This is a genomic window from Streptomyces sp. NPDC007901, assembly GCF_042959465.1.
Taxonomy (GTDB): domain Bacteria; phylum Actinomycetota; class Actinomycetes; order Streptomycetales; family Streptomycetaceae; genus Streptomyces.
The window spans coordinates 51308-166650 of record NZ_JBIBKW010000002.1 but is presented as its reverse complement, the minus strand read 5'-3'; the positions used below and the strand labels follow the sequence as shown (position 1 = coordinate 166650).

The following is a 115343-nucleotide window of genomic DNA, read 5'->3' as shown; positions in this document are numbered from 1 at the left end:
GGCGCCGACGACCAGCCCGAGCAGCCCGGTGTAGATGGGGTGGCGGACCAGCCGGTACGGCCCGTCCGTGCGCAGCTCGTGGTGCTCCTGGACCGTCGGGACGCTGGCCCACATCGCGCCCAGCACCCACCGGGCCCACAGCAGCAGCCCGGTGGAGGCGACGGCTGTCAGGGCGCCCAGCAGCGCCAGCTCCGGCTGCCAGTACCGCAGATGACGCCAGAACCCCTCGGACCGTCCGACCGCCCACGAGAACAGCCACGCGCCCGCCACCAGCAGCACCCGCCGCGGCAGGGTGCGGCGCAGCCCACGCACCCAGCCGCGCACACCGGCCGGGCTCTTCACGCCGAAGTAGACGGCACCCGCGATCCAGGCCACGACGAAGACCAGCACGCAGACAGAGGTGACGGCGACGAGCGCCGAGTGGAGTGAACCCATGCCCCCAAGGCTCCTCCGCGCCCCCAACCGATCACCAGCACCCACGGGTTGATGGAGAACCCTCCACCCACGGATGGAGACCCCCGACGACCGGCGCCCCCGAGTCTCGAACACATGAACCCCACGAACGAGCTCGCCACCCAAATTCGAACAGGCGTACCATTGCCGCGTGGCTGCGACCTATGACTTTCCGAGTGACCTCCTCGCCGGTCAGGAGGAGCTGCATCAGGTCCGGGCCGAGCTGTCGGCCCTGCTGAAGCGGCTCCCCTGGTCGGTCGAGCCGCTGGACGGATTCAGCGACAAGGGCGGCTGGCGCAAGGTGGAGCGCCCCGCCTCCCCGGGCTGGACCGACGACGAACAGGCCGAGGTGGAGAAGCTGCGCCGCCGCGAACACGAACTCGCCGTGTTCGTCAGCGGCCACCGCTTCTGGGCGGAGGTCACGGCACCGGACCGCATGGACGCCCGAAGCCGCCTCAAGCACGCGCACAAGGAGGACTGACAACACGAGAAGACCCCGGCCGCGACGGCCGGGGTCTTCTCGTCGTCTTCCTGACGTGGGCGCGGACGGTTTCGAACCGCCGACATGCTGCTTGTAAGGCAGCCGCTCTACCCCTGAGCTACGCACCCGGGACGAGTCGACAGCCTACATTGCCCGGGGCACTGTCCCGCAAACACGTATCCGGGCCGTTCTGTTCTCACAAACCGCGAACTGACCGGCCCGTGTGTTCGTCTTTCCCGGGTGGGACAATGTCATCACCGCCAGAACACTGGGCGCACCGCGGCACGGGAGAGGGAAGTGACGGCGACATCGGCGACACCCGGGCAGTCGTATTCGCCTCCCCCACGCTCCAGGCCGCTCCGGGACTCCCTCACCCTCGTCGCCCTGCCGCTGCTGGCGGTCCTCGTGGTCCCCGGCGCGTTCGCCGGTGGGGGGACGCGGCGGTGGTTCGGGGGGCGGGCCGAGGGGCAGCGGGTGGAGGCGCAGGCGGCGAAGGACGCGGCGGCGGCCGCGTTCTACGAGCTGGACAGCGCCCAGCGGGATCTGCGGATCTCCATAGAGACCATCTCCGCCGTCGACGACTCGCCGGCCGCCCGTCGCGCCGTGTCCGACTTCGGGGCGCTGGGGCAGCGGATCGACGAGGTCAGCAATCGGTACATCCAGGCGATCGACGCCTATGACCTGGACCGGGACGACCTGGAGGCGTCGACGGCGTCCCGGGCGCGGGGAGAGCTGAACCGGGCCAAGGACGAGCTGGTCGGGGTCAAGCGGGAGCTGGACCGGTTCGGGGAGTCGCTGGGGCCGCTGCTCGGCAAGGCCGAGACGCAGCTGGCGCGGCTGGCGCCGGCCGTGGAGCGGGCCCGGCAGGCGCTGCTGGCGGCCAGCAACGCGCTGGACGCCGTGCGGGAGACCCGGCTCAGGGCCGATGACCTGGCGGCCCGGCTGGCTGCGCTGTCGCCGGAGCTGACGAAGCTGAACCAGGGGGCCGGGCAGCACGGTGTGCAGGCGACGCTGGAGCGGGCCGGGCGGGTGCAGCGGGAGGCCGAGGCGATCCGGGTCGAGGCCGAGCGGCTGCCGGAGCGGGCCGCCGAGATCGATCACCGGCTGGTGAGTCTGCGGACCCGGGCGCAGGCGCTGACGACCCGCGCCGGGCAGGTCGATCCGGTGCTGAGCGAGCTGCGGCGGCGGTTCTCGGCGGCCTGCTGGCAGGATCTGCAGCAGGTGCCCCGGCAGGCCGTGGAGAACGTCCGGCAGGCCGAGCTGAAGCTGACGGAGGCGCAGGCGGCGCGGGACGCGCAGAAGTGGGCGGACGCCACGTCGCTGCTGTCCACCGTGCGGGCGCTGCTCAACGGTACGGACGAGGCGGTGTCCGCGGCCGGTGACCGGCTGGGGCGGCTGAACGCCGTACAGAAGGATCCGCAGGCGGAGATCGACCGGACCCGGTTCGCGATCCGGGACGCGCAGCGGCTGGCGATGGCCGGGCGGACCAGTCCCGATCCGCGGCACGCGCGGCCGCTGGACGACGCGGTGGCGCGGCTGGACCGGGCGGTCGGGACGCTGGAGGGGCGGCACCCCGACTACTGGCACTTCCTGACGGAGACGGAAGCGGTGCGGCAGAGCGTGGCGCGGGTGGTCGGGCAGATCCGGGAGGACCGGGGCACCGGTCATCCGTGAGCCGTTGCCGAGCGGTCGGCGCGGGCGGATATTGGGTAGGCGACCCGCACTCGACAGCAGGAGGCGGACATGGCCTCACACGTGACACACCCGGGGACGCGGCGGCGGAAGATCGATTTCGACGAGGCGTTGCCCGTCGATCACCGCCTGAACCTGGTCTACCGGATCGGGGCGGGCCTGATGGGCCTGTTCCTGCTGGCCTTCGGGATCCTCGGACTCACCGACAACATCGGCTTCTTCGACACGGGCGGGAACACCGCGATCGGCCTGAACACCAACGGTTCGCTGAGCGTGCTGTCGATCTGTGTCGGGCTGCTGCTGTTCGTCGGGATGGTGATCGGCGGGAACTTCGCGTCGACGCTGAACATGGTCCTGGGGGTGCTGTTCATCCTGAACGGCTTCCTGTTCCTGGGCCTGCTCGGCACGGACTCGAACTTCCTGGCGTTCAGGATCCAGAACGTGCTGTTCAGCTTTGTGGTGGGGCTGGTGCTGATGGTGTTCGGGATGTACGGCAGGGTCAGTACGAACCTGCCGCACGACAACCCGTACTGGCGGGCCCGCCACCCCGAGGCGGAGCAGCGGGCCGAGATCACCGGTGATCAGGTGCGGTAGGCGTAGTAGTACGCGTTCGGGTACGACGCGATGAGGCTCGCCAGCGACCTGCGGTAGGTGTTGTTGGAGTGGTACGTGACGTACGGGATGCCGTTGGTCTTGTACGTCACGATCATCGTGTGGTCCTTCGAGCCGTCCCGGTCGAAGTCCACCTGGATGACGTCGCCGACCTCGGCCTGGTAGACGTTGGCGAGCGGGGTGGTCCGCTTGGAGTTCTGGGCGAACCAGGACCACTCGTTGACGCCGACGAACGAGTCCGACTGGATGTCGGCGTTGCCGAACCACTTGGTGTAGTCGTAGACGTAGCCCGGGACGTGCTTCCAGCCGCCGGCCTTCAGGGACTGGCTGACGAAGTTGGTGCAGTCGCCGCCCGCTCCGTGACCGTTGAAGTCCGGGTAGTCCGTGTTGTAGTTGTTCCAGTACTTCTCGGCGTAGGTGGCCATCGCCTTGTAGTCGTACGTGCCGCCGGTCAGCGTCTTCGGTACGGCCACCGGGTTGCGGGTGGTGGCGGCGCGCGGGGCGTCCGGCGTGGTGTTGCCGTCGTCGCCGGTGGCGGGCGCCTTGACCGCGGGCTTGGACAGGGTGTTGACGGCGAGGCCGCCGTCGTCCGTGTCCTTGATGGTGGTCAGCTGCCAGGTGCCCCGCTGGTCGGCCTTGAAGGTCAGCTCGTGGTGGGCCTGGAAGCCGGTGGTCTTCGGCTCGCTGCCGGTGGCCTTCGCGTAGGTCAGCGTCGTGGTCTCGGTGACGTCGGCCTTGGCGGTGCGGCCGGTGACCCGGGTCGCGTCGAGCGTGACCTTGGTGCTGCCGGCGCGGTACGTCTCGCCGGCCTTGGCGATGCGGCTCTGGCGGCCGCGCAGCTGGGTCAGCGCGGAGTCCTCGTCGCGCGACTGGGTGCTGGAGAGCCGGACGTCGCCGGAGAAGCGGGACGTCTGCTGCTTCTTCGAAGCCCCCTGCACCAGGGCCTGGGTGCGGTCGGTGAAGACCGCGTCGGCCAGCTTCTGGAAGGTCGCCTTGGTCGCGGCGTCCACGGTCGGGTCGTCGACGACGGCCGCGCCCGCACTCCAGTTGGGCACGAGGGCGACGCCGGCGACGACCGAGGCAGCCGCCGCCGTGACTATGGCCGTACGGCTCCGCTTACGGCTCAGTTTTCTGGATTTCAATGGTGTTCCCCTCTACGCCGGTACGCCTACCGGGCGACGGCATCTTCGCACGGCGTGTGTGACTCCTGTGAAGGGGGTTGCAGAACTGGAATCAGCCCTCCGCGCGCCTCACTTGACGATCGAGGACCAGTCCGCCGGGGCCTGCGCCGGGTCCAGGGTGCGCAGCCGGGCCAGGGTCTCCGGGTCCTGGGCGTCGAGCCAGTCGGAGAGCTCCTTGAAGGACACGCACTTGACGCCCTTCTTGGTGCATATCTTCGGGACGACCTGGTCGATGGCCTTCATGTAGATGCCGCCGTTCCAGTCCTCGAAGTGGTTGCCGATGAACAGCGGGGCGCGGCTGCCGTAGTAGACCCGGTTGAAGCCGTTCATGTAGGCGTCGACGGTCTGCTGTTCCCAGGTGGCGTACTGGGAGGGGTCGCCGTCGGTCTCGCCGTTGGACTGGTTGTAGAGGAAGTTGAAGTCCATCGAGAGTGACTGGATCTTGTCGCCGTACGGCACCATCTGCAGCGGGAAGTTCCAGAGGCCGTCCTTCTTGGAGGGCCATATCTGGAGGTCGCCGGGGGAGCTGGCGTCGTACTTCCAGTTGTAGCCGTACTTCTGGAGGGCCTTGAGCAGGTTGGGCTGGCCCTCCAGGCAGGGGGCGCGGCCGCCGACGACCTCCTGCTTGAAGTCGAAGGGCAGGGCGGGGATGTCCTTGAAACCGGTGTTGGTCTTCCAGTTCTCGGTGAGCTCGAAGAACTGGTCGATCTCGCTCTTCCACTGGGCGACGCTCCAGTCGCCGCCGCCCTTGGCCTCGCAGAAGTGGCCGTTGAAGTGGCTGCCGATCTCGTTGCCCTGGTCGTACGCCTCGCGCAGCTGCTCCAGGGTGGTGCGGATGTGCTCGTCGGTGGCGTAGTCGATGGCGGCGTCGCCGGGCTGGTGCATGGGGCCGGTGTAGAGGGTCTTCTTGCTCTTGGGCAGCAGGTAGATGCCGGTGAGGAAGAAGGTCATGTGGGCGTTGTACTCCTTGGCCATCTCCCGGTAGTGCGAGAAGAGATGGTCGTCGCCCTGCAGGGCGCCGTCCCAGGAGAAGACGACGAACTGGGGCGGCTTCTCCCCCGGCTTGAGCTTCTCGGGCTTCAACTGGTCCTTCTGCGGCCCGGTGTAGGAGGTGGAGCCGTCGCCGAGGATCTTGGTCTTCCCGTCCCACTGGGGCGAGGCCGACGCCGAGGGGCTGGCCTTCCTGGTGCCGGAGGCGGTGGGGGCGGTGTCGTCCTGCTTGGTCAGCACCAGGTAGCCCGCGACGAGGGAGGCGACGACCAGGAAGGCGGCCAGGGTCAGGAACTCCGGGCGGGCTGGACGGCGGTCGCGGGCGGGCGCCTTGCGGCGGCGGCCGCCGGTTGTCGACTTCGTGCGGGGCTTCATGCGCGGCTCATTCTGCGGGTGGGTGGCGTGGGGAGCGTCGGGGCCTTGGTGGTCAGTCAAGGCCCATGGCCTGTGCCCAGACCGTGTACGGGACGTTGTCGGTGCCGGTTCCGGCCAGTCCCTTGAGCGGGAGCGGCTCCAGGGACTTGTTCAGGTCGATGCGGTAGACGACGACCGACGTCGTCACCTTCGAGACCGTGCCGGTGTACCAGGAGGCGGTGTCCTTGTCACTGGTGGCAAGGGTGTTGCCCGCCTTCCCGGCCGCCGTGCTGGTGAGCGCGGTGGTCGGATGGGCCAGGCGGAACGATTCGGTGAGGGCCTGCTCGACGTCCTCGGCCACGTCGTCGCGGACCGCGCGGGTCGGCTGCGGGGTGTCCAGGGCGACCCGGTGGCCATTGCGGGTGATCTTGGAGACGGAGTACGGCTCGGTGTGGGTGCCGCCGGCCGCGAACGTGGCGTAGCCGCCCGCCATGCGGATCGCGCTGGGCGTGGAGCTGCCCATGGAGAGGGCAGGCACCTGGGCTCCGATGCTGTCGGAGAGCAGCCCGGAGGCCACCGCGGTGGAGCGCACCTTGTCGAGCCCGGTGTCCACGCCGAGCTGCATGAAGGGGGTGTTCACGGACTGCGCGAGGGCCTTGCCCAGGCTGATCTGCCCGTAGGACGTGCCGTTGTCGTTGTTCGCGTAGACCTTCTTGCCGCTGCGGTCCCAGTACGGCCCGTCCGGGGTGGTGACCGGGACCTTGTCGTCGCCGTCGTAGAGCGTCTCGGGTGTGACCTCGGTGGCGGATCCGCCGCGCTCCTTGTGGACGCCGTTCTGGAGGCCGGCGGCGTAGACGAAGGGCAGGAAGGAGGTGCCCGCCGGGACGGAGGTGGAGTTGGACTCGTTGTAGCCCTGTTTACGGTGGTCGGGTCCGCCGTACACGGCGACGATCCGTCCGTCGTCCGAGACCGAGGCGGCTCCGTAGTGGGCGGCCTCGGCCAGCTTGGAGTCGCTCTCCTTGGCCGCCTTGCGCGCCTTGGTGACGGCCTTGGTGAGCGTGTCCTCCTTCTTGCGGTCGAAGGTCGTGTAGATCTGGTAGCCGCCGAGGTCGAACTGCTTGTCCGAGATGTGGGCGGACTTCTTGGCGTACTGCTGGGCCAGTTCCACCAGGTAGTCGCTCTGGCTTCCGGTGTCGTAGACCTTGTTGGTCTCGATCGGTTCGGGGAACTTCGTGTACTTGGCCCGCTCGGTCGGCGACAGTTTGCCGATCTTGACCATCCGGTCCAGGATCCAGGACCAGCGTTCCACCGCCCGCTGGTGGTTGGCCTTGCTGAGCGTCGGGTCGTAGAGCCCGGCCCCCTTGAGCAGCGAGGCGAGCACGGCGGCCTCGCTGGCGTTCAACTGGCCGACGTCCTTGCCGTAGTAGGCCTGGGCGGCGCGCTGGATGCCGTACGTCCCCCGGCCGAACCAGCTGGTGTTGAGATATCCCTCCAGGATCTGGTCCTTGCTCATCTTGTTGTCGAGCTTGAGGGAGATCATCGCTTCGGTGAATTTACGGCTTACGGTCTGGTTCTGCGTCAGATATACGTTCTTCACGTATTGCTGGGTAATGGTGGAACCGCCCTCGGTGTCCCCTTCGCCGACGGTGCGATACAAGGCCCGGGCTATGCCTTTGACCGAGATACCGGGGTCGGAGTAGAAGCTCTGGTTCTCCGCCGCGAGCACCGCCCAGCGCACATCCACGGGTATGTCCTTGAGCGGCATGTCCTGCCGCTGCACCCAGCCGGTCCGGGCCATCGGCGTCCCGTCGGACCAGAAGTAGACGTTGTCCTGCTGGGTGGCGTACGTGTTGAGGTTGGACGGTATGTCCGTGGTCGCGTAGGCGACGACGAGGAACAGCCCGGTCAGGCCGATGCTCCCGAAAAAGCCTCCCACCCACTGCCGCCAGGACGGCACCCAGCGCCGCCAGCCGGCCCGGCCGGGCCGCGGGTAGAGCGGGCGCAGCTTGCGCGCGTACGGCGCCAGGGGCGCGAGTCGGGGCCCCACGAGAGCCCGGATCGCCGCCACCGCCGCCAGCACCCGCTCCCGGGGCGAGAGGCGGGCGCTGCGACGCCGCTCGGCACGGCCGCCGGAGGCCGCCGACTCCTGCTCCGGCTGCCGCTGTTCGGGCACCCGGATCTGCATCGTGGCGTCCGCCCGCAGGGCGGCCACGTTCAGATGCAGGGTCTCGTCATGGGTCGGCGGATCCGACTTCTTGCGCGGCGCACCCTTGCTCGCCCCCGCCTTCGCGGCGTCGGCCTTCGCGGCATCGGCCTTCGCGGCCCGCTGGGCGTGCAGCTCGTTCCACAGAGCCTCCGCCTTCTGCCGTGCGACCTCCTGCGCACGCTGAGCGTCGTCGCCCTTCTGCCACAGAGCATGCTCCGCACGCAGGCCGTCGACCTTCAGGTGCAGCGTCGCGTCCGGCTCGAACGGCTTCTTCTTCCCGGGGCCGGCCTGGTCATGGCCGTCCTCCGGGTCGCCCGTCCGCTCCGTTGCGTCCGTCACGACTGCGTCTCCCCTCGCACTCGGTCTTGCGCGCGCGGTTAGACAGGTCGGGTGGACAGGGCCGCGGCAGGCGCGGCGCTATGAGCCCCCTCTTCCCCCGGTCTTTTGGCTCCTCGCGGCCAGCTCAAATTATCAGCGATCTTTTCAAAATCTCCGCACAAGTATCGGACAGAAAGGAACACTCATGAAATTCTGAGGTGAAGTGATGCCCGTCACTCCCGCATCACCGGCGTTAGCCTGTTCCCATGCCCCGCTACGAGTACCGCTGCCGCACCTGCGGCGACACCTTCGAACTCTCCCGCCCGATGGCCGAGTCGTCGGCCCCCGCAGCATGCCCTGACGGGCATGAAGACACGGTAAAGCTCTTGTCGGCGGTGGCCGTCGGGGGGACCGCGTCCGCGGCCCCCGCCGGCTCCGGCGGGGGCTGCTGCGGCGGCGGTTGCTGCGGCTAGCCCGCCGTACGAACCGCCTTCAGGAATTCCCGCAGGATTCGCTCTCCGGCGAGGACTCCCCGCTCCGGCAGCGCGGTAATGGCCGGCCCGGCCCATCCGGCGTCGGCCAACTCCCCGTGCCCCGGCCGCCATCCGCGGTCCGCGGCCAGCAGCAGGTCCGCGTCCAGCAGGGAGTCCCCCGCGGCCAGCGTCAGGCCGGCCCCGGTCCTGCGCGCCAGCTCCCGCATCGCCGCGCTCTTGGTCAGCGGCTTCGGTACGGCGTAGATCTTCCGGCCCTGGAGCGACACCGTCCAGCCACGGTTCTCGGCCCACACCGCGAGGCTCTTCACCCACTCCTCGGGCAGCAGCTCCCGCTCCACGACCAGGTAGGCGAAGAGGTCCTCGGCGACCCGGTGCTTGCGCAGCCACACCGGGTCGGCGTGCTCCGTCAGGTACGCCCGCACCTCGTCCAGCGGCGCGCACTCGTCGGCCAGCCGCGCCAGTACCTGCCCGTGCCAGTCCCCGTCGGACACCCCGTCCACCAGCAGATGCCCGCCGTTGGCACAGATGGCGTACTTCGGGGCGGGCCCCGGCAGGTTGATCCGCTGGTACTGCTTGCGGGTGCGGGTCGTGGTCGGCACGAAGACCGCCGCGTCCCCCAGCTCGGTCAGCAGCCGCGCGGCCGTCTCCGTCAGGTACGACAGCGGCCTGGCCTCGTGCACCTCCACGCAGAGCAGCCGGGGCGCCCGCGCGTCGGGCATGGTCAGCGCCAGCGCGCCCGAGGAGTAGATGAGGGTACGGTCCAGGTCGCTCGCGACGAGCACCGCCATCAGAGGTTCACCGCCTTGCCGTCGGCGCCGGTCGCCCCGCGCGTGTACTTGGGGTGGATCAGCCCGACACAGGTGTACGGCAGGTCGCCGACCTCCTCCACCGGTACCCCTCTCTGCTCCGCAAGCAGCCGCACGTGGTCCAGGTCGGCCCCGGCCCCGGCCCGCGCCAGGATCTTCCAGGGCACCCGGCGCAGCAGCACCCGGGTGGTCTCCCCCACGCCCGGCTTCACGAGGTTCACGTCGTGGATGCCGTACTCCTCGCTGATCCGCTCGACGGCCGCCCAGCCCTCCCAGCTCGGCGTGCGGTCCGCCACGGCCAGCTCCTTCACGGCGCCGTCCACCGCGTCCACGACCTCCCCGAACCGCGCCACGACCGCGTCCAGGAAGGCCACCGACACATCGGCGCCGGCCAGCTCGCGGTAGAACTTCGCGCCGTGGAAGTCGTTCGGCCCCACCAGGTCGGCCCGCAGCACGGTCCGCGAGATCAGCCCGGAGACGGTCGAGTTGAGGCAGGCGGAGGGGATCAGGAAGTCCTCGCGGGTGCCGTACGTCCGCACGCACGACCCCGGGTCGGCGAGCACCGCGATCTCCGGATCGAAGCCGCTCACCCCCTCCCGCTCCTCGAACTCCTCGATCGCGTCGGCGAGTTCCCGGGTGATGGCGCCCTTTCCGGTCCAGCCGTCCACGAAGACCACGTCCCGCGGGTCGTGGTGCGCGGCCAGCCAGCGCAGCGCGTTGGCGTCGATGCCCCGGCCGCGCACGATCGACACGGCGTAGTGCGGCAGGTCCAGGCCGTACCGGAACTGCGCCCAGCGGCGCATCAGCACGCCCACGGGCGTCCCGGCGCGGGCCAGCGACACCAGCACCGGCCGCGGCGACCGCTCGGCCAGCACGGTCTCGGTGACGACGCCGACGGCCTGCGCGATCCGGGCGGCCGAGGTCTCCAGGGCCGCGTGGAAGAGCGTCTGGTACTGCTCGCTCGGCTGGTACTCCACCGGCAGCGACTCCGCGTAGTGCGCGCCGCCGCTCTGGATCGCCTCCTCGCGCTCCTCGGTCGGCGCCTCCAGCGTCACGTCCGAGAGGTCCTGGAGCAGCCAGCCGACGTCCTCCGGCGGGTACGAGGAGAAGGCGGGGCCGCGAAGGGGCTCGGGCAGCATGGCGGGGCTCTCTTCGGTCAGCGCGGGGACGTACGACGGTACAACCGCGAGCAGGACGTGCGGGACATACGCGCCGAGCCGGGCCGGCAGGCCGTCCGGGGCGTGCAGTTCGGGGGTGTCGCCGGCCGAGTCGACGAACAGGACGACGGCGTCGAAGCCGCCGCCCGCCACGTTGTACGCGTAGCGGTCGCCGGGGCCGTCGGCGGGGTTGTCGTGGGCCGGGAAGACGAGGCGGCTGCGGATGGCGTAGCCGGGGTCGTCGACAGCCAGCACGGGCGAGCGGGTGGTGGTCGAGTACCGCACCTCGGCGGCCACCAGCGCCTCCAGCTCACGGGCGACCCTGAGGGGGGCGTACATCAGCTCCTCGAAGCCGAGGGTCAGTACGCGGTGGGCGTCCGGGGGCAGGGCTTCGGCGAGCCTCGCGGCCATGAGGGGGAGGGCCGACTCCAGGCGTGCCCGGTGAGCGGGCGTGAAGCCGTGCCGTCCGCCGTCGGGGAGGCCGGGGGGCCAGTGCAGGTCGACGCGGGTGAGGTGGGGGGTGGCGGTGCGGTTGTCGGCCGGGTGCGGGTGGGTGGGGGCTGAGCGCGCCCACGCGGCGGCAGCCGCAGATTCAGCACAGCCCCGCGCCCCTAGGGGGTTGCGCTGGAAGTCGGCTTGAGCGGCAACGTCGGCACTCTCTTCGTACCGAGCCACCAGTTCCTGGCCCTTTTCCAGGACCCCCTCGGGCAGCTTCACGGTCCCCGACGCCGCCGCCACCAGGTCCACCCGCGCGTTGATCTCCTCGGCGAACGACGTCAGTCGCCCCGCGTCCGCGGGCGAGCGCATATCGACCAGAGCGACCACGACGTAACGTTTCCGCGGATAACGGGCGTGGAGGTCCCGGATCGTGTTGAGGACCGTGTTGCCGGTGGAGAACTCGTCGTCGACCAGGACCAGGGGGCCGTCGGTGGCGAGCAGGGCGGGGTCCTTTGGCAGGAGCAGGTGCGAGGTGGCGTGGGAGTGGGACTCCTCGAAGCCGCCCGCCGGGATCACCCCCGGCACCGGGCGGCGCGTGGAGTGGAGGTAGGGGGCGAGGCCGATGCCGTCGGCGACGGAGTGGCCGAGGCCGGTCGCCGTCTCGGCGTAACCGACGACCACCGCCCGCGCCGCCTCACCCTCACCGAGCAGGTCCCGTACCCGGCGGCCGAGGGCGAAGCCGTGCCCGTACACCACCGACGGCGACTGCGGGACGTGCTTGCCAAGGACGTTGGAGACCAGCAGGTGGGCCCGCTTCGGGTTGCGGCGCAGGGCGAGGCCGAGGAGGGCCCTCAGGCCGTCGTCGCCCACGAGTTCGACGCCGAGCCGTTCGGCGACCCAGCTGCCGGACCAGTCCCCGTCGTTCGCTGCGATGTTCATGCGTTCCTTGTGTCGTCCCCTGGGGCCCGTCACCCGGGTATTCCGGCGGCGAGCAGCTCCACGAAGCCGACGTCCTCGTTGGCGACGCCGAACACCTCGGCACGGAGCATGGTCCGCTCGGCCCAGGCGCGGTGAGGCTTCACCTCGTTCATCTTGTTGGTGTAGGCCGAGCGAAGTACACCCCCGCCGCCCCGTTCCGGCCGCAGGATGTCCTGGGCGTCGGAGAACTCCTCGTGACTGACGACGGACAGCGCGTGCACGGGGATGACATGGGACGGGTGGATGCAGGTCTTGCCGAGCAGGCCGTTGGCCTGGTCGAGGGAGATCTCTCTCAGCAGGCCGTCCATGGCGTGCTCGATGAGCCGCTCGCGCAGTTCCACGGCCTGCTCCGCCAGGAAGGGGCTCTGCCGCAGCATCGGCTTGAACATGCGCTCGGGGACCCGGAAGTACTCCCAGACCGGTCCGGTCACCGTGAACCCGGTGCCGTCGGCCCGCCCCAGCATGTTCACCACGTCGGCGATGACGGAGGCGATGATCTGGACGTCGTAGGCGGTCATGTCGGGCGCCCGCCGCAACCCGTAGGAGGAGCAGAAGTCGGTGACGCCCAGGCGCAGCGCGAGCACCTTGTCGCGGTACTTGTCGACGGCGCGGGCGATGCCCTCCAGGGCGTCCACGCGCGTCTCCCGGTACATCAGCTCGGGCGTCTCCAGGACGGGCATCCCGAAGAGCCGGCGCCCGCTGCGCGTCGAGGCGCCGTCTAGGGCCTGCAGGAAGGGGATGCCGCGTTCCTCGGTGAACTTCGGGAACACGAATCCGGACAGCAGCGACACGCTGCCGCCGAGCCGTCGTACAAGATCGGGGATCTGCTCGGGCTCGCGCACCCGGATGAAGAGCAGCGGCAGCTCCACGCCCGCGCGCTCGCGCTCGGCCAGGTCGGCGAACTGCCGGACCAGGTTCTCCTCGCCCGCCGGCACGTCCTCGTCGCCGATGGAGTCCTCCAGGCACAGCACCATCGAGACCACGCCGAGCCCCGCCTGCTTGACGATGTCGTCGGCGAGCCGCGGCCGGGTGGCCGGGCTGTACAGGGTGGCGCCCAGGGCCGCGGAGAGCAGCCGGGCCGGGGAGTCGGCGGTGAACCCGCACGGCTCCTGGTGGAAGAGGCGCTGTCGCACCTCTGGTGCGATGTGCCCGAAATGACGCATAGAACTCCCCCGTGGCGTGGGCCTTGCCTGTGAAATGGGTAAAGGGTGGCCGGTAATAGTACGTACAAAGCCATGTCGGGGGTTCCCGCAGGGCATGAATTTCAGGTAACCCGCCTGTGTCGGTCGCGAGGCCCCCCGCGTTGTCGTGACCAGGACCGAGAGGGCAGGATGACCGCATGACGCACGCGATGTTGAAGGGGTCGAACGTCCCGGTGGAAACGGGCACGGTCCGGGCCGTGCTGCGCTGGACACCCGGGCAGGGAGTTCCGGACGTCGACGCCTCGGCGCTGCTCCTCGGCCCCGACGGTCGTGTGCGCTCCGACGAGGACTTCGTCTTCTACAACCAGCCCCGGCACCCCTCCGGGAAGGTCTGGCGGCTCGGCAAGAAGCGGGTGGCCGAGGGCCTCACCGACACCATCCAGACAGATCTGCCCGGTGTCGAGCCCAATGTCGGCCGAATCCTCCTGGTCGCATCGGCGGACGGCATCCCGTTCGAACACGTACCCGCCCTGCGCATCCTGCTGTACGACGCCACGGCCCCGGACGCCGAACCGCTGGCCCATTTCGACATCAAGCCGGAGACCGGCGCCGAGACGGCCCTGATCTGCGGGGAGCTGTACCGCAGGGGCGAGGGCTGGAAGTTCCGCGCGCTGGGCGAGGGCTACAGCAACGGCCTCAAGGGCCTGGCCACGGACTTCGGCATCTCGGTGGACGAGTCGGAGGCGATGGAGGAGCCGTCGGCCTCCATGCCGCTGCCCCCCGAGCAGCCGACCACGGTCCCGACCCAGCCCGCCTACGGCTACCCCCAGCCCACCTCACCGGCCCAGCCCCCGGCCTACGGCTACCCCCAGCCCGCCTACACCCAGCAACAGCCCCAGTCGGGCTACGGCTACCCCCCACCGGCCCCCATCCCGGTAGCCACGGTCCCCAACACGGACTTCCGTCTGCCGCCACAGGGCCCACAATTCATCGGCCGATGACTTTCCCTGGGTAGGGGCGCGGGGCCGCATCAATGTGCGGCTCCGCCGCGTGGGCTACCTCTCCGCCTTCGCCTTGTAACCCCGCCCCCACTGCAGTCCCCACCCGTACAACCGGTCCAGCTCCCCCTGGAACCCGTACACGAACTTCACCTCGCGCCGGACGACCAGCTCCCCCTTCACGTTCTCGATCATCACCACCGCACACGACCGCGCCTGCGGATGCCGCTCGTCGAGGCCTATCTCGATCCGCGGCCCGTTGCTCGGGTACAGCGTGACGACCGCGTGGGTCCGGTCGAACGCCGGCGTCTGGTCGTAGATGTACACGAACACCAGCAGCCGCTTGATGTCGTCCCGATGATCAAGGTTGACGTACATCGTCTCGCCGGACGCGGACCCGAACCGGTCGTCGCCGCTGAGCTTGACGTACGGCGGTGCGTTCACGTCCCCGAGCAGGCCGCCGAGCGGCTGGACGACCCCCTTGGACCCGTCGGCCAGCTCGTACAGCGCCCCGAGGTCGAGGTCGACGTTGACCATGCTCTGCCCGTGCCCGACCACCTCCGGCGGCCTGAGCGCCTTGAAGGGGTGCCTGAAAAGACTCGTCTTCTGCTCGCTGTCGAAGTCGGACGTCCGCATCCGCCAGCTCAGGTTGACCCGCAGGTTGCCGGTGGCCGCGCCCTGCTTCGTGAGGGACACCTGCTGATGCCGTTTGGTGAGCTCGATGGAGTTGGACGCGGCGCTGCCCGAGTCGAACTCGGCCGCCCTGCCGCCCAGCAGTCCGTCGAAGAAACCCATTCCCGCCCCCAGAGACTCCTGCCGACGCCCGGGGGCGGCCGACCCGGTCGGCCGCCCCCATCAGAGCGTTCCTCGTCCAGAAGGGTGTCACACCCTCCTTTTCGGCCTGTCAGACGCCGGACGAGACCTCAGTCTTCTCGTCCGCCCCCGCTTTTCCCTCGGCGGCCGCCAGCCGCTGGTTGCGGCGTACGGAGGACCAGAAGGACCAGCCGATCAGGACGACGCCGACGAGACCGGTGATGACCTCGTTGATCTGGTACTGGATGGTGACCATCAGGATGACGGCCAGGGCGCCGATGGCGTAGTGGGCGCCGTGCTCCAGGTAGACGTAGTCGTCCAGGGTGCCCTGACGGACCAGGTAGACGGTGAGCGAGCGGACGTACATGGCGCCGATGCCCAGGCCGAGGGCCATCAGGACGATGTCGTTGGTGATCGCGAACGCGCCGATGACGCCGTCGAAGGAGAACGACGCGTCCAGGACCTCCAGGTAGAGGAACATGAAGAACGCGGCCTGGCCGGCCAGCACCACCGCCGACTTCTTCTTCCCGGTGCGTTCGGCCTCCTCCTCTTCCTCGTGCTCGCGTTCCTCCTCGGCCTCCAGACGGTCCTCGAAGAACCCGGAGAGACCGCCGACGATCATGTAGGTGATCAGGCCGGCGATGCCGGCGATCAGGACGGTCTGTGCCTTGTCGGTGTGGCCGCCGCCGTGCTGGTGGGCGTGGGTGGCGAAGGTGAAGGCGGTGATGAGCAGGACGATCAGGGCGATGCAGACCGCCAGCATGTCGACCTTGCCGAGCTTGGCCAGCGGGCGCTCGATCCAGCGCAGCCACTGGATGTCGCGGTCCTCGAAGATGAAGTCGAGGAAGATCATCAGCAGGAACATGCCGCCGAAGGCGGCGATCGCCGGGTGGGCGTCGGTGACCAGTTCCTGGTAGCGGTCCTTGTTGTTGAGCGCGAGGTCGACGGCCTCGATGGGGCCCATCTTGGCGGTGACCGCGACGATCACGACGGGGAAGACCAGCCGCATGCCGAAGACCGCGATGAGCACGCCGACGGTGAGGAAGATCTTCTGCCAGAAGGCATTCATCTTCTTCAGGATTCCGGCGTTGACGACCGCGTTGTCGAACGACAGGGAGATCTCGAGGACAGCGAGGATCGCCACGATGCCGAAGGCCTCCCACCCCCCGTAGAAGACCGCGGCGACCAGGCCGAGAGCTGTGATCGCGAACGACCAGCCGAAGGTTTTCAGAAGCACTGGCTACCCAATCGTTGATGTACGGGTCTCCCCCGCGCCGTACTCGGCTTTACCTACTGTTGACCACGAAGTCTAGAGGGCACCGGTGTCCTACGGGTGGGGCGGGCCCCACATCCGGACTGTGAAAGTGCTACGAGACGTTCACGCCGAAGTCGAGGGCGATGCCGCGCAGGCCGGAGGCGTAGCCCTGGCCGACGGCCCGGAACTTCCACTCGCCCTGGTAGCGGTAGAGCTCGCCGAAGATCATGGCGGTCTCGGTGGAGGCGTCCTCGCTGAGGTCGTAGCGGGCGAGCTCCTGGTTGTCGGCCTGGTTGACCACGCGGATGAACGCGTTGGAGACCTGGCCGAAGGTCTGGCCGCGCTCGTCGGCCATGTGGATCGAGACCGGGAAGATGATCTTCTCGACGTTGGCCGGCACCTTCGGCAGGTCGACCAGAATCGATTCGTCGTCGCCCTCGCCCTCACCGGTGAGGTTGTCGCCGGTGTGCTCGACCGAGCCGTCGGGGCTCTTGAGCTGGTTGTAGAAGACGAACCACTCGTCGCCGAGGACCCGGTTCCCGGCGTCGCACAGCAGCGCGCTGGCGTCCAGGTCGAAGGGGGCGCCGGTGGTGGAGCGGGCGTCCCAGCCGAGTCCGATCATGACGTTGGTGAGGTTCGGTGCGGCCTTGGAGAGGGAGACATTGCCTCCCTTGGCGAGCGTGACGCCCATGGTGATGGTCCTCCCCTAGCGGTGTTTCTCCGGTTGTCCTGCGCGTCCGGCGCCGACCGTAAACGGTGCGGCGCCGGACAGAGCGGACTTTCGAACGCCTCCGGGCGTTCGGCTGGCTCAGACGTTGACGCCGAAGTCCTGGGCGATGCCGCGCAGGCCGGAGGCGTAGCCCTGGCCGATGGCGCGGAACTTCCACTCGGCGCCGTTGCGGTACAGCTCGCCGAAGACCATCGCGGTCTCGGTCGAGGCGTCCTCGGACAGGTCGTAACGGGCGATCTCGGCGCCGCCGGCCTGGTTGACGACGCGGATGAACGCGTTGCGGACCTGGCCGAAGGACTGCTGGCGGTTGTCGGCGTCGTAGATCGACACCGGGAACACGATCTTGTCGACGTCGGCCGGGACACCGGCCAGGTTGACCTTGATCACCTCGTCGTCGCCCTCGCCCTCACCGGTGAGGTTGTCGCCGGTGTGCTCGACCGAGCCGTCGGGGCTCTTGAGGTTGTTGAAGAAGACGAAGTTCTGGTCGCTGGCGACCTTGCCCGCCGTGTCCAGCAGCAGCGCGCTGGCGTCCAGGTCGAAGTCGGTGCCGGTGGTGGTCCGGACGTCCCACCCGAGACCGACGAGGACCGCGGTCAGGCCGGGGGCCTCCTTCGTCAGCGATACGTTGCCGCCCTTGCTGAGGCTGACTCCCACGAGTCCTCCCATGTCGTGTCAGGGGCGGGGAGCCCCCGTCGTGCGTCGGATACCGGATCAACGTCTCGATCCTAGTGACGGGTTCCCGCCCCTCGCAGGCCCTGGACCCCGAAGAATTACCGGGTGTCGGCCGTCCCGACCCCTAGGGGTTCGCTCGGGGCCTCATGGGCCGGGCGGTTCAGAGCGCGTCCAGCGCCGTCACGTACTCGTCGAGGTCGCGGGCGTCCGGCAGACCGTTGACCACGGTCCAGCGCACGACGCCCTCCTTGTCGATGACGAAGGTGCCGCGGACGGCGCAGCCCTTGCCCTCGTCGAAGACGCCGTAGGCGCGCGAGGTCTCGCCGTGCGGCCAGAAGTCGCTCAGCAGCGGGTACTCCAGGCCCTCCTGCTCGGCGAAGACGCGCAGGGTGTGGATGGAGTCGTTGGAGACGGCGAGCAGCTGGGTGTCGCGGTCCTCGAACCTCGGCAGGTTGTCGCGCAGCTCGCACAGCTCGCCGGTGCACACACCGGTGAAGGCGAACGGGTAGAACAGCAGCACCACGTTCTTCTCGCCGCGGAAGTCGGACAGCTTCACGGCCCGGCCGTGGTTGTCCTTGAGCTCGAAGTCGGGCGCCTTGTCGCCGACCTGGATCGCCATCGCTGCATCCCTTCGTAAGGGGCTGTTGGGGTGAGGACACCCTATGCGGCGACCTTCGCGCGGCGATCACGGCAGGCCGGTGGACGGGCCGGCGACCGGTCCGTCCACCGGCGGAGTTCAGCGCTTCTTGGCGGCACCCTTCGGCGTGTTCAGCCGGCTGCCGTTCCAGTCCTTGCCCACGCTGACGCTCTTGGTCTGCGAGAGGCCGGCGGTCGTGACCGCCTCGCCGATGTCGCTCGGCTCGACGTAGCCGTCGCGGCCGGTCTTCGGCGTCAGCAGCAGGATCGAGCCACCCTCTTCGAGGTAGCCGAGGGCGTCGACCAGTGCGTCCGTCAGGTCGCCGTCATCCTCACGGAACCAGAGCACCACGGCGTCTGCCACGTCGTCGTAGTCCTCGTCCATCAGCTCGCTGCCGATGGTCTCTTCGATGGACTCGCGGAGCTCCTGGTCGACGTCGTCGTCGAAGCCGATCTCCTGGACCACCTGGTCTGGCTGGAACCCCAGCCTGACGGCAGGGGTGGTCCGCTCCTCCGCGTGGTCCGCGGTCGCGCTCACGGGTTGCCTCCTGATCATGTCTTGGTGATGAACTCAGCCACGCGCGTGCGCGAAGCATTGGCCGTAGTCCACACGGGCGGGACCGATCGCGCAAGTACCCGGCCGTTCAGACCGCCGAAACGGTGACGATCCCGGCCGTGTCGCCGCAACTCCCGGCACCGTATCGCGGACGGCTGCGGCTCACACCACTCCCTTTTGCCCGCTATGCACCTTTCGGAATCATCCTCACATGCGGCGGTCGAACGAGTTTGCCAAGCACGTCACACCCCGGGCGTATCGTTGCGTTTTGGCCGTGCCCGAGTTACCTCGCGGTAGAGATGACGTGCGCTGCCCCGGGGTGGACGATGGACAGCGGTGCAGGCAGAACGCAGGGAAAACAGGAAAAAATCAGGGAATCAGTGCCCCTCTGACAGGTAAGGAACAGCGTGGCTTCCGGATCCGATCGCAACCCGATCATCATTGGCGGCCTTCCGAGTCAGGTTCCTGACTTCGATCCCGAGGAAACCCAGGAGTGGCTCGACTCGCTCGACGCCGCCGTGGACGAGCGCGGCCGGGAGCGGGCCCGCTACCTGATGCTCCGCCTGATCGAGCGGGCGCGCGAGCGGCGGGTGGCCGTACCCGAGATGCGCAGCACGGACTACGTCAACACGATCCCCACCCGGGCCGAGCCGTTCTTCCCGGGCAACGAGGAGATCGAGCGCAGGGTCCTGAACGCCACCCGCTGGAACGCGGCGGTGATGGTCTCCCGCGCGCAGCGCCCGGGCATCGGGGTCGGCGGCCACATCGCCACCTTCGCCTCCTCCGCGTCCCTCTACGACGTCGGCTTCAACCACTTCTTCCGGGGCAAGGACGACGGCCTCGGCGGCGACCAGGTCTTCTTCCAGGGCCACGCCTCCCCCGGCATCTACGCCCGCGCGTTCCTGCTCGACCGGCTCAGCGAGGCGCAGCTCGACGGCTTCCGCCAGGAGAAGTCGAAGTACCCGGACGGCCTCTCCAGCTACCCGCACCCGCGCTCCATGCCGGACTTCTGGGAGTTCCCGACCGTCTCGATGGGCCTCGGCCCGATCGGCGCGATCTACCAGGCGCGGATGAACCGCTACATGCACGCGCGCGGGATCGCCGACACCTCGAAGTCGCACGTCTGGGCGTTCCTCGGCGACGGCGAGATGGACGAGCCGGAGTCGCTCGGCCAGCTGTCCATCGCCGCCCGCGAGGGCCTGGACAACCTCACCTTCGTCGTCAACTGCAACCTGCAGCGGCTCGACGGCCCGGTGCGCGGCAACGGCAAGATCATCCAGGAGCTGGAGTCGGTCTTCCGGGGGGCCGGCTGGAACGTGATCAAGCTGGTCTGGGACCGCACCTGGGACCCGCTGCTCGCCCAGGACCGCGACGGCGTGCTCGTCAACAAGATGAACACGACCCCCGACGGTCAGTTCCAGACCTACGCCACCGAGTCCGGCGCGTACATCCGCGACCACTTCTTCGGTGACGACCAGCGGCTGCGCGCCATGGTCCAGCACATGACCGACGACCAGATCCTGCACCTGGGCCGCGGCGGCCACGACCACCGCAAGATCTACGCGGCGTTCAAGGCGGCCACCGAGCACCGGGGCCAGCCGACGGTCATCCTGGCCAAGACGATCAAGGGCTGGACGCTGGGCCCGAACTTCGAGGGCCGCAACGCCACGCACCAGATGAAGAAGCTGACGGTCGCCGACCTCAAGGGCTTCCGGGACCGCCTGCACCTGCCGATCTCCGACAAGGAGCTGGAGTCCGGCCTGCCGCCGTACTACCACCCCGGCCGGAACTCGGAGGAGATCCAGTACATGCACGACCGGCGCAAGGGCCTGGGCGGCTACGTCCCGACCCGCGTCGTACGCTCCAAGCCCCTCGCCCTCCCGGACGACAAGACGTACGCGACCGTGAAGAAGGGCACCGGCCAGCAGTCCATCGCGACCACCATGGCCTTCGTCCGTCTCCTCAAGGACCTCATGCGGGACAAGGAGCTCGGCCGTCGCTTCGTACTGATCGCGCCGGACGAGTACCGCACCTTCGGCATGGACTCCTTCTTCCCGAGCGCGAAGATCTACAACCCGCTCGGCCAGCAGTACGAGGCGGTCGACCGCGACCTGCTGCTCGCCTACAAGGAGTCGCCGACCGGCCAGATGCTGCACGACGGCATCTCGGAAGCGGGCTGTACGGCCTCCCTGATCGCGGCGGGCTCGGCCTACGCCACGCACGGCGAGCCGCTCATCCCGGTCTACGTCTTCTACTCGATGTTCGGTTTCCAGCGCACCGGCGACCAGTTCTGGCAGATGGCCGACCAGCTGGCGCGCGGTTTCGTCCTGGGCGCGACCGCCGGCCGTACGACCCTGACCGGTGAGGGCCTCCAGCACGCGGACGGCCACTCCCAGCTGCTGGCCTCGACGAACCCCGGGTGCGTGGCCTACGACCCGGCGTACTCGTACGAGATCGCGCACATCGTCCAGGACGGCCTGCGCCGCATGTACGGCGGGGACGCCGAGCACCCGCACGGCGAGGACGTCTTCTACTACCTGACCGTCTACAACGAGCCGATCCAGCACCCGGCCGAGCCGGCCGACGTGGACGTCGAGGGCATCCTCAAGGGCGTCCACCGGATCAGCGCGGGCACGGCGGGCACGGTCCCGGCGCAGATCATGGCCTCCGGTGTGGCGGTCCCCTGGGCGATCGAGGCCCAGCGGATCCTCGCCGCGGACTGGAACATCAAGGCCGACGTCTGGTCCGCCACCTCCTGGAACGAGCTGCGGCGCGAGGCCGTGGCCTGCGAGCAGCACAACCTGCTGCACCCGGAGGAGGAGCAGCGGGTGCCGTGGGTGACGCAGAAGCTGAGCGGCGCCGAGGGTCCGTTCGTGGCCGTGTCCGACTGGATGCGATCGGTTCCGGACCAGATCGCGCGCTGGGTGCCGGGCACGTACCAGTCGCTGGGCGCCGACGGCTTCGGCTTCGCCGACACGCGGGGCGCGGCGCGGCGCTTCTTCCACATCGACGCGCAGTCGATCGTGGTCGCGGTGCTGACCGAGCTGGCCCGTGAGGGCAGGCTCGACCGCTCGGTCCTCAAGCAGGCCATCGACCGCTACCAGCTGCTGGACGTCACGGCGGCGGACCCGGGCGCGGCGGGCGGCGACGCGTAGCGTCCGACCGGCGGAGCGTTCGAGGGCGGCGGGGCCATGGTCCCCGCCGCCCTTGCTCTTTCTTTACGATGCGCACATGAAGGAACAGTCCGCGCAGGCACGTTGGGAGCAGATCACCCAACGGCCGTTGCTGGCACTCGCGGTGGCCTTCGCCGTCGCCTACGCGCTGCCGATCGTGGACAGTTCCGCAGGGCACGTCCTCACCGCCGTGTGCACGGTGGCCGAGTGGGCGGTGTGGGGTTCCTTCGCCCTGGACTACCTGGTCCGGCTGGGCCTGTCGCCCCGCCGCAAGGAGTTCGTGCGGACGCACTGGATAGACCTGTGCGCGGTGGTGCTGCCGCTGCTCCAGCCGCTGCGGCTGCTACGGCTCGTCGCGACGCTGATGCTGGTGGGGCGGCGGGCCCGGATGGCCTCGCAGATCCGGCTGACGACGTACGTGGTGGGCGCGGTCGTCGGACTGCTGATGTTCGGGTCGCTGGCCGTGCTCTCGGTGGAGCGCGACTCGCCGAACGGGAACATCCGCACGCTGGGTGACGCGTTGTGGTGGTCGTTCACGACGATGACGACGGTGGGGTACGGGGACCACGCGCCCACGACCGGGCTGGGCCGGATGATCGCGGTCGGCCTGATGCTCTCGGGCATCGCCCTGCTGGGTGTGGTGACGGCGAACATCGCCACGTGGTTCATCGCCCGCTTCGAGAAGGACGACGTGGAGGAGCGGCGGCAGACGGAGGCGATCGCCGCGTTGACCGAGGAGGTACGGGCACTGCGGGCCGAAGTCACGGCGTTGCGCTCACCGGCGCCGGCGGGGTGCCGCTGCGCCCACCCGTGCCGCCCCAGCAGCACTGCCGCCCGCAGTTGAGACGGGCCCCGTAAGGGGCGCGGGGAGCTGTGCGACCAAACCCCACCGGCCCGCACGCTAGAGCGATACCCCACCCAGCCACAGCAGCGCCAGCAGCGTGTCGATCGCTCCCAGCACCACCGCCACCAGCGCCGGTACGGAACTCTTCGGGTTCCATGCCCGGCCCATGGAGAGCCAGCCGCACACAACGGCCACCGGCCCCAGCACGATCCCCAGCGCGAAGAGGCCGACAACGGCACAGATCGTGCCGATGATTCCCAGCGTGTCGCGGTCCAGCCCGCCCCGTGGACCTGTGCGGCCACGTGAACGGGGGTACCCGCGTGTTCGTTGCCCGAAGCTCGCCATCATCAACTCCTCGGTCCTCATGACCTGTTCGGGTTGATGAGCGGGTACCCCTGTTCCGCGTCCGCAGACCTGCGCGCGCTGCCCCCCTCCAGCAGCGCGCCGCAGCTCGGACAGGTCCCCCTATCCCCTGCGGAGGACCTGACCCACTGTGACCTGCGGCGCCTGCCGAGGGCGAGGGATCTTTAGCGGAGTCACCCTGATAGGTGAACTCCGCCCGAAGATGCGTCAGATGTGGCCGACACCCGCGTCGGCGCCCGCGTTCTCGCCGCGCTTGGTGAGCAGCGCGACCAGGATCGCGACCGCGGCCACGCCCGCCGCGACCAGCGAGGCGAGGCTCATGCCGGAGATGAACGTGTCGTGGGCGACGTCGGTGATCTTCGCGGCGATCGCCTCGGGCGTGCCCTTGGCGACCGGCGCGACCCCGACCTGGACCGCCTCGGAGGCCTGGGCCAGCTGCGCCGGGGTCAGCTTCGGCAGCCCCGCGTCGGCCCAGTTGCCCGCCAGGTCGCCGTCGACCTTGGAGGCCATCACGGCGCCGAGCACGGCCGTACCCAGGCTGCCGCCGATCTGCATCGCGGCCTGCTGGAGACCGCCGGCCACGCCGGAGAGCTCCATCGGCGCGTTGCCGACGATGACCTCGGTGGCGCCGACCATGACCGGCGCGAGGCCGAGGCCCAGCAGGGCGAACCAGACGGCCATGATCCCGCTGCCGGTGTCCGCCTTGAGGGTGGACATGCCGTACATGGCGATCGCGGTGGCCGCCATGCCGCCGGCCAGCGGGATGCGCGGGCCGAGCTTGGTGATCGCGGCGCCGGCCAGCGGCGAGCCGACGATCATCATGCCGGTGAGCGGGAGCAGGTGGAGGCCGGCGTCGACCGGATCCATGCCGTGCACGTTCTGGAGGTAGAACGTCACGAAGAACAGGCCGCCCATGAAGGCGATGGCCATGAGGACCATCAGCACCACGCCCGCGGCGAGCGGGACCGAGCGGAACAGGCCGAGCGGGATCAGCGGCTCCTTGACCCGGGTCTCCCAGAAGGAGAAGAGGGCAAAGCCGAGGACGGACGCGGCGATGAAGGCCCACGTCTTGCCGTCGCCCCAGCCCCAGGCCGGCGCCTTGATGAGCGCCCACACCAGGCAGAACATCGCGCCGGAGAGCAGCGCGATGCCGGGCAGGTCGAAGGAGCGCGGGGCGTTCTCCGCGCGGTGGTCGAGCAGCATCACGATGCCGAGGGCCAGGGCGATCGCACCGACCGGCACGTTGATGAAGAACACCGACTGCCAGCTGACGTGCTGCACCAGCACACCGCCGAGGATCGGGCCGCCCGCGGTGGAGGCGCCGATGACCATGCCCCAGATGCCGATCGCCATGTTGAGCTTCTCGGCCGGGAAGGTGGCCCGCAGCAGGCCGAGCGCGGCCGGCATCAGAAGCGCGCCGAACAGGCCCTGGAAGACCCGGAAGGTGACGACCGCGCCGATGCTGCTGGAGAGGCCGATGGCCCCGGACGCGGCGGCGAAGCCGACCACGCCGACGAGGAAGGTCTGCCGGTGGCCGAAGCGGTCGCCGAGCTTGCCCGCGGTGATCAGGGAGACCGCGAGGGCGAGGAAGTAGCCGTTGGTGATCCACTGCACCTGGGCGAAGGTGGCGCCGAGGTCCTTCTGGATCGCGGGGTTGGCGATGGCCACGATGGTGCCGTCGAGGGCCACCATCATGACCCCGACGGCGACGGTTATCAGGGTGAACCAGGGGTGGCCGCGCAGGCCGGCGGCCGGCGGCCGGTCCGCCGGGGCCGCGGGTGCCGCGTCCCCCGGTCCCGCCGCGTCGATCGTGGTCTGACTAGTCATGTGCGCGAGGCTAGTGACAGCCACTGACAGTTGACAAACAAATTCACTAGTCAGTAACTGTCAGGTATGGAAACGCTGCGCGAACGCAAGAAACAGCGCACCCGGGACACGCTGCTGCGGTCCGCGCTCGAGCTGTTCGTGACCCAGGGGTACGAGCGCACCACCGTCGACGAGATCGCCGAGTCCGTCGACGTCTCGCAGCGCACCTTCTTCCGCTACTTCGCGAGCAAGGAGGAGGTGGCCTTCTTCGTGCCGCGGATCACCGAGGCGCACTACGTCGAGGCGGTGCGCGGCCGCCCGGCCGAGGAGACCCCGCTGGAGGCGCTGCGCCGGTCGGTCATGGACAGCTGGGACACCATCGGGGAGGCCATCGAGCGGTACGTCCCGGTCGAACTGCTCATGCGCACCTACAAGATGATCGAGGCGACCCCGGCCCTGTTCGCCGCCCATCTGCGGCGCCAGTCGGAGACCGAGGAGGAGATCGCGCGGATCATCGCCGAACGGGAGGGCGTCGACTTCGCCACCGACCCGAGGCCCCGGCTGGTGGTGGCGCTCTTCGGCGCGGTCATCCGGGTCACCCAGCGGGAGTGGTCGGTCGGTGACGACTTCAGCGTCACGGCGATCCGCGAACTCACCGCGTCCTACCTCGATCAGGTGGGACCGGCGCTCACCGGGAACTGGCGGACGGGCTGAGTCCCGCCACACGGGCCTGAGATGGGGCTCACGTTTGCCGAAACGTGATAACTGTCACTCCGTTACCGCGAGACCCTCTCGTTCTCCTAGTGTGTCCTCCCAGTGACTTCCTTCGACACCTCCCCGCCACTCAACGTCTGGCGCGCGCTCCTCGCCCTGGCCGTGGTGTTCGTGATGCTCGCGACCACCGGCTGGACGGCCCTGCGCGCCCACCGCGAGACCACCGCCCTGCAGACCTCCCTCGACAAGTGGGAGCACGGCAGCGTCCATGGTCTCCACTTGCCGGACCCGGAGGCGTCGCCCGCGCGGCTCACCCGTTTCTTCGCGTCGCTCACCGCACAGGAGCGCGACCGGCTCGTCCACCGCTACCCGCTCGCGGTCGGCAACATGAACGGCGCCCCGGTCGGACTGCGTTACCGCGCCAACCACATCGCCCTCGGCCAGCAGCGCGCCGTCGAGAAGAAACGCATGCACGACCCCCGGCTCACCGCGGCCGGGCAACAGGACGCGGGCCGTCGTATGCACCGCTACGAGGCGCTGCTGGCGAACGGCCGGCAGATCCTCGCCTTCGACCCGGACGGCAGCGGCCGGGTCGCCGAGGTGTTCGGCGACCTCACCAGGGCCGAGCGGATCTCCGTCGTCGTCCCCGGCGTCGACACCGACCTGCTCACCTTCCAGAAGACGAACCGCCAGTACACCGCGCCGGTCGGCATGGCCAGGGCGCTCTACAAGGCGGAGCACACCGCGCGCCCCACGACCCGCACGGCGGTGATCGCCTGGGCCGACTACACCGCGCCCGACGGGCTCGGGGTGGACGCGGCGACCGGCATGGCCGCCGAGCAGGGCGCCGTACGCCTCAACGCACTGCTGCGGGCCCTGCCGGGCGAGGCGCCGGTGTCGATGTTCTGCCACAGCTACGGCTCGGTGGTCTGCGGGGTCGCCGCGCACGCCATGCCGGACCGGGTGGCCGACATAGCGGTGGCCGCGAGCCCCGGGATGCGGGTCGAGAAGGCCTCGCACCTGGACACCTCGGCCCGGGTGTGGGCGATGCGGGACGCCACCGACTGGATCCAGGACGTCCCCTATCTGGAGTTCGGCGGACTCGGCCACGGCGCCGACCCGGTCTCCTCCTCCTTCGGGGCGCGGGTGCTGTCGGCACACGACGCACAGGGCCACGCCGGCTACTTCGAGCCGGGCACCGACAGCCTGCGCAACCTCGCCGACATCGGGGTTGGCGCGTACGGCGCGGTCACCTGTGCCCACGACGATGACGGGTGCCGGGCGGGTTTGTCCGGCACCTCGACGGCCGGACGCGCGTAGAGACAGCAGGAAGTGCGGTATGCGCGGGGATGGGACGGGGAAGCACGTGCCGCATACGATGAGCCGCATGGGTGACGTACTGGCCGGATTTCATGCCGCCTGGGAGTTCGAGTCCGACTCCGTGCTCATCCGCTACGAACGGGGGATTCGAACACCCAAGCTGTTCCAGGCCCTGGGCGAACGCCGGGTGCCGCTGGCCGCGCTGGAGCGGGTGACGGTGTCGCCGGGCAAACGGGGCACGGTCGTACTGCGGGCCGAGCCGCGCCCCGGTGCGGATCCGCTGATCGAGGCGGCGGCCGGACAGCTGAAGGACGGCAGCGACCCGTACCGGTTGGTGCTCCCCGCCGAGCGGGAGACCCTCGCGGAGTACTACGCCGACGAACTGCGGCCGCTGCTCGCCGGGTCCGGACCGGCCGAAAGGTTTCTGGTCGCCGCGCCCGAGGCGCCCCGGCAGTTCAAGGCGTACGACGGGAAGGCCAGCTTCGACGGCAGAGCCGTGCACTTCCGGTGGTCCTGGACGGGCGCCTCCACCGCGAAGTGGAAGGCCGGCGACCAGAGCTTCGCGGTGACCGATCTGGCGGGTGTGGAGTGGCGGTCGCCCGAGGTCTTCGAGGGGCATCTGCGGCTGCTGCGCCGCAGCCACACGGGGGCGGCGGTACCGGCGGACCAGGATCCCGCGACCGTGGTGTTCGGGCTGGGGTACGGGCCCGTGCACGAGTCGCTGCCGTTCGCGGCGGCGGTGCTGGAGACGGTGCGGGCGAAGGGGGCCGCAGCGGTGCCGGTGCAGGCGGGGCGGCGGGACCCCGCCGACATCGCCGAGCGGATTCGTCATCTGGGGGAGCTGCATTCGGCGGGGTTGATCACCGACGAGGAGTTCTCCGTGAAGAAGGCGGAGTTGTTGGCGGAGCTGTGAGGGCTTGTCGCGCCCACGCGGCGGTAGCCGCACATCGATACGGCCCCGCGCCCCTGAAGGGGCGCTTCAGTCGCCGCCCTTTTCATAGAAGCTGATCTTGCGGTCCAGTACCGACAGGGTGTCGTGCAGTTCGGCGATCCTCGAGACGACGTCCCTGCGCGTCTGTTCCAGGAGCTCGCGGCGCTCGGGGTAGGTCGTCTCGCCCTCCCTCACCAGCTCCGCGTATCGCACCATGTCGGCCACCGGCATGCCGGTCAGGCGGAGCTTGGTCACGAAGTCCAGCCAGTCGAGGTCGCGGTTGGTGTAGCGGCGCTGGCCGGTGTGGGAGCGGTCGATGTGGGACATCAGGCCGATGCGCTCGTACCAGCGCAGGGTGTGGGCGGTCAGGCCGGTGACGGCGACGACCTCGCTGATCGTGTAGCGGTCCTGGCCCTCGGGGCGCGGGTGCCGCACGGGGGCGGCGGTACAGCTGTCGGCGAGAGTGCCGGATCCCTGGTCGGCGGGGGCCGCGGTCGTGGTCTGCATCACCGTCATACGCCCACGCTATGACCTTCGAGTGGGCTCGAAGCAAGTGGATTCGGTAAGAAATACGCACGACGCGCGGGCCGGGTGGTGGCTAGCGTGCCCGGCATGAGTCTCGTACGCCGTGCCGGGCCCGAGGACGCGCCGGAAGTGCTGCGCCTGCGCCAGGTCATGATCGATTCCATGTTCGAGGCGGACGGCCCCACGGAGTGGCACGCCGAGTCGCTGCCGACGCTCCGAGCCCGGCTCGGCGCGGCCGACGGGGACTTCGCCGCGTTCGTCGTCGATCATCCGGAGCGGCCGGGGGCGCTGGCCGCACTGGTCGTGGGGACACTGGAGTACCGGATCGGCCGGGCCGGCAATCCGCACGGGCGGGTGGGACACGTCTTCAGCGTGGCGACCGACCCGGACGCCCGGCGCCGGGGGTACGCCCGGGCGTGCATGGCGGAGCTGCTGGAGTGGTTTCGGGAGCGGGGCGCCGCACAGGTCGACCTGAACGCGTCGGCCCAGGCGGAGCCGCTGTACGCCTCGCTGGGCTTCGTCCGCAAGCCGGACCCCTCGATGCGGCTGACGCTCTGAGCCGCTTAGGCTCGGGGCCATGTCGTCCTTGAACAGCCTCGCGTCCATCGAGAACTGGCCCGTGCCCACCGCCGCGGCGGGTGCGGTACGGGCCGACGGGACGGTCCTGGGCACCCACGGGCCGGCCGGGCACCGCTTCCCGCTGGCCTCCGTCACCAAGCCGCTCGCGGCGTACGCGGTGCTCGTGGCGTACGAGGAGGGGGCCCTCGACCTCGACGAGCCGGCGGGGCCGGACGGAGCGACGGTACGGCATCTGCTCGCGCACACCTCGGGGCTGGCCTTCGACGAACACCGGGTGACGGCGCCGCCCGGGGAGCGGCGGCTGTACTCCAACGCCGGGTTCGAGGTGCTCGGCGACCATGTCGCCAAGGCCACGGAGATCCCGTTCGCGGAGTATCTGCGGCAGGCGGTGCTGGAGCCCCTGGGCATGACGTCGACCTCGCTGGAGGGCTCACCGGCCAAGGACGGCGTCTCGTCGGTGTCCGACCTGCTGCGCTTCGCGGCGGAGCTGCAGGCACCGCGGCTGCTGGACCCGCGGACGGTGGCGGAGGCGACGCTGACCGTCCAATACCCCGGCACGAAGGGCGTGTTGCCGGGCTACGGCCATCAGAACCCCAACGACTGGGGGCTGGGCTTCGAGATCCGCGACGGCAAGGCGCCGCACTGGACGGGGAGTTCGTCCTCGCCCCGGACGTTCGGCCACTTCGGCCAGTCGGGCACGTTCCTGTGGGTGGACCCGGCGGCCGGGGTGGCGTGCGTCGCCCTCACGGATCGGGCCTTCGGCCCCTGGGCAGTTGAAGCATGGCCGGTGTTCACGGACTCGGTGCTGGCGGAGTCGCGCGGCTGAGGTGGGTGGGGGAGGGACGCTTACCGGCGCCGGCAGGGTGCCGCCCGCGCCCACCCTCGCCGCCCTGCGGCACGCCTGCCCGCGGCTGAATGAATGAGAGACGCGGCTGTGCAGCGCCCCGTCAGGGGCGCGGGGCCCTGTCGATTTTCGGCTCCGCCGCGTGGGCGCGACCAGCCCCCACCGGCCCGCAGGCGCACGACGGCGGCGACTACCCCGCCATCTCCCACATCAGCAGTTCAGCCGGCGTCAGCCCCTCCGCCTCCAACCCCTCCGCCCCCACGACCCGCGCCGAATCCCCGGGCCCCAACGGCTCTCCCCCCAGCCGCACTTCCCCCCGCACCACATACACATACACATACGCCCCGTCCGGCACCGCGGTCCGCTCCCCCGCAACCAGCCTGCGGACGTGCAGCATCGCGCCTGCCTCCGGGACGGCGTACGGCGTCGAGTCGGCGATGCCGCGGACGATCTCGTACGACGGCTCGCCGCCGGGGCGTACCGGGGCCAGCCACATCTGGACGAAGATCAGCGGCTCCGCGCCGTCGTTGCGCTCGACGTGGCGGACGCCCCCCGCCGAGCTGAGCCGCTGGACGTCACCGCGGCGGACCACCGTCTCGTTGCCCTCGGAGTCGCGGTGGGTGAGCTCGCCCTCGACCACCCACGTCACGATCTCGGTGTGGCTGTGCGGGTGCTCGTCGAAGCCCGCGCCCGGCGCCAGCCGCTCCTCGTTGCAGGCGATGACCGCGCCGAAGCGGAGGTTGTCGGGGTCGTAGTGCGGGCCGAAGGAGAAGGCGTGCCGGGACTCGATCCCGGTCGCCGGGTCACCTCCGGGATAGCGCTCCGCCGCGCGCCTGACGTCCATCACGGCACCACGGTAGACCGCTGCCGGCACCCGGCGGCGCATGCTCCCGTCCGGATAAGGCAGTCTTGTCCACGTGCCCGAACCCGTAACGCGCAAGTCCGATCCCCTGGCTCATCCGGTCCACCCGCACTCCGCGACCCTGAAGCGGCTGGAGAAGTCGTCCGGCAGCCTCGCCGCCCAGGCCATCGCACGCATGGACGAGAGCCTGTCGTGGTACCGGGCCATGCCCCCGGAGAACCGCTCCTGGATCGGGCTCGTCGCCCAGGCGGGCATCGCGGCCTTCACCGAGTGGTTCCGGCATCCCGACGCCCCGCAGGCGATCTCCACGGACGTGTTCGGGACCGCGCCGCGCGAGCTGACCCGGGCGATCACGCTGCGGCAGACCGTGGAGATGGTCCGGACGACCATCGAGGTCATGGAGTCCGCCATCGACGAGGTGGCGGCGCCCGGCGACGAGAGGGTGCTGCGCGAGGCGCTGCTCGTCTACGCCCGGGAGATCGCCTTCGCCACCGCCCAGGTGTACGCCCAGGCCGCCGAGGCACGGGGTGCCTGGGACGCGCGGCTGGAGTCGCTGGTCGTGAACGCGGTGCTGAGCGGGGAGGCCGACGAGGGCGCGGTGAGCAGGGCCGCGGCGCTCGGGTGGAACTCGCCGGACAACGTGTGCGTCGTGCTCGGGACCGCGCCCGACGGGGACAGCGAGCTGACCGTCGAGGCCATCCGGCGGGCCGCCCGGCACGCCAAGCTGCAGGTGCTGACGGGTGTGCTCGGGGACCGGCTGGTCGTCATCGCGGGCGGCAACGACAACCCGCTGGCCGTCGCCAAGTCGCTGATCGGCCCTTATGCCGCCGGGCCGGTCGTCGCGGGTCCTGTGGTGCCGGACCTGCTGGCGGCCACCCGGTCCGCGCAGGCCGCCGCCGCGGGCCTCAAGGCCTGCTCCGCCTGGCAGGACGCGCCGCGGCCCGTGCTGGCGGACGATCTGCTCCCGGAGCGCGCCATCGCGGGCGATCCGAGCGCCCGTGAGCAGTTGGTGGAGGAGATCTACAGACCGCTGGAAGAAGCCGGTTCGGCGCTGCTGGAAACACTGAGCGTCTATCTGGAACAGGCGAGCAGCCTGGAGGGCGCGGCCCGGATGCTCTTCGTCCACCCGAACACCGTGCGCTACCGGCTCCGACGTGTGACTGACGTCACCGGATGGTCGCCATCCGATGTACGATCCGCCTTCACGCTGCGGATCGCGCTGATCCTGGGGCGTCTGGTCGATGGAGATCCCCAACCATAGGATTTTGTCGGGGCCCCACAAAACCCCTTCGTGTTCTTCGTCCTTGTCCCCACGGGCGGCCGTGGCCGTCAACAAGAGAGAGTGTGAGAGTGCTCGTACTCGTCGCTCCCGGCCAGGGCGCCCAGACGCCCGGCTTCCTGACCCCCTGGCTCGACCTCCCCGGTGTGGAGGCCCGTCTGCGTGCCTGGTCCGAGGTGATCGGCCTCGATCTGGTGCACTACGGCACGGACGCCGACGCGGACGAGATCCGGGACACCGCGGTGGCCCAGCCGCTGCTCGTCGCCGCCGGACTGGTGTCCGCCGTGGCACTCAGTGCCTATGCATCTGCCGCTGACGCGGCGGGCGCCCCGGGTGCGGTCGCCGGGCACAGCGTCGGGGAGATCACCGCCGCCGCCGTCGCCGGTGTGCTGAGCGAGGACGAGGCGCTGACCCTCGTACGCAAGCGCGGGCTGGCGATGGCCGAGGCCGCCGCGATCACCGCGACCGGTATGTCGGCGCTGCTCGGCGGCGACCCGGACGTCTCGGTCGCGCACCTGGAGAAGCTGGGCCTGACCCCGGCGAACATCAACGGCGCGGGGCAGATCGTCGCGGCCGGCACCCTGGAGCAGCTCGCGGCGCTCGCCGAGGACAAGCCCGAGGGGGTCCGCAAGGTCATCGCCCTCAAGGTCGCCGGCGCCTTCCACACGCACCACATGGGCCCCGCGGTCGACAAGCTGGCCGAGGCCGCCAAGGAACTCTCGCCCGCCGACCCGAAGCTGACCTACGTCTCCAACAAGGACGGGCGGACCGTCGCCTCCGGCGGCGAGGTCGTGGACCGGCTGGTCGGCCAGGTCGCCAACCCGGTCCGCTGGGACCTGTGCATGGAGACCTTCCAGGAGCTCGGCGTCACCGCCCTCCTGGAGCTGTGCCCCGGCGGCACCCTGACCGGCCTGGCCAAGCGTGCCCTCCCCGGCGTCAAGACGCTCGCCCTGAAGACCCCCGACGACCTCGACGCGGCCCGCGAGCTCATCGCCGAGCACAGCTGAATTAGGAGCGCACTGCGATGTCGAAGATCAAGCCCAGCAAGGGTGCCCCGTACGCGCGCATCCTCGGCGTCGGCGGCTACCGCCCGACCCGCGTGGTGCCGAACGAGGTGATCCTCGAGAAGATCGACTCCTCCGACGAGTGGATCCGGTCGCGCTCCGGCATCGAGACCCGGCACTGGGCGGGCCCCGAGGAGACGGTCGCCGCGATGTCGATCGAGGCCGCCGGCAAGGCGATCGCGGACGCGGGCATCTCCGCCGAGCAGATCGGCGCCGTGGTCGTCTCGACCGTCTCGCACTTCAGCCAGACCCCGGCCGTCGCCACCGAGATCGCCGACAAGCTCGGCACCGACAAGGCCGCCGCCTTCGACATCTCGGCCGGCTGCGCGGGCTTCGGCTACGGCCTCACCCTCGCCAAGGGCATGATCGTGGAAGGCTCCGCCCAACACGTGCTCGTCATCGGCGTGGAGCGGCTCAGCGACCTCACCGACCTGGAGGACCGGGCCACCGCCTTCCTGTTCGGCGACGGCGCGGGCGCGGTCGTGGTCGGCCCCTCGCAGGAGCCGGCGATCGGCCCGACGGTGTGGGGGTCGGAGGGCGACAAGTCCGAGACCATCAAGCAGACCGTGCCCTGGGACAAGTTCCACGTCGGCGACGTCACGAACCTGCCCCTGGACAGCGAGGGGAACATCAAGTTCCCGGCGATCACGCAGGAGGGCCAGGCGGTGTTCCGCTGGGCCGTGTTCGAGATGGCGAAGGTCGCTCAGCAGGCGCTGGACGCGGCCGGGATCAGCGCGGACGACCTGGACGTCTTCATCCCGCACCAGGCCAATGTGCGCATCATCGACTCGATGGTGAAGACTCTCAAGCTGCCGGAGCACGTCACGGTCGCCCGTGACATCCGCACCACCGGCAACACGTCGGCCGCCTCGATCCCGCTCGCGATGGAGCGGCTCCTGGCGACCGGCGAGGCGAAGAGCGGCGACACCGCGCTCGTCATCGGGTTCGGGGCGGGTCTCGTCTACGCCGCCACTGTCGTTACCCTCCCCTAGGCACTCCGTGCCGGATCATGCATCCGGTACGGGAACGCCGTCAGCACCACCGCAGCAACCGTCTGGAACATCTAAGAAGGAGCGCCTGACATGGCCGCCACTCAGGAAGAGATCGTCGAAGGTCTCGCCGAGATCGTGAACGAGATCGCCGGCATCCCGGTTGAGGACGTCCAGCTGGACAAGTCCTTCACCGACGACTTGGACGTCGACTCGCTGTCCATGGTCGAGGTCGTCGTCGCCGCCGAAGAGCGCTTCGACGTCAAGATCCCGGACGAGGACGTCAAGAACCTCAAGACCGTCGGCGACGCCACCGACTACATCCTCAAGCACCAGGCCTGAGGCCCTTAGCCGGTCTCCGGCTGCAATGCCCCGCCACCCGGCGGTGGCGCCGTCGAATCCCGTATCCGTTGGAGAAAGAATTCCCGATGAGCCCGACCAATCGCACCGTGGTCGTCACCGGTATCGGCGCAACCACACCGCTGGGTGGCGACGCAGCTTCGTTCTGGGAGGCCCTGGTCGCCGGCAAGTCCGGCGTCCGCCTTCTGGAGCAGGACTGGGCGGCCGAGCTGCCCGTCCGGATCGCGGCGCAGATCGCCGTCGAACCGAGCGAGATCATCCCGCGCCCGCAGGCCCGCAAGCTGGACCGGTCCGCGCAGTTCGCGCTGATCGCCGCCCAAGAGGCCTGGAAGGACGCCGGCTTCACCGCGAAGGCCGGTGAGGACCAGTCCGCCAACCCCGACCGGGTCGGCGCCGTCATCGCCTCCGGCATCGGCGGTGTGACGACCCTGCTGGACCAGTACGACGTGCTCAAGGAGAAGGGCGTACGCCGTGTCTCCCCGCACACCGTGCCGATGCTGATGCCCAACTCGCCGGCCGCCAACGTCGGTATCGAGCTGGGTGCGCGGGCCGGTGTGCACACCCCCGTGTCGGCCTGCGCCTCCGGCGCCGAGGCCATCGGCTACGCCATCGAGATGATCCGCACCGGGCGTGCGGACATCGTCGTGGCCGGCGGTACGGAGGCGGCGATCCACCCGCTGCCGATCGCCGCGTTCGGCAACATGATGGCGATGTCCAAGAACAACGACGACCCCGAGGGCGCGTCGCGTCCCTACGACTCCGGCCGTGACGGCTTCGTGCTCGGTGAGGGCGCGGGCGTGATCGTCCTGGAGTCCGAGGAGCACGCGAAGGCGCGCGGGGCCCGGATCTACGTCGAGGCGGTCGGCCAGGGCATCTCGGCCGACGCGCACCACATCACGCAGCCGGAGCCCTCGGGCAACGGCATCGCACACGCGCTGCAGAACCTGCTCGACAGCTCGGACCTGAAGCCGGCGGAGATCGTGCACGTCAACGCGCACGCCACGTCGACCCCGCAGGGTGATGTGGCCGAGATCAAGGCGCTGCGGAAGGTGTTCGGCGACGACGTCGACCACATGGCCATCTCGGCGACCAAGTCGATGACCGGTCATCTGCTGGGCGGTGCCGGTGGTATCGAGACCGTCGCGTCGATCCTGGCGCTGGTGAACCGGACGGCTCCGCCGACCATCAACCTCGACGAGCTCGATCCCGAGGTCAACGCGGACGTGGTGCGCGGTGAGGCCCGGCAGCTGCCCGAGGGCCGGATCGCCGTGCTGAACGACTCGTTCGGCTTCGGGGGCCACAACGTGGTCCTTGCGTTCCGGACCGTGTGAGAAACGCTGTTCCAAGGCCTGTGGCCCAAGCTCCGGTGACGGAGTTTGGGCCACAGTGCGTTTCGTTGTCGGCAGACGGCGTGTCAGACCACCTGGTGGAGCCACCTCACCGGCGCGCCCTCGCCCGCGTAGCGGAAGGGCTCCAGTTCGTCGTCCCAGGGCTTGCCGAGGAGCTTGGCGATCTCGGCCTCGAGGTCGGTCTCGCCGCGCTGTGAGCGGGTCATGGCGGCCCGCAGGCGGTCCTCGGGGATGAGGATGTCGCCGTGGATTCCGGTGACGGCGTGGAAGATGCCCAGGTCGGGAGTGCAGCTGTAGCGCTCGCCCTCGGCCTTCGCGCAGGGTTCGGCCGTGACCTCGAAGCGGAGCAGGTGCCAGCCGCGCAGCGCGGACGCCAGTTTGGAGGCCGTGCCGACCTCGCCCTGCCAGGAGAACTCGGAGCGCCAGGTGCCGGGGGCCGCCGGCTGCCGGATCCAGTCGAGGTTGACGCGCGTGCCGAGCACCCCGGCGACGGCCCACTCGACGTGCGGGCACAGCGCGCGCGGCGCGGAGTGCACGTACAGAACTCCACGTGTCGTCACCGGGACCTCCGGGCAGAGCGGGACATCTTGCTGGCTGGCTGGCGGCTGTGGCACGACGGCCGCGTTGATGGCGAGGCTACCGTGCGGGGGCGCAAGGAGTGTGACGTACCGTCGGTCCCACAGCCAGGAAACCCCTGCCATTCACCCAGGGGGACGCTTGTACGGGGGTGGACCGTTGCAGGGCGCGGGCCGGGAACTCCGGTGCGTTGTCATTACGGGGGACGAACAGGCCGACGGAGAGGACCACCGGGGAATGCGCAAGCAGCGACGTCGGCGTTCGCGTGCCCTGGTGGGAGCCGTCGCCGCCACCGCCGCGCTGGGGGTGGCCGGGTGCGATGTGGTCGGCGGTTCGTCGGCCTCGCCGGACGGCGGCCGGACCCGGGCCGCCCGGACCGTGCAGGTGTGGGACCGCAGTCCGGCCTCGATCGCGGCCGTCGGCGACTCCATCACGCGGGGATTCGACGCGTGCACGGTGCTCTCGGACTGCCCGGAGGTGTCCTGGGCGACCGGCACCAGCGACCAGGTGGACAGCCTGGCGGTACGGCTGCTGGGGCGGGCGAAGGCGGCCGACCACAGCTGGAACTACGCGGAGACCGGCGCCCGGATGGCCGACCTGTCGGGGCAACTGGCCGACGCGGTGGTGCGCAGGCCCCAGTTGGTGACGGTGATGGTGGGGGCGAACGACGCCTGCCGTACCTCGGTGCGGGCGATGACCTCGGTGGCCGCCTTCCGCGCCCAGTTCGAGGACGCGCTGGGCACCCTGCGCAAGTCGCTGCCGAAGACGCAGGTGTACGTGGCGAGCGTGCCGAACCTGAAGCGGCTGTGGTCCGAGGGGCGGACCAATCCGCTGGGCAAGCAGGTGTGGAAGCTGGGCATCTGCCCGTCCATGCTCTCCGACGCGGACGACCTGACCAGCGCGGCGACCGTGCGCCGGGACAAGGTCCAGCAGCGGGTCGAGGACTACAACAAGGTGCTGGAGCAGGTCTGCGCCAAGGACCGGCGGTGCCGTTTCGACGGCGGGGCGGTGTACGCGTACCGGTTCGGGACCGATCAGCTGAGTCACTGGGACTGGTTCCATCCGAGCACCGACGGCCAGTCCAGGCTCGCCGCGATCGCCTACCGGGCCATCACCGCCAAGGACCCGGTGGACTAGACCCTTGGCTTAGGGTTTCCCCATGAGCGAACTTTTCGGCACACTTTCCGACGGCACCGAGGTGCACCGCTGGACGCTGGAGCGTGCGGGGACCCGGGTGCGGATCCTCTCGTACGGCGGGATCGTGCAGTCGGTCGAGGTCCCGGACCGGGACGGGCGGGCGGCGGACGTGGTGCTGGGGTTCGCCGCTCTGGACGGCTATCTGGAGCACCCGGGCCCGTACTTCGGCGCCCTGGTCGGCCGGTACGCCAACCGGATCGCGCACGCCCGCTTCCCGCTGGACGGCGTGACCTACGCCCTGGAGCCCAACAACGCCCCCAACTCCCTGCACGGCGGCGCCCACGGCTTCGACAAGCGGGTGTGGGAGGTGGCGGGCGTCGAGCACGGGGTGCGGCTCACGCGCGTCAGCCCGCACGGCGAGGAGGGCTTCCCGGGGCGGCTGGAGGTCGCCGTGACCTACACGCTGGACCCCTCCGGGGCGCTGCGCATCTCCTACGAGGCGGTCACCGACGCGCCGACCGTCGTGAACCTCACCAACCACAGCTACTTCAACCTGGCGGGCTCCGGCAACGCGGGCGGTCACGAGCTGCGGATCGCCGCCTCCCGCTACACGCCCGTCGACGGCGACCTGATCCCGACCGGGGCCCTGGAGGACGTCTCCGGCTCCCGGTTCGACTTCCGTACGGCCCGCAAGGTCGGTTCCGGCTACGACCACAACCTGGTCCTCGACAAGGGCGTCACGGCCGCCGCGGAGGAGATCGCCGAACTGCACGATCCGGCGTCCGGCCGCACCCTCTCGGTGTCCACCACCGAACCGGGCGTCCAGCTCTACACCGCCGAGCACCTGACCGGCCCCTTCGCCCCCGGCGACGGTGTCGCCCTGGAGACCCAGCACTTCCCGGACTCCCCCAACCGGCCGGAGTTCCCGAGCACCCGCCTCGACCCGGGCGCGGTGTACCGCTCGGAGACGGTGTACGCCTTCGGGGTCCGCTGACAGCCGCAAGCCCCGGTCCAGGGGTCAGGTCCCGGACCGGGGCTGCTCAAGGGGGGCGTGGCCCGCTCCCGACCTTAGCCGTGGCTGTGAGCCGGCGGCCGGTGATCGGGCGCCCCGCCGCGAACTCGTACGAACCCTTCACAAACACCCGCGACCCGGCCCGCGACCGGCCGCGGCCTCAGCCGGCCACCGCCGCCACCACCTCGATCTCGACGAGGGCCTCGGGCCGGAACAGCCGGGGCACCTCGAAGGTCATGCTCGTCGGCGGGGTGCCGGTGAGGAACTCGCGGCGTACGGCGCCGTATTCGGCGAGCCGCGAGATGTCGGTCAGATACGTGCGGATGTTGATGACGTCCGCCAGGGTCGCCCCGTGCGCGCGCAGCAGCGCGCCGAGGCCCTCGAAGACGCCCCGGCTCTGCTCCGCGAGGGTCGCGCCCTCGGCGATCTGGCCGGAGACGAACAACAGGGCGCTGCCGTCCGCGTGTTCGACCCGGGCGACCTGGGAGTAGTAGGGGCTGGCGGGCCGCGGGGCGTCGGCCGGGTTGTCCAGGGTGACCTTCACGGGGCTCCTTCCGTGTCCGTGCGGTCGACGCTAGGCGGGGACGAAGGATGCGACAAGCGAATGTCTAGCATGGCCACCATGCCGAATCCGCATCCCTTGCGACCCGCGCAATCCACGCAACCCGCGCACCCACCCCTCCCCGACGTCTCCAGCGTCTGGCTGCGGGTGTTCCTGGACGTCGCGCGGCACGGTTCGTTCACCGTGGCCGCGCGATCGCTCGGATGGACGCAGTCGGCGGTGTCCCGGCAGATCTCCTCGCTGGAGGCGGCGCTGGGCGGCGGCCCGCTCTTCGACCGGCTGCCGCGCGGGGTACGGCTCACGGAGGCCGGCCGGGTGCTCGTCCCGCACGCCGAGGCGGTCGCCGAGGCCCTGCACGGCGCCGCGCGGGAGCTGACCGCGCTGCGCGAGGTGGCGGCCGGGCGGCTCCGGTTCGGGGCGTTCGCCACCGCCGACGCGGCGCTGGTGCCGCACGCCCTGGCCGCGTTCCGGGCCCGGCACCCGGGTGTGCGGCTGTCCCGCGAGGAGGGGCTCACCTCCCGGCTCCTGGACCGCCTGACCGCCGGCCATCTGGACCTCGCGGTGGTCTCGACGACGGGCCGCGCCCCGCTGGAGCCGTACGAACTCCACCACCTCCTCGACGAGTCGCTGTACGTCGCCGTCCCGGCCGGCCACCCGCTGGCGGGCTCCGCGGGCCCGGTCCGGCTCGGCCTGCTCGCCGACGCCGACTGGATCTCCGGCAGCTCCGGCGTCGAGGGCACCCTTCTGGAGGCGGCCCTGCGCCAGGGATTCCGTCCTCGGGTGGCCCATGTGGTCGGCGAGTGGACCGCGAAGCAGGGCTATGTCGCCGCGGGCCTCGGTGTGACCCTGGTCCCGGCGCTCGCCGCCGAGTCGGTGCGCCCGGACGTCGCCCTGCTGCCGGTGCTCGACGAGGGCGCCCCGGCCCGGGCGGTGTACGCGGCGACCGTCCGGGGCCGCTCCCTGACCCCGGCCGCCGAGTCCTTCCTCGGGGCGCTGCGGGAGGCGGCCGCCCGCGTCCCGCACGGGGCACCCGGGGGCACCATGGCGTAGACCAGTTCCCGCAAGCGATACTGCGGCCGTCCGGCACCACGCACCCCACTGCGACGGAAGGCCAACTCCCTTGACATCCCTGCGCGTTCGGATCGGTGTTCTCGGAATCGCCCTGTTCGCCGGGGCACTCGCCCCGACGTCCGCCCATGCCACGACCGCCGCCCCCTCCCCCACCGTCGAGGAGCAACGGCTCGACAAGGCGGTGCCGCAGGAGATACTCCGGCGGTCCGGGTTCGACGACGTGGCGCCGGAGTTCACCCGGGCGCTGGGCGGCGCGCACTCCTACGCGCAGGCCCGGCGGATCGTCGTACGCGAGGGGTCGGCGCTGTGGCGGCGGGCCGTGGACCGGGCGCAGGGGCGGGGGCCGGCCGAATCAAGAAGGCGCGAAGCGCTTCCTCTTAAGGGTGGTGGTGGGCGACGGGTGGGCCTGAGCCGGGACGACGACCGGCCGCTGTACTGGGCGCGGCTCGGGATGACCCGGGAAGTGCGGACCTGGGAGCCGGGGTTCGGGGTGAACGACACCCAACGCGGCGCGCTGCTGGACGTGCTGGAGCGGACCTCGCGCGGGCAGAGGGACCTCCGCTTTCCCGGCGGGCACATGAAGCGCATCCTTCTCACCGGGTTCGACCCGTTCACGCTCGACCGCGACATCCGGATCTCCAATCCCTCCGGGGCGAGCGCCCTGGCCCTCGACGGGACGGTCATACAGACCGACGAGGGGCCGGCCCGGGTCGAGACGGCCGTCTTCCCGGTGCGCTGGGACGACTTCGAGCAGGGCACCGTGGAGCGGACCCTGCGGCCGTATCTGCCGAAGGTGGACCTGTTCACGACCGTGAGCCAGGGGCGCATCGGGCGGTTCGACGTGGAGCGGACCAACGGGGCCTGGCGGGGCGGCTACCCGGACAACGAGAACCTGAGCCGGACCGGGACCGTCCCGGTCACCGACCCGGCCTCGCTGCCGCAGTGGACGACCACGACCCTGCCGTACGCCGCGATCGTGGCGGCGAGCACGGGCCGGTTCCCGGTGTACGACCACACCGAGGTCACCGAGATCCCGGCGGGAGGGACCGATCCCGTCGTGCGGGCGGACGGGCCGACCGCCGGGTCGACGGCGCGGGCCGGCGGGGGCGGGAACTACCTCTCCAACGAGATCGCCTACCGCGCCACCCTGCTGCGGGACCGGCTCGGCCTGCACGACACGCTGCCCGGCGGCCATGTGCACACACCGGTGCTGGAGTTCGGCGCCGGCAACACCACCGAGGTGACCGACCCGGACTTCGTGCGGAACCGGGTGGACATCATCGACCAGGTGCGGGCGATCGTGACCGTGGCGGCCGACGCGAGCTTCAGGGACTGACCGGTTCGCCGGTCTCCGCGTCCTCCTGTGCCGTCTCCTCGCCCAGCAGGTCGCGGGCGAGGAGGGTGGCGCCCGCGACCGCGCCCGGCATCAGGAACACCGCGACGAACGGCACCAGGAAGGCCAGGCCCAGGGGCGTGCCGAAGCCCCACACCAGGGTCTTGCGGGAACGCAGCAGGGTGAGCCGGGTGCGCAGGTCGATCCCCCGGCGCTGGAGGGCGACGGCGGCGAGTTCCTCGGTGAGGAAGAACCCGGTCACGAAGAAGCCAAGGACCGGTACGGCGGTCTGCCCGACGAAGGGGAGGAAGCCGAGGGCGAAGAGCAGCAGGCCCCAGAGCGCGGCGCGGACCAGGATGCGCAGGCTGTCGCGGGCCGAGATCCACAGCTCGCGCCAGAACGGCAGCCCGGACTCGGGCGCGGTGCCGTCGGGCGAGACGTCCTCGTCGACCTTCTCGGAGAGGTTCTCGTAGAACGGCTGGCCGACCAGCAGCGTCACGGCGGTGAAGGTCAGGACGGCCCCGAGGAGGCCGAGGGCGAAGAGGACGGCGGTGAGGAAGCCCCGGAAGAGGCCGAGCCAGGGGCTGGACCAGTCGTCGGCGAACGGGGTGGCCCAGGCGACGAAGTCCGCTCCCCATATCGCCAGGGAGACGAGGGCCGCCGCGTACAGGACGAGGGTGATCAGGCCGGGCAGCAGCCCGAAGCCGAACTGCCTGCCGTGCCGGCCGACCCATCGCTGGCCCTTGAGGAGATATCCGAAACCGACACCGAGATCACGCATGGCGAAAACTTTACCGGGGCCCCGCCGGGGCACAGTGGGCGGACGCCGGCGCGAAGAGCTGCTCGTCCCTGTTGAGTCGAACGGGTACATGTCGACGTACCGATCTCAGGGGAGGGCGTTGTTCACAGTGGGAGCTGCTTGCGGCGGCTCGGGTGAGGAGAGCGGATGACGCAGGAGATCACCGTCCAGGGCACGGTCGCGGAGGGCTTCGAGGCGGTGCGCGAGGAGTTCGCCGCCTTCGTCGCCGGCGAACCGGCCGACTACGAGGGACAGTTGTGCGCGTACGTCCACGGCCGGCGGGTTGTCGACCTGTGGGCCGGCGAGGGGGCCGACGGGAACTTTCTGTACGGCGTGTTCTCGTCCACCAAGGGCGCGGCCCATCTCGTCGTGGCGATGCTGGTGCAGGACGGCACACTGGAGCTGGACCGTAAAGTCACCTACTACTGGCCGGAGTTCGGCGCCGAGGGCAAGGGCACGCTGACCCTGCGGGACCTGATCGCGCACCGGGCGGGCCTGATCGGCACCGACACCGGGTTCAGCCCGCAGGAGCTGACCGACGACCGGGCGATGGCCGAACGCCTCGCCGACCAGCGGCCGTTCTGGCGCCCCGGCACCGCCTTCGGCTACCACGCGCTCGTCATCGGGGCGCTCACCGGCGAGGTGGTACGGCGCGCGACGGGCCGTACGCTCCAGGACGTGTACGAGGAGCGGGTGCGGGCGCCGTACGGCCTGGACTTCTTCCTGGGTCTGCCGACCGCCCACGAGCCGCGTTTCCGCACCACCCTGCCCCTGCTCCCGACAGCCGAGCAGCAGGCGTTGCTGGACTCCCTCCCGTCCGGTCCGCAGACCCTCGCCGGGATCGCCTTCAACGAGCACACGGCCGAGCCCACGGACCTGCAGTCCCTGCCCAACGACCGCCTGGTGCGGGCCAAGGGCCCGGCCTCGTTCGGCGGGGTGGCCTCGGCGCGCGGTCTGGCCGGGATGTACGCGGCCCTGCTCAGCGAGGTCGACGACAAGGCCCCGCTGCTGAAGGAGGACACGGTGGCCGAGTTCGGTCAGATCCACTCGGTCGGCTACGACCTGGTGGCCCGCACCCACAAGTCCTACGGCCTCGGCTTCCAGGCCATCGCCGACACCTGGCACCCCTTCCTGGGCGCCGGCACCATCGGCCACAGCGGCGCCGCCGGCTCCCAGGCCTTCGCCGACCCGAGAAGCGGGGTCGCCTACGGCTACACGAGGCGCCGCTTCGCGTTCCCGGGCAGCGCGGCCCCGGAGAACGACCGGCTGGCAAAGGCCGTGCACAAAGCAGCACTTGAAACACGCTGAGCGCAACCAACCCAAGGGGCGCTGGGGGTACCCCCGGCCGAAGGCTGGGGGAGGAACTGCGCGACCAGCCACGACGCACCCGCACCCGGCAGACGAGAGGCCGCACCCCACGTCCAAGGGTGCGGCCTCCGCACATCACCAACGACAACCGTCAGACCAGCGTCACGCTGATGTTCCCGCGCGTCGCCTTCGAGTACGGGCAGACCCCGTGCGCCTTCTCGACGAGGTCACGGGCAACCCCCGCCTCGACGCCCGGAATCTCCGCCGAGATCGTCACGATGAGGCCGAACCCGTCGTCGTTCCTCCCGAGCCCCACCCTCGTGGTGACGGTCGAGCCGGAGATGTCGACCCCGGCCTGCCGGGCGACGACCCCGAGCGCCCCCTGGAAGCACGCGCTGTACCCCGCGGCGAACAGCTGCTCCGGGTTGGTCCCGGCCCCGCTGCCGCCCATCTCCTTCGGCGGGTTGACGACGACGTCGAGCCGGCCGTCGTCGGTGGCGACCCGGCCGTCACGGCCGTTCTCGGCGGTGGCGACGGCGGTGTACAGGACGTCGGACTGCTGAATGGGCATGCGGTTTCTTCTCTCCTCGGTCCGCCGCGACTCGCGCCCACGATCGACGACGGTTTCGGAAAGAAGTTACCGCATGCCGGAAATCAGAGACAGCCCTACAGCTTGACGATCATCTTGCCGGTGTTGTCGCCGCGCAGGACCCCGAGGAACGCCTCCACGTTGTTCTCGATGCCCTCGACGACCGTCTCGCGGTACTTGAGCTGCCCGGAGGCCACCCACGGGCCGACCTCGGCGACGAACTGCGGCTGCAGGTCGTAGTGGTCGCCGACCAGGAAGCCCTCGATCCGGCCGCGGGTCTGGATGAGACGCGCGAGGTTCTTCGGGCCGGGGACGGGCTCGGTGCTGTTGTAGACGGAGATCATGCCGCAGACCGCGATCCGGCCGTCCCGGTTGAGCTGGCCGATGGCGGCCTCCAGGTGGTCGCCGCCGACGTTGTCGAAGTAGACGTCCACGCCGTCGGGCGCGGCGGCCCGCAGCTGCTCGCCGACCGGGCCGTTCTTGTAGTTGAACGCCGCGTCGAAGCCGTACTCCTCGACCAGCAGCTTGACCTTCTCGTCGGAGCCGGCCGAGCCGATCACCCGCGAGGCGCCCTTGAGCTTGGCGATCTGGCCGACCTGGCTGCCGACCGCGCCGGCCGCGCCGGAGACGAAGACGGAGTCGCCCTCCTTGAAGGAGGCGGTGCGCAGCAGGCCCGCGTAGGCGGTGAGGCCGGTCATGCCGAGGACGCCGAGGTACGTCGACAGCGGCGCGGCCTCGGGGTCGACCTTGACCGCGTTCTTCGCGTCCACGACCGCGTACTCGCGCCAGCCGAGGAAGTGCAGGACGTGGTCGCCGGCCGCGATGCCCTCGGCGTTCGACTCGACGACCTCGCCGACCGCACCGCCCTGCATGACCTTGCCCAGCTCGAAGGGGGCGACGTACGACTTGGCGGCACTCATCCGGCCGCGCATGTACGGGTCGACGGAGAGGTACTTGTTCCGTACCAGCACCTGTCCCTCACCCGGCGTGGGGACCTCCGCCTCCACCAGGGCGAAGTCCTCGGGCTTCGGCCAGCCGACGGGACGGCTGAGCAGGTGCCACTCGCGGTTGATCATGACGTGCGCCTTTCCGGAATACTTCAGTACCTGAAACAACCATGCTCCTGAATATTTCAGGATGTCAAGTAACCGGGTACCCTGGAGCGCATGTCCACCCCACAGTCCAGCCCAGCGAAGACCCGCCGACCCGACGCCCTGACCCTGGAGGTCGTCGAGCTCATCGGGGACGTCGTGGCCCGTTTCTACGCGGACTACGAGGAGGCGGCGGGCGAGCACACGCTCACCGGGGCGCAGGCGCGGCTGCTCAGCCTGCTGTCGCTGGAGCCGCTGCCGATGCGGAAGCTGGCGCTGAAGCTGAAGTGCGAGCCGTCCAACGTGACGGGGATCGTGGACCGGCTGGAGGCGCGCGGGCTCGTGGAGCGGCGGCCCGATCCGGCCGACCGCCGGGTGAAGCTGGCCGCGGCGACGGACGAGGGCCGCCGGGTCGCCCGCGACCTGCGGGACGGGTTGCGGTTCGCGCGCGAGCCGCTGGCGGGGCTGTCGGAGGAGGAGCGGCTGTCCCTGCGGGGCCTGCTCCGCCGCATGCTGGAGGCGTGAACGCCGAGGGTCAGGCGAACTGGCCCGGACGGTAGTCGCCCGCCGGCTGCTGGAAGATGACGTTCAGCCGGTTGTAGGCGTTGATCACGGCGATCGTCGCCACCAGCGCGACGAGCTCGTCCTCGGTGTAGTGCTTGGCCGCGTTGTCCCACACCTCGGCGGGGACCCCGCCCGCCGCGTCGGCGATCCGGGTGCCCTGCTCGGCGAGCTCCAGGGCGGCGCGCTCGGCGTCGGTGAAGACGGTCGCCTCGCGCCAGGCGCCGACCATGTGGAGGCGCTGCTGGGTCTCGCCGGCCTCGGCCGCGTCCTTGGTGTGCATGTCGAGGCAGAAGCCGCAGCCGTTGATCTGGCTGGCGCGGATCTTGACGAGTTCCAGGGTGGCGGCGGGGATCGAGGTCCCCTCGGCGGCCTTGCCCACGCCGTTGAAGGCCTTGATCAGCTTGTTGGCGACGGGGTTGGCGAAGAGGTTCAGACGGGCTTCCATGGTGTGCTCCCTGTGGGGTGTGGCTCAGTGGGTTGCACACCTATGACGGGGGGCGTCGGCCGTATGTGACATGTTTGCTGGATTTGCTTTGGTGGTTGTTCGGGTGAGCGCCGGTGGGGGCTGATCACACCCACGCGGCGGAGCCGCACATCGATACAGACCCGCGCCCCTGTCGGGGCGCTGCGGTCACGAACACCACCACAGGAACCGCGTGCACGTGTCGCTCGGGGACGGGCTCGGGGACGGGTCCGAGGTCGTGGGGTCGGACGTCGGGGTCGAGCCTGCCGTGCTCGTCGCCGTGGCTGTCGGTGCCGTCGGGTGCGGTCCCGTGGTCGCGGACTGGGCCGAGGTGTCCTTGGGGGTCGCCGACGGGGAGTCCGAGGCCTTGTCCTTCGACGTGGAGGGGGACGGGGAGGCGGAGGGGTCGGCGCTGGCGGAGTTCGCCGGGCCGGTGGCGCCGGAGGTGTCGCCGAGGGGCTCGGCCGTGGTGTCCGGGGACGAGGTGGAGGTGCCGCCGTCGGTGGTGTCGCCGCCCGCCGAGGCCGGGCCGGGGGTCGTGAACGGTATGGCGTCCGTGCCGAGTTCGGCGAGGCTCAGGCCGCCGGCCGCCAGGACGCAGGCCGCGCTGACCAACAGGATCCTGCGGCGCCGCCGGCGATGGGCCGCCGCCTTGCGGTCGCGACGGCTGCCGTCGGCCGTGACGGGCTCCTCGGGGGCGTCGGCGGGGTCGTCGGCGGGACGGCCGCGGCCGCCGCGTCCACGGGCCGCCCGGCGCCGTTCCGCCCGGCCGCCCGCCGGCGGTTCGTCGGCCTCGGCCTCGTACCCCTCGGCCCCGTGGCCGTCGACGTCGGCGCCGTACCCGTCCGATGCGAACTCCGGCTCCGCGTACCGCGCTTCACCGGCCGTGTGCGGGTGCGGTGCGATCGCTTCCCGCGCGGACGCGCGTAGCGTTTCGATCGGGGTGCCGCACCCCGGGCAGGCGAGGGCGCCGTTGAGGTGCCGTCGGCACGGGAGGCAGTAGTCCATGACGCGGGAAGACTAAGTTCCCCACGGGTCACTTAACTAGCCGGGCCTGTGAAGGTTCTGTGCGGGACCGAAAAAATTATCGAAAGCCTTGTCGAAACCGTTACCTGTTCGACCCATTGACACCTAGACCGCCCCGTCCTTACTGTCACGCCAGCATTTCGAACGTGTGACGAAATCTCGAACAGCTGAGGGGCAACTGCCGTGCGCATCACCGGAATCAGCACACACGTGGTCGGGACGCCGTGGCGCAACCTGACGTACGTCCAGGTGCACACCGACGACGGGATCACCGGAGTCGGCGAGACCCGGATGCTCGGTCACACCGACGCGCTGATCGGCTACCTGCGAGAGGCCGAGGCCAATCACATTCTGGGCTCCGACCCGTTCGCCGTGGAAGACCTGGTGCGCCGGATGAAGTACGGCGACTACGGCCGGGCGGGCGAGATCGTCATGTCCGGCATCGCCGTCATCGAGATGGCCTGCTGGGACATCAAGGGCAAGGCGCTGGGCGTGCCGGTGTGGCAGCTGCTCGGCGGGAAGGTGACCGACAAGGTCAAGGCGTACGCCAACGGGTGGTACACGACCGAGCGAACGCCGGAGGCGTACCACAAGGCAGCCCAGGGAGTGATCGAGCGCGGGTACAAGGCGCTGAAGATCGACCCCTTCGGCACCGGGCACTTCGAGCTGGACCACGAGCAGACGCTGTACTCGGTGTCGCTGATCGAAGCCGTGCGAGACGCCATCGGGCCCGACGCCGAGCTGATGCTGGAGATGCACGGCCGCTTCTCCCCCGCCACCGCCGTCCGGCTGGCCCGCGAGCTCGCGCCCTTCAAGCCGGCCTGGCTGGAGGAGCCCTGCCCGCCGGAGAACCTGAAGGCGCTGGAGAAGGTCGCCGCCAAGGTGGACATCCCGGTCGCCACCGGTGAGCGCATCCACGACCGCATCGAGTTCCGCGAGCTCTTCGAGAGCCAGGCCGTCGACATCATCCAGCCGGACGTCGGCCATATCGGTGGAATCTGGGAGACCCGGAAGCTCGCCGCCACCGCCGAGACGCACTACGTGCTGGTCGCCCCGCACAACGTCGGCGGGTCCGTGCTGACCGCCGCCTCCCTCCAGGTCGGGTTCACCTCCCCGAACTTCAAGATCCTGGAGCACTTCAACGACTTCGCCGACGCCGAGATCAAGAAGGTCGTCAAGGGCGCGCCTCAGGTCGTGGACGGGTACTTCCACCTGTCCGAGGAGCCCGGTCTCGGGGTCGAGTTCGACGCCGACGCGGCCGCCGAGTTCCCGCAGCAGCAGGCCCGTTTCGACCTCTGGGCCGACGGCTGGGAGCAGCGCAAGCCGAAGGGGACGTCGAAGTGAGCTCCCAGGTCGTCGTCGAGGCGCCGGGCGTCCAGCGGGTCGAGGAGCACACGCCCCGCGAGCCCGGTCCGGGCGAGGCGCTGGTCGCCGTGCACGCGGTCGGGATTTGCGGAAGCGACCGCGAGGTGTTCCAGGGGAACCGGCCCGAGGGGTACGTGCGCTACCCGCTGACCCCGGGCCACGAGTGGTCGGGGACGGTACGGGCGGTGGGCGCCGGCGTGCCCGGCGGTCTGGTCGGCCGCAAGGTCGTCGGCGAGGGCTTCCGCAACTGCCAGGTCTGCGACCGCTGCCACGCCGGCGAGACCACCCTGTGCACCGACGGCTACGAGGAGACCGGCTTCACCCAGCCGGGCGCCATGGCCGCCACCCTGACCCTGCCGGCCCGGCTGCTGCACGTCCTCCCGGACGACGCGGATCTCACCGCCGCGGCCCTCCTGGAGCCCGCCGCCTGCATCGCGGCCGCCGCCCTGAAGGGCAACGCCCAGCCGGGCGAGCGGGTCGCGGTGGTCGGTACCGGGACGCTGGGCATGTTCGCCGTGCAGTTCCTGCGGGCGATCTCGCCGGGCGAGCTGCTGGTCGTCGGGACCCGCAACGACAGGGAGGCGCTCTCCCGGCAGTTCGGGGCGACCGACTTCCGTACCAAGAACGCCGAAAGTCCAGCGCTCCCGGACGACTTCGACGTCGTCATCGAGACCGCCGGGTCCGCGTCCGCCGCGCGCACCGCCGCCTCCCTGCTCAGGCGCGGCGGACGCCTGGTCCTGACCGGTATCCCGGCCGCGGGTGCCGACGGCCTGGACCCGACCGACCTCGTCGTACGGCAGCTGGAGGTGCACACCGTCTTCGGTGCGCCGCCGGACGCCTGGGCGCATACGGTGCGGGTCTTCGGGGCCGGTCTCCTCGACCCGCTGCCGCTGGTCACGCACGAGCTGCCGCTGACCGAGTTCCCGCACGCCATCGAGCTGGTGGGGGCCGGTGATCCGAAGGTGGGCAAGGTGCTGCTCCGCCCCTAGTCGTACGTCGGCCGCGGCGTGCCCTGACCTCGCCGTGGCCGGCGTACCACCAAGCCTTATCGCTACCCCGAGCCGCGAACCTTGTCCGAAATACCGAACACGAAGGACAGCTTGTGACGACCGACGCTTCCGTTACGGCGGCCCGCCGACCCGGTGAGCAGGCGCTCACCGCCCTCGGTCTGGGTGCGCCCGCCCTCGACCCCGCCGACGCCTCCGCCCACAGCTTCCCCGGCGGCGGCAAGTGGCGCACCGAGATCCCCTCCTGCGAGGGTCCCGAGGCGCTGGCCGTCGTCCTCAAGGAGTCCTCCCGCCTGGACGTGCCGATCCACCGGATCAGCCAGGGCAGCGGCGTGTGGATGCTCACCGACGCCGAGATCACCGAGATGGTCGAGGCAACCGGCGAACGGGACATCGAGCTCTGCCTGTTCACCGGCCCGCGTGGCACCTGGGACATCGGCGGCTCGGTGCGCTCCGACTCGCGGGGGGCCGGACTGCGCGCCCGCGGCCACGATGCCGTCGCGGGGTGCGTCGAGGACGCGGTCCGGGCCACCGAACTGGGCGTCAAGTGCCTGCTGGTCGCCGACGAGGGCGTGCTGTGGACGCTGCACCGGGCGCGTGAGACCGGGATCATCCCGGCGGACACCACGCTGAAGGTGTCGGCGCTGATCGGCCCGGTCAACCCGGCGTCCTATGCGGTGTACGAGCGTCTCGGCGCCGACTCGCTCAACGTGCCCAGCGACCTGACGCTCGATCACCTCACCGAGATCCGCCGGGTCTCCGGCGCCCCCATGGACATGTACATCGAGGCCCCCGACGACCTCGGCGGCTACATCCGGATGTACGAGGTCGCCGAGCTGATCCGGCGCGGCGCACCGCTCTACCTGAAGTTCGGCCTGTCCAAGGCTCCCGGCATCTACCCGTGGGGCACCCACCTGCGGGACGTGACCCTGGACACCGCCCGGGAGCGGGTGCGGCGCGGCCGCCTCGCCCTGGACCTGCTCGCCCGGCACGGCGCGGACGGCGACATGGCGCCGCTCGGTTCCCGGCTGCCCGGCCCGCTCAACCGCTTCCCCGCCGACGCCTGAACCGCCGACGGACCAGACCCAGCACAGCCCCTCTCAACGACGAGACGAACAGGACTGATCACATGCGCAACCGCAGAGCTGCACTGACCGCCATAGCCGGGGCCGCCTCCCTCGCTCTGACCCTGTCCGCATGCGGCCAGAGCAGCGAGGGCGGCAGCAAGGAGGACAGCGGCAGCGCCAAGGGCGGCACGATCGGCATCGCGATGCCGACGAAGTCGTCCGAGCGCTGGATCGCGGACGGCAAGAACGTCGTCAAGAACCTGGAGTCCAAGGGCTACAAGACCAAGCTGGTCTACGGCGAGGACAACCCGGACACCCAGGTCTCCCAGATCGAGAACCTGATCACGCAGGGCGTCAAGGGCCTGATCATCGCGGCCATCGACAACAAGTCCCTGAACAACGTGCTCCAGGAGGCCGCGGACGCCAACATCCCGGTCATCGCCTACGACCGGCTGATCCTCGGCACCAAGAACGTCGACTACTACGCGTCCTTCGACAACGAGAAGGTCGGCGTCGAGCAGGGCACGTACATCGTGCACAAGCTGGGCCTGGACAGCGGCAAGAAGGGCCCGTTCAACATCGAGCTGTTCGCCGGCTCGAACGACGACAACAACACCAAGTACTTCTTCAACGGCGCGATGAGCGTGCTCCAGCCGTACATCGACAAGAAGCAGCTGGTGGTCAAGTCGGGCCAGACCGCGCTGAACAAGGTCACCACGCTGCGCTGGGACGGCGCGACCGCGCAGTCGCGCATGGAGGACATCCTCACTTCCTCCTACAAGTCCGCCAAGGTCGACGCGGTGCTCTCGCCCTACGACGGCATCTCGATCGGCATCATCGCCGCGCTGAAGTCGGACGGCTACGGCTCCGGCAGCCAGCCGCTGCCCGTCATCACCGGCCAGGACGCCGAGCTGGCCTCGGTGAAGTCGATCATCGCAGGTGAGCAGACGCAGACCGTCTACAAGGACACCCGGCAGCTCGCCAAGGTCGCCGCGACCATGGTCGACGACGTCCTGAACAAGAAGACCCCCCAGGTCAACGACACCAAGACGTACGACAACGGGTCCAAGGTCGTCCCCGCCTACCTGCTGCAGCCGGTGAGCGTCGACAAGACCAACTACGAGGACGTCCTGGTCAAGGGCGGCTACTACACGGACGCCGAGCTCAAGTAATCCGCCGACCCTGATCGACAAGCACTGATTGGAAGGCAGACCATGGCGGGACCCGTCCTGGAAATGCGCTCGATCGTCAAGACCTTTCCCGGCGTCAAGGCACTGTCGGACGTCACACTGACCGTCCGCCAGGGCGAGGTCCACGCCATCTGCGGGGAGAACGGCGCCGGCAAGTCGACCCTGATGAAGGTCCTCTCCGGCGTCCATCCGCACGGCAGTTACGAGGGCGAGATCCTCTTCGAGGGCGAGCCGTGCGCGTTCGGTGACATCCGGGCGAGCGAGCAGCGCGGCATCGTGATCATCCACCAGGAGCTGGCGCTGTCGCCGTACCTCTCCCTGGCGGAGAACATCTTCCTCGGCAACGAGCACGCCAAGGGCGGGTTCATCGACTGGCGGGAGACCCTGCGGCACGCCACCGAGCTGCTGCGCCGGGTGGGTCTGGAAGACCACCCGGAGACCCGCGTCACCGACATCGGCGTGGGCAAGCAGCAGCTGGTGGAGATCGCGAAGGCGCTGTCGAAGAAGGTGAAGCTGCTCATCCTCGACGAGCCGACCGCGGCTCTGAACGACGAGGACAGCGGCAAACTCCTGGATCTGATACTGGAGTTGAAGAACCAGGGCATCACCTCGATCATCATCTCCCACAAGCTCAACGAGATCCGCCGGGTCGCCGACTCGGTGACGATCATCCGCGACGGCCACTCCATCGAGACCCTCGACGTGAAGTCGAAGGAGACGACCGAGGAGCGGATCATCTCGGGCATGGTCGGCCGCGACCTCGACCACCGCTTCCCCGAGCGCACTCCCTACGAGGGCGAAGAGGACGCGGCCCCGGCCCTGGAGATCCGCGACTGGACCGTGCGGCACCCGATCGACCAGGAGCGCAAGGTCGTCGACGACGTGTCGATCCACGTCCGGCGCGGCGAGATCGTCGGCATCGCGGGCCTGATGGGCGCCGGCCGCACCGAGCTCGCGATGAACGTCTTCGGGCGGACCTACGGCCGTTACGACGGCGGCACGGTCCTCAAGGACGGCACGGAGATCCGTACCAAGTCGGTCGCCGAGGCGGTCGGACACGGCATCGCGTACGTCACCGAGGACCGCAAGCACTACGGCCTCAACCTCATCGACACCATCAACCGCAACATCTCGCTGACCGCGCTCAAGAAGGTCGCCCGGCGCGGGATCGTGGACGAGCACGAGGAGCGGCAGGTCTCCGAGGGCTATCGCAAGTCCATGAACATCAAGGCGCCGACGGTCTTCGAGCCGGTCGGCAAGCTGTCGGGCGGCAACCAGCAGAAGGTCGTCCTCAGCAAGTGGATCTTCGCGGGTCCTGACGTGCTGATCCTGGACGAGCCGACCCGCGGCATCGACGTGGGCGCCAAGTACGAGATCTACACGGTCATCGACCAGCTCGCCGCCCAGGGCAAGGCGGTCGTCTTCATCTCCTCCGAGCTGCCCGAACTGCTCGGCATGTGCGACCGCATCTACACCATGGCCGCGGGCCGTCTGACCGGTGAGGTGCCCAGGGCCGAGGCCACGCAGGAAGTGCTGATGCGCCATATGACGAAGGACAAAGAGGTAACGCGATGAGCACGGATGTCACCGCCAAGAGCCCGGCGCCCGCGCCGCCGGGCAAGAGCGGATCGGCCGCCGACGGGAACCTGCTCCAGCTGGTCCTCGACGGGCTGCGCCGCAACATGCGCCAGTACGGCATGCTGATCGCGCTCGGTCTGATCGTCGCCCTGTTCGCCGTGTGGACCAACGGGGACCTGCTGCTGCCGCGCAACGTCTCCAACCTGGTGCTGCAGAACAGCTACATCCTGATCCTGGCCATCGGCATGATGATGGTGATCATCGCCGGGCACATCGACCTGTCGGTCGGCTCGCTGACGGCGTTCGTGGGCGCGTTCGCGGCCGTGCTGACGGTCAATCACGGAATAGCCTGGCCGGTCGCGCTGGTCATGTGTCTGGTGATGGGTGCCGTCGCGGGCGCCGCCCAGGGTGTGTTGATCGCCTACTTCGGCATACCGTCGTTCATCGTCACCCTCGCCGGGATGCTGCTCTTCCGCGGTCTCACCGAGATCCTGCTCCAGGGCCAGACCATCGGCCCGTTCCCGAACGGTCTGCAGAACCTGGGCAACGGCTTCCTCCCCGAGGTGGGCCCGCACACCAACTACCACAACATCACCCTGCTCCTGGGCATCGTGCTGATCGCCGCCGTGGTCTGGCAGGAGTTCCGCGACCGGCGCCGCCAGCAGGAGTTCGCCCTCGACGTGCCGCCCACCCGGCTGTTCCTGCTGAAGCTGACCGCGCTGGTCGCCGCGATCCTCGTCCTCACCATGCTGCTCGCCAGCTACAAGGGTGCCCCGATCGTCCTGATCGTGCTGGGCGCGCTGGTCGTCGGCTACGGCTACGTGATGCGCAACGCGGTCTTCGGCCGGCACATCTACGCGATCGGCGGCAACCTGCCGGCAGCCAAGCTGTCCGGCGTCAAGGACAAGAAGGTCACCTTCTACGTCTTCCTGAACATGGGCGTGCTCGCGGCCCTGGCCGGCCTGGTGGTAGCGGCCCGGCTGAACGCGGCCTCGCCGAAGGCGGGCGACGGCTTCGAACTGGAGGCGATCGCCTCCTCGTTCATCGGCGGCGCCTCCATGAGCGGCGGTGTCGGCACCATTCTCGGCGCCATCATCGGCGGTCTCGTCCTCGGCGTGCTGAACAACGGCATGAACCTCCTCAGCGTCGGCACCGACTGGCAACAGGTCATCAAGGGCCTCGCCCTTCTCGCGGCGGTCGGGTTCGACGTGTGGAACAAGCGCAAGTCCGGTTCGTAGTCAGCCCGGGCCCCGCCGGAAGGCGGGGCCCCTCCTATTCGCAGGAGCCGCACATGGAACTGAACAGACGCACGGTCATCGCAGGAGCCGCGGCGGCGGGCATCGCCGCCACCACCCTCGGCACAGGGACCGCCGAGGCCGCCTCGGGAGGCAGGAAGCCGGTGAAGGAGTCCTTCGGGAAGCTCGCCGACGGCACGAAGATCTACCGCTGGTCGCTGGAGAACGGCGGCACCCGGCTGAAGGTCCTCAACTGGGGCGGTGTCGTCCAGAGCCTGGAGATCCCGGACCGGCGCGGCCGCTACGCCAACGTCTCGCTGGGCTTCGACAACATCGACGACTACGTCGCGAAGACCCCGTACTTCGGCGCCCTCATCGGCCGCTACGGCAACCGCATCGCCAAGGGCCAGTTCACCCTGGACGGCAAGTCCTACCAGCTGTCCGTCAACGACGGCGTGAACAGCCTGCACGGCGGCACCCAGGGCTTCGACAAGCACGTCTGGGACGTCGAGCCGTTCACCAAGGGCTCGGACGTCGGCCTGCACCTGCACTACACCAGCGTCGACGGCCAGATGGGCTACCCGGGCACGCTCAAGGCGAAGGTGACGTACACCCTCACCAAGCGCGGCGAGTGGATCATCGACTACGAGGCCACCACCGACAAGGCCACGGTCGTCAACCTCACCAGCCACGTCTACTGGAACCTGGGCGGCGAGGGCAGCGGCACGATCGAGAACCACGAGCTGACGATCGCCGCGGGCAAGTACACGCCGACGGACACCGGGCTGATCCCCACCGGTGAACTGGCCACCGTCCACGGCACGCCGTTCGACTTCCGCGAGACGAAGACGATCGGCCGGGACATCCGCGCCGCGCACGTCCAGCAGGTGCAGGCCAAGGGCTACGACCACAACTGGGTCCTCGACAAGGGGATCACGGCCAAGCCCGAGCACGTGGCGACGCTGCGCGAGCCGCGCTCCGGCCGCACGCTGAAGATAGCGACCGACCAGCCGGGGCTGCAGTTCTACTCCGGCAACTTCCTCGACGGGACACTGACCGGCACCGGTGGGAAGACCTACCGCCAGGGTGACGCGCTGTGCCTGGAGACGCAGCACTTCCCGGACTCGCCGAACCATGCGAACTTCCCGTCCACCGTGTTGCGGCCGGGGCAGGTTTACAAGACGCGGACGATTCACACTTTCGACGCGTGAGGTTGTGGGGAACTGTGCGGCCGGTAAGGGGCTGGTCGCGCAGTTCCCCGCGCCCCTGACGGGGCGCCGCACAGCCGGGTGACAAGAAGAAACGTAAACTCACACTTCTTTCACACCCGTTGAACAGAGGATCAGCTGTCTCCGTACTAAGGGGTGGCCCGTGCTCCCCCGCGCGGGCCACCCAGGACGACGGGCCCGGACGTCCCCAACGGGCCCGCCTCATACGGAGGTTCAATGGCCGGCAACGTCACCTCGTTGTTCCGCAGCGGTGCGCACAGCCCGTCGATGGCGGCGCTGGCACGCGAAGGAGGCGACGGGACCGGGCCGGTTGACTTCTGCATCCCCTGCAACCCCTACTTCCCCACCCCGGCCATGATGGAAACGATGGCCGCCCGGCTGAAGGACATCATCACCTTCTACCCCTCCAGCGCCGACACCATCACCGCCGAGCTCTGCAACCTCCTCCAGCTCCCGCCGCAGGCCGTGGCCATGGGCAACGGCTCCACCGAGCTGATCACATGGATCGACCACCTGCTGGTCCGCGAGTCCCTCGCCATCCCCGTCCCCACCTTCGGCCGCTGGACCGACCAGCCGATGGAGACCGGCAAGCGCGTCGACATGTTCCCGCTCCAGGAGTCCAACGGCTTCGCGCTGGACCTCGCGCAGTACGCCGACTTCATCCGCAAGCGGGGCACCAAGGTCGCGGTCATCTGCAACCCCAACAACCCCGACGGCGGCTTCATCCACAAGCAGACCCTCGTGCAGTTCATGGACGCCATGGCCGACCTGGACCTGATCGTCATCGACGAGTCGTTCCTGGAGTTCGCCGACGCCGAGGCCGAGCCCAGCGTCGTCCAGGAGGCGATGCTCCGCCCGAACGTCATAGTCCTGCGCAGCCTCGGCAAGAACTTCGGCCTGCACGGCATCCGCTTCGGCTACATGGTGGCCAACCCCTCGCTGGCCGGCAAGGTCCGCTCGATGCTCCCGAAGTGGAACCTCAACGCGTTCGCCGAGTACGTCGTCTTCATGCTCAAGGAGCACGGCGCCGAGTACGCCCAGAGCCTGCTGCAGATCCGCAGGGACCGGCTGGAGATGGCCAGCCAGCTCTCCTCGCTGCCCGGGCTGACCGTGTACCCCTCGCAGGGCAACTTCCTCTTCGTGCGCCTTCCCGTCGGCGCCGAGGGCACCGTGGTCCGGGACCGGATGCTCACCGAGCACCGGATCCTGGTCCGCGAGTGCGGCAACAAGATCGGTTCGTCCAGCCGCTTCCTGCGTCTCGTGGTGCGCCCCGAAGTGGACGTACGTCGCCTGGTGTCCGCCATGGAACAGGTGCTCTACGGGACCAGGAGGGGAGCCGCCGTGCCCGAGCTGGGCAATGGGACCAGCTACAGCTCGGGTACGGCGGCGGTGGACCGGCTGGTGAGCGAGACCAACGGGGCCGGGATGCAGCTCGCGCAGGCCGTGGGCGCGATGCCCGGCCCGGGTCTGGCCGCGGCTCCCCCCATGGCGCCGGCCATGGCCCCCGCCATGGGGCCGGGGCTCGCCGCGGCTCCGGCCGCCGGTGTCGGCATGCCGCTCCCCGTCGGCGGTCAGCCGGTCGGGATGCCGATGCCGGCGGCGGCCGCGCCGATGATGCAGCAGGTGCCGCAGCCGATGATGGCGCCGGCGCCCGCTCCGGCGCCGCCCATGCAGATGCCGATGGCTCCGCAGGCCGGGCCGACTCCGCCCGGGGTACCGGCGCGGGGCGGGCTGACCGCCGCGCAGGTACGAGGCGCCACCGCCCCCGCCCCCGCCCAGGCGCCCGGGTTGTCGCCTGCGGCGGCCACCGGGTGGCCGAACGCGCAGAGCTGGCCCAATGCGGCGGGGATGGGACAGGCCGGCTGACGCCGAGCGCCGTAGGGGTTCCGTGCGCGGCCGGGTGCGGGTTGTCCGTGGCTGGTCGCGCCCACGCGGCGGTAGCCGCACATTCACTGCAGCCCCGCGCCCTTTCAGGGACGCTCACCACATCTCGGACATAAACGGCCGAAATGGATTAATTACCCCTAAAGGGTTTCTGTTCGAGGCGAAGATCGATAACGCGGGTGCGGGCCCGGGCCCGGGTGCGGGCCAAACAGCACGGTGCCCGTCCGCTGAGAACGCGGACAGGCACCGGATCGAGCGCCGGGCAGGCCTTGCACCTGCATTTCCCCGCAGGAAGCGGGGCGTCTTTCCTTGGACCACCAACGCAGCACCAGCCACCGGAAGTTACGGCGACCAGCTCTGAAACGATCATACCGTATCCGGCGTGCCCTCCTGCTCCCCGTCGAGCCGGCGCACCAGGCCGCGCAGCACGGGCCCGTACTCGGGGTGGGCGAGGGCGAAGGCCATCTGGGCGACGAGGTAGTCGGCCGGGTTGCCGGTGTCGTACCAGCGGCCCTGGATGACCTGCCCGTACACGGCCCGGCTGGTGGCGTAGGCGTTGATGGCGTCGGTCAGGTACACCTCGCCGGTGCGGCGCTCGTACCAGCGGCGGGTCTGTTCGCGCAGCTCGTCGATGATGCCGGGGGTGACGACATAGCCGCCGATGGCCGCGTACGGGGAGGGCGCGTCGGCCGGGGCGGGCTTCTCGACCAGGCCGGTGATGCGCAGCTGGCCGTCGCCGAGGTCCTCCTTGACGATGGGCACGCCGTAGCGCTGGGAGTCTGCGGGGTCCATGGGCAGCAGGGCCAGGACCGGGCAGCCGGTCTGCTCGTAGGCGCGGATCAGCTGCTGGGCGCGGGGGACCTCGGCGACGAACACGTCGTCCGGCCAGAGCACCAGGACCGGCTCGTCGCCGAAGGAGCGGGCGGCGTTCAGCACGGGGGTGCCGTTGCCGTACGGGCCGTACTGGTCGAGGTAGGTGATGTGGCCCTTGCGGGCCAGCTCGGCGACCTCCTCGACGGCGTCCGCGTAGGCGGTCTTGCCGTCGGCGCGCAGCTGGTCCACGAGCCCGGGGTTGGGCCGGAAGTGGTCCTGGATCAGGCTCTTGCCGCCCGAGACGACGATGGTGATGTCGGTGATCCCGGAGTCCACCAGCTCGCGCACGGTGTGCTCGATCACCGGTTTGTCGCCGACCGGGAGCATCTCCTTCGGCGTGGCCTTGGTCAGCGGCAGCAGGCGGGAGCCCAGTCCGGCGGCGGGGATCACGGCCCTGCGGATCGTCGGCGACATCAGGTCTCTCTCGGTCGGACGGCACGGTGTCCGCCGACGCTACCAACGGCCCCTGTGCCGCCCGGCGAACAGGGGCCGACGGGAAGCCGTCCCCCGGATGCCTTCCCGGCGAAGCCGGGACGTCGTCCCGGGTCCCGGCTTCGCCGGATGCCCTCAGTAGGCCACCGGCCAGCCCGTGCTCCAGTCCAGCAGGTTGATGCCGAGCTTGGGTGTGCCGCTGTCGTTGCCGTCGTAGTAGTGGTAGACGATCAGGTCGCCGTCCGTGTCGTTCATGATCGACTCGCCGCCGGGGCCGATGACCGTGCCGTGCGACTCCAGGACGGCCGTGCCGCCGTTGCCGGTCATGGCGACGCCGCTCTTGTCGTAGTACGGGCCGGTGACCGAGGTCGCGCGCCCCACCTTGACCTTGTAGGTGCTGCTGGTGCCCTGGCAGCACAGGTCGTAGGAGGCGAAGAGGTAGTAGTAGCCGTTGCGTTTGACGACGTACGGCGCCTCGACCGCCTTGCTGCCCGTGGGGCGGGCGGCGAGGGAGTAGCGGGTGGTGTCACCCGAGTACTGCTTCCCGGTCGACGGGTCGACGCGGATCATCTTGATACCGGTCCACCAACTCCCGAACGACAGCCACCACTTGCCGTCGTCGTCCACGAACAGGTTGGGGTCGATGGCGTTGTAGTCGCTGGCGGACGTCGAGGTGTAGACGGTGCCGTAGTCCGACCAGGAGCCCGGCAGGCCCGTTGTGGAACCGGCCAATCCGATGGCCGAGGTGTTGGAGCCGAAGGTGGAGACGGCGTAGTACATCAGGTACTTGCCACCGTGGTACGAGATGTCCGGCGCCCACGCCTCCGTCGCGTACGCCGACCACCAGCTCGGCTTCGTGGTGAACGCGTCGGAGCCCGCCGTGAAGGCCACGCGGTTCGTGGACGTCTTGTACGCGAGGCCGCCGCCGGTGGAATACAGCAGGTAGCGGCCGGCGGAGGTACGGATCATCGTCGGGTCGTGGACGACGACGTCACCGGTGACCGTGCCCGGGTTGGGGTACGCCGACGCGCTCGTCGGGACCAGGGCGAGCAGGATCGCGGCGGGGAGGGCGAGGAGTGCGGTGCGAGTGCGGCTCACGCGAAGCCTCCTTCGTAAATTGTCCGAGGTGTCGAACAGCGATCGCCAATTCGGACGGACCGTAGAATCGAATCGTTTCGCCGTCAACGGTTCTCACAGGGGTCACGTGTCAACTCACCTGTCTCAACAGAAGACTTGACTGAAGCTCACTTTGCCCAACTGACAGCTCGCGAACAGAAACCGTTCCTACGGTGCCGTGTCCATGACAGACACCTCAGAGGGCGCCCGCTCCGTCGGACGCCGTACCGTACTCGTCGCCACCGGGACGACCGCCGCTGCCCTGGCCGTAGGCGCAGCGGTCTCGACCGAGGCCCCCGCGGCAGTCGCCGCCCCCGACCTCCAGCCGGCCGCCGCCGCGGTCTGCACGCTCACGGAGGAGATGACCGAAGGCCCCTACTACCTCGACGGCGCACTGGTCCGCACCGACGTCACCGAGGGGAAGCCGGGCATCTCCCTCAAGCTCGCCCTCACCGTCGTCAACTCCGCCTGCACGGTGATCCCCAACGCGCTGGTGGAGGTCTGGCACTGCGACGCCCTCGGCGAGTATTCCGGGTACGTCGGCAACAACGGCCACAACGAGTCCGACGACGGCACCTTCCTGCGCGGTGGCGTGCTCACCAACTCCAGCGGCGTCGCCAACATCACGACGATCTACCCGGGCTGGTACCGGGGCCGCTGCGTCCACATCCACGTGAAGGTCCACACCGGCGTCACCCTGACCTCCGACGGCTCCTTCACCGGCGGGTCGACCCTGCACACCGGCCAGCTCTTCATCAACGAGTCCATCACGACCGCGGTCGCGGCGGTCTCGCCCTACTCGACCAACACGGTCACCCGCACCACGCTCTCCCAGGACGGGATCTACGACGACGGAGGCGCCTCCTCGGGCCTCATGACCGTCACCGGCTCCACCTCCGCCGGCTACACCGGCACCCTCACCCTCGGCGTCTCCAGCTGACGTCACGGGCCCCGGGGAAGGTGCGTCCCCCGGGGCCCGGCTCACGGTCTCCGCCGCAGCGGCAGGTCCACCTCGGCCCGTACGGTCTTGCCCGGTGCGCCACCGCAGTCCCGCTCCACCACCTCCCAGCGGTCGGCCAGCGCGTCCACCAGCACCAGCCCGCGCCCGCCGTCGTCCAGCACCCCACGCGGTGCTACGACCCCGGGTGCGGGCGGCCGCCGTTCCGCCCGGGTGTCGGTGACCTCCACCCGCACGCTCCCCGTCACCACCGACACCCGCAACTCGAAGTCCCGCCCCGGCACCCGCCCGTGCGTCACCGCGTTCGCGGCCAGCTCCGCGACGATGACGGACACCTTGTCGACGACGTCGGGTGCCGCGAACACCCCTCCCCACGCGTGCAGTTGGGCGACGGCAAGGTGCCGGGCGAGCCGGGCACCCCGTGGGGTGGCACTGAGCCGCTGGGCGAGTGTTCGACTGACGGTGACGGTGGCGGGGGGTGCGTCCATGCCCCCAATCTGGCCTCCGGAACGGGCACTTCTCCAGGTGGGAGCCGCGTACGCCGGTGGCGCGTACGCGGTCACCGACTGGACCGTACTGGTCACGGGCCGTCACCATGGGGGCGGGAGGTGGCCTACGTGAGCGATGGAGTCGAGCCGGAGTCGTCGGACAGTCTGCGGACTTTCGGGGCGGTGGTCCAGGCACTGCGGGAGCATGCGGGGCTGAGCCGCGAGGAGTTCGGAGAGCAGGTGCGGTTCTCCAAACACACGGTGGCATCGGTGGAGTTGGGGAGGCGGATGCCGGACGAGTCCTTCGTGGAGGCGGCGGAGGAGGCCCTGGGCAACACGGGGGCCTTACGGCGGGCTGCGGGGTATGTGGCGCGGCAGCCGGGACTGGCGGCTTGGTTTCGGCGGTGGGCGCGGATGGAGGCGACGGCGGTCACCCTCTACACCTACGAATGCCGTCTGCTTCCGGGGCTGTTGCAGACGGAGGCATACGCACGGACGCTGTTCACCCAGCAACTGCCGCCCCTGGACGACGGCCAGATCGAGGCGCAGTGGCTGGCTCGCGCGGACCGGCAACGACTGCTGCGCGAGCGCCCCAACACGGCGTTCAGCTTCATCCTGGAGGAGGGGGTCTTCCTGCGCCGGACCGGCGGCACGGAGGTCACCCGGGAACTCATCGACCACGTGCTGCAACTCGCCGAACTGCGGAATGTCGAGGTGCAGGTCATGCCGCAGGTGCAGGCATCGCACGCAGGACTCGACGGTCCGTTACAACTCCTGGAGACCCCGGAGAACAAGTGGTTCTCGTACTGCGAGGGACAGCGAGGCGGCCTGCTGATCTCCGACCCCAAAGAGGTCAGCATTCTCCAGCAGCGCTATGCCAGGATGCGGTCACAGGCTCATACGCTGGAAGACTCCTGGAGCCTGTTGCAGCGGATGCGAGGGGACTTATGAGCACCACGGAACTGGTCTGGTTCAAGAGCAGCTACAGCAGCGGCGGCGACGGCGACTGCGTCGAAGTCGCCCTCTCCTGGCACAAGTCCAGCTACAGCAGCGGCGGTTCCGGCGACTGCGTCGAAGTCGCCGCCTGTCCCGCCACCATCCACATCCGCGACTCCAAGGACCGGAACGGCCCCCAGCTGACCCTCTCCCCCACCACCTGGGCCAACTTCCTCACGCACGCCGGGAAGCGGCTGCCCTGACCTGCTTGAACCAGGCATCCGACACGCTCTTCGGAACCGTGCCGGTCAGGCCGCCCTCCTTGGTGAAGGCGAGCGCCCCGCTGTAGGCGCCGCCGCCACAGCCGTCGGGCTGGCGGCTGAGCCTCTTGTCGGTGGACGCGTCGATAAAGGGCTTGGTGCTGCCCTTGCGGGTGACCCGGAAGCGTACCGTGCCGAGGTCGGGGCCGATGTCGTCCGGCAGCGGCAGATGGACGCTCGTGACGTCCTCGGCCGGTATCCGGTCCTCGACGCACCGGTCGTGCGCGCAGAGCCGGACGGAGGCGCCGGCGAGACCGTCGTAGCCGTCCTGCGCGAAGAGCACCCTGACCTGGGTCACCACACCGACACCGGCGCAGGGTTCCGCCTTCCCCGCGCACCCGGACAAGCCGACGAGGAGCGCGACGGCACCGCCGGACACCCGCGCGTACCGGACCGGATTCACCACTGCGTCCCGCCTTGCCACCTGCCCATCATCGCCCACATCGGCGGTGCGATGATCGCCGCATGAGACATGGAAGACGGGCGTTGCTCGCCCTCCTCACGACCGGCCTCCTCGCCTCGTGCTCCGGCGGCGGGGACACGGCCCTGGACGGCAGTTCGCAAGCGTCCGGCGTCGCCGGGTACGACCACGCCCAGGTCGGCGACGAGTACTGGGTGGCGATGCCGCCGTTGTCGAACAGGTCGGGGAAGCCGCTCACCGTCGTCGACGCGAAGATCGTCCATGTGCCGGCCGGGCTGCGCATCACGGGTTACCGGGTGTTCAGTGCCGGAGGGGGCGGCTACCTCATCGGGCCGTCACCCGTCGCCGCCACGGACGACGTGAAGGACGGTCCGATCCGGGTCGCGGCGCACGACCAGTCGGACCAGTACTACGAGGCCCGGGTCAAGGTGACCGGAGCCGTGCACGGGGACCTCACCGACTGCCGCTTCACCTACCGGCAGGGCTCCACCACGCACCATCAGGACCTCGGCTGCGACACCCGGATCCGGCTGGGCAAGCCTCTCTGACGCACATAGACGGTGACGCGCGCCCCGTTGACATGGGTCGTCCCGGACGCGCGGAAGTGGCGCCGCAGGGTGCTTGTCTTCGCTTCCTCCTGCGGGTCGGTGGGCGCGTGCGCACCCGCCGGGTCGCGGACCACGACGATCCGGTCGAACTCCAGCATGCGTGCCGCGATTTCGTGGGCGGGAAGCTCGACGCCCGCAAGCGTGTCCGACGAAACGGGGTCCTGTGCCAGGGCGAGATCCGTCAGAGCACGGGTGTCCTCGGGGTCGGCCGCGGTCCAGGCCCGGTACCGGCCGGGGAGATAGAGCAACCCGTCGCCGGGACGGCCTTCCCTGCGTACGGCGGCGCCGATGGCGGTGACGTCGTTGCTCCGGCTCTGGGGCGTCCGCAGCGCAAGGCTCGGCGGGACGAGCGCGGCCAGTACGGCGACCGCCGCGATCCACGCGGTGCCGGAAGACCGCCACAGCCGGTGGAAGTGATCCAGCCAGGCCCCCAGCAGCAAGGCGATTCCGATATTGCCGTAGAGCACATACCGGTCGACGAAAAGGGGCTTGGCCAGTGAGGCGATCAGCAGCAGAAGGCCCGGCAGCACGAGAATCGGCACAGCCAGCGCGGAAAGCCGCACGGGCCCCCTCGTCCCCAGGGGCGCTCGGGCACACACCACGCCACGACCGCCACGACCAGGAAATAGCGAAGCCGCACCGGTCCGCTGATCCAGGGCACCTGCTCCGACTGCCCCGCACTGCGGATCGCCAGCGGCAACAGCCCGGCCACAACGCCCGCGGCAGCCGCACTCCACGCCCTCAGCACCGGTCGTGGAACACGGGAGACGAGCAGGGTGACGCCGTGCGCGACCAGGGCGAGGACCGCGAACTCATGGAGCAGACAGGCCAGCAGCATGATGGAGCCGTAGACCGCCCACCGCCACCGGGTGCGATGCGGGACGCCGGCCACGAGCGCGTACGTGGCCCAGGTGACCAGGGCGCAGACCATGGCGTACGAGCGGCCTTCCTGCGTGTACTTCTGTACCTGGAGGAGGAGCGGGAACACCAGCCCGGCCAGCAGCCCGGCCCGGGGTCCCGCCAGGCGCAGCCCCAGCAGCCCGACTCCGCTCGCCGCCACGGACATCGCCAGCACGGACGGCAGCCGCAGCGTGAGCAGCCCTCCGCCGAAGAGACCGAAGATCTCGTGCATCACGGCGTAGTAGAGGGCATGGACCAGATCGACATGCCGGGCGGTGTGCCATATCTGCGCAAGATCGCGGTGCGCGAGCTGATAGGTGACGGACTCGTCCCCCCACAGGGTGTTCTGCCTGCGGATACCCCAGAGCCCCAGAGCGATGGTCAGCGACAAGGGCGCGATGACGACAACGGCTCGGGCCGGACTCGGTGATGGTCGGCGGGCGGATACGGGAGGGGAAACCGTCCTGGCCACGGCGGGACCACGTTCGGCAACAGACATCGGCGACAGGGCCTTTCGACAGCGGCGAAGAAACCCCGCCACCGTGCCGGGACCTCGTTGACCGGACGCTGACCCGACCTGACCGGCCGATCAGGAAGGCGGGCCGGCGCTGTGCGAGGCTGCACCGCATGCGCATCCTGGTGGTCGAAGACGAGGTGGACCTGGCCCGGACCCTGCACACCGGTCTGACCGCCGAGGGCTACAGCGTGGACCTCGCCCATGACGGCAGGCAGGGACTGTGGATGGCCCGGACCGGTGAATACGCCCTGGTCGTACTGGACTTGATGCTGCCCGGACTCAACGGCTACAAGGTCTGCGCCCAGTTGCGCCGGGAGGGCAACGCGACCCCCATCCTGGTACTCACCGCCAAGGACGGGGACTGGGACCAGGCAGAGGCCCTGGACACGGGGGCCGACGACTACCTGGCCAAACCCTTCTCCTACCCGGTGCTCGTCGCACGGCTGCGGGCCCTGGTCAGACGAGCCGCCACGGTCGCCCCGCCGGTCCTTGCCGTGGGCGACCTCTCGCTGGACGTCGCCGGCCGGGTCTGCCGCCGGGCCGGGACCCGGGTGGACCTCACGCCCCGGGAGTTCGCCGTCCTCGAACTGCTGGCCCGCCGGGCGGGCCAGGCGGTCTCCAAAGCGGATCTGCTGTACCACGCCTGGCCCGACGAGGCATGGGATCCCAACCTGGTGGAGGCGCGCGTCAGCGCCCTCCGCAAGAAGGTGGACGCCGCGTTCGACCGGAAGTCCCTGCAGACCGTACGGGGTTCCGGCTACCGGCTGGTGGACGACCGTGACCGCGACTGAGCCGCGACGCCGCTGGTGGCCGCGTTCGGTACGAGCCCGCACGGCGCTGGCCGCCGCCTCGACCGCCGCCGTCATTCTGCTCGGCATCGGCTGGTGGCTGCACCACGATCTCTACCGCCAGAGCACGCAGATCGCCGAGGACCAGGCCAAGGCACAGCTCTGGTCTCTCTGCGATCAGTTGCGCCAGGGTGTCGTCCCCGACTCCACCAGCACCGTGCCGTACGAGGTCGTCGCCACCGGCCGGCGCACCGCTGTCGCCTACGGCGGAGGCATGGACGACTTCGATCCCGGCACCCACCACGTGATGCCCGCCCCGCCGAAAGCCCAGCGGGTCGAGATCATCACCACCGTCCGCCTGCCCGCGAACCCCGACTACGACCCCAGTGACAAACTCTCCGTGGCCGGCGGGACCCATCAGGTCGTCACGGCCGACATCTGGGCCGATGAGCTGAGCAGCGCCCAAGCCGCCGCTCTGGGCGTCACCGCCGACGCCGAGCTGCGGGTCTATGTGGTGGTGCTCCCGAACACCGCCGAGGCCATCGCCAGGACCACCGACCAGCTGCTGCTGCGGGCCGGGCTCGTCAGCCTCGTACTGATCGCCGCCGCCACCTACTTCGCCGTCCGCGTCGCGCTGCGGCCGGTCGAGGCCATCCGCGTCCTCACCGCCTCGGTCACCGCGCACGACCCCCGCGAACGCGTCACCGTCCCCGCCACGGGCCACGAGATCACCGCCCTGGCCACCACCATCAACACCACCCTCCAACGCCTCGACGACGCGGCCGCCCGGCAACGCCGCTTCGTCGCGGACGCCGCCCACGAACTGCGCAGCCCCCTCACCACCCTGCTGGCCAGCCTGGAGGTCGCGCTCGCCTACCCGGACCGCACCGACTGGCCCGCCGCGGCCACCACCGCCGCACGCCAGACCCGCCGCCTCCAGGCCCTCGCCGAAGACCTGCTGCTCCTGGCCCGCCTCGACACCCGCACCCCCGCAGCCGACGCCGAACTCGTCGACCTGACCGCCCTCGCCACCCGGCTGACCGAGCAATACCCCCTCGCCGACAGACCGTTGACCCTCACCTGCGACAGCACCGCCCCCGCACACGCACACGGGAACCCCGACGCGTACGAACGGCTGCTGCGCAACCTCGTCGACAACGCCGCCCGCCACGCCGCCCACCGCATCCAGATCACCGTCCGCAACCAGGACGCCTGGATCGTCCTCACGGTGCACGACGACGGACCGGGCGTGCCCGCCGAGGACGCCGAGCGCATCTTCGAACGCTTCGTCCGACTCGACGACGCCCGCTCCCGCGACCAAGGCGGCACCGGCCTGGGCCTCGCCATCGCCCGCGACCTGGCCCACCGCCACCGAGGCACCCTCACCCTCGTCCCCCGCACCCTCGGTGCCTGCTTCCAGCTACGCCTTCCCCGAGCCCCCGCCCCGGCCGGGACATGACGCGCCGGCCTCCGGCTGATGCCGGAGGCCGGTTCGCTGCCGCTTGGCACGGGTCGGCTCAGCCGAGGGTGTTGCCGCCCGAGCCGACGGTGATCACGTCGGTGTCCCAGAGGTTGTCGATGCCGGGCAGTGCGGTGAGCTCCAGCACGTCCACCGACCTCCACCCCGGCTCGGGATGCGGAGGGCGTCGACCTCGGCGACCGGTTTACCGAGGAGAGCCCCGGCCGCGTAGGGGCACCGTTCGATGGCAGGATAGGCCGTGAGCGATAGAATCGTGCCATGTCCGCCGACATCGACTTCCTGCCCGCCCGCCCCCACCGGGTCGTCGTCCTCGCCCTCGACGGGGTCTACCCCTTCGAGCTGGGCATCCCGAACCGGGTCTTCCCCTGCGTGCCCGGCGCCTACGACGTGGTGACGTGCGCGGCGACCGAGGACCGTACGGTGGCGACCAACGCCGACTTCTCGATCACGGTCGGGCACGGGCCGGAGGCGCTGGAGAGCGCGGACACGGTGGTCGTACCGCCGTACGACATGGCGCGGATCGCGCAGGAGCTGCCCGAGCCCGTCGCCGCCGCACTGGCACGGATCCGGCCCGGGGCCCGCATCGTCTCCATCTGCACGGGGGCGTTCGCGCTGGCGGCGGCCGGGCTGCTGGACGGGCGGCCCGCGACGACCCACTGGGCGCTGGCGCCCCGGTTCCGGCGGATGTTCCCGCAGGTCGCCCTTGACCCCGACGTGCTGTTCATCGACGACGGCGATGTGCTGACCTCGGCGGGGGCGGCGTCCGGGGTCGACGTGTGCCTGCACGTCGTGCGCGCCGACCACGGCAGCGCGGTCGCCAACAGCGTGGCCCGGCAGTGCGTCGTACCGCCGTGGCGGGACGGCGGACAGGCGCAGTACATCGAACAGCCGGTGCCGGACGAGGGCGCCACCGGTACGGCGGCCACCCGGGCCTGGGCCCTGGAGAACCTCGAACGACCCCTCGCGCTGCAGGAGTTGGCCGAGCACGCCCGGATGAGCCGGCGCACCTTCGCGCGCCGCTTCCAGGAGGAGACCGGCGTCAGCCCGGGCCGCTGGCTGATCCAGCAGCGGGTGCACCGGGCCCGCCACCTCCTGGAGACCAGCGACCTGCCCGTCGACCGCATCGCCACCGAGGTCGGCTTCGCCACCGGCACCTCCCTGCGCCAGCACCTGCACGCGGCCATCGGCGTCTCCCCACAGACGTACCGGAACACGTTCCGGACCACAGCGGCAGGCAAGGCATGAGCGGCCTCGCTGCTAGCTTGCCGGGCGTGGATCTCTTCTCGCAGGCGTGGACGGCGTTGCGGACCGCGGTGGCCGGGCTGCCGGACGAGGACTTCGGCCGTCCCTCCGGCTGTACGGGGTGGCTGGTCCGGGACCTGGTCTGCCACCTGGTCATCGACGCCCAGGACGTCCTGATCACCCTGGCCACACCGGCCGAGGCGGAGCCGACGCGGACCGCGGTGACGTACTGGGAGGTCAGCCGGGAGCGGCCGACGGGCGAGGACCCGCTCGACGCGCTGACGGTCCGGCTCGCCGCGGCCTACGAGGACCCGGGGCTGCTGAAGTTCCACCTGGACGACGTGGGTTCGGCGGCGGGGCGGGCGGCCCGGCTGGCCGATCCGGCCGCCCGGGTGGGCACCCGCGACCAGGTGCTCACGGTGGCCGACTACCTCTCGGCGTACGTCCTGGAGTGGACCCTGCACCACCTGGACCTGGTCGCCCACCTGCCGTCCGCGCCCCGGCCACCGGCACAGACCCTCGCCGCGGCCCGGGCGATGCTGGAGGAGATCGCGGGTGCGGCCTTCCCCGCGTCGCTGTCCGACCCGGACGCGCTGCTGACCGGCACCGGCCGGCGAGCGCCGACGGACGCGGAGAAGGCCGCACTGGGCGGACTCGCGGCGGACATCCCGTTGTTCCTGGGCTAGCCGCGGCCGCCGTCCATCGCCGTCTACTTGCCCGGACACTCCTTCCAGGCCATGTGATAGACGGTGCTGATGTCACCGTCGGTGGAGTCCATGGTCATGAAGCTGACCTTGCCGGGGTTGGCGCTCCCGGCGTTCACGCGCAGCTCGGTGTTGATGTTGAAGTTGCGCTGGACCCCGCAGGGCGCCCAGACCAGCTGGGCCCAGTCGGTGGTGTCGGTGGCCTGCCAGTTGTCGTCGTAGGGGCCGCTGAAGGGGTGGCTGGCGGCGGCCGTGTTGGACGAACCCTGGAAGTAGTACGAGGCACGCTGGGTGCCGGTGGCGCCCGACTGCAGGGACGCGAAGCCGCGGTAGTCGGCGCTGGCGATCGCGTACGTGAAGCCCTGCGGCACATGCACGACCAGGTTGAGCTGGCAGTTGCGCCGGAAGGCAGTGGGGTCGGAGTTGCCGCCCGCCTGCGCGAGGTAGGCGCTGTAGGTGACGGTGAAGGCGGTGTTGTCCTCCGAGACGGCCACGGCGGTGGTGCCCGCCGGGCACCCGGAGCCGTTGACCGTGGCTATGTTGATCACGATCTTGTCCGGCGGCGGGTCGTCGAACACGGGCGACGAGGAGGCACGGGCCTGAGCGGGCAGCCCGGCGGCGAGCAGCGCGGTGAGCGCCCCGCCGAGCAGGAGTCCACGTCTCATGGTTTCTCCAGTTCGGTGATCGAGTGGGGGGTGACACCCACGGCCGTCACGCACGACCCACACGGTTCATCTGGTTCATCTTTGAAGAACCTGTGAGTTTTCTGTGAAGGCCGGGGCGCTCGAATCGTAGGAACCCCCACGCGCACCGGTCAGGGCGAACTCCGGCCATTCACATCACCGGATTTCACAGCCCGTCCTCGCAAGCCGCCGCCCGGGGCTTCTACGGGTTCTCCCAGGCCGCCGGTTCCGCCGCCAGGGCCCGGACCGGCTCCGGGAGCGCGTCCGCCGCGATGTCCGCGACCGTGACGCCTTCGAGGATCTTGCGGACGTTGGCGCGCAGGGCGATCCACAGGGGCAGCAGGGGCTGGGCGGTGCCGGTGTAGGCCAGGCCCGTCGGGCGTTCGCCGCGTACGGACACGATCGGGCCGTCCACCGCGCGGATCAGGTCCGCCACGGTGATCGCGGAGGCCTCCCTGGCCAGCCGGTAGCCGCCGCCCCCGCCACGCCGGCTGTCGACGATCCCGGCGCGCCGGAGGTCACCCAGAATGCCCTCCAGGAACTTGTGCGGGATGTCCTGGGTGGCGGCGATCTCCTCCGCCTTCACCGGGCCGCCGTCCTGCCGTACGGCGAGCTCCAGTACCGCCCGTACCGCGTAATCCGCCCGTGCCGAGATCCTCATGGGTCCATTGTGGGGCGTCCGCCCGTGCAGAATGACCGGACCCGCGCCCCGTAAGATCGCCCGGGAGGATCCCTTGGCGCTCAGCAGACGTACCTTCAGTGCCCTCGCCGGCTCGGCCGCGCTCGGTTTCGCCCTGGGCGGCAGCGGCGGCCCCGGGGCGCCCTCGGCGTACGCCGCGCGCAGCGTGCCCACCGGCCCGGCCCCCGCCCCGCCGGGCGCGGACGGCGAGCGGCACACCATCGGCTACGACCACTACTCCCTCGTCGTCGACGGCAGACGGCTGGTCGTCTGGTCCGGCGAGCTGCACCCCTTCCGCCTCCCGAGCCCGTCCCTGTGGCGGGACGTCCTGGAGAAGATGCGGGCGCACGGCTACAACACGGTCAGCATCTACGTGGCGTGGAACTACCACTCCCCCGCGCCCGGCCGCTACGACTTCACCGGCGTCCGCGACCTCGACCTGTTCCTGCGCACGGCCGCCGAGACCGGGCTGTACGTCATCCTGCGCCCCGGCCCGTACATCAACGCCGAGGTCGACGCCGGCGGCTTCCCCGGCTGGCTCACCGCCACCGAGGGCACCGCCCGCACCACCGACCCGACCTACCTCGGCCACGTCGACCAGTGGCTGACGGCCGTCAACCGCATCGTGCGCCGCCACCAGCTCACCGACGGCGGCGGCTCCGTCCTGCTCTACCAGATCGAGAACGAGTACGACGGCCACGTCGCCGACCCGAGCGGCCCCGCCTACATGTCCCACCTGTACAAGAAGGTGCGGGCCGACGGCATCGACGTCCCCCTCTTCCACAACGACAAGGGCCGCAACGGCTACTGGATCCCCGGCTCCTTCGACACCGGCGGCGAGTCCGGGAAGTGGCTGTACGGCTTCGACGGCTACCCCTCGCCCTCCCAGACCCCGCCGGACTGGGGCGACTTCGGGATCGGCGGCCTCAAGGGCGGCGCGACCGCCAGCCCCCGCACCCCCGGGTTCGTGCCCGAGTTCGGGGGCGGCTGGTTCGATCCCTGGGGCGGGGTCGAGTTCGGCGGCAAGGGGTACGCCGAGTCCCGGCGCACCCGCGACGCGGCCTACGAACGCCGCTTCTACCTCACCAACCTCGCCAACGGCCTCACCCTCCACAACGTCTACATGACGTACGGCGGCACCACCTGGGGCTGGCTCCCGGCACCGGTCGTCTACACGTCGTACGACTACGGCGCGGCCATCGACGAGGCCCGCAACGTCACCCCGAAGATCGCGCCGATGCACCAGCTCGGCCACCTCCTCCAGCGGGTCCCGGACTTCGCGAAACTGGACCGCGCGGCGGACGTCCACGTCGACGGGCTCAAGGCGTACCACCTCACCAACCCCGACACCCAGGCGCACGTCTACGTGCTGCGCAACGACGGCGCGAGCGAGGTGGCCTCCACCGTGCGGGCGGTGGTCGCCGACGGACACGACGACATCGAGGTCACCGTCCCGGCCCACGACGCCCGGCTCATCACCACCGGGCTCTCGCTCGGCAAGCGGAAGCTGCGGTACGCCACCGCCCAGCCGATGTTCGTCCTCACCGCCGGCCGCCAGGACGTCGCCCTGTTCACCGGCCGGTACGGCGAGATGGCCCACCTCGTCCTGGAGTGCCCGGCCGAGCCGTACGTCACCCGCCTCGACGCCGAGGCGGCCTGGGTCTACGAGCAGGGCGTCCTGCACGTGACCGCTCCGCTCGGGCAGGGCGGCCTCACCCGCGTCCTCGTCGAGCGCGGCGAGTCCGACACCCCGCTGCTGCTGCTCTTCGCCGACGACGCGACGTCCCTGCGGCTGTTCCCGTACGACACCCCGTCCGGCACGCTCCTCGTCTACGGCCCGGCGCTGCTGCGCCACGCGAGGCTCGACGGGTCGACCGTCCGGCTCACCGGGGACACGGTCGCCCCGACCGGCCTGGAGGTCTGGGGGCCGCGCGGGATCACCTCGGTCACCTGGAACGGGCAGCCGGTACGGACGCGGGTGAGCGTCTCCGGGAGCCTGGTCGCCCTGTCGGACATGGCGGGGGCGCCGAAGCCGGCGCTGCCGGTGCTGGGCGGCTGGCGCCGGAGCGCCGAGAACCCCGAGTCGGCGGTCTCCTTCGACGACTCCCAGTGGACGGTCGCGGACCGCAAGACGTCGTTCAGCACGACGCCCGTGCCGGACGGGCAGCCGGTGCTGTTCGCCGACGACTACGGCTTCCACTACGGGGACGTCTGGTACCGGGGCCGGGTGGACGGCGATCTGTCGGACCTGGAGTCGGTCTCCCTCGCCTACAGCACGGGCACCCAGGGCATGCTGATGGCCTGGCTGGACGGCAAGCCGCTGGGGTCGCACCGGATGCCGGTGCCGGACGCGAAGTCGGTCCGGCAGGGGAGTTGGACCGCCACGGCCGCGTTCCCCGTCGCCGGGCCGAAGTCGAAGGAGGAGCGGGAGAAGGAGAAGGAGAAGCGGTCGCATGTGCTGTCCGTGCTGGTGCGGCGGATGCAGCACGACATGGACGGCAAGTCCGTGGACACCCAGAAGGCGGCACGCGGATTGACCGCCGTGACCTTCAAAGGCACTTCCCCCAAGGTGAGTTGGCGGCTTCAGGGCCCTGTCGCCCCGGATCCCGTGCGCGGACCCCAGAACAACGGCGGGCTGTACGGCGAACGGGAGGGCTGGCATCTGCCCGGGTTCGCGGACGGTGGGTGGGAGGCGGCCGAACTTCCGCGCGCGGACAAGGGAATGGGTGTCACCTGGTACCGGACCGGGTTCCGGCTGGCCGTACCGGACGGGGTCGACGCGTCGGTGGGGCTGGTCCTGGAGGACGACCCGGGGCGGGCGTACCGGGTGCAGATCTTCCTGAACGGCTGGAATCTCGGGCAGTACATCAACGACGTGGGACCGCAGCACACGTTCGTCCTGCCGAACGGGATCCTGCGGACTCGGGGTTCGAATACGTTGGCGCTGGCGGTGCTGGGCGACGGGACGACGGAGATCGGTCCTGGGTCGGTACGGCTTGAGTTGCTGGGGAGTGCGGCCGGAGGAGTGCCGGTGGTGGGGGTGGACTCCCCCGGCCGTTGAGTGCGGGTTGTGGGGGGGGCTCGCGCCCCTGGAAGAAGGGGCGCTGGCCCTTACGCCAGTCGGATCATGTTCCAGGACAACGGCTCCAGTACGGCCTTGAGCGTGCCGTCGGTCAGGGTTGTGCCCTCGGCCGGGTGGGGGGTCACGCGGTCCGGGGTCTCCAGGGTGTTGCGGGCGTCGGGGTCCTGGTCGGCGAGGACGCTGTGCTCGGTGACCTGGGTGAGGTCGAAGCCGCTCAGGGCGATGTCGAGGGGCAGGGCTTGCGTCCGGCTGCGGTTGACGGCGAAGACGGTGACCGTGCCGTCGTCGGCCCTGACCGCTGTGGCGTGCAGGAGGTGCGTCTCGCCGTACTTCTTCGTCTCGTGGGTCGGTGAGTCCACGCGGACGTCCAGGACCTGGCCCCTGCCGTACCGGGAGGCCTGGGCGAAGGGGAAGAAGGTCGTCTGGCGCCAGGCCGGGCCGCCGGGCTCCGTCATGATCGGGGCGATGACGTTGACCAGCTGGGCCAGGCAGGCGACCGTGACGCGGTCCGCGTGGCGGAGCAGGGCGATGAGGAGGGAGCCGAAGACCACCGCGTCCAGGACGCTGTAGTTGTCCTCCAGGAGGCGGGGGGCCTCGGGCCAGTCCCGCGCGTCGGAGTTCTCGATCTCGTGCCACTTCGAGGTGTACCAGACGTTCCACTCGTCGAAGGAGAGGTTGATCTTCTTCTGGGACTTCAGCCTGGCGCCCACGTGGTCACAGGTGGCGACCACGTTCTCGATGAAGGACTCCATGTCGACGGCGGAGGCCAGGAAGGAGTCGAGATCGCCGTCCTGGGGCTCGTAGTAGGCGTGCAGGGAGATGTAGTCGACCAGGTCGTACGTCTCCGCGAGGACCGTCGCCTCCCACTCGGCGAAGGTCGGCATGGACTGGCTGGAGGAACCGCAGGCGACCAGTTCCACGGACGGGTCCATCTGGCGCATGGCGCGGGCCGTCTCGGCGGCGATACGGCCGTACTCCTCCGCCGTCTTGTGGCCGGTCTGCCAGGGGCCGTCCATCTCGTTGCCCAGGCACCAGACCTTGATGCCGAAGGGGTCCTTGTCGCCGTGCGCGGCCCGGAGGTCGGAGAGGGCGGTGCCGGAGGGGTGGTTGGCGTACTCCTGGAGTTCCAGGGCCTCCGCCACGCCCCGCGTGCCGAGGTTGATCGCCATCATGGGCTCGGCCTGCGGGCCGACCTTCTTCAGGAAGGAGATGTACTCGCCGAGTCCGAAGCGGTTGGTCTCCGTCGACCGCCAGGCGAGGTCGAGGCGGCGGGGGCGGTCCTCGACGGGGCCGACGGAGTCCTCCCAGCGGTAGCCGGAGACGAAGTTGCCACCGGGGTAGCGGAGGGTGGTGACGCCGAGTTCGCGGACGAGGTCGAGGACGTCCTGGCGGAGGCCTTCGGCATCGGCTGTGGGGTGGGTGGGCTCGAAGATGCCGGTGTAGACGCAGCGGCCCAGGTGCTCGACGAAGGAGCCGAAGAGGCGGGGGTTGACTTCGCCGATGGTGAAGGCGGGGTCGAGGGTGAAGCGGGCGGTGCGCAATTTTCGCCTTTCGGGGAGGGGGGTTCTGTTTCGTGGGCGGGTGCGGGTGGTCCGTGGCTGGTCGCGCCCACGCGGCGGAGCCGCAAATGGACACAGTCCCGCGCCCCTAACGCAAGCTGGGCCAGCCGTCTTTTGTCCAGCTCAGGGGGTTCAGCCCCAGCTTCGGGGTGCCGTTGTCCTCGGCGTCGTAGTAGTGGTAGGCCAGCCAGGTCTTGCCGTGGGTGCGGAAGGTGGACTCTCCGCCCGTGCCGATGTAGCGGCCGTGGCCTGCCAGGAGCAGGTCTCCGCCGCCGTTCAGCATCGGTGTGCCCGTGCTGTCGGTGTACGGGCCCGTCACCTTTGTCGAGCGGCCCACTCTGATCTTGTAGGTGGAGTTCACGCCGGCGCAACAGGCGTCGTAGGACGCGAAGAGGTAGTAGTAGCGGCCGTGGTGGAGGATCGAGGCGCCTTCGACGGCGTAGGGGGCGTCGGGGCGGGTGGCCAGGTGGGCGACGGGGGCTCCCTGGATCGCCTTGCCGGTCCTCCGGTCGAGTTCGACCAGGCGGATGCCGGTCCAGTAGGAGCCGAAGGCCATCCACAGCTTGCCGTCGGCGCGGACGATCGCCGGGTCGATGGCGTTCCAGGAGTCGGACGTCTCGGAGGAGAAGGCCTTGCCCTGGTCCGTCCACGTGCCCGGGAGGCCCGACCGGGAGGTCGCCACGCCGATCGCGGAGTGGTTGGTGCCCCAGGAGGAGACTGCGTAGTAGAGCCAGTAGCGGCCGTCGCGGTAGGAGAGGTCGGGGGCCCAGGGGTCGGCGGTGGAGTTGTAGTCGTACCACCAGGTCGGGGGTGTGGTGAAGGCGTTGCCCGCGTCGGTCCAGTCGTGGAGGTTCGTGGAGAGGCGGGCGCCGATGATGCCGCCGGTGGAGTAGGCGACGTACCAGCCGGACGCGAGTCGGTGGACCGTGGGGTCGTGGATGATCTGCTGGCCGGTGAGGGGGAGGGGGTCGGGGTAGGTGGGGTCCGCGGAGGCGGTGGTGGGGAGGAGGGCGATGGTCGCGGCCGCGAGGAGGGCCGTGAGTCGGGGGAAGCGCTTCAACGCTCGGCTCCTCACTGGCCGGCCAGGCCCGTGTGGGCTACGCCCGCCACGATCTGGCGCTGGAAGAAGACGAACACGATGATTAGCGGGAGGCCCGCCATGAGGCCGCCGGCCATGAGCTGGGCCCACTGGATGCCGTAGGAGTTCATGACGGTCGCGATGCCGTTCGGCATGGTCATCAGGTCGGGGTTGTTGGTCACCATGTAGGGCCAGAGGAAGTTGTTCCAGGAGGCGATGAAGGTGAAGATGCCGACCGCCGCGAGGGAGGGGCGGGAGAGCGGGAGGACGATGGTGAAGAAGACCCGCCAGCGGCCCGCGCCGTCGATGAAGGCGGCCTCTTCCAGTTCGCGCGGGATGCCCTGGAAGAACTTGTAGAGGATGTAGACCATGGCGGCGGGGGCGCACTGGGGAAGGATCATGCCCCAGTAGGTGTCGACCATGCCCATCTGCTGGACGGTGGTGAAGAGCGGGACGCCGAGGACCGCCGGGGAGACCATCAGGCCGGACATGACCAGGCCCATCAGGGCGCCCTTGCCGCGGAACTCGGTGCGGGCGAAGCCGTATCCGGCGAGGGCGCTGACCAGGACGACGACGGAGGTCACGCAGACGGAGACGACCAGGGAGTTCACGAACCAGTCGGTGATGTTGCCGGTGTCGAAGAGCGCCTTCCAGGCCTGGCCGGTCCAGTGCTTCGGGAGCCAGTGCGGCGGTACCTCGACGGCCTCGGTCTCCGACTTGAGGGAGGTGAACAGGCCCCAGAAGAGGGGGGCGAGGAAGACCGCGGAGACGGCCGTGCCGAGGAGGGTGAGGATTATCTGGCTGGGGGTCCAGGTTCTGCGGGGCTTCACGGGTACGGCGGTCGTCATCGGGTGGCCTCCTCGGTGCGGTTGCGCAGCAGCCACATGCGCGCGAGGGCCACGGCGGCGATGATCACGAAGAAGATGACGGAGATCGCGGAGGCGTAGCCCACGCGGTAGCTGGTGAAGCCCTCTTCGAGGGTGTACTGGACGAAGGTGCGGGTGGAGCTCTCGGGGCCGGGGCCGAAGTCCATCATGACCACGGCCTGGTCGAAGATCTGCAGGGACGCGAGGATCTGGAGCGCTATCACCAGGCCCGTGATGTTGCGGAGCATGGGGAGGGTGATGTGGACGGCGCGGTGCCAGGCGTTGGCGCCGTCCAGCTTCGCGGCCTCGTAGAGGTGGGCGGGGATGGACTGGAGGGCTGCCAGGTAGAGCAGGAAGCTGAAGCCGACGGTCCACCACAGGGTCTCGATGACGATGGCGAGCATCGCGTACGACTTGTCGGTCAGCCAGGGGGTGTTGCCGCCGAAGACGTGGTTGATCATTCCGGTGCCGGGGTTGAACAGCCACTGCCAGAGGTTGCCGGCGACCGTGGAGGGGAGCAGGAAGGGTGCGAAGAAACAGAGGCGCCAGAGCCACTTCCCGCGCTCGATGTGGTGGGCGAGCATCGCGAGGAGGAAGGCGAGGACCGTGATGCAGGGGACCACCAGGAGGGTGAAGTACGCGCTGTGGCCCAGCGCGTCCCACATCAGCGGGTCCTTGAGTGCCTCGCGGTAGTTGTCGAGGCCGACGAAGTCGGCGTCGGCGCCGGTGATGTTGGCGTCGGTGAGGCTGAGGTAGACACCACGCAGCAGCGGCCAGATCACGAAGAGCGTGAAGAGGAGGAGGAAGGGCGCCACGAACCAGCCGCCGTGCTGGAAGCCCTGCTTGCGGCGGAGGGTGGCGCTGACGGCGGCGGCTCTGGTGCGGGCCGGTGCGAAAACGGTCTCGGCGGTCGTCATGCGGCCGTACCTCCCTGCGCGGCGGTCTTGCCGTCCATGGGGTTCTTCATCGCGAGCAGCGTGGCGAGTTCCTTCTTCATCCGGCCGGCCGCGGCGTCGGGTTTCGCCGAGCCCACGGTCGAGGAGACGACGATCGGGCCGACGCGCTGGGCGAGGATGCCGGTGGAGCCCGCGAACCACACCTTGGGCTCGTTGGCCTGGTGGTCCATCGCCGACACGTACTCGTTCTGCGGGTAGAGCTTCTGGTACGCGGGGGTGGACAGGGTGGGTTTGTAGGCGGGGATGTGGCCGCCGGCCGCCCACTGCTGGGCGTGGGTGACGACGTAGGCGGCGAGCTGGTGGGCGGCCTCGTCGGTGGCGCCGCCGCGGTCGGACTGGTGGGGCAGTACGAAGGAGTGCGACTCGGCGTGGGTGGCCTGGGTGCCGAAGACGGGCGGGAGGGGGATGGCTCCGTAGTCGAGCTTGGCGCCGGAGTAGACCGGCACCGACCAGTTGCCCTCCCAGGCGAAGGGGGCGCCGTTGATGAACTGTTCGGCGTTGACGGAGCCCATGGCCGGGTCGGCGTAGCCTTCGCTGACGTGCCGGCGCAGGAACTCCAGGACCTGGGTGGCCTTGTCGGTGTCGAAGGTGACCTCGGTGCGCTCGTCGTTGAACCAGGTGCCGCCGAGCTGGGTGTAGAAGGCGACGAAGAACCACCACTGGAAGTTCTGGTCGTTGATCCACAGGCCGATGGTCTGCAGGCCCTTCTTGGTGGCCTTCTTGGCCTCCTTGAGGACGCCGAACCAGTCGTCCACCGAGGTGACGGGCACGATCCGGTCGTCGCTGCCGAGCAGTCCGGCCTTCTTCAGCACGTCCTTGCGGTAGAAGCAGAGCTGGACGTGGATGTCGAGCGGGAGGGCGTAGAGCTTGCCGTCGATGACGCCGCGCTGCCACAGCCTGGGGTTGTAGTCCTGTTCGCGCAGGCCGTACTTGGCGAGCAGGTCGACGTCCCAGGCGTCCAGGAGGCGGCCCGGCGCGAAGCCGTCGACCCGGCCGATGTGCATGACGCCGAGGTCCGGGGCGCGGTTGCCGGCGGCGGCCATGGCGAGCTTGGTGTAGAAGGGGTTGCCCCACTGGAGGGTGGAGTCCTTCACCGCGATGTCGGGGTGCGCCTTACGGAAGGCGTCCAGCATCGCGATCATGTTGGAGCCGTCGCCGCCGCTGAAGAGGTTCCAGTAGCGCACCCGGGTGCGCGCGGTGGAGGCGAGCGCGTCGGCGCCGGTGCCGAGGGCCGCGAAGCCGAAGCTTCCTGCCACCGCCAACCCTCCTGCCGTGCCCAGTAGTTGCCTGCGACTGAGGCCAGGTCGTCCCATTGCCTGCCCTTACACTCGTTCGACATTTCGGATTACGCTCGTAACTTCGAACGGGACCGTAAAATCGAAGCGCTTGCGCGTCAATGGGTCCGGCGTGACTTTCCTGTATCGGGCAGTCGTCCTCATGTGAACCACCGGAGTCGGAACCCATGACGCGGGCACTTCGGGACGCGTAATCTCGGACCGGCCGACGCAGCGCGGCGACCGCCGTGGGGGCGGTGCGAAGGGGGAGCGATGGACTTGGCCGGCGCGCGGCACCGGTGGGCCCGGATCGCCGCGAGGCTGCGTCCCTGGCGCTCCCGGACGAACGCGGGGATGCGTGTCCTCGCCGCCGACCTCGCCGCCGCCGTCCGCGCCCGGCCGCACCCGCCCGCCGGGGTGGGCGAGCTGTGCCGGGCGCTGTGCGAGGAGATGGCCGTGCGGCGCGCGGGGCGTCCGGTGGAGCTGCGGTTCGAGCGGTTCCCGGACGAGATCGAGGTCACCGGGCTGTGGGTGGAGTTCCAGGACTTCGACCTGGTCATCGTCGAGGAGCGGGCCGAGGCCGTGCAGCAACTGGTCATCCTCGGCCATGAACTGTGGCATCTGCACGCCGGGCACCGGCACCAGCACGGGGTCGGCCCGGCGGCGGCGCGGGCACTGGCGGACCAGCCCGGCTGGCGGGAGCGGGCGCTGACGGTGGCCGCGCGCAACGGCTCCCGGGAGAGCGACGAGGCCGAGGCCGACGACTTCGGGTACCGGCTGGCGACCGCCTTCCGGCCGTACGTCGAGAAGCCGGACCGCACCCCGCCCGACCCCGTCCAGCGGTCCCTCGGCTATCGCGGGCGCGGTGGGGCGGCACGGTGACGACCGCCTCGCCGGCGCTGAACCCCTCGCGGTTCCTCAGCGAGTTCTACATCTCCTTCTGGATCCCGACCGCTGTGCTGACCACCGCCCTGGTGATCAAGCTGCCCAGCATCGTCCGGCTCTGGCGCGATCCGCTGCTGCGCGCGGTCGGCGGACTGCTGCTGCTCGGCTGCGCGGTGTTCGTGTTCTGCAGCCCCTCGACGATCACCGCCGTGAACCGGTGGGCCGGCGTGCCCAACATCTCGGCGCCCTGGTGCTATTCGCTGCTCACCGCGGTCGGCGCCTCCTGTCTGCTGCTGATCATCGCCTGGCGCAACGGCCTCTCCGACCGCTCGGCGCCCACCCGGCGCGCGATCCGCTGGGTGATCTCCGGCTACGCCGGGGTGATCGCCGCGCTGTGGCTGCTGTTCGCGCTCGCCGACGTGCCGGTGGAGCGGCCCCGGGACCTCGACACCTACTACGCCACCACCCCGTTCATGGGCGCGGAGATCCTGCTCTACCTCGTCGCCCACTGCCTGGCCTGCGTCATCACCTCACGGCTGATCTGGAACTGGGTGCGCACCGAGGGCCTCGACGCCTGGCTGCGCTGGGGGCTGAAGCTGCTCGGCGTCGGCTACCTGCTCAACCTGATCTTCGACGCGGCCAAGCTGGTCGCGGTCGGCGCCCGCTGGTCCGGCGCGGACCTGGACTGGCTCAGCACCGACCTGGCCCCGCCCGTCGCCGCCCTCGCCGCCATCCTCATCGCCGTCGGCTTCATCCTCCCCCACGCCGGCCAGTACCTGCACGACCGCTGGCGGATCCGGCTCGCCCACCGCGAGCTGCGGCCGCTGTACCGGCTGACCCGGACCGTGCACGGCGACGGCGTCCCCTTCGTCCTGCGCGCCACCCCCGAACTGCGCCTCACCCGCCGCGAGACCTTCATCCGCGACGTCCTCCTCCCCCTCACCCGCCGCATCGACACCGACCTCGACCGCCGCTCCTACGACGCGGCCCTCGGCCTCGGCCACCCACCCGACCGGGCCCGCGCACTGGCGTCGGCGGTGAGCATCCTGGACGCCGTCGACACCTGGGGGCGTGGCATCGAGCCCACCGACCGCGGTCCGGACACCGCCCGCCTCCTCCAGGAGATCGGGGCGGTGTCCCGGGTCCTGCGACACCCCGAGGAGATCGAGGCGGTACGGACCCGGGTGACGAGGGCCGGACAGCGCCCCGTCAGGGGCGCGGGGCCGCATCGATCAGCGGCTCCGCCGCGGAGCGCGACCAGCCCCCGCCCACCCGCAGCCGAACGCGAAGCCAAACCGGCGTCTATCCCGCGAACGCCGGTTGGGCCACGCCCTTCCCGGCGCCCGGAATCACCAGCAGCGAACCCGCCGTCGGATGCGGCCGCTCCAGGCCGACCCGGGCCGTCGTGACGTACAGGTCCGTCAGATCCGCGCCGCCGAACGCGCAGGCCGTCGTACGCGGGGTCGGCAGCGTGATGACCCGGTCCAGTTCACCCGTCGGCGTGTAGCGGCGCACCGCTCCCCCGTCCCACAGCGCCACCCACACACAGCCGTCCGCGTCGACCGTCAGGCCGTCGGGGAAGCCGGCGCCCTCCTCGATGGTCACCAACGGGCGGCGGTTGGAGGGGAGTTCGCCGTCGTAGTCGAAGACGTCCACCCGGTGGGTCGGGGTGTCGATGTAGTAGACGTGCCGGCCGTCCGGGCTCCAGCCCGTGCCGTTGCTGACCGTGACGTCCGCCAGCAGCGTCGTCGCCGTGCCGTCGGCCGTCACCCGCGACAGGGTGCCCCCGCCCGACGCCTCGTCGTAGCGCATGGTGCCGGCCCAGAGGGAGCCGTCGGGGGCGACGGCCGCGTCGTTGGCCCGGCGGCCGGGGACCGGCTCGCGGTGGAGCCAGCGGAGCGTGTCGTCGGGGTCGAGGAGGGCGACACCGTCCCGGAGGTTGAGGACCAGACCGCCCCCGGCGCGCGGCTTGACCGCACCGACGTGCTGGTCCGTGGTGCGGACCGTACGGCGGCCCGTCGCCGGGTCGTAGGTGTGCACGCGGGAGCCGAGTATGTCGATCCAGAGGAGACGGCCGGTGGCCGGGTCCCAGGTCGGACCCTCGCCGAGGGTCGCCTCCGCAGCCACCGCGACCTCGTACGCCGTCGTCGTCATGCCACGCTCCGGTGGCCGAGGCGCTCGGAGAGTTCGGCGGCGCCCTTGGCCGCGAGCTGCTCCAGCTCGCCCCGCCGCTCGTCGCTCCAGCGGATCATCGGGACGGAGATGGAGAGCGCCGCGACGACCTGGCCGGTGCGGTCCCGGACCGGCGCGGCGACACAGGAGACGTCCGGGTTGGACTCGCGGCTCTCCACGGCGATGCCGCGCGCGCGGATCTCGGCGAGGGCCTCGCGCAGGGCGTCCGGCTCGGTGATGCTGTTCGGGGTCATCCGGACCAGGTCGGCGTCGTCCGGGATGCGCGCGGACAGCTCCGGCTCCGGCAGCGAGGCCAGCAGCATCTTGCCGACCGAGGTGCAGTGGGCGGGCAGCCGGCGGCCGGCGGCGGAGACCATGCGGACGGCGTGCGTGGAGTCGACCTTGGCGATGTAGATGACGTCGGTGCCTTCGAGGATCGCCACATGGACGGTCTCGTCGCAGGTCTCGGCGACCGACCGGGCGACCTGCTGGCCCTCGGCGGCGAGGTCGAGCTGCTCGGCGTACCGGCTGCCGAGCTGGTACGGACGGACTCCGAGCCGGTAACGTCCGGGCTGTCCGGGTACGGGCACGATGTACGAGCGGGCGGAGAGCGTGGTCACCAGCTCGTGCACGGTGGTTCGCGGCAGCTGGAGTTTGCGCACTATGTCGGGGGCGGAGAGGGTCCCGTCCCCGTCCAGGAAGAGCTCAAGAATGTCGAGAGCCCGGGTCACGGCAGGCACAAGGCGTCCCACGTCCGGCCCCCTCCCTTGGGTAAGCGCCAGATCTCGTCGGAGCGGCGGAGCCGTTCGAGATATCAACAGGCGATCGGCATGACGAACACAGGCTAACCACCGAGGATTCCCCGGGCAATGGCCGGGAACGAGCCGGGCACGCGCATGTGCACCATGGGTCCCATGCAACTGGACTTCCAGCTGGTGCTCCTGCGCCGCATGGCCGACCACAATCCGGACCTGGTCGAGGACGCCCGCCGCGCCCTGGGCGCCTCGCTCGCGGACATGCGGGAGGCCAACAAGCGCTGGCAGGCGATGGTCCGCTCGCCCCGCTCCCGGTCGGCGGCGGCCCGCTACCTCTCGGTCCTCGGCCCACCGGACGCGGAGAGCAAACGCACGGTCGGCGACCTGGAATGCGCGGTCTGGCAGTGGCCGCTCCCCCTCTGGCCCACCCTCCGCTTCGAGGTCCTGGTCGGGGCCGGCGGCGCGGTGTGGAACGAATGGCTGGTCCGCGCCCCCGGCGCCCCGGCCCCGAGACTGGAGACCTTCGAGGACCTCACCCCCTGGTCCTGCACCCTCGACGAGGCCGCCCGCGCCTTCGCCCCCGCCCGCCCCCTGGAGGGCACCGCCCCCACTCGCTGGGGCCTGGCCCTCACCCTCCCCGACGGACGTCAGGCGGTCGCGGAGTTCACCTGGGGGCTGCTGCAGCGCACCGCCGTCATCGACGACGTGCCGCGCCGATGATCGCCGCCACCACCGCGTCCACCGAACCGGGGTGCAGGAACAGGAACAGGTTCGGCTCGATCAGCTCCAGCTCCATCACCCGCGGCCGCCCGTCCTCCCCGTCGACCAGGTCCACCCGCGCGTACAGCAGCTCGGAAGCCTCCGGTACGGCGGCCAACGCGTGGTCCGCGACGGCGAGTTCGGCCGGGGTCGGGGTCCACGGCTCCAGGTCGGGGTGGGCGACCTTCTCCGCGTCGTACGCCGTGCCCCGGGTGAGCACGGCCCGCTTGCGGCTGGCGTGCAGCAGCCGCCCGCCGAAGAACTGCAGCGCCCGCTCCCCGCTGACGTCGATCCCGGAGACGTACGGCTGCACCATCGCGGTCAGGCCCTCGTCGAGCATCCGGGCGAGGTGCCGTACGGCCGTCCCGTACTCGGCGGGCGTGTAGCGGGCGGCGAACCGGGCGCCGGCGCCGAAGGTGGGCTTGACGACGAAGTCGCGGTCGGCCGGGAGATCGGCGAGCCCGGCCGGGTCCCCCGGTGCCACATACCGGGTCGGCACGACGGGCACCCCGGCCGCCGCGAGGTCGCCGAGATACCGCTTGTCGGTGTTCCACCGGAGCACCGCGGCCGGGTTGAGGATCCTCGTCGCCTTCCCCACCCCCTCCACCCACGCCACGAACTCGTCCGCACGCCAGCTGTAGTCCCAGGTCGAGCGGACGACGACCAGGTCGTAGCCGCCCCACTCCACCTCCGGGTCGTCCCACGGGTGCGCGACGGCGTCCACCCCGGCGGCGGCCAGCGCGCGCAGCAGCACCGGCAGGTCCTGGTCCTTGCTCGGCTCGGTGCCGGGGTCGTAGGTGGCGAGGGCTATGCGGGACACGGCGGGGGCTCCCTTGGCTGACGGCGGCTGCGCTCCTGCGCTCTTGCGTTCTTGCGCTCTTCGGCGCTTGCGTTCTTCGGCAGGCTAGCCGTTGACCCGTTGACCTTCACCTTCGGTGAAGCCCCAGCATCGATGGCGGACGTCGAGGAACGCGAGGCAGCGCATGCAGTGGATGACCATCGGAGCGTTCGCGAAGGCCTGCCGGCTGTCGCCGAAGGCACTGCGGCTCTACGACGAGCTGGACCTGCTGCGGCCCGCCCGGGTCGACCCGGACACCGGCTACCGGTACTACACCGCCGCACAGCTGGAACGCGCGCGGCTGGTGGCCTGGCTGCGGCGGCTGGGGATGCCGTTGGCGCTGATCCGCGAGGTGTGCGGGCTGCCGGCGGGCCGGGCCGCCCAGGAGATACGGGCGTACTGGGCGCGTGTCGAGGCGGAGACCGTCGTACGGCGGGATCTGGCCGCGTTTCTCGTCGACCACCTGTCGGGAGAAGAGGCGCGAAGGGACACCACGACCATGCTCGAACTGCGTTATGCCGCCCACTCGGACCGGGGGCTCGTCCGGCCGGCCAACCAGGACACCGCGTACGCGGGGCGGCGGCTGCTGGCCGTCGCCGACGGGACGGGAGCGGCCGGGGCGCGGGCCAGTGCCGCCGCCGTGGAGGCGCTGAAGTTCCTGGAGGACGAGGAGCTCCCGGCGGGCAGCGTGCTGAACCTCCTGGAGGACGCGGTGCGTTCGGCCGGTGCGGCCGTGCGGGAGGTGGCCGGGGGCAGCGCGGACGTCGGTACGACGCTCACCGCGCTGCTGTGGACCGGGTCCCGGCTGGCCCTCGTGCACATCGGGGACTCGCGGGCGTATCTCCTGCGGGACGGGGAGCTGTTCCGGATCACGCACGACCACACCGTCGTGCAGTCGCTGATCGACGAGGGGCGGCTGACACCGGAGGAGGCGGACAGCCACCCGCAGCGGATGCTGCTGGCCAAGGCGCTGTCGGGAGGCGCGGAGGCGGTCCCGGACCTGAAGCTGCACGAGGCCCGGGGCGGGGACCGGTACCTGCTGTGCTCGGACGGGCTGAGCAGGGCGGTTCCCGACGAGCGGATCCGGGAGCTGCTGGAGGGCGGGGCGGAGCCGGGGGGCGCGGTGCGGGTGCTGGTCGAGGAGGCGAACGCGGTCGGCGGGGCGGACAACGTGAGCTGCGTCGTGGCCGACGTGGTGGCCGACGTGGTGGCGCAGACCGGCCCATCCGTCCCGGCCGGATAAGAGGCGCCGGGAACCGCGTGGTCTCGGGACCTGGTGTAGGAAGGGGCTGTCGAGGTTCCGACCTGGGTGTCCGATGTGAGGAGTCGTCGCGTGTCCCTTCTGTTTCCGGCGTTGGTGGACGGTCCGGGCGAGCGCAGCGAGATGGGGGTCCCCCCGGACGGAGCCCGGGGGAAGGTGGCCCTGCGGTTCGGCGCGAGGTCGTTGACGTACGGGGAGGTCGCCGCCGCGGCGGGGGCCGTCGCCGCCCGGGTCCGGGACGCCGAGCGGGTCGCCGTGTGGACGACCCCGGAACTGGAGACGGCCGTCGCCGTCGTCGGTGTGCTGCTCGCCGGCCGGGCCGCCGTACCGCTCAACCCCAGGTCGGGTGAGAAGGAACTCGCGCACATCCTCACCGACAGCGCGCCCTCCGCGGTGCTGGCGGCCCCGGGTGCCGTCCTCCCGCCGGCCGTGGCCGCTCTGCCCCGGATCGACGTCGACGTGCGGGCCGCCGGCCCGGTGCCCGAGGACCGTACCGCCGAGGACGACCCCGCCCTCGTCGTCTACACCTCCGGTACCACCGGCCCGCCCAAGGGCGCCGTCGTCCCGCGCCGCGCGCTGGTCGCGACCCTGGACGCACTGGCCGACGCCTGGCAGTGGACCGGCGAGGACACCCTCGTGCACGGCCTTCCGCTCTTCCATGTGCACGGGCTCGTGCTGGGGATCCTCGGGCCGCTGCGGCGCGGCGGTTCCGTGCGGCACCTCGGGCGGTTCGACACCGCCGGGGTCACCCGGGAGCTGAACGACGGCGGGACCATGATGTTCGGCGTCCCGACCATGTACCACCGCATCGCCGAGGCCCTGCCCGACGACCCCGAACTGGCCAAGGCGCTCGGCCGGGCCCGGCTGCTGGTCTCCGGCTCGGCGGCGCTGCCCCTGCACGACCACGAGCGGATCGCGGCCGCGACCGGACGGCGGGTCATCGAGCGCTACGGGATGACCGAGACGCTGATGAACACCAGCATGCGGGCGGACCGGGAGGCGCCGGCCGGAACGGTGGGCGTCCCCCTGCCGGGTGTGGAGCTGCGGCTGGTGGAGGAGGACGGGACGGCGATCGCGGACCTCGACGGGGAGACCGTCGGGGAGATCCAGGTGCGCGGCCCGAACCTGTTCACCGAGTACCTCAACCGGCCGGACGCCACGGCCGCCGCGTTCACCGCCGACGGCTGGTTCCGCACCGGGGACATGGCCGTGCGCGAGCCGGACGGCTCGGTGCGGATCGTCGGACGCAAGGCCACCGACCTGATCAAGAGCGGGGGTTACAAGATCGGGGCCGGTGAGATCGAGAACGCGCTCCTGGAGCATCCGGGGGTGCTGGAGGCCGCCGTCACCGGGGAGCCGGACGCGGACCTGGGCGAGCGGGTCGTCGCCTGGATCGTCCCGGCGGATCCGCAGGCGCCGCCGTCGCTGCCGGAGTTGGCGGACCATGTCGCCGCCCGGCTCGCCCCGCACAAGCGGCCCCGCGTCGTCCACCACCTGGACGCCCTCCCCCGCAACGACATGGGGAAGATCATGAAGCGGGCCCTGGGTGCCTGAGGAGACGGTCGGACGGCTCTCCGCCCGGCGGATCCTCGGCCTCGTCACCGACCCGGACACCTTCACCGAACTCCTGCCCCCGGTACGGCGGTCCCGCCCCGACGGCCCCCTCGCCTGGCAGGGGTACGACGCCTCGCGCGCCCGCGCCGCCGAGCGCACCGGCGAGGAGGAGTCCGTCGTCGTCGGGACCGCGCGCGTCGAGGGCACCGAAGCCGTGCTGATCGCCTTCGAGTTCGGGTTCCTCGGCGGCTCGCTGGGCGAGCGGACCGGGGACCGGCTGGAGGCGGCGTACGTCCATGCCCGCGCCCACCGGCTGCCGGTGGTGCCGCTGGTGGCGACCGGCGGCAGCCGGATGCAGGAGGGCATGCTCGCCCTCTCCCAACTCCAGCGGGTGGCACGGCAGTCGGCGCTCACCCGGGAGGCGGGGCTGCCGCAGATCGCCGTCCTGCGCGATCCGACGACCGGGGGCGGCTGGGCCACCCTCGGCGCCGGCGCGGACGTCGTCCTGGCCCTGCCCGGCGCGCAGGTCGGCTTCGCGGGCTCCCGGGTCCGCCCGCCGGACGCCGACCCGGCCGCGTACACGGCGGAGGCCCAGGTCGCGGCGGGGTCGGCGGACGCCGTGGTGGCCGTCGAGGAGCTGAAGCAGGTGCTGGGGCTGTGGCTGCGGCTGCTGACCGCACCGGCCACGGCCCCCGCCGACCCGCCTACCGCCCTCGGTGACAGCGGGCTGCCCGCCACCGGCTGGGAGGCCGTCCTGCGGGCCCGCTCCCCGCGCCGCCCGCGCGCCGAGGCCTACCTGGACGCCTGCTTCACCCGCCGGGTCGCCCTGTCCGGCGACCGGTGCGGCGGCGCGGATCCGGACGGGATGCTGTGCGGGTTCGGCGAGCGCGACGGCCGTGGCGTGGCCTTCGCCGCGCAGACCGGCACGGCGACCCGGCCCGCCGGGTACCGGACCGCCGCCCGGCTGATACGGCTCGCGGACCGGCTCGGCATCCCCGTGCTGACCCTCGTCGACACCCCGGGCGCCGCCCATGACGCCGAGGCGGAACGGCAGGGCGCGGGAGCGGCGATCGCCGAGCTGTTCGCCGAGGTGGCGGCGGCCCGCACTCCGATCACCACCCTCGTCATCGGCGAGGGCGGCTCCGGCGGGGCGCTGGCCCTGGCCGCACCCCGCAACACCTGGGCCACGCCCGACAGTTACTTCTCCGTCATCGCCCCCGAACTGGCGGCGGCGATCCTCAAACGCCCCCTGGAGGAGACCGAGGCCACCGCCGACCAGCTCCGCATCCGGCCCCAGGACCTGGTGGAGCTCGGGGTGATCCGCGGGATCGTGGACCACCCCGGAACCGACCTCACCGCACCGCCACCGCCCGGACCACCTCCTGGGTGACCTTGCCGCCCCGGTCGTCGCTCGCCGAGGCCTCGGCCGACCAGCGCACGGGGACCGTCTTCTCGCGAAGGGCGTCACGGTGCTTGTGGTGCCCGGGTGCCGGGCGGCGGTGGCGGGAAGGCGCCCGGGCGGGGCCCCGCCCGGGGAGGGAGGCGGCAGGGGGGGCGCCGTCCACCGCGGCGGGGCCGCCGTGCGCCACTCCGGACCGCGAAACCCCCCATTCAGCCGCGCCCCGCCCGGCCCCCTCCCGAAGGCGCGCCGTCCTGATCGCCCGGAGGATGCGAAGCAGGCCGCCGACCGGCGGTGTCAGCCCACACGGCCCGCGCACTCGGGAGGATCTGCCGTGACCGTCAGTCTGGAGCAGTTGCGCCGCTGCCATTTCGCCGTCGATCTGGGGGCCGCCCGCACCCGGGTGTATGTGAAGGGCATGGGCCTGGTCGTCGACCAGCCTTCCGTCGCCGCCGTGAACACCCGTACCGGCGCCCTGATCGCCGTCGGCGAGTTCGCGGAGAAGATGACGGGCCGTACGCCCGACTACATCCGTGTCGTGCGCCCCATCTCCGGCGGCACCATCGTCGACATCGAGATGGCCCAGCGGATGCTGCGGCATCTGCTCGGCGACAAGATCCGCCGGATGCTGCGCCGCAAGCCCCGGCTGCGCGCGGCGGCCTGCACCCCGCACGACGCCGATCCGCTGGCCCAGCGGGCGACCATCGAGACGCTGGTGGGGCTGGGGGCGCGGCGGGTGGAGCTGGTCGACACGCTGATCGCCGCCGCCGTGGGGTGCGGGATGCCCGTGGAGCGGCCCGAGGCGACCATGATCCTGGTGTGCGGGGCCGCCGCGACGCAGGTCGCCGTGTTGTCCCTGGGGTCCATCGTGTGCGCCGAGCGGCTGCCGGTCGGCGGCGAGTCCGTGGACCACGCGATCGTGCAGCACCTGCGGCACGAGCACGAGCTGATGCTGCCGAGCCAGTCGGTACGGCCATTGCAGCTCGCCCTGTCCGGCAACGGGCTCACCCCGCAGGGGCCGGCGTCGACGGAGATCCACGGCCGGGACGTGGTCACCGGGCTCGCCCGCAGCGTGCAGGTGGACACCGCGGCCGTCCGGGACGCCATCCAGACCCCGCTGACGGCCGTGCTCGACGGGATCGGGAAGGTGCTGCGGGACTGCCCGCCCGACCTGGTCGCCGATCTCGCCGACCGCGGAATCATGATGGTCGGCGGCTCGGCGCTGCTGCCCGGCTTCGACCAACTGCTGCGAGAGGCCACCGGGATGCCGGTGCACATCGCGGAACGGCCGGACGTGTGTGTGGTCCAGGGCATCGGGGCGATGCTGGAAGGCCGGATCGAGCCGCTGGTGCTGGATCCGCTGGCCGCCTAGGGCGTACGGGATGTGAGTCGATGCGCCCCCTGCGCACCTTGTCGTGTCTGGATTAGGCTGTACTCACCGATGGTGACGGGAGGGGACGTTCCGTGACAGCCGAACTCACCGAGTACCTCGCCGGGGCGGCAGCGGTCACCCGCCTCGCCGTCACCCGTGTCGGAGTGACCGGGCACCGTTCGATCCCGCCGTCCGTCCTGCCGTTCGTCCGCTCCGAGCTACGGCGTCAGTTGAGCCGTACGGACGTGGAGCTGGAGGCCCTCAGCTGCCTCGCGGCCGGCGCCGACCAGTTGTTCGCGGACATCGCCCTGGCCCACGGCGTCCCGGTGACGGCCGTGATCCCGGGCATGGACTACGAGGCCCATCTGGGCGACGAGGAAGCGCGGGCGACGTACCGCAGGATCCTGAGATCCTGTACGACCCGTGTCGACCTGCCCCTCCAACCGACGCACGAACAGGCGTACTTCGCGGCGGGCTGCTGGGTCGTGGAACACTCCGACCACCTGATCGCCGTATGGGACGGCCGGCCCGCGCGCGGCCCGGGCGGCACCGGCGACGTGGTGGCCTACGCCCGGCGCCTCGGGGTGCCGGTGACGGTGCTGTGGCAGCCGGGGGTACGGCGGGAGTGACGCCGGGCCGTCCCGGACACCACCCCACTGACGGCACCTCAGTTGCCGAAGCGCACCAGCCACTCCGTGTGCGCCGGGGACATCAGGCGTTCGGCCTCCTCCACCGCCTCGGCCCAGCCCGCCTCCGTCACCGTGGTGGACATGGCGATGCGGGTGGTCTCCAGGTCCTGTTCGATGAGGGAGTGAGCCTGGGTCAGCGGGCCGTGCCGCCGTACCTCCTGCCAGGCGACACCGGCCGCGGCTGCCGCGCTGAGCAGCCCCGCGAGGTCCGCGCCGCCGAGCAGGCCGACGGTCCGCAGCAGGGCGGCGGCCAGGGCGAACAGCGTCAGGCCCGCGGTGACGCTCGACCAGCGCGCGGCGGCGCGGTGCGCGCGCGTGGCCCGGTTCTTGTACCAGACCGTCTGCTCCAGGAGCCGGTCGCGCAGATAGAGGTCCCGGCGCGCCGGGTACGACTTGGCCCGCTCCGCGCGCATCCGCGGCGTGATCTGCCCCTTGCCGCGCTCCCCGACCCCGTCGCGGGAGTCCTCCCAGCCGCACTTGCGCAGCTCGCGCAGGCGGTCCTCGAGGCGCTCCGCGAACACCGCGTCCGGGTCGGCGACATCGGAGTGGAAGGGCCCGCCGTGCACCATGTACTGCCAGGCCAGCGTCTTCGTCAGCTCGGCGGCCGCCCGGTGCGCCTGCCAGTGAGCGCGGGAACGGCGGCGCGAGGTGCTCAGACCGAGGGCTATCGTCAGCCCGTACAGCACCGCGGCCAGCACCGTCATGACGTGCCCGGACGCCTGTTCGGTCAACACGGCGGCCGCGGTGGCCAGAAGCAGCAGGAGCAGATGCGTACGCACCGCTCGGAACGAGTCACTCTGATGACGTAACGCCCACTGATCACTCGAACGGAACAGCGGCGGCAGATCCTGATCGTCCAGCGTGGTGCTCGGAACCGGAGTGGTTGCAGCCCCCATGACGCCCCCCGAATGCCGTGCGCGCCCCCGTAGGCTTTCGCGCGCCCCCGAAAAACCGGCCTGAGAAGTCAATGAGTACGGAAAGCAGGTCCGTGCACAAGAGGTTCGCGGGGCATTCCTGGTATAAGGTCCGCAGCATCGGGACCAGTCTCGGTTCCGCGCACCCGAACCGGAGCGACGAAACAATCATGACGCCCAACGCGACGCACTCCCCCACCTCCGCGCCGGCCGCCCGGCACACCCGCCTGGAGGACATCAACCCGAACGCGGCCTCCGCGGCGCGCGACGCGGGCCGCGTGACCGACGTCCCCGAGCACCGTTCGAGCCGGTCGGTCACCTTCAACTCGGCCGCCTGAGCGACAACGACTCAAGAACAGCACCCGGACGTGGGTACACCGGCGCACGACCGCGCCGCTCGTACCCACGTCAGTGCGCTGACAACGCGTCAATGTTTCTCGCAGTAATGCGGTTTGGGGCATCGCGGGAGTGGGAAGTCTGCAACACTGCTTCCGGTGACGCCCCAGTCGCCCGACAGCCCACCCCTGAGACAGCTGGTCCTCAAGATCCACAGTAGGTGCGATCTGCTCTGCGACCACTGTTACGTGTACCAGCACGCCGACCAGAGCTGGCGCTCCCGCCCTACCTTCATCCGGCCGGAGACCGTGCGTTCCGTCGCCGACCGGCTGGCCGAGTACGCGGAGACACGGGCGCTGGAGTCCGTCTCGGTGATCCTGCACGGCGGCGAGCCGCTGCTGGTGGGCCCGGCCCGGTTATGGGACATCTGTGCGCAGCTCACCCGCACGCTCTCCCCGCTGACCGCCCTCGACCTGCGGATGCACACCAACGCGGTCACCCTGAACCGGCGTCATCTGGACGTCTGCCGGGAGTTCGGAGTGCGGGTCAGCGTGTCCCTGGACGGCGACCGCGAGGCCAACGACCGGCACCGGCTGGACCGCAGGGGACGCAGCAGCCACGACCGCGTGGTGCGCGGCATCCGGCTGCTGCAGGAACCCGAGTACCGTCACCTGTTCAGCGGGATCCTGTGCACGGTCGACGTGGCCAACGACCCCGTCGCGGTGCACGACGCCCTCACCGAGCTCGCCCCGCCGCGGATCGACTACCTGCTTCCGCACTCCACCTGGGACAGCCCGCCGCCCAACCCGGCCCAGGCCGCCACGCCCTACGCCGACTGGCTGCTCGCGGTCTTCGACCGCTGGGAGGAACAGGGCCGCCCGATGCCGGTGCGGACCTTCGACTCCGTGCTCAGCACCCTGCGGGGCGGACCGCCCCTGACCGAGGCGATGGGGCTGGCGCCCAGCGACCTCGCCGTGATCGAGACGGACGGCACCTTCGAACAGGCCGACTGGCTGAAGACCGCCTACGCGGGCGCTCCCGAGACCGGGTACGACGTCTTCCGGCACGGTTTCGCGGAGTTCGCCACGCACCCCGGTGTGCGGGCCCGACAGGCGGGCGTCGACGGGATCAGCGACACCTGCCGCCGCTGCCCGGTCCTGCGGTCCTGCGGCGGCGGCCTGTACGGACACCGGTACCGCTCGGAGAACGGCTTCGACAACCCCAGCGTCTTCTGCGCCGATCTGCGCTCCCTGGTCGACGGCATCGCCGACCGGGTGACCGACCGCTCCTTCGCGCCGGCGGTGCTGGGGACCGACCGGCTCGTCTGGGCCCACCTGGAGCTGGACCGGCTGCTGCTGCGCCGGACCCGGCAGCAGCTGGCGGCCGAGCCGGACGCGGCGGACGCCTGGCGGCTGCTGCTGGCCCTGGACGCCGACCCCGAGGCCGCCCCGCACCTGGACGAGGTGCTGGCCCACCCCTATGTGCGCACCGGCCTGCACCGCTCCCTGCGCGGCCCCGCCGACACGGCCCGGTTCATGTCGCTGACCGCCGCCGCGGCCCTGCGCGCGGGGGTACCGGCCACGCTCTCCTGGGACCAGCCCGGCACCCGGCTGCACCTGCCCACCTGGGGCACCTACCAACTGGACGCCCCCGGCCGGATCGAGGTCACCGTGGCCCCGGACGCCTTCCGGGTGCGCGCGGCCGGACCCGGCGCGGACCGTGAGGGGACCTGGGTCCCGGTCGACGAGGTCCCCGCCCCCGCGCGCTGGCACCCGCTCGGCCGGCTGCTGGCCCAGGGCGGCCCGCTCGTCGACGACGCCGACCCCTACCGCGACTGCTACCCGGTCCCCGTGGCCCCGCCGCTGGCCTGCGGCGAGTTCGTCGAGCGGCTCAGCCGGGCCTACGAGCTGCTGGACAAGGACACACCGGACCGGCGCACCGACCCGGACGCGTTCCGCCCGACCGTGCTCACCCCGCTGGAGGCGGGCAGCGGTCTGGTGCTCGGCGCGCACGGGTTCGGGGCGCTGGGTGTGGCGGTGGACGTGACCCCGGAGGAGTTCGCCCGGGACCTCCCGCGCCTCGGCCGCCGGGCCAGGCTCACGGCCCTGCGCGAGACCGCCGACCTGCATCCGCCGGTCGGCCCGGCGGGTGCCCTGCTGGACGTGGCGGACGACGCACTGGGCCGGGCGGCGTACGAGGAGGCGGCCCGCGCGCTCACGGCGCTCACCCTGCTGCCGGAGCCCGAACTGACCGTGACCGGGGCCGTGTTGGTGGCCCGCATGTGGTCGCAGTGGGCGGGTCGCCGTGGCTGACCGACCGGGCGTACCCGAACCGCCCCACGCCAGCGCCGCGTCCACCGCCACCGCATCCGCCATTGCCGCATCCGCCACCGCCGCGTCCACCGCATCCGTCACCGCCGCATCCGCCATCGCGACCGCCGCGTCCGCCACCGCCGCGTCGACCGCATCCGTCACCACCGCATCCGCCATCGCGACCGCCGCGTCCGCCACCGCCGCGCCCACCGCATCCGTCACCATCGCATCCGCCATCGCGACCGCCGCGTCCGCATCCGCGCCCGCCACCGTCACCGCGGCGACCGGCCCGATCACCGCGGCCGGCGTGGCGCGGAAGGCCGAACTGGACCGACTGGCCGAACTCTTCCGGTCGTTGGGCGTCCGCCGGGGCGGTGTGCTGATGGTGCACGCCTCGCTGAGCGGTACCGGAGTCGCCCCGGAGCTGGTCCGGGACGCGCTGCTGGCCGTGCTCGGCCCCGCGGGCACGCTGATCGTGCCCGCCTTCACGCCCGAGAACTCCGACACCTCCCGGGCCTACAAGGAGGCCGTCGCGGAGCTGAGCGGGCCGGAGGCGGCCGAGTACCGCAGGGGGATGCCGCCGTTCGAGCCGGACGCCACCGCGTGCCCGACGATGGGGGCGCTCGCCGAGTGCGTACGGTCGACGCCCGGCGCCGTACGCAGCGCGCATCCGCAGACCTCGCTGGCCGGACTCGGGGCGCGGGCAGGGAAGTTGCTGCGTCGGCACCCGCTGCGCAGCCACCTCGGCCGGCTCTCCCCGATGGCGCGGCTGTACCGCGCCGACGCCCAGATCCTGCTGCTGCGGGTCGGGTTCGAGGTGTGCAGCGCGTTCCACTACGCCGAGTACCTGATGCGCCCCAGGCCGTCCCGGCGCACCTACCGGTGCGTGGTGGGCGGGAAGGGGAACTGGGTCGAGTACCGGGATCTCGAACTGGACGACAGCGACTTCGGGGTGATCGGCTCCCGGCTGCCGCGCCGGCTGCTCGCGGAGACCGAATGGGCGTCCGGGACGGTCGTCCTGTGCGGCATGCGGGACGTCGTGGGCGACGCCAAACGTCAGATGTCTCGATATCGCCGGGCTTTGGCCTGAAAACGGTGAACCGGAAAGGGGGTCCGTCGGGCACATTGTTGAGTCCGGCTCGGGCACCGGCGACGGGGGCGGTCCAGCGGCTTGCCGACGGGCAGGGGGACGTGCGGACATGGGGGAACGGGTGCAGGAGCGGGTTCCGGACAACCGGCCCTATTTCTTCCTGTCGTACGCCCACACTCCGCCGTGGGGGCCGGACAGCGGAGACCCGGACCACTGGGTGCGGGCCCTCTTCAACGACCTGTGCAGTCACATCATGGCGCTCACCGACCTGCCCGCCGGATCGATGGCCGGCTTCATGGACAGCCAGATGCGGTCCGGGGAGGGCTGGCCCGAGAAGCTGAGCGAGAACCTCGCCACCTGCCGGGTGTTCGTGCCGCTGTTCTCGCAGCGCTACTTCTCCAGCGAGATGTGCGGCCGGGAGTGGTACGCGTTCCACGAGCGGATGCTGCACGCCAAGACCACCGGGACGGCGACCGCCTCGGCCATCGTGCCCGCCCTGTGGACCCGTTTCGACCTGCGTGAACTCCCGGACTCCGTACGGCACATCCACGTCGAGAACTCCTCGTCCGGCGGCCGGTACCTCAACAACGGGATCTACGGGCTGATCAAGCTCAGCCGGCTGCGCGACGAGTACGACGAGACCGTGTTCGGGCTCGCCGAGCGCATCGTGCAGGCGGCCCACGAGTCCCGGCTGCCCGTGGGGCGCCCCCGGGACTACGAGAGCACGCCGAGCGCCTTCAAACCGCGCGGCAGCGGGCCCCGGCACATCCGGCTGACCGTGGCCGCCCCCACCGAGGACTCGGTCCCGGCGCACCGCGACAGCGGGCCCTACGGCGACGACGCGCTGGACTGGAATCCGTACCAGACCGAGTCGACCCGGGCGCTGTCCACCCATGCCGAGGAACTGATCCGCTCCCTGGACTACCGGGTGACGGTCGTCGCCTTCGACGACGAGAACCCCGGCGAGGAACCCCAGGAGTCCGGGGACGGGCAGCCCGGGATCCTGCTGGTGGACCAGTGGGCGCTGAGCGACGAGGAACGCCGCGGCCGGCTGAAGACGTTCGACGCGTATGCCCGCCCGTGGGTGAGCGCGATCGTGCCGCGCTGCCGTACCGACCTGCAGAACCACAGCACGGAAGGCCGCAGGCTCGCCGAGGAGCTGGAGCGGGTGATGCCGACGATCCTGGAGCGGGCGCGGCGCGGCGACACCCGGGCCGCCGTCAACGGCGTGCCCACGCTCAAGTCCTTCAACCGGGTGCTGCCCGACGTGGTCGCGTACACGACCCGGCAGTTCCTGAAGAACGCGGAGGTCCGACTGCCGCCGGGCCCGCACATCCCCAGACCCCGTCTGGCGGATCCCTACTCATCGTCCGACCCGGACACGGGAGACGACCCCGGAGGAGAGGCATGACGGCCGCAAGGGACGGACGCATCATCACCTTCTACTCGTACAAGGGCGGCACCGGACGGACGATGGCGCTGGCCAACACGGCCTGGATCCTCGCCGCCAACGGCAATCGGGTCCTCGCCGTGGACTGGGACCTCGAAGCCCCGGGGCTGGATCGCTTCTTCCACCCGTTCCTGGACCCCAACGTGCTCACCGCCACCGGGGGTGTCCTCAACATCCTGCAGGACTACGCCTGGGCGGCGACGGACGGCGTCACCCGCACCGGGCCCTGGCACCTGGAGTTCGCGGACGTGGAGCAGCACGCCGTCTCCCTCTCCCCCGAGCGGCAGGGGCTCGGCTTCGAGAACGGCGGCTCGCTCGACTTCCTCTCCGCGGGCCGCCAGTTCCGCGCCTACTCCGGCACGGCGTCCTCCCTGGAGTGGGACAACTTCTACGACCGCCTGGGCGGCGGCATGTTCCTGGAGGCGCTGCGCGACAGCATGAAGCGGTCGTACGACTACGTCCTGATCGACTCGCGCACCGGGCGGTCGGACACCGCGGACATCTGCACCCTGCAGATGCCCGACGTCCTCGTCGACTGCTTCACCTTCAGCGACCAGGCCCTGGACGGCGCCGCCGAGGTGGCGTACAGCGTCGCCGACGAGCACCGCAAGCGGCAGATCCGGGTGCTGCCGGTGCCGATGCGGGTCGACGACGGCGAGAAGGACAAGGTGGAGGCGGGCCGTGCGGTGGCCCGGCAGAAGTTCGCCGGACTGCCGAAGGGGCCGGGCGGTCAGCGGCTGAGCGCCGACGAGGTCAACGCGTACTGGGGCAGCGTCGAAATACCGTACAAACCGTACTACGCCTATGAGGAGACCCTCGCCGTCGTCGGGGACAAGAAGGGCGATCCCAAGTCGCTGCTGTCCGCCTTCGAACGGCTCACCGCGTTCGTGTCCGACAACGAGGTCCGCTCGCTGCCGCAGATCCCCGAACCGGTGCGGCTGCACTGCCGGGACGCGTTCATCCGGCGCCGGCCGCAGACCACCGCGGTGCACGTGGTGATCGCGTACCTGGCGGAGAACCGGATGTGGGCCGACTGGGTGGAGTCGCTGCTGAAGCGGGCGGGCTGCACCGTCACCCTGCACGACCTGGCCACCGGACCGCTCGGCGGTCCCGCCCCCGGCACCCGCACCCTGGCGCTGTGGTCCAAGGCGCTGCACGGCTCCCGGCACGCCGAGGCCCTGCTGGGCCCGGCGGCCGGTGCCGACGGCTCCCCGGGATCGCTGCTGCCGGTGCAGATCGACGAGGCCCGGCCGCCGGAGACGTACCCGGACCAGGCCGACCTCGTCGTCGACCTGCACGGACTCGACGGGGCGGGCTGCGAGGCCGCGCTGCTCGGCGCGCTCGAACTGCCCGGGCAGCTGCCGAAGGCCGGACCGGCGGCACCCCGGTTCCCCGGCCACGAGCCCGACCACTGGAACGTGCCGCAGCGCAACACCACCTTCACCGGCCGGGGTTACATCCTGGACAAGGTGCGGGAGGAGCTGCGCGGCGGCATGACGGCCGTACTGCCCCAGCACCAGGCGCTGTTCGGGCTCGGCGGGGTCGGCAAGACCCAGATCGCGCTGGAGTACGTGCACCGGTTCAGCGCCGACTACGACCTGGTGTGGTGGGTGCCGTCCGAGAACGTCGACAACGTGGTGGCCTCGCTGGCCGAACTGGGCGCCCGCATCGGCGCGCCCGGCGGCGAGGACATGGCTCTGGCCAGCAAGGAAACCGTCCGGATGCTCTCCCGGGGCACCCCCACCAAGCGCTGGATCCTCGTCTTCGACAACGCCGACGACCCGGAGGACCTCGCCGGCTACATCCCCACCACCGGCGGCGGCCACATCCTGGTCACCTCCCGGAACCAGGCGTGGGCGGACAAGGGCGCGACCCTGCCGGTCGACGTCTTCCAGCGCCAGGAGAGCGTCGAGCACCTGTCCCGGCGCGCCCCGGGCCTCACCGGGGACGAGGCCGACCAGGTCGCCGAGGCCGTGGGCGACCTGCCGCTCGCGGTGGAGCAGGCCGGCGCCTGGCTGGCGGAGACCGCCATGCCGACGGCCGAGTACCTGCGCCGCCTCACCGAGGAGACCGCCGCGGTGATGGGGCTCAACCAGCCCGCCGACTACCCCGAGACGGTCGCCGCCACCTGGAACATCTCCATCGAACGGCTGAAGGAACGTTCGCCCGCCTCGGTACGGCTGCTGCAGCTGTGCGCGTTCCTCGCCGCCGAGCCGATCTCCTCGAAACTGCTCTACGACAGCGACGAGATGCTCGCCGCGCTGCGCCCCTTCGACCCCACCCTGACGGAGAGCCTGCTGATCGGCCGGGTGGTGCGGGAGATCCGCCAGCTCGCCCTCGCCAAGGTCGACCAGATCTCCCGCTCGATCCAGGTGCACCGGCTCGTCCAGGCGGTGATCCGCTCCCAGATGACCGAGGAGGACCGGCGCGTGGCCCGGCACACCGTGCACGAGGTCCTCAGGGGAGCCCGCCCCAAGGGCGACGAGCCCACCGACAACCGGGAGAACTGGCCGCAGTTCGACATCATCTGGCCGCACCTGTCCGCCTCGGACATCCGCAACTGCACCGAGGCCGAGCCGCGCCGGCTGCTCATCGACCGCGTCCGCTACCTCTGGAAGCGCGGCGAGTTCCCCCGCGCCCAGCGCCTCGCCGAGGAACTCCTCCTGCACTGGAGGGAACCCCTCGGCGAGGACGAGGAGCAGTACCTGTACCTGCGCTGCCAGCTCGCCAACGTGCTGCGCTCGCAGGGGCTGTACGTCGAGGCGCGGAGGATGGACGACGACGTGCTGAAGCGGCAGCGCCGGCTTCTCGGCAGCCGGCACCCGCACACCTTCGTCACCACCTCCGGCCTCTCCAGCGACCTCGCGGCGCTCGGCGAGTACACCAAGGCGGTGGAGCTGGCGCGGGAGGCGCACGAGGGCTTCAGCGACATCTTCAACGAGGCCCACCCGCGCACCCTGAACGCGGCCAACAACCTCGCCCTGGCGCTGCGCATGGTCGGCAGGTACGGCGACGCGCGGGAGATCGACGAGCTCACCCTCGCCCGCCGCACCCAGGTCCACGGCGCCGACCACATCTACACCCTGTCGTCCGCCGAGAACCTCGGCCGCGACCTGCGTGAGGTCGGCCGGTACACCGAGTCGGTGACCGTGCTGTCGAAGGCGTACGAACAGCACAAGCGCGTCCTCGGCAAGGAGTTCCCGGGCACGCTGCGGTGCGCGAAGTCGCTCGCCGTGTCGCTGCGCAGGGCGGGCGAACTGGAGGACGCCCGGCGGCTGACGGCCGCGACCCTGGAGCAGTACCGGGCGCAGTACACGGCCTCCACCCCGGACCTCCTCGCCTGCGAACTGAACCAGGCCGCGGACCTGTTCGCGGCCGAGGACCGGGAGGGCGCGCGCGACGTCGCCCTGAAGGTGCTCGCCGAGTACGTGAAGAAGCCGGGCGAGGCCCACCCCTACACCCAGGCCGCGATGAACAACCTCGGCATCTTCCACTGGGGCTGCGGTGACGAGGAGCAGGCCGAGGAGGTCTTCCGGAAGGTGCTGGAGCGCATGGCCGAGGTGCTCGGCGTCCATCACCCGCACACCCAGTTCTGCTCCGCCAACTACGCCATCCTGCTCGCGGAGAGCGGCCGGCTGGAGGAGGCCTGGGAGCGGGAGCGGCGCAGCATCGACACCCTGCGCGCCGACCTCGGCCCGCAGCACCCGGAGACCCTGGCCGTCGTCGGCAACGGCGCCCTCACCCTGGCCGCCCTCGGGCGCACGGAGGAGGCCCGCGCCCAGCGCGAGGAGGTCGTCAGGAGGCTGAAGGGGCTGCGCCAGCAACTCGGCGAGACCAACGGCATCACCCGGCTCGTGCTCGCGGACCGGAGGGTGTACCGGGACCTGGAGCCGCTGGCGGTGTGAGCGCGCGGACGGCCCGGTGTCAGTCCCGGGGCGTCCCCGCCAGCAGCCAGTCCAGTACGTCCGGCAGGGCGCGCAGCGACGCGAAGTGGGCCGCCTTCGGCTCCAGGACGGCCCTGGCCCGCGGAATGTGCGCGGCCAGCCAGGAGTGGTGGGCGGCGGGCGAGAACACGTCCATCGCACCGTGCCACAGCAGCACCGGCACCCCGATGTGCGCCGGGTCGAAGCCCCAGGGGCTGGTCAGCGCGATCGAGTCGTCGATCCAGCCGTACGGCGAGGTGCGCAGCGCCTCGTGGTAGGTGCGCAGCAGCATCGACCGGATGTTGGTGTCGGAGACGATCAGCCGGTCCTCCTCGGTCAGGTCCGAGCGCAGGTCCTCCAGCATCCGCGCCGGGTTGCTGCGGATCACGGCCGAGCGCGGGATGATCCGGGCCGCGTACCGCTCCGGGTCGGTGACGGCGGTGTGGAACTCCAGGACGTTGTACGGCGCCATCCCGGCGAACCAGTCGAGCCCCTCGGCGTCCCGGGGCGCGAGGGCCACCATGGCGGCGGCCCGGGTCACCCGGCCCGGCAGCAGCGCTGCGCAGGCGAGGGCGTGCGGTCCCCCGCCGGACCGGCCGGCCACCGCGAACCGGTCGAGACCGAGGGCGTCGGCCACGGCCGCCACGTCCTCGACGACGTCCACGACCCGGCGCCCCGGCCGGCGGTCCGAACCGCCGTACCCCGGGCGGTCGAAGCTGATCAGCCGGGCGCCGCGCTGGTAGAGGAACATGGGCCGGGGCCGTGGGCCCACCCGGCTGCCGGGTGTGCCGTGCATGAGGAACACCGGTCGGCCCCGGGGATCCCCCGACACCTCCACCCGCAACCGTCGCCCGCCAGCCGTCCGCACCAGGTCAGGCACCCCCGCGTCCCCCTCCCGCGCCCGTGACCGGGACCACGTTGCCCCACAATTGCCCGCAGAGCCAGCCCGTGAAACGAACGTGCAGGTCAACCGGCTTGTACTCGGGGAGGGTTCGGGGACCGGTCAGCGGTGAGCGCAGGAGCGAACCGGGGCCGGCCGTCCGGCGGCGGCCAGGCCTCCCGGTGCCTTCGCCGCCTGACCGGTGCCTCAGCTGCCTTCCGGCGTCCGGTGTCCGGCTAGTACGGCAGGATGCGCCCGGAAGGCGTCCTGCGGTCGATCTCCTGCTGACGAGGAGCGGGCCGACGAACAACGCGCACGCGGATCCGACCGTCCATGACGCCCTCCTCTTGCCGAGCACTGCCCGCACCTGCTGTCCGGTAGGAGGGCTCTGCCCCGCACGTGGCAGGTCCAAGCCTCGTGCGGGGCAGCAAAGTTGGCGGCGTCAGCTCAGGCCGAGGCTGGACAGGGCCGTCGTCCAGTCGGTCACGATGGCGTCCTGGGCGTCGGAAAGGCTGACGGTGCCCGCGCAGACGGCCTTCTTGAGCTTGTTCTCGACGGTGTCCTTGTTGGCGGCGGTCTTGGTGCCGTACTCCGGCTCGGGCCAGAGGTTCAGCTCACTCTTGGGGGCGCCGCCGAGCTCCAGCGGCACGAAGTGGTCCTCCTCGTAGTCGGAGGTGCTGGTGTCGGTGTAGCCGTACTCGACGATCTGCTTCTTCTTCAGCGCGGTGGTGTAGGAACTGGACGGCCGTACGGTCGCGGTCCAGCCGGAGACGCAGATGGTGGAGTCGATGGTGCTCTGGGTGACGTCGGGGTTGAAGTCACCGGGCTGGCAGCTGGGGTCGGGGAGCGGAAGGTAGGCCTGGCTGCAGGACTGGGCGTGTGCCGTCCCGGTGGTGATGGTGAGGCCCGCGACGGTGAGGGCGAGAGCGGAGAGGGTCGTGACGAGGGGGCGCTGTATTCGGGACATGTGGGGGTCTCCCGGTGAGGTGCCCGGCACGTTTCCGGGCAGTCGTGGGCATGACAGCACCGGGCGCTCTATGCGGGTAGACCTCTTTACTCGGGAGGGGAGTTGCTTAATTGAAGATTGAACGCTGAGCGGGCAACCGTAAGCCAAGTCATGGCCAGGACTTGGTTGTCGGCACAACGGCCCACTTCAACGCACCACCGAGAGCCGGAAGTTCGGCCATCCGTCATGTTCGACCAGTCGGACATTGTTCGAAAGCTCTTGACGGCCAGATGTACAGCGTTTGACACTCTCGCAGCGCGACGTCATCCGCATGTAACGACAAGGGACTTGACAGGGAGCCCCCATGACAGCCGTCATGCCGCACACCGCACGACCCCGTGGCCGCGTGAGACGCCGGGCGGGTCACCTCGCCGCTCTGGTCGCCGCCTCGACGCTCCTCGCCCTCGCCGGACCGGCGCTCCCCGCCCAAGCCACCGCACAAGCCGCACAAGCCGCCCAGGCCACCGCCTCCGCCGACGGTCCCACCGACGGCCTCGCCCTCTGGTACCCCCTCGACTCCGCCGACGGAGCCTCCGACGCCTCCGGCAACGGACGCGACGGCACGGTCAACGGCACCGCCGACTGGTCGGCCGCCGGCCAGGGCCTCGGCTTCAACGGCTCGGACACCTACGTCAAGGTCCCGGACGACGTCATGAAGGGCATGGACGCCATCACGGTGTCCCTGGACGTGCGGATCGACTCCGCCCAGTCCACCCCGTACTTCCTCTACGGCTTCGGCAACTCCAGCGGCAGCAGCGGCAACGGCTACCTCTTCACCACCGGCAACTCCTTCCGCACCTCCCTGGCCACCGGCAACTGGTCGACCGAGCAGACGACCAAGCCGTCCGACTCCCACAACCTCACCCGCGCGGTGTGGAAGCACATCGCCTACACCCAGACCGGCACCACGGGTGTGCTCTACGAGGACGGCGTCGAGGTCGGCCGCAACACCTCGGTCACCGTCACCCCCGGCGCCATCGGGTCGGGCAGCACCGTCGCCAACTACATAGGCAGGTCCGTCTACTCCGGCGACAAGCTCTTCAAGGGCCGCATCCGCGACTTCCGCGTATACGACCGGGCACTCGGCTCCTCCGAGGTCGGGCAGCTCGCCCTCCCCGTCGACACCCAGGGCGTCGCCGACGACAAGGCGGCCCTGAGCCTCGGCGACACCGGTGCCGTGACCGCCGACCTGGACCTGCCGAAGACCGGTACGGCGGGCGGTTCGGCCATCAGCTGGTCCAGCGACGACCCCGACGTGGTCTCGGACTCCGGCAAGGTGACCCGGCCCGCAGCCGGCTCCCCCGACGCCCACGCGACGCTCACCGCGACCCTCACCAAGGGCACGGTCACCGACACCAGGACCTTCGACATCACCGTGCTCGCCGACTTCGACGACGCCACCGCCACCGAACAGGCCGCCGACGCCCTCACCGTCCACAACGTCGACGACGTCCGCGGCAACCTCACCCTCCCCGCCGACGGGGCCTACGGCACCGCCGTCACCTGGTCCTCCGCCGACCCGGACGTCATCGCCGCCGACGGCACGGTCCACCGCCCGGCGCACGGCGCGGGAGCCACCACCGTCGACCTGACCGCGACGGTCACCAGGGGCGAGGCGCACAGCACCCGCACCTTCACCGCCCGCGTCCCCGAACTCCCCGCCAGGGAACCCCTCAAGGGCTACATGTTCAGCTACTTCACCGGCGAGGGCACCGCCGACGGCGAGCAGCTCTACGCCGCCCTCAGCAAGGGCGACGACCCGCTGAACTGGCGGGAGTTGAACGACCGCAAGCCGGTCCTGACCTCCACGCTCGGCGAGAAGGGCGTGCGCGACCCGTTCATCATCCGCTCCCCCGAGGGCGACAAGTTCTACCAGATCGCCACCGACCTCAGGATCTACGGCAACGGCGACTGGGACGCCGCCCAGCGCACCGGCAGCAAGTCCATCATGGTCTGGGAGTCCACCGACCTCGTCCACTGGACGAACCAGCGGCTGGTGAAGGTCGCCCCGGACAGCGCGGGCAACACCTGGGCGCCCGAGGCCTTCTACGACGCGAAGCTCGGCGAGTACGTCGTCTTCTGGGCGTCGAAGCTGTACGACAACGAGGCGCACTCCGGCGACACGTACAACCGCATGATGTACGCCACCACCCGGGACTTCTACACCTTCAGCGAGCCCAAGGTGTGGATCGACCGCGGCTGGTCGGTCATCGACTCCACGATGATCCAGAAAGACGGCACCTACTACCGCCTGTCCAAGGACGAGCGGAACAACACCTCCTCCACCCCCAACAGCAAGTTCATCTTCGAGGAGAAGAGCGACTCGATCCGCAGCACCGACTGGACGCCGGTCGCGGAGGGCATCGGCAGGGGCGCGATGAGCGCGGCCGAGGGGCCGTTGGTCTTCAAGTCCAACACGCAGGACAAGTGGTACGCGTTTCTGGATGAGTTCGGAGGGCGTGGGTACATCCCGTTCGAGACCGATGATCTCGACTCCGGGGTCTGGACGCCGGTCACCGACTACGACCTTCCGGCCAAGCCCCGCCATGGCACCGTGCTCCCGGTCACCCAGGCCGAGTACGACCGCCTCCTCCGCGCCTACCAGCCCGACCAGCTGGTGGAGAGCGTCGAGAGCGTGAAGGTGAAGACGAGGACGGGGCAGGCCCCGGTCCTCCCCGCCACCGTCATCGCCTCCTACGCCGACGGCGTCGACCGGCCCGCCGCCGTCACCTGGGACGACGTCCCGGCGTCCGCCTACGCGCAGCCCGGCACCTTCACCGTCACCGGCAGCCTCCCCGACGGCACCGCGATCCCGGTCCAGGCCGAGGTCACCGTGTCGGAGGAGGGCCCCGACGTCCCGGCCGACCTGCTGCTGCACTACGACTTCGACGAGACCGCCGGCAACATCGCCGTCGACTCCAGCGGGCACGGCTATCACGGCACGTACGTCCGCACGCCCGAGTTCGGCACGGGGGTGAAGGGCGGCTCCTTCAAGATGTCCGGGGACGCCACGAGTTCGCCGTACGTGAAGATCCCGAACGGGGTGCTGAAGAACGCCGACAGCGTCACCGTGTCGACGTACGCGAAGTGGAAGGGCGGCGACAGCTTCCAGTGGCTGTTCGGGCTGGGCCCGGACAGCGACAAGTATCTCTTCGCCACCCCGTCCAACGGCGGCTCCAGCCTCTACTCGGCCATCACCAAGGCGAGTTGGTCGGCGGAGTCCAAACTGACGGCCGGCTCGCAGCTCACACCGGGGCAGTGGCGGCACGTCACCGTCACCCTCGACGGCACCACCGGCACGATGGTCCTCTACGTCGACGGCGTCGAGGCGGCCCGCACCACGACCACCATCAAGCCGTCCGAGCTGTACGACGCGAGCAAGGACCACACCGGCTACATCGGCCGCTCCCTGTACTCGGCCGACCCGTACTTCGGCGGCGAGGTCGACGACTTCCGCATCTACGACCGGGCGTTGTCGGCCGCCGAGGTGATGGAGCTCAGCGGCAACACGGCGGGAATCGCCAAGGCGACCCAGACCGGTCTGAAGGTCGACGCCATCGTCGACGACGCGGACAGCAGGATCACGCTGCCGATGACCGAGGGCTCCGATCTCACCTCCCTGGCACCGGAGTTCACCCTCGCCCACGGCGCCGCCATCAGCCCGGCCTCCGGAAGCGTGCACGACTTCAGCAAGCCGGTGACGTACGAGGTGACGGGGTCCGACGGCAGGAAGCGCACCTGGACGGTCTCGGCTCTGATCATGAAGAGCCCGGTGCTGCCGGGGCTGAACGCCGACCCGAACATCGTCCGCTTCGGCGACACCTTCTACCTCTACCCGACCACCGACGGCTACGACGGCTGGAGCGGCACCCGGTTCAAGGCGTACTCCTCCACCGACCTCGTCCACTGGACGGACCACGGCGTCATCCTCGACCTGGGTCCCGACGTCAGCTGGGCGGACAGCAGGGCCTGGGCGCCGACGATCGCAGAGAAGGACGGCAAGTACTACTTCTACTTCTGTGCCGACGCGAACATCGGGGTGGCGGTCTCCGACTCGCCGACCGGACCCTTCAAGGACGCCCTCGGCAAACCGCTCCTCAAGGCCGGTGACTTCAGCGGCCAGATGATCGACCCGGCCGTCTTCACGGACGACGACGGGCAGTCGTACCTCTACTTCGGCAACGGTCACGCCTACGTGGTGCCGCTGAACGCCGACATGACGTCCATCGGCACGGCGAAGGTCAAGGACATCACGCCGAGCGGGTACAACGAGGGCTCGTTCGTCATCAAGCGCAACGGCACCTACTACTTCATGTGGTCCGAGAACGACACCCGCGACGAGAACTACCGCGTCGCCTACGCCACCGGCCCCTCCCCCACCGGCCCCTGGACCAAGCGGGGCGTGATCCTGTCCAAGGACCTCTCCCTGGGAGTCAAGGGGACCGGTCACCACAGCGTCGTGCACGTCCCGAACACCGACGACTGGTACATCGCCTACCACCGTTTCGCCATCCCGGGCGGTGACGGCACCCACCGCGAAACCACCATCGACAAGCTGGAGTTCGACGCGGACGGGTTGATCAAGCCGGTCGTGCCGACGCTGACGAGCATCGATCCGGTGACCGTCGTACACGCGGGACCGGACGCCACCGGGACGGAGGGGGACGCGATTCCGCTCGCCGGCACGGTGTCGGGGGCCGGTCCCGCCGAGTGGACCGTCCCCGCGGGTGCCCCCTGCACGGTCGTGGACCCCGGATCGGCCGCCACCACCGTCACCTGCACCGACAACGGCACCTTCACTCTCACCCTGACCGGCGGCCGCGGCACCGACACCGCCACCGTGACCGTCGCCAACGCCCCGCCGGCGATCACCGACGCCCGCGGCCACGGCGACCGGCACCTGAGCGTCACGGTCCGCTTCACCGACCCGGGCGCCTCCGACACCCACACCTGCGTCGTCGACTGGAAGGACGGCACCCGCCCGACGCGGGGCACGGTCCGTGGCCCCGTCTGCCGGGCCGAGCACCTGTACCGGAGGCCGGGCGGGCACCGGCCGGTGGTCACCGTCAGCGACGACGACGGGGGGACGGCCACCGTCGTCGTACCCCTCCCGCCACGGCACTCCGGGAAAGCACGGTCGCGTAACACGTGAATCACAGGAGGTGCCCTTAGGTTCCCGTGACCATGACAGTCAACAAGCACAGGAACCGCCGGGCACCCCGCATCCTGGCCTACGGAGCGGCCGGTGCCCTGACGGTCGCGGCCGGGATGGCCGCCGTCGCGTCGGCGAGTCAGCCGGTCGCGAAGACGGCCGCCACCTGCTCCTTCACCAAGTCCGCCAGTTCGGCGAGCACCGGCGACAACCCCCGGCACGTGGTGACCGGCGATCTCGACGGCGACGGGAACGCCGACGTGGTCGCCGCGGACAACGACGCCGACACCGTCTCGGTGCTGCTGGGCAACGGCGACGGCACCTTCGGCACGGCCACGGACTACGCCGTGGGCGACAAGCCGTACCAGACCGTCATCGCCGACTTCGACGCCGACGGCAACCCGGACCTCGCCACCGCCGACTTCGACGGCGGCACGGTGAGCGTCCTGCTCGGCCACGGCGACGGCACCTTCGGGACCGCCACCCCGTACACGGTCGGCTCCGGCGCCCGTTCGCTGGTCGCCGGGGACGTCGACGGGGACGGCGATCTGGACATCGCGGTGGCCGAGGAGTCCGCCGGGCGGGTCAACCTGCTGCTGGGCGACGGTGAAGGTGCGTTCACCGTCTCCTCGCAGACGGTGACCGTGACCCGGCCGCACGGCCTCGTCCTCACCGACTTCGACGGCGACGGCAACCTGGACGTCGCCACCGCCGGCGTCGCCACCGCGGGCGGGATCAGCGTGGCCCTCGGCAACGGTGACGGGACCTTCGGGGACGTCACCGACTACAGCAGCGTGGCCCGGCTCTACTCGCTCACCCAGGGCGACTTCGACGGGGACGGGACGACCGACCTTGCCACGATCAGCAACGGCTCCGACACCCTGGAGGTCTACGCCGGGAACGGCGACGGCACCTTCCAGGACCCCGTCGACCACACCACGTCCGCCCTGCCGGTCGCCGTCAACTCGGCCGACGTCAACGGCGACGACATCCCGGACATCCTGGTGTCGTCCCTCAACGGCGGCTCGGTCAGCGTCTACACGGGTACCTCGGGCGGCTCGCTGACCGAGCTGACCGAGCTGTCGGCGGACGGCGCCTACGAGGCGGCCGCCGCCGACGTCACGTCCGACGGCACCCAGGACCTGGTGGTCGCGAGCAGCAGCGACGACGCGGTGGACGTGTTCACCGGCTCGTGCGGCTGAGTCAGCCCAGGGCCAGCGTGATCGACCCGCTGTAGTCCCCGCCCGGCTCGATGGCGGCCGGCTCCCCGTCGACCGTCATCGAGAGGTCTCCCCGGCCGCCGCGGTCGCCGGCACCACCAGGGCCCGCACCCGGTCCCTCATCGACGGCTCGTACGCACTGCTGCCTGTTGCCATGGAGGACTCCTCCGCGGTCACGGCTTGCCTACGGACGGTTCAGGATCGCGGTGCAGTCCGCCCCGACAGCCGGGAAACTGTCGACACTCGTCGGCGGGGGTCGAGGGACGGTCTAAGGTCGTCCGGTGACGAACAGCAGCGCGACGCGTTCCCACGACCTCGACGGCATACGCCCGGCGACGGCGCCCCCCGGCCGGCTGGAGCGCCTGCGCCGCTTCGGATACGTCGGTCCCTCACGTTCCCCGGGCGCCGGTGTCGGTGTCCGGGAGCGCCTGGTGCCGCCCTTCCCCGAACCGGGCACCCGGGTATGGCAGTTGCTGGGCGTCGGCCCGGACCGGGCGTACCGCCTCGCGCGGGCGACGGCGTGGCTGGGTCCGCTGCTCGTCGCCGCCGTGGCCGGTGCCATCCGCTTCTGGCGTCTGGGGCGGCCGCGGGCGATCATCTTCGACGAGACGTACTACGCCAAGGACGCCTGGGCGCTGCTGCACCTCGGCTACGAGGGCACCTGGCCGGACCGCAAGGTCGCCGACCCGGAGATCCTGGCGCACCCGCAGGTGATCCCGCTCTCCGACACCGGCTCCTTCGTCGCGCACCCGCCGACCGGCAAGTGGGTGATCTCGGTCGGCGAGTGGCTGTTCGGGCTCGACCCCGTCGGCTGGCGCTTCATGACGGCGCTGCTCGGCACCCTGTCGGTGCTGATGCTGTGCCGGATCGGCCGCCGGCTGTTCCGTTCGACGTTCCTGGGCTGCCTGGCGGGCGCGCTGCTGGCGGTGGACGGTCTGCATGTGGTGATGAGCCGTACCGCGCTGCTGGACCTCGTCGTGATGTTCTTCGCGCTGGCGGCGTTCGGCTGTCTGCTGATCGACCGGGACCGGGCGCGGGCCCGGCTCGCGGCGGCCCTGCCCACCGGCGCGGACGGCCGGGTGCGCCCGGACGCGGACACCGGTGACCGGGCCGGGACGGGAGCGCGGCCCTGGCGGCTCGCGGCCGGGGTCCTGCTGGGCCTCGCCGCCTCGACCAAGTGGAACGGCCTGTACATCCTGGTCTTCTTCGTGGTCCTGACGCTGCTGTGGGACGTCGGCGCCCGCCGGGTCGCCGGGGCCCGCCACCCGTACCGGGCCGTGCTGCGCAGGGACCTGGGCGGGTCGGTGCTCGCCCTCGTCCCGACGGCCCTGCTGACGTATCTGGTGACCTGGACCGGCTGGTTCCTGTCCGACGACGGCTGGGGCCGGCACTGGGCGGACGGCCGCGGCGGCACCTGGTCGTGGATACCGGCCCCGCTGCGCAGCTTCTGGCACTACGAGTACCTCGTGTACCAGTTCAACGTGGGCCTGCACACGCCGCACAAGTACCAGTCGAACCCCTGGAGCTGGCTGGTCATGGGCCGCCCCGTGCTGTTCGCCTACGACTCCCCGCGGCCCGGCAGCTGCGGCGCGGCGTCCGCCTGCACCAGCACGGTCCTCGCCCTGGGCACCCCGCTGCTGTGGTGGTCGGCGTGCTGCGCCCTCGTCTACCTGCTCTACCGCTGGGCCCTGCGCCGCGACTGGCGGGCCGGCGCGATCCTCTGCGCGGTGGCGGCCGGTTACCTCCCCTGGTTCCTCTACCAGGACCGCACGGTCTTCTCCTTCTACGCCGTCGTCTTCGTGCCCTACCTGTGCCTGGCCGTGGCGATGATGCTGGGCGCCGTACTGGGACCGCCGGGGGCGGACCGGCACCGCCGCACCCGGGGCGCGGTGGCGGCCGGTGCCCTGGTCCTGCTCATCGTCTGGAACTTCGTCTACTTCTATCCGCTCTACACCGGGCAGACGATCCCGTACTCCGGCTGGCAGTCCAGGATGTGGCTGGACACCTGGGTCTGAGCCTCACCGGGTGCGGGCAGGGGCCGGGGCGGGGCGGGCCTCGGTCAGGGTCTTCTTCGGGTGGTGGCGGGGGACGACGTCCTGCGGGAAGGTCAGCTGGTCGTTCATCCACTTCAGGGCGGCGGGCATCTCCCGTACCCAGGTGGGGAAGTTGTGGCTGCCGTTCTCGGGGAGGATGGAGACGACCCGCATGGGCGCCTTGACGGCCTTGATGAAGGCCTCGGTCTCCGGGTAGCCCTTCTCGCCGTGCTTGCTGTTGGCGACCAGGACCGAGACCTGCGGGACGGGCAGGTGCTTCAGCCGCCACATCAGGTCGTGGCCGTCGACCCGGGCCTGGCGGCCGGGGCCGCTGCCGAAGAGGTTGCCGGTGGTGGGGTCGTCCTTGACCTCGTAGTCGGGGGACAGGGCGGCGGCCGTGGTGTAGACGCCGGGGTCGCGCATGGTCAGCTGGAGGGCGCAGCTGCCGCCCGAGGAGTACCCCATGACACCCCAGGAACCGGCGTCGTGGCCGGCCCGGTAGACGGACCGGATCGCCTCCGGCAGGTCCTTGGCGAGGAACGTCTCGGTCTGCGGCCCGCCGGGGACGTCCACGCACTCGGTGTCGCGCGGCGGGGCGATGGTGGGCCGGATCATCACCATGATCGTCGGCTGCATCTCGCCCTTGCCCTGCAGTTCCCCGGCGGTCTGCGAGACCCGCAGGTGCTCGGCGAGGTTGAAGATGCTGCCCGGGTAGCCGCTGAGCGCGACGATCACCGGGAAGCGCATGCGGTGGTACGCCTTCTGGAAGTACTGGGGCGGCAGATAGACGAAGGCCGGGTCGACCACGCCGGTACGCCTGCCGATGATCTTGACCGACTCCACCCGCCCGACGGAGGCGGCCGGTCCGTCCGGCAGCCCGCTGACCCGGCTCAGCTGTTCGTCACCGGCGGGCTGCACCAGCGCGCCGCGGACACTGCTTATGCCGTTCACCGAGCCGCCGCCGTTCCCGCCGGCCGCCTGGGTCACGCCGACGGGAGCGGTGTCGACGTGACCGAACAGCTCGCCCCAGGAGCCGAAGAACTGGTACGACGAGTTCACCGCGCATGCGAACGCCGCGACGATCGTCACCTGCGTGACGGCGACGACCCCCAGCCGCCCCAGCACGGACCACAGTCCCGGCCTGGCGAGGCGCGGCCACAGCCAGACCAGCAGCGCCACGCACAGGGCGGCCAGCGCCGCCAGCGCGTATACGGTCGTTCGACTGGTCAAACCCATGTCACTCAGTCCCTGTTGTTCCTGCCCGTGCCTCGTTGCTTCCGCACAGGAGGAGGGCGGAAGAGCCTTCCGCGTTCCGTAACGAGGGATTCAGGAAGAAGACATGACCTGTTGCGCCATGTCGGGCAGGGGGGCGCCATCGCGAGGTGACGGATGTCATTGACACACGGGATCACCGGAGGTTGTCATGAACACATGCAACTGACCGGGCGCCGAGCGCTGCTCGACGCCGCCCGGGTCCAGGCGGCGGCGCGCCCCGGGCTGCTCCTCCACGGTCCCGCCGGCATCGGCAAGTCCACCCTCGTGGCGGCCCTCGCGGCGGACCCGGCCGCCGGGACCGTGCTGCACTGCTCGCCCGCGGCGGCGGACGCCCGGCTGCCCTTCGCCGGGCTCGTCGACCTCTTCGCACGGGTCCCGGAGAGCCACCTGGAGACCCTGCCACCGGAGCCCCGGGCAGCCCTCCGGTCGGCCCTGCTGCGCGGCGGCGGACCGGCGGACGACCGCGGCCTGCTCGCCGTGCGCGTCGCCGTCCTCGACGCACTGCGCGCCCTGGCCGCCGACGGTCCCGTCCTGCTGGTCGTCGACGGCCTGCAGTGGCTCGACGAACCGACCGCCGGGGTCCTCGCCTTCGCCGTACGCCGGCTCGACGCCCCCGGCATCCGGATGCTCGCCGCCGAGCGGGTCACGGACGGCGGCCGGCCCGAGCGGCTGCACTGCTGCCCGCCGGGCACCCTCGAACTCCCGGTGCCACCCCTGACGGACGGCGCGACGGCCCACCTGGTCCGCACCGACCTCGGCGCCGACCTGCCCCCGGCGGTGCTGCGGGCGATCCAGCAGACCGCCGCCGGAAACCCGTACTACGCAAGGGAGTTGGGACGCGCCGCCCGGCACGCCCCAGCACTTGCCGGGTTCGGCGAGCTGCCCCCGGTGCCCCCGGCGCTGCGCACCCGCCTGCTGGAGCAGGCCCGTTCGCTGCCGGAGCCGGCCCTGCGCACCCTCCTCGTCGCGAGCGCCGCCGCCCGCCCCAGCCTCACCCTGCTGCGCGCCACCGGGCTGCCGGACCCGGCCGCGGACCTGGCGGAGGCGGAACGGCTCGGCATCGCGACGGCCGACGCCGACGGGATCGTCCGTTTCCACCACCCCGTGCTGCGGGCGGCCGTGCACGCCGACGCCTCCGAGCACGGGCGGCGGCAGGCGCACGCGCTGCTGGCCCGCGCGGTGGCCGAGCCGGTGGAGCGGGCCCGCCATCTCGCGCTCGCCCACCCGTACGAGGACGAGGGCACGGCCCGCACCCTGATGTCGGCGGCCGGATCCGCGCGCCGCGACGGCGCCCCCTCCACCGCCTTCGAACTGGCCGCCCTCGCCGCCCGCCGCACCCCGGCCCACCACCCGGCCGAGCGTGCCGAACGGCTGCTGGCCGCGGCCGAGTACGCCTGCGACGCCGGGCGCACGGAGGAGGCCGGCGAGGCCGCCGGCACCGTGCTCGCCCGGTCCGGCTCGGCGGCACAGCGGGTGCGGGCCCGGCTGATCCTGCTGCGCGGCGCCGGACAGGCGCTGGAGGGCGCCGAGGACCTGATCGCGGACGGCCTGCGGGACGCGGCCGGCGATCCGCGCGCCGAGGCCCGGCTGCACCACTGGGCCGCCGTCCGGGGCCTGCTGTGCGGGGAGTTGGCGGAGGCGGCCGGGCACGCCCGGCGGGCCGCGCGGCAGGCGGGCGCGGCCGGCGACACCGGGACCAGGATCGACGCGCTCGCCACCCTCGCCCGGGTCCGGTCCCTGGCCGGCGACCCGGTCGCCGCCGACGCCGCACTGACGGAGGCACTGACCCTGCTGGCAGCGCCCCGAAGAGGCGCGAGGCCGTATCCGATATGCGGCTGCGACCACGTGGGCGCGACCAATCACGACGGCGCCGCACCCGAAGTCCGCCCCGGCCCGGCAGCACCCCAAAGGGGCGCGGGCCCGTATCCGATATGCGGCTGCCGCCACGTGCACGCGACCAGCCACGACGGCGCCGCACCCGAAGTCCGCCCCGGCCCGGCAGCACCCCAAAGGGGCGCGGGCCCGTATCCGATATGCGGCTGCCGCCACGTGCACGCG

100 protein-coding genes, 1 tRNA gene and 1 pseudogene (1 of these 102 cut by a window edge) are annotated in these 115343 nt (G+C 70.8%); 57 read left to right on the top strand and 45 right to left on the bottom strand.

Going from position 1 to position 115343, the window contains the following annotated elements; genetic code table 11:
• Positions 1-435, bottom strand: the 5' portion of a protein-coding gene (locus tag ACFZDK_RS06450) for an isoprenylcysteine carboxylmethyltransferase family protein (RefSeq protein ID WP_390970345.1). The gene continues 192 nt to the left of window position 1, outside the view; the window shows 435 of its 627 coding nt (coding positions 1-435); the start codon lies at positions 433-435; its stop codon lies beyond the left edge, outside the window.
• Between the two features lie 169 nt (positions 436-604).
• On the opposite strand from ACFZDK_RS06450, the gene ACFZDK_RS06445 reads away from it, so the two are divergent.
• The gene (locus tag ACFZDK_RS06445) at positions 605-934 is read left to right on the top strand and encodes a hypothetical protein (RefSeq protein WP_390970344.1); all 330 of its coding nucleotides are present in this window, start codon (positions 605-607) and stop codon (positions 932-934) included.
• 56 nt (positions 935-990) lie between these two features.
• Here ACFZDK_RS06445 and ACFZDK_RS06440 read toward each other — a convergent pair.
• Positions 991-1062 (bottom strand) — tRNA-Val (locus ACFZDK_RS06440).
• Between the two features lie 169 nt (positions 1063-1231).
• Here ACFZDK_RS06440 and ACFZDK_RS06435 point away from each other — a divergent pair.
• Positions 1232-2608 (top strand): hypothetical protein, encoded by a 1377-nt coding sequence (locus tag ACFZDK_RS06435; RefSeq protein ID WP_390970342.1) that lies wholly within the window; start codon positions 1232-1234, stop codon positions 2606-2608.
• A gap of 69 nt (positions 2609-2677) precedes the next feature.
• Positions 2678-3220: a DUF4383 domain-containing protein gene (locus tag ACFZDK_RS06430; RefSeq protein WP_355710901.1), complete on the top strand. Its 543-nt coding sequence runs from the start codon at positions 2678-2680 to the stop codon at positions 3218-3220.
• Here ACFZDK_RS06430 and ACFZDK_RS06425 read toward each other — a convergent pair.
• The 3 genes from ACFZDK_RS06425 to ACFZDK_RS06415 form a co-directional block, all read right to left on the bottom strand.
• Positions 3208-4380, bottom strand: a complete 1173-nt coding sequence (locus ACFZDK_RS06425) for an amidase domain-containing protein (protein WP_390970340.1) — start codon at positions 4378-4380, stop codon at positions 3208-3210. The genes ACFZDK_RS06430 and ACFZDK_RS06425 overlap by 13 nt on opposite strands.
• A 108-nt stretch (positions 4381-4488) precedes the next feature.
• A complete protein-coding gene (locus ACFZDK_RS06420; protein WP_390970338.1) occupies positions 4489-5784 on the bottom strand; it encodes a hypothetical protein in 1296 nt (431 codons plus the stop codon).
• A gap of 52 nt (positions 5785-5836) precedes the next feature.
• Positions 5837-7948 (bottom strand): transglycosylase domain-containing protein, encoded by a 2112-nt coding sequence (locus tag ACFZDK_RS06415; protein ID WP_390971578.1) that lies wholly within the window; start codon positions 7946-7948, stop codon positions 5837-5839.
• A 605-nt stretch (positions 7949-8553) separates the two neighbouring features.
• Here ACFZDK_RS06415 and ACFZDK_RS06410 point away from each other — a divergent pair.
• Positions 8554-8760 (top strand): zinc ribbon domain-containing protein, encoded by a 207-nt coding sequence (locus ACFZDK_RS06410; RefSeq protein WP_365690302.1) that lies wholly within the window; start codon positions 8554-8556, stop codon positions 8758-8760.
• Here ACFZDK_RS06410 and ACFZDK_RS06405 read toward each other — a convergent pair.
• Genes ACFZDK_RS06405 through ACFZDK_RS06395 form a run of 3 tightly spaced genes read right to left on the bottom strand, consistent with a single transcriptional unit; the run spans position 8757 to position 13323 of the window.
• Positions 8757-9569, bottom strand: a complete 813-nt coding sequence (locus tag ACFZDK_RS06405) for an HAD family hydrolase (protein ID WP_390970336.1) — start codon at positions 9567-9569, stop codon at positions 8757-8759. The genes ACFZDK_RS06410 and ACFZDK_RS06405 overlap by 4 nt on opposite strands.
• Positions 9569-12121: a phosphoribosyltransferase domain-containing protein gene (locus tag ACFZDK_RS06400; protein WP_390970334.1), complete on the bottom strand. Its 2553-nt coding sequence runs from the start codon at positions 12119-12121 to the stop codon at positions 9569-9571. The genes ACFZDK_RS06405 and ACFZDK_RS06400 overlap by 1 nt, the downstream gene beginning before the upstream one ends.
• 29 nt (positions 12122-12150) lie before the next feature.
• On the bottom strand, positions 12151-13323 hold the full coding sequence (locus ACFZDK_RS06395; RefSeq protein WP_365690299.1) for an HpcH/HpaI aldolase/citrate lyase family protein: 1173 nt from the start codon (positions 13321-13323) through the stop codon (positions 12151-12153).
• Between the two features lie 176 nt (positions 13324-13499).
• On the opposite strand from ACFZDK_RS06395, the gene ACFZDK_RS06390 reads away from it, so the two are divergent.
• Positions 13500-14303: a TerD family protein gene (locus tag ACFZDK_RS06390; RefSeq protein ID WP_390970332.1), complete on the top strand. Its 804-nt coding sequence runs from the start codon at positions 13500-13502 to the stop codon at positions 14301-14303.
• A gap of 54 nt (positions 14304-14357) precedes the next feature.
• Here the strand turns inward: ACFZDK_RS06390 and ACFZDK_RS06385 are convergent, their stop codons facing one another.
• The 6 genes from ACFZDK_RS06385 to ACFZDK_RS06360 form a co-directional block, all read right to left on the bottom strand.
• Positions 14358-15095, bottom strand: coding sequence for a Tellurium resistance (locus ACFZDK_RS06385; protein ID WP_390970329.1), 738 nt, complete (start codon positions 15093-15095; stop codon positions 14358-14360).
• A 109-nt stretch (positions 15096-15204) separates the two neighbouring features.
• The gene (locus ACFZDK_RS06380) at positions 15205-16350 is read right to left on the bottom strand and encodes a DUF475 domain-containing protein (RefSeq protein ID WP_390970327.1); all 1146 of its coding nucleotides are present in this window, start codon (positions 16348-16350) and stop codon (positions 15205-15207) included.
• A gap of 130 nt (positions 16351-16480) precedes the next feature.
• A complete protein-coding gene (locus tag ACFZDK_RS06375) occupies positions 16481-17059 on the bottom strand; it encodes a TerD family protein (protein WP_355710891.1) in 579 nt (192 codons plus the stop codon).
• A 117-nt stretch (positions 17060-17176) separates the two neighbouring features.
• Positions 17177-17752 (bottom strand): TerD family protein, encoded by a 576-nt coding sequence (locus ACFZDK_RS06370; RefSeq protein WP_390970324.1) that lies wholly within the window; start codon positions 17750-17752, stop codon positions 17177-17179.
• Positions 17753-17930: 178 nt separating this feature from the next.
• Positions 17931-18389 (bottom strand): peroxiredoxin, encoded by a 459-nt coding sequence (locus tag ACFZDK_RS06365; RefSeq protein ID WP_359208319.1) that lies wholly within the window; start codon positions 18387-18389, stop codon positions 17931-17933.
• Between the two features lie 117 nt (positions 18390-18506).
• Complete coding sequence (locus ACFZDK_RS06360) at positions 18507-18944, bottom strand: DUF3052 domain-containing protein (RefSeq protein WP_355710888.1); 438 nt, start codon at positions 18942-18944, stop codon at positions 18507-18509.
• Between the two features lie 425 nt (positions 18945-19369).
• On the opposite strand from ACFZDK_RS06360, the gene aceE reads away from it, so the two are divergent.
• Positions 19370-22117, top strand: coding sequence for a pyruvate dehydrogenase (acetyl-transferring), homodimeric type (gene aceE, locus ACFZDK_RS06355; RefSeq protein ID WP_390970322.1), 2748 nt, complete (start codon positions 19370-19372; stop codon positions 22115-22117).
• A 76-nt stretch (positions 22118-22193) separates the two neighbouring features.
• Positions 22194-22979, top strand: a complete 786-nt coding sequence (locus tag ACFZDK_RS06350; RefSeq protein WP_390970320.1) for an ion channel — start codon at positions 22194-22196, stop codon at positions 22977-22979.
• A 57-nt stretch (positions 22980-23036) separates the two neighbouring features.
• Here the strand turns inward: ACFZDK_RS06350 and ACFZDK_RS06345 are convergent, their stop codons facing one another.
• Positions 23037-23324 (bottom strand): small hydrophobic protein, encoded by a 288-nt coding sequence (locus tag ACFZDK_RS06345; protein WP_390971577.1) that lies wholly within the window; start codon positions 23322-23324, stop codon positions 23037-23039.
• A 225-nt stretch (positions 23325-23549) separates the two neighbouring features.
• Entirely contained in the window at positions 23550-25169 is a 1620-nt protein-coding gene (locus ACFZDK_RS06340) for a DHA2 family efflux MFS transporter permease subunit (RefSeq protein WP_390970318.1), read from the bottom strand.
• 66 nt (positions 25170-25235) lie between these two features.
• Between ACFZDK_RS06340 and ACFZDK_RS06335 the strand changes: the two genes are divergently transcribed.
• The 3 genes from ACFZDK_RS06335 (at position 25236) to ACFZDK_RS06325 (ending at position 28095) form a co-directional block, all read left to right on the top strand.
• Positions 25236-25862, top strand: coding sequence for a TetR family transcriptional regulator (locus tag ACFZDK_RS06335; RefSeq protein WP_390970316.1), 627 nt, complete (start codon positions 25236-25238; stop codon positions 25860-25862).
• A 102-nt stretch (positions 25863-25964) separates the two neighbouring features.
• Positions 25965-27182 carry an alpha/beta hydrolase gene (locus ACFZDK_RS06330; protein WP_390970314.1) on the top strand — a complete coding sequence of 406 codons (1218 nt, stop codon included), beginning with the start codon at positions 25965-25967 and terminating at the stop codon, positions 27180-27182.
• Between the two features lie 67 nt (positions 27183-27249).
• On the top strand, positions 27250-28095 hold the full coding sequence (locus ACFZDK_RS06325) for a DUF4429 domain-containing protein (RefSeq protein WP_390970312.1): 846 nt from the start codon (positions 27250-27252) through the stop codon (positions 28093-28095).
• A 66-nt stretch (positions 28096-28161) separates the two neighbouring features.
• Here the strand turns inward: ACFZDK_RS06325 and ACFZDK_RS06320 are convergent, their stop codons facing one another.
• Positions 28162-28629 carry a MerR family transcriptional regulator gene (locus tag ACFZDK_RS06320; RefSeq protein WP_390970311.1) on the bottom strand — a complete coding sequence of 156 codons (468 nt, stop codon included), beginning with the start codon at positions 28627-28629 and terminating at the stop codon, positions 28162-28164.
• A 96-nt stretch (positions 28630-28725) separates the two neighbouring features.
• On the opposite strand from ACFZDK_RS06320, the gene ACFZDK_RS06315 reads away from it, so the two are divergent.
• Entirely contained in the window at positions 28726-29196 is a 471-nt protein-coding gene (locus ACFZDK_RS06315; protein ID WP_390970309.1) for a GNAT family N-acetyltransferase, read from the top strand.
• Positions 29197-29215: 19 nt separating this feature from the next.
• Positions 29216-30043, top strand: coding sequence for a serine hydrolase (locus ACFZDK_RS06310; protein WP_390970307.1), 828 nt, complete (start codon positions 29216-29218; stop codon positions 30041-30043).
• A gap of 208 nt (positions 30044-30251) precedes the next feature.
• Here the strand turns inward: ACFZDK_RS06310 and ACFZDK_RS06305 are convergent, their stop codons facing one another.
• A complete protein-coding gene (locus ACFZDK_RS06305; RefSeq protein ID WP_390971576.1) occupies positions 30252-30905 on the bottom strand; it encodes a pirin family protein in 654 nt (217 codons plus the stop codon).
• Positions 30906-30978: 73 nt separating this feature from the next.
• Between ACFZDK_RS06305 and fasR the strand changes: the two genes are divergently transcribed.
• The 5 genes from fasR to fabF all read left to right on the top strand — a co-directional run bounded on the left by fasR (position 30979) and on the right by fabF (position 35946).
• Positions 30979-32184 carry a fatty acid biosynthesis transcriptional regulator FasR gene (gene fasR / locus ACFZDK_RS06300; RefSeq protein ID WP_355710878.1) on the top strand — a complete coding sequence of 402 codons (1206 nt, stop codon included), beginning with the start codon at positions 30979-30981 and terminating at the stop codon, positions 32182-32184.
• Positions 32185-32273: 89 nt separating this feature from the next.
• Positions 32274-33209, top strand: coding sequence for an acyltransferase domain-containing protein (locus tag ACFZDK_RS06295; protein ID WP_390970305.1), 936 nt, complete (start codon positions 32274-32276; stop codon positions 33207-33209).
• Between the two features lie 17 nt (positions 33210-33226).
• Entirely contained in the window at positions 33227-34258 is a 1032-nt protein-coding gene (locus ACFZDK_RS06290) for a beta-ketoacyl-ACP synthase 3 (protein ID WP_390970303.1), read from the top strand.
• A 90-nt stretch (positions 34259-34348) separates the two neighbouring features.
• Complete coding sequence (locus tag ACFZDK_RS06285) at positions 34349-34597, top strand: acyl carrier protein (protein WP_046425089.1); 249 nt, start codon at positions 34349-34351, stop codon at positions 34595-34597.
• 86 nt (positions 34598-34683) lie between these two features.
• A complete protein-coding gene (gene fabF, locus ACFZDK_RS06280) occupies positions 34684-35946 on the top strand; it encodes a beta-ketoacyl-ACP synthase II (RefSeq protein WP_390970302.1) in 1263 nt (420 codons plus the stop codon).
• A gap of 83 nt (positions 35947-36029) precedes the next feature.
• Here the strand turns inward: fabF and ACFZDK_RS06275 are convergent, their stop codons facing one another.
• The gene (locus ACFZDK_RS06275) at positions 36030-36524 is read right to left on the bottom strand and encodes a DUF3145 domain-containing protein (protein ID WP_123977426.1); all 495 of its coding nucleotides are present in this window, start codon (positions 36522-36524) and stop codon (positions 36030-36032) included.
• A 253-nt stretch (positions 36525-36777) separates the two neighbouring features.
• Between ACFZDK_RS06275 and ACFZDK_RS06270 the strand changes: the two genes are divergently transcribed.
• Together ACFZDK_RS06270 and ACFZDK_RS06265 are read left to right on the top strand one after the other, a co-directional pair.
• Positions 36778-37677 carry an SGNH/GDSL hydrolase family protein gene (locus tag ACFZDK_RS06270; protein ID WP_390970299.1) on the top strand — a complete coding sequence of 300 codons (900 nt, stop codon included), beginning with the start codon at positions 36778-36780 and terminating at the stop codon, positions 37675-37677.
• Positions 37678-37699: 22 nt separating this feature from the next.
• Positions 37700-38671 (top strand): galactose-1-epimerase, encoded by a 972-nt coding sequence (locus ACFZDK_RS06265; protein ID WP_390970297.1) that lies wholly within the window; start codon positions 37700-37702, stop codon positions 38669-38671.
• Positions 38672-38849: 178 nt separating this feature from the next.
• On the opposite strand, the gene ACFZDK_RS06260 is transcribed toward ACFZDK_RS06265, so the two are convergent.
• Positions 38850-39233, bottom strand: coding sequence for a Rid family hydrolase (locus ACFZDK_RS06260; protein WP_390970295.1), 384 nt, complete (start codon positions 39231-39233; stop codon positions 38850-38852).
• Positions 39234-39302: 69 nt separating this feature from the next.
• Between ACFZDK_RS06260 and ACFZDK_RS06255 the strand changes: the two genes are divergently transcribed.
• Both ACFZDK_RS06255 and ACFZDK_RS06250 read left to right on the top strand, forming a co-directional pair.
• Positions 39303-40301, top strand: coding sequence for a LysR substrate-binding domain-containing protein (locus tag ACFZDK_RS06255; protein WP_390971575.1), 999 nt, complete (start codon positions 39303-39305; stop codon positions 40299-40301).
• A 70-nt stretch (positions 40302-40371) separates the two neighbouring features.
• Complete coding sequence (locus ACFZDK_RS06250; protein WP_390970293.1) at positions 40372-41658, top strand: pyroglutamyl peptidase; 1287 nt, start codon at positions 40372-40374, stop codon at positions 41656-41658.
• On the opposite strand, the gene ACFZDK_RS06245 is transcribed toward ACFZDK_RS06250, so the two are convergent.
• A complete protein-coding gene (locus tag ACFZDK_RS06245; protein WP_390970291.1) occupies positions 41648-42436 on the bottom strand; it encodes an EI24 domain-containing protein in 789 nt (262 codons plus the stop codon). The two genes, ACFZDK_RS06250 and ACFZDK_RS06245, sit on opposite strands and share 11 nt — an antisense overlap.
• Positions 42437-42601: 165 nt before the next feature.
• Here ACFZDK_RS06245 and ACFZDK_RS06240 point away from each other — a divergent pair, with 165 nt between their 5' ends.
• Complete coding sequence (locus ACFZDK_RS06240; protein ID WP_390970289.1) at positions 42602-43762, top strand: serine hydrolase; 1161 nt, start codon at positions 42602-42604, stop codon at positions 43760-43762.
• 151 nt (positions 43763-43913) lie between these two features.
• On the opposite strand, the gene ACFZDK_RS06235 is transcribed toward ACFZDK_RS06240, so the two are convergent.
• Positions 43914-44333, bottom strand: a complete 420-nt coding sequence (locus tag ACFZDK_RS06235) for an Ohr family peroxiredoxin (protein ID WP_390970287.1) — start codon at positions 44331-44333, stop codon at positions 43914-43916.
• 95 nt (positions 44334-44428) lie between these two features.
• A complete protein-coding gene (locus tag ACFZDK_RS06230; RefSeq protein WP_390970285.1) occupies positions 44429-45427 on the bottom strand; it encodes a zinc-binding dehydrogenase in 999 nt (332 codons plus the stop codon).
• 90 nt (positions 45428-45517) lie between these two features.
• Here ACFZDK_RS06230 and ACFZDK_RS06225 point away from each other — a divergent pair, with 90 nt between their 5' ends.
• Positions 45518-45967: a MarR family transcriptional regulator gene (locus ACFZDK_RS06225; RefSeq protein ID WP_390970283.1), complete on the top strand. Its 450-nt coding sequence runs from the start codon at positions 45518-45520 to the stop codon at positions 45965-45967.
• A gap of 10 nt (positions 45968-45977) precedes the next feature.
• Here ACFZDK_RS06225 and ACFZDK_RS06220 read toward each other — a convergent pair whose 3' ends face one another.
• Positions 45978-46451: a carboxymuconolactone decarboxylase family protein gene (locus tag ACFZDK_RS06220; protein WP_390970282.1), complete on the bottom strand. Its 474-nt coding sequence runs from the start codon at positions 46449-46451 to the stop codon at positions 45978-45980.
• A gap of 186 nt (positions 46452-46637) precedes the next feature.
• Positions 46638-47477: a hypothetical protein gene (locus tag ACFZDK_RS06215; protein ID WP_390970280.1), complete on the bottom strand. Its 840-nt coding sequence runs from the start codon at positions 47475-47477 to the stop codon at positions 46638-46640.
• A gap of 201 nt (positions 47478-47678) precedes the next feature.
• Between ACFZDK_RS06215 and ACFZDK_RS06210 the strand changes: the two genes are divergently transcribed.
• The 8 genes from ACFZDK_RS06210 (at position 47679) to ACFZDK_RS06175 (ending at position 58032) form a co-directional block, all read left to right on the top strand.
• Positions 47679-48839 (top strand): enolase C-terminal domain-like protein, encoded by a 1161-nt coding sequence (locus ACFZDK_RS06210; protein WP_390970278.1) that lies wholly within the window; start codon positions 47679-47681, stop codon positions 48837-48839.
• Entirely contained in the window at positions 48836-49849 is a 1014-nt protein-coding gene (locus tag ACFZDK_RS06205) for an alcohol dehydrogenase catalytic domain-containing protein (RefSeq protein WP_390970276.1), read from the top strand. Before ACFZDK_RS06210 ends, ACFZDK_RS06205 begins: the two co-directional genes overlap by 4 nt.
• A gap of 113 nt (positions 49850-49962) precedes the next feature.
• Positions 49963-50934, top strand: a complete 972-nt coding sequence (locus ACFZDK_RS06200; protein WP_390970275.1) for a hypothetical protein — start codon at positions 49963-49965, stop codon at positions 50932-50934.
• 62 nt (positions 50935-50996) lie between these two features.
• Positions 50997-52106 carry a multiple monosaccharide ABC transporter substrate-binding protein gene (gene chvE / locus ACFZDK_RS06195; RefSeq protein WP_390970273.1) on the top strand — a complete coding sequence of 370 codons (1110 nt, stop codon included), beginning with the start codon at positions 50997-50999 and terminating at the stop codon, positions 52104-52106.
• Positions 52107-52148: 42 nt separating this feature from the next.
• Positions 52149-53699, top strand: a complete 1551-nt coding sequence (gene mmsA, locus ACFZDK_RS06190) for a multiple monosaccharide ABC transporter ATP-binding protein (RefSeq protein WP_390970271.1) — start codon at positions 52149-52151, stop codon at positions 53697-53699.
• Positions 53696-54940 carry a multiple monosaccharide ABC transporter permease gene (mmsB, locus tag ACFZDK_RS06185; protein WP_390970269.1) on the top strand — a complete coding sequence of 415 codons (1245 nt, stop codon included), beginning with the start codon at positions 53696-53698 and terminating at the stop codon, positions 54938-54940. Before mmsA ends, mmsB begins: the two co-directional genes overlap by 4 nt.
• Positions 54941-54993: 53 nt before the next feature.
• Complete coding sequence (locus ACFZDK_RS06180) at positions 54994-56148, top strand: galactose-1-epimerase (protein WP_390970268.1); 1155 nt, start codon at positions 54994-54996, stop codon at positions 56146-56148.
• A gap of 234 nt (positions 56149-56382) precedes the next feature.
• Positions 56383-58032, top strand: coding sequence for an aminotransferase class I/II-fold pyridoxal phosphate-dependent enzyme (locus ACFZDK_RS06175; RefSeq protein WP_390970266.1), 1650 nt, complete (start codon positions 56383-56385; stop codon positions 58030-58032).
• 384 nt (positions 58033-58416) lie between these two features.
• Here the strand turns inward: ACFZDK_RS06175 and ACFZDK_RS06170 are convergent, their stop codons facing one another.
• Both ACFZDK_RS06170 and ACFZDK_RS06165 read right to left on the bottom strand, forming a co-directional pair.
• Entirely contained in the window at positions 58417-59337 is a 921-nt protein-coding gene (locus tag ACFZDK_RS06170; RefSeq protein WP_390970264.1) for a sugar phosphate nucleotidyltransferase, read from the bottom strand.
• Between the two features lie 153 nt (positions 59338-59490).
• Positions 59491-60453, bottom strand: a complete 963-nt coding sequence (locus tag ACFZDK_RS06165) for a family 43 glycosylhydrolase (protein ID WP_390970262.1) — start codon at positions 60451-60453, stop codon at positions 59491-59493.
• 202 nt (positions 60454-60655) lie between these two features.
• Between ACFZDK_RS06165 and ACFZDK_RS06160 the strand changes: the two genes are divergently transcribed.
• Positions 60656-61411, top strand: coding sequence for an intradiol ring-cleavage dioxygenase (locus tag ACFZDK_RS06160; protein ID WP_390970260.1), 756 nt, complete (start codon positions 60656-60658; stop codon positions 61409-61411).
• A 41-nt stretch (positions 61412-61452) separates the two neighbouring features.
• On the opposite strand, the gene ACFZDK_RS06155 is transcribed toward ACFZDK_RS06160, so the two are convergent.
• A complete protein-coding gene (locus ACFZDK_RS06155) occupies positions 61453-61917 on the bottom strand; it encodes an ATP-binding protein (RefSeq protein WP_390970258.1) in 465 nt (154 codons plus the stop codon).
• A gap of 129 nt (positions 61918-62046) precedes the next feature.
• Between ACFZDK_RS06155 and ACFZDK_RS06150 the strand changes: the two genes are divergently transcribed.
• Positions 62047-62868 carry a Scr1 family TA system antitoxin-like transcriptional regulator gene (locus ACFZDK_RS06150; protein WP_390970256.1) on the top strand — a complete coding sequence of 274 codons (822 nt, stop codon included), beginning with the start codon at positions 62047-62049 and terminating at the stop codon, positions 62866-62868.
• On the top strand, positions 62865-63116 hold the full coding sequence (locus ACFZDK_RS06145) for a DUF397 domain-containing protein (RefSeq protein ID WP_390970254.1): 252 nt from the start codon (positions 62865-62867) through the stop codon (positions 63114-63116). The genes ACFZDK_RS06150 and ACFZDK_RS06145 overlap by 4 nt, the downstream gene beginning before the upstream one ends.
• Here ACFZDK_RS06145 and ACFZDK_RS06140 read toward each other — a convergent pair.
• The gene (locus tag ACFZDK_RS06140; RefSeq protein ID WP_390970253.1) at positions 63088-63579 is read right to left on the bottom strand and encodes a hypothetical protein; all 492 of its coding nucleotides are present in this window, start codon (positions 63577-63579) and stop codon (positions 63088-63090) included. The genes ACFZDK_RS06145 and ACFZDK_RS06140 overlap by 29 nt on opposite strands.
• Before the next feature lie 59 nt (positions 63580-63638).
• Between ACFZDK_RS06140 and ACFZDK_RS06135 the strand changes: the two genes are divergently transcribed.
• Complete coding sequence (locus ACFZDK_RS06135; protein ID WP_390970251.1) at positions 63639-64142, top strand: hypothetical protein; 504 nt, start codon at positions 63639-63641, stop codon at positions 64140-64142.
• On the opposite strand, the pseudogene ACFZDK_RS06130 reads toward ACFZDK_RS06135, so the two are convergent.
• A pseudogene (locus ACFZDK_RS06130) lies at positions 64094-65601 on the bottom strand (hypothetical protein). The gene ACFZDK_RS06135 and the pseudogene ACFZDK_RS06130 overlap by 49 nt on opposite strands.
• Before the next feature lie 128 nt (positions 65602-65729).
• Here ACFZDK_RS06130 and ACFZDK_RS06125 point away from each other — a divergent pair.
• The 4 genes from ACFZDK_RS06125 (at position 65730) to ACFZDK_RS06110 (ending at position 69815) form a co-directional block, all read left to right on the top strand.
• The gene (locus ACFZDK_RS06125; RefSeq protein ID WP_390970249.1) at positions 65730-66410 is read left to right on the top strand and encodes a response regulator; all 681 of its coding nucleotides are present in this window, start codon (positions 65730-65732) and stop codon (positions 66408-66410) included.
• A complete protein-coding gene (locus ACFZDK_RS06120; RefSeq protein WP_390970247.1) occupies positions 66397-67866 on the top strand; it encodes an ATP-binding protein in 1470 nt (489 codons plus the stop codon). Before ACFZDK_RS06125 ends, ACFZDK_RS06120 begins: the two co-directional genes overlap by 14 nt.
• Before the next feature lie 279 nt (positions 67867-68145).
• Positions 68146-69132 (top strand): helix-turn-helix domain-containing protein, encoded by a 987-nt coding sequence (locus ACFZDK_RS06115; protein ID WP_390970245.1) that lies wholly within the window; start codon positions 68146-68148, stop codon positions 69130-69132.
• Positions 69133-69158: 26 nt separating this feature from the next.
• Positions 69159-69815, top strand: a complete 657-nt coding sequence (locus tag ACFZDK_RS06110; RefSeq protein WP_390970243.1) for a maleylpyruvate isomerase N-terminal domain-containing protein — start codon at positions 69159-69161, stop codon at positions 69813-69815.
• A 23-nt stretch (positions 69816-69838) separates the two neighbouring features.
• Here the strand turns inward: ACFZDK_RS06110 and ACFZDK_RS06105 are convergent, their stop codons facing one another.
• Both ACFZDK_RS06105 and ACFZDK_RS06100 read right to left on the bottom strand, forming a co-directional pair.
• Positions 69839-70498 (bottom strand): DUF4360 domain-containing protein, encoded by a 660-nt coding sequence (locus ACFZDK_RS06105; RefSeq protein ID WP_390970241.1) that lies wholly within the window; start codon positions 70496-70498, stop codon positions 69839-69841.
• Positions 70499-70718: 220 nt separating this feature from the next.
• Positions 70719-71177: an Rrf2 family transcriptional regulator gene (locus ACFZDK_RS06100; protein ID WP_355710832.1), complete on the bottom strand. Its 459-nt coding sequence runs from the start codon at positions 71175-71177 to the stop codon at positions 70719-70721.
• A gap of 73 nt (positions 71178-71250) precedes the next feature.
• Here ACFZDK_RS06100 and ACFZDK_RS06095 point away from each other — a divergent pair, with 73 nt between their 5' ends.
• Positions 71251-74256 carry a beta-galactosidase gene (locus tag ACFZDK_RS06095; RefSeq protein ID WP_390970239.1) on the top strand — a complete coding sequence of 1002 codons (3006 nt, stop codon included), beginning with the start codon at positions 71251-71253 and terminating at the stop codon, positions 74254-74256.
• 50 nt (positions 74257-74306) lie between these two features.
• Here the strand turns inward: ACFZDK_RS06095 and ACFZDK_RS06090 are convergent, their stop codons facing one another.
• The 5 genes from ACFZDK_RS06090 to ACFZDK_RS06070 form a co-directional block, all read right to left on the bottom strand.
• Positions 74307-75818, bottom strand: coding sequence for an alpha-L-arabinofuranosidase C-terminal domain-containing protein (locus ACFZDK_RS06090; RefSeq protein WP_390970237.1), 1512 nt, complete (start codon positions 75816-75818; stop codon positions 74307-74309).
• A 106-nt stretch (positions 75819-75924) separates the two neighbouring features.
• Positions 75925-76896 carry a family 43 glycosylhydrolase gene (locus tag ACFZDK_RS06085; protein WP_390970236.1) on the bottom strand — a complete coding sequence of 324 codons (972 nt, stop codon included), beginning with the start codon at positions 76894-76896 and terminating at the stop codon, positions 75925-75927.
• A gap of 11 nt (positions 76897-76907) precedes the next feature.
• Complete coding sequence (locus ACFZDK_RS06080) at positions 76908-77762, bottom strand: ABC transporter permease subunit (protein ID WP_390970234.1); 855 nt, start codon at positions 77760-77762, stop codon at positions 76908-76910.
• A complete protein-coding gene (locus ACFZDK_RS06075) occupies positions 77759-78697 on the bottom strand; it encodes an ABC transporter permease subunit (protein ID WP_390970232.1) in 939 nt (312 codons plus the stop codon). The genes ACFZDK_RS06080 and ACFZDK_RS06075 overlap by 4 nt, the downstream gene beginning before the upstream one ends.
• On the bottom strand, positions 78694-80049 hold the full coding sequence (locus ACFZDK_RS06070; RefSeq protein WP_390970230.1) for an extracellular solute-binding protein: 1356 nt from the start codon (positions 80047-80049) through the stop codon (positions 78694-78696). Before ACFZDK_RS06070 ends, ACFZDK_RS06075 begins: the two co-directional genes overlap by 4 nt.
• A gap of 234 nt (positions 80050-80283) precedes the next feature.
• Here ACFZDK_RS06070 and ACFZDK_RS06065 point away from each other — a divergent pair, with 234 nt between their 5' ends.
• Together ACFZDK_RS06065 and ACFZDK_RS06060 are read left to right on the top strand one after the other, a co-directional pair.
• Positions 80284-80892: a toxin-antitoxin system, toxin component family protein gene (locus ACFZDK_RS06065; protein WP_390970228.1), complete on the top strand. Its 609-nt coding sequence runs from the start codon at positions 80284-80286 to the stop codon at positions 80890-80892.
• Positions 80889-82304, top strand: a complete 1416-nt coding sequence (locus ACFZDK_RS06060) for an MAB_1171c family putative transporter (RefSeq protein ID WP_390970226.1) — start codon at positions 80889-80891, stop codon at positions 82302-82304. The genes ACFZDK_RS06065 and ACFZDK_RS06060 overlap by 4 nt, the downstream gene beginning before the upstream one ends.
• Here the strand turns inward: ACFZDK_RS06060 and ACFZDK_RS06055 are convergent.
• Both ACFZDK_RS06055 and ACFZDK_RS06050 read right to left on the bottom strand, forming a co-directional pair.
• Entirely contained in the window at positions 82198-83049 is an 852-nt protein-coding gene (locus ACFZDK_RS06055) for an SMP-30/gluconolactonase/LRE family protein (RefSeq protein WP_390970224.1), read from the bottom strand. The genes ACFZDK_RS06060 and ACFZDK_RS06055 overlap by 107 nt on opposite strands.
• Complete coding sequence (locus tag ACFZDK_RS06050; RefSeq protein WP_390970223.1) at positions 83046-83819, bottom strand: IclR family transcriptional regulator C-terminal domain-containing protein; 774 nt, start codon at positions 83817-83819, stop codon at positions 83046-83048. Before ACFZDK_RS06050 ends, ACFZDK_RS06055 begins: the two co-directional genes overlap by 4 nt.
• A gap of 117 nt (positions 83820-83936) precedes the next feature.
• Here ACFZDK_RS06050 and ACFZDK_RS06045 point away from each other — a divergent pair, with 117 nt between their 5' ends.
• Positions 83937-84542: a hypothetical protein gene (locus ACFZDK_RS06045; RefSeq protein WP_390970221.1), complete on the top strand. Its 606-nt coding sequence runs from the start codon at positions 83937-83939 to the stop codon at positions 84540-84542.
• On the opposite strand, the gene ACFZDK_RS06040 is transcribed toward ACFZDK_RS06045, so the two are convergent.
• Positions 84517-85401 (bottom strand): RimK family alpha-L-glutamate ligase, encoded by an 885-nt coding sequence (locus ACFZDK_RS06040; RefSeq protein ID WP_390970219.1) that lies wholly within the window; start codon positions 85399-85401, stop codon positions 84517-84519. The two genes, ACFZDK_RS06045 and ACFZDK_RS06040, sit on opposite strands and share 26 nt — an antisense overlap.
• A gap of 163 nt (positions 85402-85564) precedes the next feature.
• Between ACFZDK_RS06040 and ACFZDK_RS06035 the strand changes: the two genes are divergently transcribed.
• The 3 genes from ACFZDK_RS06035 to ACFZDK_RS06025 all read left to right on the top strand — a co-directional run bounded on the left by ACFZDK_RS06035 (position 85565) and on the right by ACFZDK_RS06025 (position 89624).
• Positions 85565-86662 (top strand): MerR family transcriptional regulator, encoded by a 1098-nt coding sequence (locus tag ACFZDK_RS06035; RefSeq protein WP_390970217.1) that lies wholly within the window; start codon positions 85565-85567, stop codon positions 86660-86662.
• 90 nt (positions 86663-86752) lie between these two features.
• Entirely contained in the window at positions 86753-88234 is a 1482-nt protein-coding gene (locus ACFZDK_RS06030; RefSeq protein ID WP_390970216.1) for an AMP-binding protein, read from the top strand.
• Positions 88227-89624, top strand: coding sequence for a carboxyl transferase domain-containing protein (locus tag ACFZDK_RS06025; RefSeq protein ID WP_390970214.1), 1398 nt, complete (start codon positions 88227-88229; stop codon positions 89622-89624). The genes ACFZDK_RS06030 and ACFZDK_RS06025 overlap by 8 nt, the downstream gene beginning before the upstream one ends.
• On the opposite strand, the gene ACFZDK_RS06020 is transcribed toward ACFZDK_RS06025, so the two are convergent.
• The gene (locus ACFZDK_RS06020) at positions 89587-89799 is read right to left on the bottom strand and encodes a hypothetical protein (protein ID WP_390970212.1); all 213 of its coding nucleotides are present in this window, start codon (positions 89797-89799) and stop codon (positions 89587-89589) included. The genes ACFZDK_RS06025 and ACFZDK_RS06020 overlap by 38 nt on opposite strands.
• Before the next feature lie 168 nt (positions 89800-89967).
• Here ACFZDK_RS06020 and ACFZDK_RS06015 point away from each other — a divergent pair, with 168 nt between their 5' ends.
• Positions 89968-91005, top strand: a complete 1038-nt coding sequence (locus ACFZDK_RS06015; protein ID WP_355710812.1) for a rod shape-determining protein — start codon at positions 89968-89970, stop codon at positions 91003-91005.
• A gap of 92 nt (positions 91006-91097) precedes the next feature.
• Positions 91098-91634 (top strand): hypothetical protein, encoded by a 537-nt coding sequence (locus ACFZDK_RS06010; protein ID WP_390970210.1) that lies wholly within the window; start codon positions 91098-91100, stop codon positions 91632-91634.
• A 38-nt stretch (positions 91635-91672) separates the two neighbouring features.
• Here the strand turns inward: ACFZDK_RS06010 and ACFZDK_RS06005 are convergent, their stop codons facing one another.
• Positions 91673-92590, bottom strand: coding sequence for a DUF4231 domain-containing protein (locus ACFZDK_RS06005; protein WP_390970208.1), 918 nt, complete (start codon positions 92588-92590; stop codon positions 91673-91675).
• A 188-nt stretch (positions 92591-92778) separates the two neighbouring features.
• Between ACFZDK_RS06005 and ACFZDK_RS06000 the strand changes: the two genes are divergently transcribed.
• The 5 genes from ACFZDK_RS06000 (at position 92779) to fxsT (ending at position 101701) form a co-directional block, all read left to right on the top strand.
• On the top strand, positions 92779-92946 hold the full coding sequence (locus tag ACFZDK_RS06000; RefSeq protein WP_390970206.1) for a hypothetical protein: 168 nt from the start codon (positions 92779-92781) through the stop codon (positions 92944-92946).
• 156 nt (positions 92947-93102) lie between these two features.
• Positions 93103-95256 carry a radical SAM/SPASM protein FxsBH, inactivated beta-hydroxylase extension form gene (fxsBH, locus tag ACFZDK_RS05995; protein ID WP_390970204.1) on the top strand — a complete coding sequence of 718 codons (2154 nt, stop codon included), beginning with the start codon at positions 93103-93105 and terminating at the stop codon, positions 95254-95256.
• Positions 95249-96346 carry an AAC(3) family N-acetyltransferase gene (locus ACFZDK_RS05990; protein ID WP_390970202.1) on the top strand — a complete coding sequence of 366 codons (1098 nt, stop codon included), beginning with the start codon at positions 95249-95251 and terminating at the stop codon, positions 96344-96346. The genes fxsBH and ACFZDK_RS05990 overlap by 8 nt, the downstream gene beginning before the upstream one ends.
• A gap of 109 nt (positions 96347-96455) precedes the next feature.
• On the top strand, positions 96456-97757 hold the full coding sequence (locus ACFZDK_RS05985) for a TIR-like protein FxsC (RefSeq protein WP_390970200.1): 1302 nt from the start codon (positions 96456-96458) through the stop codon (positions 97755-97757).
• Complete coding sequence (gene fxsT / locus ACFZDK_RS05980) at positions 97754-101701, top strand: FxSxx-COOH system tetratricopeptide repeat protein (protein WP_390970199.1); 3948 nt, start codon at positions 97754-97756, stop codon at positions 101699-101701. The genes ACFZDK_RS05985 and fxsT overlap by 4 nt, the downstream gene beginning before the upstream one ends.
• A 19-nt stretch (positions 101702-101720) precedes the next feature.
• Here the strand turns inward: fxsT and ACFZDK_RS05975 are convergent, their stop codons facing one another.
• Complete coding sequence (locus ACFZDK_RS05975; protein ID WP_390970197.1) at positions 101721-102599, bottom strand: alpha/beta fold hydrolase; 879 nt, start codon at positions 102597-102599, stop codon at positions 101721-101723.
• Positions 102600-103041: 442 nt separating this feature from the next.
• Entirely contained in the window at positions 103042-103566 is a 525-nt protein-coding gene (locus ACFZDK_RS05970; RefSeq protein ID WP_390970196.1) for a hypothetical protein, read from the bottom strand.
• 355 nt (positions 103567-103921) lie between these two features.
• Here ACFZDK_RS05970 and ACFZDK_RS05965 point away from each other — a divergent pair, with 355 nt between their 5' ends.
• From ACFZDK_RS05965 to ACFZDK_RS05955, 3 genes are all read left to right on the top strand, one after another.
• Positions 103922-108757: a family 43 glycosylhydrolase gene (locus tag ACFZDK_RS05965; RefSeq protein ID WP_390971574.1), complete on the top strand. Its 4836-nt coding sequence runs from the start codon at positions 103922-103924 to the stop codon at positions 108755-108757.
• A 32-nt stretch (positions 108758-108789) separates the two neighbouring features.
• Positions 108790-109959 carry an FG-GAP-like repeat-containing protein gene (locus ACFZDK_RS05960; protein WP_390971573.1) on the top strand — a complete coding sequence of 390 codons (1170 nt, stop codon included), beginning with the start codon at positions 108790-108792 and terminating at the stop codon, positions 109957-109959.
• A 299-nt stretch (positions 109960-110258) separates the two neighbouring features.
• The gene (locus tag ACFZDK_RS05955; RefSeq protein ID WP_390970194.1) at positions 110259-111992 is read left to right on the top strand and encodes a phospholipid carrier-dependent glycosyltransferase; all 1734 of its coding nucleotides are present in this window, start codon (positions 110259-110261) and stop codon (positions 111990-111992) included.
• Positions 111993-111995: 3 nt separating this feature from the next.
• Here the strand turns inward: ACFZDK_RS05955 and ACFZDK_RS05950 are convergent, their stop codons facing one another.
• Positions 111996-113246 carry an alpha/beta hydrolase-fold protein gene (locus tag ACFZDK_RS05950; RefSeq protein WP_390970192.1) on the bottom strand — a complete coding sequence of 417 codons (1251 nt, stop codon included), beginning with the start codon at positions 113244-113246 and terminating at the stop codon, positions 111996-111998.
• Between the two features lie 195 nt (positions 113247-113441).
• Between ACFZDK_RS05950 and ACFZDK_RS05945 the strand changes: the two genes are divergently transcribed.
• A partial coding sequence (locus tag ACFZDK_RS05945) for an AAA family ATPase (protein ID WP_390970191.1) occupies positions 113442-115343 on the top strand: 1902 nt, incomplete at its 3' end.

Bases quoted from the DNA above. Each gene is read 5' to 3' on its own strand.
- ACFZDK_RS06430 (WP_355710901.1), top strand. From the start codon at position 2,678: ATGGCCTCACACGTGACACACCCGGGGACGCGGCGGCGGAAGATCGAT.
- ACFZDK_RS06420 (WP_390970338.1), bottom strand. From the start codon at position 5,784: ATGAAGCCCCGCACGAAGTCGACAACCGGCGGCCGCCGCCGCAAGGCG.
- ACFZDK_RS06415 (WP_390971578.1), bottom strand. From the start codon at position 7,948: ATGCAGATCCGGGTGCCCGAACAGCGGCAGCCGGAGCAGGAGTCGGCG.
- ACFZDK_RS06410 (WP_365690302.1), top strand. From the start codon at position 8,554: ATGCCCCGCTACGAGTACCGCTGCCGCACCTGCGGCGACACCTTCGAA.
- ACFZDK_RS06405 (WP_390970336.1), bottom strand. From the start codon at position 9,569: ATGGCGGTGCTCGTCGCGAGCGACCTGGACCGTACCCTCATCTACTCC.
- ACFZDK_RS06400 (WP_390970334.1), bottom strand. From the start codon at position 12,121: ATGAACATCGCAGCGAACGACGGGGACTGGTCCGGCAGCTGGGTCGCC.
- ACFZDK_RS06395 (WP_365690299.1), bottom strand. From the start codon at position 13,323: ATGCGTCATTTCGGGCACATCGCACCAGAGGTGCGACAGCGCCTCTTC.
- ACFZDK_RS06390 (WP_390970332.1), top strand. From the start codon at position 13,500: ATGACGCACGCGATGTTGAAGGGGTCGAACGTCCCGGTGGAAACGGGC.
- ACFZDK_RS06385 (WP_390970329.1), bottom strand. From the start codon at position 15,095: ATGGGTTTCTTCGACGGACTGCTGGGCGGCAGGGCGGCCGAGTTCGAC.
- ACFZDK_RS06375 (WP_355710891.1), bottom strand. From the start codon at position 17,059: ATGGGCGTCACGCTCGCCAAGGGAGGCAATGTCTCCCTCTCCAAGGCC.
- ACFZDK_RS06365 (WP_359208319.1), bottom strand. From the start codon at position 18,389: ATGGCGATCCAGGTCGGCGACAAGGCGCCCGACTTCGAGCTCAAGGAC.
- ACFZDK_RS06350 (WP_390970320.1), top strand. From the start codon at position 22,194: ATGAAGGAACAGTCCGCGCAGGCACGTTGGGAGCAGATCACCCAACGG.
- ACFZDK_RS06345 (WP_390971577.1), bottom strand. From the start codon at position 23,324: ATGGCGAGCTTCGGGCAACGAACACGCGGGTACCCCCGTTCACGTGGC.
- ACFZDK_RS06340 (WP_390970318.1), bottom strand. From the start codon at position 25,169: ATGACTAGTCAGACCACGATCGACGCGGCGGGACCGGGGGACGCGGCA.
- ACFZDK_RS06335 (WP_390970316.1), top strand. From the start codon at position 25,236: ATGGAAACGCTGCGCGAACGCAAGAAACAGCGCACCCGGGACACGCTG.
- ACFZDK_RS06325 (WP_390970312.1), top strand. From the start codon at position 27,250: ATGGGTGACGTACTGGCCGGATTTCATGCCGCCTGGGAGTTCGAGTCC.
- ACFZDK_RS06320 (WP_390970311.1), bottom strand. From the start codon at position 28,629: ATGACGGTGATGCAGACCACGACCGCGGCCCCCGCCGACCAGGGATCC.
- ACFZDK_RS06315 (WP_390970309.1), top strand. From the start codon at position 28,726: ATGAGTCTCGTACGCCGTGCCGGGCCCGAGGACGCGCCGGAAGTGCTG.
- ACFZDK_RS06310 (WP_390970307.1), top strand. From the start codon at position 29,216: ATGTCGTCCTTGAACAGCCTCGCGTCCATCGAGAACTGGCCCGTGCCC.
- ACFZDK_RS06305 (WP_390971576.1), bottom strand. From the start codon at position 30,905: ATGGACGTCAGGCGCGCGGCGGAGCGCTATCCCGGAGGTGACCCGGCG.
- ACFZDK_RS06290 (WP_390970303.1), top strand. From the start codon at position 33,227: ATGTCGAAGATCAAGCCCAGCAAGGGTGCCCCGTACGCGCGCATCCTC.
- ACFZDK_RS06285 (WP_046425089.1), top strand. From the start codon at position 34,349: ATGGCCGCCACTCAGGAAGAGATCGTCGAAGGTCTCGCCGAGATCGTG.
- fabF (WP_390970302.1), top strand. From the start codon at position 34,684: ATGAGCCCGACCAATCGCACCGTGGTCGTCACCGGTATCGGCGCAACC.
- ACFZDK_RS06270 (WP_390970299.1), top strand. From the start codon at position 36,778: ATGCGCAAGCAGCGACGTCGGCGTTCGCGTGCCCTGGTGGGAGCCGTC.
- ACFZDK_RS06265 (WP_390970297.1), top strand. From the start codon at position 37,700: ATGAGCGAACTTTTCGGCACACTTTCCGACGGCACCGAGGTGCACCGC.
- ACFZDK_RS06255 (WP_390971575.1), top strand. From the start codon at position 39,303: ATGGCCACCATGCCGAATCCGCATCCCTTGCGACCCGCGCAATCCACG.
- ACFZDK_RS06245 (WP_390970291.1), bottom strand. From the start codon at position 42,436: ATGCGTGATCTCGGTGTCGGTTTCGGATATCTCCTCAAGGGCCAGCGA.
- ACFZDK_RS06240 (WP_390970289.1), top strand. From the start codon at position 42,602: ATGACGCAGGAGATCACCGTCCAGGGCACGGTCGCGGAGGGCTTCGAG.
- ACFZDK_RS06235 (WP_390970287.1), bottom strand. From the start codon at position 44,333: ATGCCCATTCAGCAGTCCGACGTCCTGTACACCGCCGTCGCCACCGCC.
- ACFZDK_RS06230 (WP_390970285.1), bottom strand. From the start codon at position 45,427: ATGATCAACCGCGAGTGGCACCTGCTCAGCCGTCCCGTCGGCTGGCCG.
- ACFZDK_RS06225 (WP_390970283.1), top strand. From the start codon at position 45,518: ATGTCCACCCCACAGTCCAGCCCAGCGAAGACCCGCCGACCCGACGCC.
- ACFZDK_RS06220 (WP_390970282.1), bottom strand. From the start codon at position 46,451: ATGGAAGCCCGTCTGAACCTCTTCGCCAACCCCGTCGCCAACAAGCTG.
- ACFZDK_RS06215 (WP_390970280.1), bottom strand. From the start codon at position 47,477: ATGGACTACTGCCTCCCGTGCCGACGGCACCTCAACGGCGCCCTCGCC.
- chvE (WP_390970273.1), top strand. From the start codon at position 50,997: ATGCGCAACCGCAGAGCTGCACTGACCGCCATAGCCGGGGCCGCCTCC.
- mmsA (WP_390970271.1), top strand. From the start codon at position 52,149: ATGGCGGGACCCGTCCTGGAAATGCGCTCGATCGTCAAGACCTTTCCC.
- mmsB (WP_390970269.1), top strand. From the start codon at position 53,696: ATGAGCACGGATGTCACCGCCAAGAGCCCGGCGCCCGCGCCGCCGGGC.
- ACFZDK_RS06180 (WP_390970268.1), top strand. From the start codon at position 54,994: ATGGAACTGAACAGACGCACGGTCATCGCAGGAGCCGCGGCGGCGGGC.
- ACFZDK_RS06175 (WP_390970266.1), top strand. From the start codon at position 56,383: ATGGCCGGCAACGTCACCTCGTTGTTCCGCAGCGGTGCGCACAGCCCG.
- ACFZDK_RS06170 (WP_390970264.1), bottom strand. From the start codon at position 59,337: ATGTCGCCGACGATCCGCAGGGCCGTGATCCCCGCCGCCGGACTGGGC.
- ACFZDK_RS06160 (WP_390970260.1), top strand. From the start codon at position 60,656: ATGACAGACACCTCAGAGGGCGCCCGCTCCGTCGGACGCCGTACCGTA.
- ACFZDK_RS06155 (WP_390970258.1), bottom strand. From the start codon at position 61,917: ATGGACGCACCCCCCGCCACCGTCACCGTCAGTCGAACACTCGCCCAG.
- ACFZDK_RS06145 (WP_390970254.1), top strand. From the start codon at position 62,865: ATGAGCACCACGGAACTGGTCTGGTTCAAGAGCAGCTACAGCAGCGGC.
- ACFZDK_RS06135 (WP_390970251.1), top strand. From the start codon at position 63,639: ATGAGACATGGAAGACGGGCGTTGCTCGCCCTCCTCACGACCGGCCTC.
- ACFZDK_RS06125 (WP_390970249.1), top strand. From the start codon at position 65,730: ATGCGCATCCTGGTGGTCGAAGACGAGGTGGACCTGGCCCGGACCCTG.
- ACFZDK_RS06115 (WP_390970245.1), top strand. From the start codon at position 68,146: ATGTCCGCCGACATCGACTTCCTGCCCGCCCGCCCCCACCGGGTCGTC.
- ACFZDK_RS06105 (WP_390970241.1), bottom strand. From the start codon at position 70,498: ATGAGACGTGGACTCCTGCTCGGCGGGGCGCTCACCGCGCTGCTCGCC.
- ACFZDK_RS06100 (WP_355710832.1), bottom strand. From the start codon at position 71,177: ATGAGGATCTCGGCACGGGCGGATTACGCGGTACGGGCGGTACTGGAG.
- ACFZDK_RS06080 (WP_390970234.1), bottom strand. From the start codon at position 77,762: ATGACGACCGCCGTACCCGTGAAGCCCCGCAGAACCTGGACCCCCAGC.
- ACFZDK_RS06075 (WP_390970232.1), bottom strand. From the start codon at position 78,697: ATGACGACCGCCGAGACCGTTTTCGCACCGGCCCGCACCAGAGCCGCC.
- ACFZDK_RS06070 (WP_390970230.1), bottom strand. From the start codon at position 80,049: ATGGGACGACCTGGCCTCAGTCGCAGGCAACTACTGGGCACGGCAGGA.
- ACFZDK_RS06065 (WP_390970228.1), top strand. From the start codon at position 80,284: ATGGACTTGGCCGGCGCGCGGCACCGGTGGGCCCGGATCGCCGCGAGG.
- ACFZDK_RS06055 (WP_390970224.1), bottom strand. From the start codon at position 83,049: ATGACGACGACGGCGTACGAGGTCGCGGTGGCTGCGGAGGCGACCCTC.
- ACFZDK_RS06045 (WP_390970221.1), top strand. From the start codon at position 83,937: ATGGCCGGGAACGAGCCGGGCACGCGCATGTGCACCATGGGTCCCATG.
- ACFZDK_RS06035 (WP_390970217.1), top strand. From the start codon at position 85,565: ATGCAGTGGATGACCATCGGAGCGTTCGCGAAGGCCTGCCGGCTGTCG.
- ACFZDK_RS06005 (WP_390970208.1), bottom strand. From the start codon at position 92,590: ATGGGGGCTGCAACCACTCCGGTTCCGAGCACCACGCTGGACGATCAG.
- ACFZDK_RS06000 (WP_390970206.1), top strand. From the start codon at position 92,779: ATGACGCCCAACGCGACGCACTCCCCCACCTCCGCGCCGGCCGCCCGG.
- ACFZDK_RS05985 (WP_390970200.1), top strand. From the start codon at position 96,456: ATGGGGGAACGGGTGCAGGAGCGGGTTCCGGACAACCGGCCCTATTTC.
- fxsT (WP_390970199.1), top strand. From the start codon at position 97,754: ATGACGGCCGCAAGGGACGGACGCATCATCACCTTCTACTCGTACAAG.
- ACFZDK_RS05970 (WP_390970196.1), bottom strand. From the start codon at position 103,566: ATGTCCCGAATACAGCGCCCCCTCGTCACGACCCTCTCCGCTCTCGCC.
- ACFZDK_RS05965 (WP_390971574.1), top strand. From the start codon at position 103,922: ATGCCGCACACCGCACGACCCCGTGGCCGCGTGAGACGCCGGGCGGGT.
- ACFZDK_RS05960 (WP_390971573.1), top strand. From the start codon at position 108,790: ATGACAGTCAACAAGCACAGGAACCGCCGGGCACCCCGCATCCTGGCC.
- ACFZDK_RS05950 (WP_390970192.1), bottom strand. From the start codon at position 113,246: ATGGGTTTGACCAGTCGAACGACCGTATACGCGCTGGCGGCGCTGGCC.